Raw genomic sequence first — 114,721 nt, 5'->3', positions numbered from 1 at the left:
GGCCTGCGGTGCGGGCGCGGCCTGCTGCTGGGACGACGAATCGTCGACCGTCACGCCGTGGTCGGTGACCAGCGCGGCGAAACCGCCCGCGTAGCCCTGCCCGACGGCGCGCACCTTCCAGCTGCCCTGGCGGCGGTAGAGCTCGAGCGCGATGACGATCGACTCGGTGCTCAAGCCCTCGATCTGGTACTCGAACAACCGATTACCCGTCGCGTCCGACACGATCGCGGTCGGCGCGGGGAATTGCCCGAAGTTGCTGTTCGCGTCGTCCAGTGTGATCACCGCGCGAATCTGCGCGATATCGGCGGGAACCGAGTTCAGCGACACGGCAAGCGAGGCGGGCTGCCCGGCGGGCGCGGGCTGCAGGTTGACCCCGGGTCCGCTCGGCTGGTTGAAGAAGACGAAGTCCGCGTCGGAGCGGACCTTGCCCTGCTCGGTGACCAATAGTGCGGAAAGATCCGCCGGCGCCGTGAGCTGGATGGAGACCACCACGTCGTTCGTGGCCAGCGGACCGTTTTGGCCCTTGGCGAGTGTTGCGGACAAGTTAGACCCTTCGCTTGTCGGTGCGTTCGAATGCCACTCTACGAGAAAGGCGCGGGCAACGGTTCCGGTAAACACCCTCGTTGACCCCGACAGTTGCCGGGGCATCGGCTAATGTGTCGACACGCAGTTGGAATGTGGGGTTTTTCCATGTTCCCGTAACGAGACAGCGAGCAAAAACACCCTCATGGCGCAACTGTTCGAACAATCCAAGAAGGTGATCGAGGCGCACCTCGCCGGGACGAGCCTACGGGCGATATCCGGGTCGATGATCGCCTACGAAGGCAACGTGCAGTTCAAGGCGGCCGGTTTCGGCGGCGGCGACGGCGTGCTCGCCGGACTCAAGCGCCGCGCCACCGGCGAGAAACTCGCGCTGATGGAGTGCTCCGGCAACGGCCGCGTCTTCTTCGCCGTGAACGGCCAGCACGTCACCGTGGTCAACCTCAACAACGAGACGCTGCAGGTGGAGTCGCAGCAGCTGCTCGCCTTCGCCGGGAATCTACGCACCGACGTGCGGTTCGCCGGCCTGCGCGGCGCGTCGACCGGCGCGGGACTGTTCACCACGACGGTGTCCGGGCAGGGGCAGGTCGCGCTGCTGTCGGCGGGCGGGCCGCTGATCCATCTCGAGGTGTCGCCGCAGTACCCGCTGGTGGTCGACCCGGATGCGTTCGTCGCCGCGCGCGGCAACCTCAATCAGTCGTTCGTCACCGACGTCTCCTGGCGCACGGTGGTCGGTCAGGATGCGGGCGAGGCGTTCTCGCTGCGCTGGGACGGCCAGGGCGTGGTGTTGATCCAGCCGGCGGAACGGTAAGGGCGAGCGGATGTTCGAGAAAGTCAACAGCAAGGTCGTCAAGGTCAACGTCGGGATGGCGGGTGGCGTGGCCGCCCGCACCGGCGCGATGCTGTTCTACACGGGTGATGTTTCCTTTGCGCCGCACCAGATTCCGGGTGGCCAGGCGATGGGTGGCGGCGGCGGGTTGATGCGCATGGCAGGCCGCATGATGGCGGGTGAGCACGAGCGCACCATGCTGGCGCAGGGCACCGGTGAGGTGCATTACGGGTTCGCGGGACTGGAAGTCCATGTGGTTCAGATGCAGCCGGGTGCGATGCTGCGGGTCGAGGCTTCGCGATTGCTGGCCAATACCGCGGGTTTGCAGAGTTCCATTGTCTCGGTGATGAGTTCGGGTGGCAGCGGGGGCGGTGGCGGCGGCGGACTGATGGGTGCGCTGCGCGGCGCCGCGACCGGGGCGCTGACCGGCCAGGGCATGTTCACCACGCAACTGTCCGGGCAGGGTGCCGCCGTCTTGCTGGCCCACGGCGGCTTCCTGGAACTGCAAGTGGGCGGCCCGAATCCGATCGTGGTGGACCCGCAGGCGTTCGTCGCCGCGTACGGAAACGTGCAGACCGAGCTGAAGACCGCGCTCAGCTGGCGCGACGCGGTGGGTCGCGGTTCCGGCGAGGCGATGCAATTGCATTGTGTCGGACAGGGTGTCGTGTACGTGCAGGCCTCGGAAGAGAAGTTGTGACCATGACCGATATCTTGAATCCGATGAATCTCGGTGACAGCGACAATATTCCGGGAAACAGCTACGCCTACTGCATCGACCTGAACAAGCCGTGGTTCATGCGCAAGGGCGCGATGATCGCCTACTACGGCGACATGCGATTCCAGATGCTCACCCATGGCCTGCAGGGCGGGCTGATGCACATGGTGGCGCAGCAATTCTCGGCGCCGCTGTTCACCGGCGACTACGTGGTGGCCGAGGGGCACGGGAAGCTGATCATCGGCGACCGCGGCTACGACATCAATTCCTATGACCTCGAGGACAACGGCAACCTCACCATCCGCGCCGCCAACCTGCTGGCGTTCGAGCCGGGGCTGTCGCTGAACCAGTCCATCGTGCCCGGCTTCCTCACCCTCATCGGCACCGGCAAGTTCCTCGCCTCCTCCAACGGCCCGGTCATGTTCGCCGAGCCGCCGCTGCGGGTCGACCCCGAATCCCTGGTCGGCTGGGCCGATTGCCCCTCCCCCAGCCACCACTACGACCAGCGCTGGATCTCCAGCTTCCTAGCCGCGGGCGCCGCGCGGTTCGGCGTCAACTCCGGCGAGGAACGCCAATTCGATTTCACCGGTGCGGGCACCGTGCTCATCCAGTCCAGCGAGAAGGTGATCAGCGACGCCATGCTGGTCCGCACCATCGAGGGCCAGATCCAGAGCGGCATCACACCCACCGGACTGCAACGTCTGCAGGGCGTCATCGCTCAGCAGTTGGGCGGGCAACAGGGGTACTGAGTACCCTTGCGCCGCGGCGGGTCCCGGACTGCGCTACGTTCGGACAAAGCCAGCCAGACGTCTGGACAAGGTGGTCGATACCGTGGCGCGACGTTCGATGCTCCTCCGTACGTTGGCAATCGCTGCTGCCGCTGTCACCAGCGCCGGCCTGGGTCCCGCGGTGGCCGTGGCGCAACCCGCCGCACAGTATGTCGCGCTCGGTAGCTCCTACGCGGCCGGGCCGGGGATCGCGCCGGTCGCCGACACCGGGTGCGCCCGATCCGCGCAGAACTACCCGCGCCTGCTCGCCGACGCGCTCGGGCTCGCGCTCACCGACGTCACCTGCTCGGGCGCGACCACGGCCCATATCCTGGATACTCCGCAGCGACTCCGGGACGGGCGGTCGGTACCGGTGCAGCTCGACGCGGTGACCGCCGACACCCGGCTGGTCACCGTCACCATCGGCGGCAACGACCTGCGTCTCGTCGGCACCATGATCACCCAGAGCTGCGGTAACGCTGCCGTCCAGGCGTTTTCGCTGCCCACTGCGGCGGCCGATGTGGCGACCCGCGGGTGTGCGCTCGGTGGCGGCGATCTCGCTGGGCCGTCGATGGATACGGATTACGGTCGCGTCGAGCAGGCGCTGGTGCGTATCGCCGACGCGGTGCACGCCAAGGCACCCGATGCTCGCGTGCTGTTCGTCGACTATCTGCCCGTCGTCGACCGCGAAGCCACCGCATGCACGGCCGTACCCCTGCAACCGAACCAGGCGAGCGCCGCGCGGGCAGGCTATGACGGGCTGCTCGCCGCGACCGCCCGCGCGGCTCGCTCGGCGGGCGCCGACGTCATCGAGGTCGACCAAACCCACACACCGTGCACACCCGCGCCGTGGGTCACCGGTTTCGCCGATCCCTTTACCCGCACACCGGATCTCGCCGCCGTCATGAGCTCGTACCATCCCAACCTCGACGGCATGACCGCCATCGCCGAGCAGATCGCAGGCCTGATCAGCAAGTAACGGCCCGGCCGAACGACCCTCAGTCATCCTTCGGATCGTCCGTTCGGCGGACTCGGTGGCGCTCGGGGCAGGGTTAGTTTCCCGGCAGGACTTCGTGCTGGGAGGCGCCATGAGTGTGGGACTGCTGCTCGTCATCATCGTGGGGGCGATCGTGCTGATCGTGAAGCGGTTCCTGGGGGAACCGGTGGACGCGCGTGACACGTTTCTGACGCCGTTGATCCTGGTGGGTGTCGGGATTTACAGCGTCACCAGAGTCGAGGGGCTCAATGGCGTCGACATCACCTGGTTGGTGATCGGTGGCGTGGTGGGCATCGCGTTCGGTGCCGTGCGTGGCACCACGACGGTGCTCTTCGAGCGGAACGGGCATCTCTGGCAGCGCTACACTGCGAAAACCCTTGGCGTCTGGGCGGCTTCGGCGGCGGTGGGTTTCGGCATCAACGCCCTCGGCAGCACCATGGGGATGCATCACGACGCCAAGCCCATCACCCTGTCGATCGGTATCGGCATGCTCGGTGAGATGTGCACGCTGGGACTGCGTGCGCTCGCGACCGGTATTCCGTTCGCGCCGGACAAGAAGACCGCGGCAACCAGGTCCGAGACGGAGATCCTGCGGCAGCGGCTGAGCACCGAACGCTCGACAGCACTGCGCGACGGCCTCGACTTGCTCGAGCAGTTCCGCGACCGTAGGCGATGATCACGCGCCGATCATGACGTCTCGTGCTGGGCGGCCCATCCGTCACGCAAGATCGTAGTCAGGTCGGATCTCGTTGCTTGCCAACCCAATTCGCGATACGCCCGGCCGCTGTCGCTGACCAGCAGCGGTGGCTCCTGCGCCGCAGGCCGATGCTCGACAGCGATGGCCCGACCGGTCAGCCGGGTGGCCTCGGCCACGAGTTCGGCGACACTGGTGCCACCGCCGCTGCCGATGTTGTACCGGCGGCACGCACCGCGCTGGGGCAGGTGTGCGACTGCCGCCGCGAAAGCTGTTGCGGCGTCCTCGATATGCACGTAGTCGCGCACCGCGGTGCCATCACCGTTGATCGCCAGGCAAGGCTCGTCGCCCGCCGCTACGGCGAGGATGCGCGGCACGATCCTGGTCGGGTCCGGGTCGGCGCCGCCCGCGATATTGAACAACCGCAAGACCACTGCCGCGAGTTGACCGGTCGCCGCCTGCGCGGCGATCACCGATTCGACGGCCGCCTTGCTTGCGGCGTACGGATGTGGCGGACGGTCCGGCAGTTCCTCCGACATCGGCTGCCGGTCCGGCGTGCCGTAGATCGACGCGGTGGACGCGAACACCAGCCCGCCCACCTGCGCCGCGGCCATCGCGCGCAGCAGCGCGACCGTGCCACCGACATTTACCTCGAAGTAGCGCAGTGGATCGGCGAGGGACTCGCGGACGCGAGTGAGCCCGGCCAGATGACACACCACATCGATGTCGCGGACAGCCACGGCCAAGGCCTCCGGGTCGAGCAGGTCGGCGGTCCGAACCGGACCCTCCCCCGGCGTCCCCGCGCCACGCACCAGCCCGATCACCTCGTGCCCGCTGACCCGCAGTTGCTTGACGACGGCACCGCCGAGGTAGCCGTTCGCACCCGTCACCAATACCCGCACCCGCACATTGTCGGGTGCCGAAGCGCGCGGTCGGCCACCGGGCCGACCGGAGCTACTCAGCCGACGGTGCGCCCTTGATGAACCAGTTGATGATCTCCTCGCCCGCGAGGATGCCGGTGGCCCGGGTGATGGTGAGGTTGGGGTGGGTCCAGTTGAGGTGTTCGAGTTCGCCGTGCCGTGGGCGGATGGCGTAGTCGGCGGCGCGCAGCATCTCGGCGTCCAGGGCACCGTCGCCAGCGGCGAAAGTTTCGGCCTCGGTGGCGAGTTCGCCGGATTCGAGCAGACGGCGGCGGACCTCGGCGACGGCGTGGCTCTTACAGACGACATCGGGCATCGAGTAGATCTTGCGGCCCTGCTGGGAGGCGGACCAGCCACGAGCCCGGCACCAGGCGTCCCACTCGGCCAGGAAACCGGCGGGGACTTCCTTGGGGCGCACGACCAGGTAGCAGAAGAGGTCGTCGGCCTCGCGGAACTTGGTGACCCACGAATCATCGATGCGGTTCCGGAGTTCGGCGGTGACCTCGGAAAGTGTCGCGCCGCCCGCACGGACCTTGGCGTCGATGTCGATGCGCCAGCGCAGGTCCGGCACACCGTCGACGAGGATGTTGCCGCCGTTGCTGGTGATGGCGTAACGCCAGGGGGCACCGGGCAATTGGATGCGGGTGAACTGCTTGATGGTGCGGGTGGTCGTCGGGATGACGGCGGCCGGTTCGGTGAGGGTCTGCATGCGCAGCGCGGCGGCGGTCGTCATGAACGACAGCGGCGCACCCTCGAGATGTTCCACGCAGACAGTCGGCACGTCGGCGGTCGCGCTGAAGGCGTTGCGCGAGTAGATCATTGTCCGGTCCAGGTCGGTGGCGACCAGCGTGCGTCTTCGGGGTCTTCGTAGCTCCATCATGTCTGCTGCACGTCCTTGATCAGTCCCATACACGAGTAGGCCAGGTCGGGCACGACCTCGACCGGCACGCCGCGGGCCGCGGCGAGCAAGCGAATGTGCGCGTGTTCGGGCGCCTCGGCGTCGCGCACCAGCACCAGCCACGGCATCCGCCGCAGCAGCACCCGGGTGGTCTCGCCGACGCCGGGCTTCACGAAATTCACACTGGCGACGCCGTATTCGGCGCGAACCTGCTCGACCGAGGCCCAGCCCGCCCAAGTCGGCGTACGATCGCCGTCCCGAACTGCCGCGACCGCCGCGGGCACTCGAGCGCGGACGACATCGAACGCGGCAGTCACCGTATCGAGCAGGCGCTGCGAGACGTCGTCGTCCGCGAGTTCGCGGTAGTACTTGGCACCGTGGAACTCGCCCGGCCCGATCAGCGTGTCGTTCAGCACCGTGCGGGAAACCAGGCCGGACACAGTCGAATTCAGGCAGGCGGACGCGATGAGGAAGTCGTCGCGCGTGCCATAGGTGCGGACGCAATGCCCTGGGTCGGCGAGCACGGCGAGCTCATTGTTGAACCGCGCACCGCCCGCCGCGTGGTACGCGTCGAGCGCCTCGGTGAGCTCGCGCGTGATGGCGCCCTTGCCGGTCCAGCCGTCCACGAACACGATCGAAGCCGGATCATGATGGCGCGCAAGGTAATCCAGTGCGACAGCATCGATACCGCGATCCCGCACGATGGAGACCGCGTAGTGCGGCACGTTCAGGCTCCCGGCGGCCCGCCCGGAGCGCAACCAGCGCCGCATGAGAATGCCGATCGGTGTGCCCGCCCGCGCCAGCGACACCAGCACGATGTCGTCGCCACGTTCGGCCACCACGAGTTCGGCGACGGTGGCCACGGCCAGCGCCAGCCGTTCGGCACTGTCGGCGAGCACCTCGTCGAACAGCGAACGGTAGGCGGCGTCGGGCTGGTACTCGATCGGCAGCGACTCCGCGTAGTGCGCGACACCGGATTGGATGCGCCGTTCCCGTTCGGCCACGTCGGCTTCGAGGTCGACGTCGGACAGGTCCTTCAACAGCCACGAAACATCTTCGGCCGCATACGAACCGAAGTCGGGTCCGTGCAGCGGTTCAGGCAGTGCGCGCGCCACCGCGGCACCACCGCGCGCGGCATGCAAGGCACGGGGATCGGCACCGGGGATCACCGCGACAAGTACGTCGGCGCCGGAGGCGGTCAGTGCATCGACGAGCCCACCGTCCTCGACCAGCGCGGCGGTATCGGCGGGCGGGTCGATGACGACGACCAGCACCGGATCACCGGTTTCGGCCGGCGCGGCACCGCCGGGCCGACCGGAGAACTCCGCCGTCCAGTGCGCGTTGTACAGGTAGCGCGGCGCTTCCTGACCCGATTCCGGTGCGGTGAAACGGAATCCGCGACGCAGCGGGTATCCGGGCTCGTCCAGCACGTAGGCCGGCGACCGAGTGGTGGTCTGGTAGCGAGTCGGCGTGCCGGAATCGGCCAACTCCGCCGCGAGCCGCAGCGGCAGATACATCAGCTCCTCGTGCGCGAGCACGATCACGGGCCGTCCGGGGCACGTCAGCTCGAGCCGCGACCGCAGCACCTCGTGCGCGGCCCCGACGGCCGCGTCGAACGCGGCGAGGTCCGCCCGCAGGATCCCGTGCCTGCCACCCTCGGGCACCGTAGCGGGCCAGGGCAGCTCAATCCGTTCGAACGAACCACGCTGTGCGGCAATGGGATTCAGTTCTGGTCCCGGCAGCTCCGCGACCGCGTCCACCAGACCGTCGGGCAGCACGGTGCGCCCCGACGCCAGGCAGACGGTCTCGATGCTGACGCCCAGCTCGGCGGCCGCCTTGTCGAAGGCGATGCGATCGGCGTCCAGGCGCATATCCACCAGCGAGGCGAGCAGGTAATGCGAGCGCGGCGAGAAGGCGTGCAACGCCCGAATCGCGTCGAGCGCCGTTGCGCCGGTGGAGATTTCGTCATCGACCAGCACCAACGGAAGATCGTTCACGAAGATATCGGCGGGCACGGGTTGGAGCAGATGCGAGGTGGCATGCGAGTGCCCCTCCTCGAATCCGGTGAGGGTCTGCGCCTCGGCGACGTCGCGCCGCGTCGAATGCAGATAACCGACCGCGCCGATCCGCGCCGCCACGCAATGCCCGAGCCCCGTTGCGGTTTCGGCGAAGCCGAGCACCAGCGCCTCGCGGTCCCCGAGCAGCTCACGCACCAGGTCACCGAGCCGATTCCCGCCGTCGAGCACCACTCGCGGGTCGGTCGGCAGATGCTTACCGAGCACGGTGGACACCAGCAGATGCGCGCGCCGCGGATTGCGGCGCAGGCCGGGCTGAATCAGTTCCGCGATCGCCAGCTCGGCGGGCAACGCACTGGCCTGCCCGGCATCGATCGCGCTGTACGACTCTTCGTGGTGCAGCTGAAGACCGAGAGTTTTTGTCGCCCAGGGAATTCCGACAACATCGAGCGCAGCGCCGGTCATACCGTTACCAACGCCGTCAACAAATCCACGAACGAAACTCCCTTATTCGCCACACCGAAAACCCGCGCCCGCAACAACGTCTGCCGCGCCCAACTACGGTGCGGGCGCATTTCATTCATCTTGTTCCGATAACCCGACGCCGCGACGCCGCCGACATCGACCTGCAGAATGTCCAGCGCGTCGGAGTACTCCTCGTGCGTCACCACCGACAGCGCGTGCACCGCCGCCACATGCGACGGATGGATCACCGTTTTGCCCTGGATCCCATTGGCCCGATCCAGCGTGATCTCCCGCAGCAGGCCGTCGAGGTCCCGGCTCACCAGGTACTGCCGGAACGGCACGGCGTCGGACTCCTCGAACGGCGCGGTGCGCAGTAACGGCCGGAACATCCGCTCGTGATCGGCGAAGTACTCCCAGACCGGCCCGGTGATCACAAAACCGGTCCCGTCCGCGCGGCCCAGGTAGTTCACGATGTCGGCGATCACATCGGCGACCACCCGCACGTCGTAGATCGTCAGATCCCGGTCGCGCCGAATGCCGAACGTCGAGCACATGTCGGTCGCGCCGACGCGCACCGCGAGCACCCGCTCCCGATGTTCGGCCAGCAGCTCCGCGATCAGCGTCAGCTCCTGATCGCGCGTCTGCCGGTGCACCAGCCCCGCCGATTCGAGCACCGGCATCCCGTAGATGGGCCTGCCCAGTCGCTGCATCGCGGCGTCCAGCGCGGCGAGATATTTCGGCCCCGTCGCGCTGTCGAACTTGGGAAACACGAAACCGGTCAGCACCGAGGCGCCCGCACCCAGCTGCTCGACGATCTCGCCGATCGTGTCCGCGTCGCGGACCCGGACGAACAGCAGCGGGTTCGAATCACCGTTGGCCGCCAACAGGTTCAGCGCGTCCACGGTCTGCCGTTTGGCCGGCTCGACCTCGTGATCGGCGACCGCGTCTTCCAGGTCGATCACCATCGAGCACACGCCGCGTTCGGCGCGTTTGCTGATGGTCAGTGCCAGGTCCGGCCGGGTGGCCGGTGCGTACAGCGTCGCGCCGAGGCCGACGGCCAGTAGTTCCCGATCGGTGTAGTCGTCGCCGAACGGCTCCGGCTCGCGGTGGAACAGATCGCGCGCCTCCGGTCCGTGCAGCTGCCGGAAATGCCGCAGCGGCATGCGCTTCCGCAGGGAAACCTCCCGCTGGACGGCGATGCCTGCGGTCATCGTTTTCCCACCCTCATTCTCGTCGTGGTCCTGCTTGTTTTCTCATTCGATCCACTACCCCGGCTATGAAGTCGGTGATGGTATCCAGCTCCACCACATAGGCCCAGTAGTTCGGGTGCCTACCTGTCAGTGTTTCGCTGATCCGGTCGATCCGTGCGGCCTGCGCATCCAGCACAGAGCCCCATTCGGTGACGAGCCCGCGACTCACCGCGAGCATTTGGGCGTCCCGCAGCCGAAATCGTACGGCCTTGGCTTTCTCTTGCGGGTCGGACCGTACTTCACGCAACGTGGCGAGCCGTTTGATGACGGCGTCGACCCGCTGCTCGGCCTCCGTGAGATACCCGCGGGCGGATGTGGTCAGATCAAGTGCAATCTCCGGGTTGTGCTCCGCCGCTGCCGCGCGCGCCCGGCCCAGGGCGGCCTCCGCGGCGTCGATGGCTCGCTGACTTTCCCGCTCATTGTCAGCTAAATCGGCCGAACTCGCAGCGTTGAATTCGCGCAGCAGGCTCGAGTACGCCGGTGCCAGGCCCTCGGCCTTGGTCCGGGCGGCGGCCAGCCTGGTGCTGACCGAGGAGATCGCGGTCTTCGCGGCGGTGGCCCGGGTCGGCGCCTGCGCCAACGCGTCGGTCAACCTCTTGGTCGCCGCCTCCAGCCGGTTCGCGGCCTCGCGGACCGCGGCGGCGGACGCGCCCGGCCCCAGGGCTTCCAGTGTGATGAGAGCCTCATCGACGGCCGCGGTGTGTGCGCGCACCGAGGGGTAGTTCGCGTACTCGGATTCGGCCGCCTGCCCGCGCACGCCGGCCGCGGTGACCTTCACCTGGTGGGCGAGCTGCGGCACCGTGCCGAGGATGGCGACGGCCTGCTCGAGCTGGGCCTGATGACCGCGGTAGAACTCGTCGACGGCACGGGCCGCGTCGGTCAGCTGCCTGGTCACCGTCGCGGTCTGCTGCGGGCCCTGCGCCTGCGGGGTTCCTTCGCGTTCGGCCTGGTCGAGCTGCTCGGTCAGCGCCACGTACGCCCCCGCCGCGTCGTAGCAACGGCCGCGCACCGGCTCCCAGGCCGCGGCCATTCGGCGGTCCGGGAACACCTCCTCGGCCGCGTGCACCGCAGCCTCGGCCGCGCTCTGACGCTGGTCCATGTCGAGGAACGCGGACGCGAGCGAGGCTCGCGCCTGCTCGATCCATTCGTTGTTCCCGGACGAACGGAACCAACCACGCCTACGACCCGCCACGCCCCGATCTTAGAGATCTCTCGTGTTCACCGAGGGTTCTGCGGGTTCCTACGCAAGTTCGCGGAAACCTACTACTGTCGTAAGGCGTACCCGGCGATTCGGACATGCTGGGAACCAATGACGGACTATTGAAAGGGAATCCCGCATGGGTGTCAGTTTGTCCAAGGGCGGCAATGTCTCGCTGACCAAGGCGGCGCCTAACCTGACCGCCGTCGCAGTCGGCCTAGGGTGGGACGTACGGACCACCACCGGGGTTGACTTCGACCTCGACGCCAGCGCGATCGCGACCGGCGCGGACAAGAAGGTCCTCTCGGACCAGCACTTCGTGTTCTTCAACAACCTGAAGTCGCCGGAAGGCGCCATCGAGCACGCCGGCGACAACAAGACCGGTGAGGGCGAGGGCGACGACGAGGTCATCAACGTCGACCTGGCCAACACGCCGCCGACCATCGAGAGCATCTTCTTCCCGGTGTCGATCTACGACGCCGAGACGCGGCAGCAGTCGTTCGGTCAGGTGCGCAACGCCTACATTCGCGTTGTCGACCGCAGCAACAACGAAGAGCTGGCACGCTACGACCTCACCGAGGACGCCTCCACCGAGACCGCGATGGTCTTCGGCGAGCTGTACCGCAACGGTGCGGAGTGGAAGTTCCGTGCCATCGGTCAGGGCTACGCGGCCGGCCTCGCCGGTATCGCCCGTGACTACGGCGTGAACGTCTAACGCACACTTCACAGTAAGCAGGGGGCCCGGTGACGGGCCCCCTGCTTGTGCGCCCGGGCATCCGGGTGCGCGGGAACCCTGCGGTGTGCAGCATCGTTGGACAAGCAAGGGTTCTCCGGCCACGCTGGTATCAGCGGCGCCGAATCGGTTTCATCAAACAAGCGCTCGGACAGCTAATCGTCCGGTCGACGCAAACGAAAGGTCCCCGCGTGGTCGTGCGCATTTTCGGCATGTCGATCATCGTGACAGTGCTGTCGCTCGTCGTCGCGTTCCTGTACAACGGACCGACGGCCTTGGCGCTGGTCTTGATCCTCGGCATCCTCGAAGTATCACTGTCCTTCGACAACGCCGTCATCAATGCGACGGTGCTACAGCGGATGAGCGAGTTCTGGCAACGGATCTTCCTTACCGTCGGCATCCTGATCGCCGTGTTCGGCATGCGCCTGGTCTTCCCGCTGGCCATCGTCTGGATCACCGCGGGGCTGAACCCGGTGAAGGCGTTCGACCTGGCGCTGAGTCCCCCCGAGGGCGACGCGGCGTACTTCCCGAACGGCGACCCGAGCTATGAAACGCTGCTCACCGACGCGCACCCGCAGATCGCCGCGTTCGGCGGCATGTTCCTGCTGCTGCTGTTCCTCAACTTCATCTTCGAAGAGCGGGAGATCACCTGGCTGTCCTGGCTGGAGCGCCCGCTGGCCCGATTCGGCAAGCTCGACATGCTCTCGGTGGTCGTCGCGTCCATCGGCCTGGTGCTCACCGCGGAACTGCTCACCCCCGACGACAAGCGCTCGACCGTGCTGCTCGCAGGCCTGCTCGGCATGGTGGTCTACATCGTGGTGGACGGGCTCGGCTCGATGTTCCACACCGAGGAGCACACCGGTGACGGACCGTCGGAGCTGGTCAAGGCCACGGGTAAGGCCGGGTTCTTCCTGTTCCTCTACCTCGAGGTGCTCGACGCGTCGTTCTCCTTCGACGGCGTGATCGGCGCGTTCGCCATCACCGCCGACCCGATCATCATCGCGCTCGGCCTCGGTCTGATCGGCGCCATGTTCGTCCGGTCGATCACCGTCTACCTGGTGCGCAAGGGCACGCTGGCGGAGTACGTGTACCTCGAGCACGGCGCGCACTGGGCGATCGGCGCGCTGGCGGTCATCCTGTTCGTCTCGATCGGCGTGCACGTCAACGAGCTCGTCACCGGCCTGGTCGGTGTCGCGTTCATCGGTGCCGCGTTCATCTCCAGCATCCTGCGCAATCGCCGCGACAACGACAAAGAAGTGGAGAGCGAACGAGAGCCGACCCCGGTAGGCTGATTTTCGGCAGGCAGCCGAATACTCGTGCGGCAGCGGCCACTCCCTCGGGAGGACCGCTGCCGCTCCCATTTCTCTAGGGGGATCACGCCGATGGCGAACGACAGCAACGCCGGTGGGGTCAACCTGTCCAAGGTGACCCTGTCGAAGGCGACACCCAGCATCAACCTCACCAAACCGGGTGAGCAGCAAGGCAACATGCGGGTCAACCTGAACTGGTCCAGCGGTTCGAAGGGTTTCTTCCGCAGGTCCAAGCCGGTCGACCTCGACCTCGGCTGCCTCTACGAACTGGCCAACGGCAACAAGGGTGTCGTGCAGGCGGTCGGCAACAATTTCGGCGCGCTCGACGCCGAGCCGTTCATCGCGCTCGACGGTGACGACCGCAGCGGCAACGCGACCGGCGGTGAGAACATGCACATCAATCTCGCTCGGCCCGCACTGTTCCGGCGCATTCTGATCTTCGCCTTCATCTACGAGGGTGTGCCGAACTGGGCCGCCGCCGACGGTGTGGTCACCCTCTTCCCGACTTCCGGCCCGCAGATCGAAGTACGGCTCGACTCGCCGGTGGACGGTGCCCGTTCCTGTGCCATCGCGCTGCTGCAGAACCAGGGCAGTGGCATCACGGTCCACCGTGAAGTGCACTACATCAACGGTGCGCAGAAAGAGATTGACGAGGCTTACCGCTGGGGCATGAACTGGCACAGCGCCCGTAAATAGAACACCCCCTTTCGCGCGGGATAGACCGCGTGACCAGTGCGTTCGGTGGACATTCAGACCACGTTCAGTTGACTCCAGATGCTGTAGGAGATCGATCGCCGGTACCGCGGCGCTCCGACGTGAACTGGAGGAAAACCCATGACCACCACCCCGAATGTGCTGCTCGTGCACGGCGCCTGGGCCGACGGGTCCAGCTGGAACAAGGTGATCGAGCGCCTGCTCGACAAGGGCTTCGGCACCGTGATCGCCAGCCAGCTGCCGCTGCGCGGCTTCGCCGACGACGTCGCCGCCGTCACCCGCGACCTGGACGCGCTGACCGGTCCGACGATCCTGGTCGGCCACTCCTACGGTGGTGCCGTGATCAGCCAGGCAGGTGCCGGTCGCGCCGACGTCACCGGGTTGGTGTTCGTCGCCGCGTACGCCCCCACCGCGGGCCAGTCCGCCTTCCAGATCAACCAGGAATTCGGCCAGGACCTGCCCAGCGGCGCGGACCTGGTGAACATCGGCGCCGAGGACGTCCCGGACCTGATCATCGCCCGCGACCGCTACCACGCCGACTTCGCCGCCGACGCCGATCCGCGCGAGGCCGCGCTGCTCGCCGCCACCCAGAAGCCCACTTCGGTGCTGTCGCTTGCCGGTTCGGGCACCGCGACGCCCGCGTGGCAGACGCTGCGGGACAACACCTGGTACCAGATCTCGGAGCTGGACGCGATGATCCACCCGGACCTGGAGACCAAGATGGCCTACCAGGTGGCGACCGAGGATCACATCGTTTCGCTGGCCACCGGGCACGCCGCGATGATCACTCAGCCGGATGCCATCGCCGAGCTGATCGCGCGGGCCGCCGGTCGGTAAGGGCGGACCACCCGACATCCCGGCCTGCGTCAGCCGGTGGGCAGACTGCCGGCTGACGGGACGCTCGCCGTCGCGCCGAGCAGATCGCCGATGAGTTCGAGATACCTTGTCGCGCCGATGGTTTCGGCATGGGATCGAGCCTCCCAGCGCAGTTCGACGGCCCGCTCCTGGTCGCCGCTGTCGTGCCGGACCGCGGCGAGTTCCAGCAGCGCCGGGATCAGCTCGACCGGCGAGTCGTAGCGGCGCAGCAGGCCGACGGCCCGGTCGAGCAGGTCCGCGTCCACGCCGCCCGGTGCGGCGGAAGCCATGGCGCGCAAGGCCCTTCCGATGGTGCCGGGGGTATCCCACTGTTCGGCCAGCTCGAGTTCCGCGGCGGCCAGTTCGCGGGCCTGCGCGCGGTCGCCGAGGCGCACCAGTTCCATGGCCGCGGAACTGCGCCACGGGATGTGGGCCGGGTTGCGGATGCCCACCGCACCGACACGGCGGCCGCAGTCCAAGAAATGCGCGATCGCCTGGCGGGAATCGCCGCGGGCGGCACACAGCAGACCCTTGACGTGAATGACCACGGTCCACTCCCAGGTTTCGGGGTTGGCATGCTCGGTCACGCTGTCGAGCCACTGCTCGGCCTCGGTCAGGCGGCCCAGCCCGAGCAGAGCGTGTGCGTACTGGGCGACCAGTGCCAGCGGCGGCCGAATCGACTCGTCGCCCAGCGTGCCGACGGTCGGCGCGACCTCGCGCAGCACCCGGCGGTAGTCACCGCAGCGCAACAACACTTCCGAATGCAGGATGAGACGGTAGACGTCGATGGTGCCGAAGTGATGGTCCTTGCGCTGTTCGCTGAGTTGCCTGGCCAGCGCGAGGTCGCCGGACCACATGGACAGGTGCGCCAGCAGGCCGATCAGCTGCTGCGGCAACACCTCCCAGCCGCGGGCCGGATCGGGTTCGGCGGGAAAGCGGGCGAGGGTTTCGCGCGCGGTGTGCCGCACGCGGAAGGCGTCGTCCCAGGTGAGTATCGCCGTGGTGATCTGATCGGTCGAATCGGTGCCGCGCAGTGCGGCGATGTAATTGCGCCAAGACGCCGAGGTCAATCCGGCGACCGACCAGGACGCGGATCGAATACTCTTGGCCGCCAATGGGTCTCGACTTTCGGTCTCGGCGAGCACCTCGTCGACCAGCGCCATCGCCGCGTCCGACTGCCAGCGCGTCGACATCGTCCAAGCCAGCGGAATGAGCGCGGTCGGCGCGACCTCACGCGCACGCTGACTGTGCAGCGCCTCCTCCAGGTGCGCGCGGGCCGCGGCCGGGTTGGTCCACAACTCCAACTGGCCGAGGCGAACGAGGATGTCGTCGCGACCCGCCGGCGCGGTGATGCGCAACGCCGCCGCCAACTGGCGCACGGCGTCGACGATCAGGCCGTGCCGCAAGCATTCCTCCGCCGCGTCCAGCAGTACCACCGTCCACCGCGCGTACTGCACGCCGACCAGATCACGAAGGTAGGCGGCGACCTGCCTGGCCGAGTAGCCTGCGCTGCGCGCCTGTTCGGCGGCGGCGATCCGGATCCGGTCCGCGTCCTCGCGGCGGCCGAGCCAGCGGATCGTGTTGCCGATCAAGGGATGACGGAAGACCGGTGGCTTCACCGAAGTCAAAATTCCTGAGGCGGCGAGTAATTCGCAGCGGTGCTCGATCACGCTGACCGGTTCGTCACAGGCGGCAGCGAGCACCTCGATGGTCGGCGCCACATCCGCCAGCACGGCGAGGGCGCGCAGCATGGCGACCCCACGCGGGGAGTATCGGCCGAGCAGTCGGCTGATCGAGCGCGAATAGCAGCCCTCCGGTAGATATTCCGGGATGCGGTCGTGGTCGCGCAGTGCGACCAGGTCGGTGATCAACGCACCGGCCAGCAGCGGGATATCCGCCGTCACCTGCTGAATATCCGCGGCCAGGCCCGGCGGGCACACCGCCCCGGTTCGCCGCTCGTACAGGCCCTCGATCGCGGCGACGCTGAGTCCACTCGGCCGCAAGATCGCGACGGCGAGCGGTTCCAGCTGTGCATGCAGATCGAGAATCGCCGGCTCCCAGGGACGTTCGTCCAACGCCAGCACGAGTAGCACACGCATCCGGCGTAGCCGTGGTGCCACCGCCGTCAACACCCGCGCGGAACGCTCGTCCAGGTGCTCCGCACCATCCACCAGCACCACGTGCAGATCCGCCGACGAGTCCTGAATCAGCTTGGCATGCAACGCTTCCACCAGCTGAGCATCGGAGTCCAGCGCCGACACTTCGACACCGGACAGCTCCGTGATCGCCCCCAGCGGCGGCGCACCCTCCCACGGCGGCGGCAGGTCCACCCGCCGTGCATCAGGCACCCGCCGCGCCAACTCGTCGAGCAGCTGTGTCTTCCCGAACCCCGGCCGCCCCGAAATCACCACCAACCCACCGCCACCCGCGGCGGCCCGCTCGGTCCACGCCGCGATCCGTGTCAACTCCTGGTCGCGTTCGAACACCAGCGGTGCTGCGGAATCGGGTTGCGGTACCGGTGCCAGGACAGGTGCCGATGGTGGTGTCGCTGGTGATGGTGTCGCTGGCGGTACTGGTGCTTGCGTTGTCTCCGCTGCCAGCGGAGCTGGCGATGCAACGAAAGCCGGTACCGGGGCAGGCGGCGTCGGTGTCGCCGTCGGTGGCGATGCTGGTGCCGGCCACAGCGCGGACACCATGGCGAGGCGATGTTCAGCGCCTGGTGGGAGCGGTGCCGATTCCCTGACCCAGGCGGTGTCCGAAAGAAGTTGCGCGGCGGCATCTTCCGAACTATCAGCGGCCCGAGCGGGCACACCATCAGACACAGTCTGTCGCTTAAGACGTTGCGCTACAACGGCAGTCGAGTCAGCAGTCTTCTCGCTCGCACGCGGTTCGGCGACCGGGCTCGGTTGCCTCTCATCGTGCGGTCGTTGCGGCGCCCGGTTTACCACTACTTCGCCGGACAGGATCTGTTTATGCAGGGCGCGAAGTTCCTCCCCCGGTTCGACGCCCAGCTGATCCACCAGCAAGTTACGCGTCTCCCGGTAGACGTCCAGCGCCTCGGACTGACGCCCGCGCGAGTACAGCGCGCGCATCAGCACCACGCGTGGACGTTCCCGCAGTGGGTGTTCCGCCGTGAGGACGCGCAGCCGATCGATCACCTCATCGGAACGGCCCAGTGCCACAGTGACATCGAGGCTGTCCTCCACCACGGCGAGCCGCCGCTCCGCCAGTGCCGTGCGTTGGCGTTGCGCGAACGGGCCGGGCAGTCCGGCGAGCGGTTCACCGGAGTACAGGGCGAGGGCCTGCGCATAGCGGTCTTCGGCACGCGCCAAATCGCCGGCTTCGCGGGCGCGGCCCGCCTCCCCGACCAACCGGTCGAACACGCCGAGATCGGTCTGCTCGTCCTCGATCCGCAGCTGATATCCGCCGTGACCGGACAGCAGCAGCACCGGTGGCGTGCGTGGTTTACGGTCCGGCTCGAGTGCTCGGCGCAGCGCGGACACATACGTCTGGATCACGCCGACCCCGCTGGCCGGTGGCACTCCGTCGTACAGCGCGGCGAGCAGGCTCGACGCCGACACCCATTGCCGACGCCGGAAGGCCAGTACGCACAGCACGGTCCGGCGCTGTGGCGGGCCGAGCGGCAGGATCTGCTCGCCGCGGTGCGCTTCCACCCCGTTGAGCAGCGTCAACCGCACCGCGGGCGGCGAGCCCGCGACCGCCTGATCCATCCGTTCTCCACCGCCTCACTCCGACCTGGCCCGACCAGGGTAAGCGGACCGGCGTCCCGTGAACACGGAAAGCATGCGCACCGCAGGGGCGGTGACCACTGCGTTCGCCGGCTGTCGACACGGTCGGGACCGGTCGCTGAGCTGGGCGTTCGGCAGGTCTCGAGCAACCGTTCAGCAGCGCCCGGCACGCTGTCCGCCGAGGTAGGCAGTGACGCACCTCGCAGCGCGAAACAGGGAGACGAGACAACCGTGCACACCGTGGTCAAGGTCGCGATCATCTATTACTCGGCAACCGGCAGCGTGTACCGGCTCGCGGCGGCTGCCGCGGCGGCCGCCGAAAAGTCTGGCGCCGAGGTCCGGCTACGCAAAGTGGGTGAGCTGGCACCGGCGCAGGCGATCGCCGCCAACCCGCTGTGGTCGGCCAATCACGCGGCCACCGGGCACGTCCCGGAGGCGCAGATCGCCGACCTGGACTGGGCCGAGGTGATCCTGTTCGGCAGCCCGACCCGCTTCGGCTTGCCCGCCGCCCAGCTGAAGCAGTTCATCGACACCGCGGGCGGCCTGTGGAAACAGGGCGGTCTGGTGAACAAGGTCGCCTCCGCGTTCACCGCCACCGGCACCGCGCACGGCGGTCAGGAATCGACCATCCTGGCCATGAACAACACCTTCTACCACTGGGGTTCGATCATCGTGCCGCCCGGCTACGCCGACCCGGTGCAGTTCCGCTCCGGCAATCCCTATGGGGCGAGCCATGTTTCGAACAACGGGCAGATACCTCCCGGCGAAATCGAGTTGGCCGCCATCGAATTCCAGACCGTCCGCGCGATAGAGATCGCCGCCGCGCTGCAACGCGGGTTCGCGCAGGGGTAGCGCGAACTGGCCGAGCGGCTAGCCGACCGAGATCAGCGCGCCGGGCGCGAACCGCGGCACCGGCGGCGGCACCGGCCGGAAACCGCGCGGCCGGGCCCGCAGAAACAGAAAGAACAGCGCGACCAGCAGCACCGCCCTGCCCCACACCCCGAACTGCACGACCTTCTCCATATTTTCCCAGGGCAGGCCGGAACCCAGCGCGTAGAAGTACCGGAAAACGCCGATCCCGAGGGCGGCGTCAGCGACGAAGTAGGCCGCGATCGCCGCCCACGGCACCTCGAGCAGCACCAGGAACGGCACCAGCCACAACGTGTACTGCGGCGAATGCACCTTGTGGAACAACAGGAATCCGCACAGCATCGCACCGCTCACGCCGACCCACGGGAACACCTTCGTGGCGAGGTATCGCTTCCAGCCGAGCCACATGGCGAGTGCGAACGCCGTGAGCACCAGGGTCGGTGAAGCGATAGACACCACCTGCTGGAACACTGCCTCGCTCTGCGTATCCGGCCCGAACAGCGGCCGAAGTCCCCAGTACCAGATGGAATTCGTGGTGATGTCGGCCTGCCGCAACTGCTGGAAGGTGATCGAGGCCCGCCACCCCTCGTACCCGGCCAGCGCGAACGGCAGGTTCACCGCGATCACCGTGCCGATCGCCGCGCCCGCCGTCAGCAGCGCGCCGCGCACGTCCAGGCCGGTGTCCTCGCGGTCGCGTTCGACACCACCGGTGAGCACGTAGGCCAGCAGCGGCAGCACGAAAATCCCTGGGTACAGCTTCAAACAGAACCCGAGACCCAGCAGCACCGCAGCCACCACGCCCCTGGTGCGCAACGAATATCGGGTCCACGTCGCGACCACGTACACCGCGGCGACCGCCGTGCACACCACCGGGAGTTCCCAATTGTGGAAGGCGTAGAGCACCAGCGGCGGTCCCGCCGCCCACAGCAGCGCGGCGGGCCCGGCGAGCCGGGCCAGCATCCAGGCGGTCAGCAGCGCGAACGGCGCCAGCAACAGCGCGGAGTGCCGCAGGAACTCGGCATCGTTGTCCGCGCCGAGCGCACCCAGCCACATCAGCGCGCCGCTGAGCACCGGATACTCGACCGCCCCGCCGACCAGCGTGCCGTCGTCGGTGATGCCACCGTGCACATAGGGAAAGACGTGCTCGTTGATATCGCGGCCGAGCCAGAGGAACTGGATATCGGAGTAGCAGACATCCGAATCCTTGGTGACATCGAATACCGTGCTGCGACCGTCGGCGGTGAACGGCGCTCCCGCACACCGCGCCTTGTTCGCATACCCGAGCGCCAGGGTGAGCCCGCACAACACGAGCAGCACCGCCGCGAGCGCCGTGCGACGGGTCACGCGGCGCGCGATCAGGTCGCTGATGGCGAGTCCGGTCGGCATGAGCACCACCCTAAGTGGCACGACCCGGCCTCGTCTGTATCCCCCGCAGATACGGACGCGACAGCTGATTTCGTACGCAGATGGGTAACTCGTCGGGCACGCCCAGGACCCGACCCGCTCGTGACCGACGGCCCGCGACGGCAGCCCGGACGCACCCACGACCGGCAGAAGTCGCGGAGAGGCGGGGGAGTTTCGGAGGTCAAAGGGCGTTCATGTAGCCTTGTCGGGTTGCTGACGCAACGACCCTCCTGCCACGGAGAGCCCGTGGCCGTTTCCTAGTCCACAGGAGGTGATTGGTCCGTGCGTCATTACGAAGTGATGGTTATTCTCGATCCCAGTCTGGACGAGCGCACCGTTGGTCCGTCTCTCGAGACGATGCTCAACGTGGTTCGTACCGAGGGCGGCAAGGTCGACAAGGTCGATATCTGGGGCCGCCGCAGGCTTGCCTACGAGATCGCCAAGCAGGCCGAGGGCATCTACGCGGTGGTCGATCTGACCGCGGAGCCCGCGACCGTGAGCGAACTCGATCGCCAGCTCGGCCTGAACGAGTCGGTGCTGCGCACCAAGGTTCTGCGCCACGACAAGTAGTCCCGCAACCCTCGATTGCGTCGGTGCCTGTCTCTAGGCTACGACGCAACAGCGAGACGCGGACTGCACACCGAGCAGGAGGAACCACATGGCAGGCGACACAGTCATCACCGTCATCGGAAACTTGACGGCCGACCCGGAGCTTCGATTCACGCCCGCGGGAGCGGCGGTGGCCAATTTCACCGTCGCGTCGACTCCCCGGATGTTCGACCGTAATTCGAACGAATGGAAAGACGGCGAAGCGCTTTTCCTGCGTTGCAATATCTGGCGCGAGGCTGCGGAAAATGTCGCCGAAAGCCTGACCCGGGGTTCCCGAGTCATCGTGAGCGGGCGACTGAAGCAGCGCTCCTACGAAACTGCTCAGGGTGAGAAGCGCACCGTCGTCGAGCTCGAGGTCGACGAAGTCGGCCCCTCGCTGAAGTACGCCACCGCGAAGGTCAACAAGACCAGTCGCGGCGGCGGTGGCGGCGGTGGCTTCGGATCCGGTGGCTCCGGTGGCGGCGGTAACTCCGCCCCGGCCGGTGGTGGCGGTGGACGTTCCGGCGGTGCCGAGGACGATCCTTGGGGCAGTGCGCCCGCGGCAGGCTCCTTCGGGGGCGGCGGCCGCGTAGATGACGAACCGCCGTTCTGATAACGGCAACTCATAGGTCTACCTCGCGTGGACCATCACTGATTACGGAGTAAAAGACCATGCCTAAAGCGCCAGCGCGCGAAAAGGTGCTCAAGAAGAAGGCCTGCGCATTCTGCAAAGAAGCCAAGTCCGGAATCGTCAACATCGACTACAAGGACACGGCGCTGCTGCGTAAGTACGTCAGCGATCGCGGCAAGATCCGCGCCCGCCGCGTCACCGGCAACTGCGTGCAGCACCAGCGTGACATCGCGGTTGCCGTCAAGAACTCGCGTGAGGTGGCGCTGCTTCCTTACGTGTCGACGGCTCGCTGAGTAAGGGAGGCACGCAAATGAAGTTGATTCTGACTGCTGACGTGGACAACCTCGGTGCGCCCGGCGACACCGTCGAGGTCAAGGACGGCTACGGCCGCAATTTCCTGCTGCCGCGCGGACTGGCGATCGTGGCCAGCCGTGGCGCCGAGAAGCAGGTCGCGGGCATCCGCCGGGCGCAGGACGCCCGTAAGGTGCGCGACCTGGATCACGCCAACGAACTGAAGCAGGCCATCGAGAACCTCGAGTCGGTCTCGCTGTCGGTGAAGACGGCGGGCACGGGCAAGCTGTTCGGCTCGGTGACCCAGGCGGATGTCGCCTCGGCCATCAAGGCGGCCGGTGGGCCCGTGGTCGACAAGCGCAGCATCGAGCTGCCGAAGTCGCACATCAAGTCGACCGGCAAGCACGGCGTCGTGGTGCACCTGCACCCGGACGTGGTGGCCAAGTTCGACCTGACGGTCGCTGCCAGCTGATATAGCACCACATCGAAGACCACTCCCGTGTTCGGCACGGGGGTGGTCTTCGGTTGTGCGACGCTGGCCACTCTTCTGAATAACTAGCTGTTTGCTCATTACCGGGCACTGCCATACGGAACATTTTCGGCAGATCGACGCTGGTCACAGGGTTCCCACGCGCAGGCCTGTGGATACTCAGGAAACCGACCGGTGGCAATGTGATTCAGCTCATAGCCGTCACCCGTGCTGTTAACCCAACACGCCCGGCTGTTCAACTTGGCCGACACGCCGCGACTTTATTCATCCACACGTGGATAGATCGGTAAATCGATATCTATCTGCGGGTTTTCGCGGGGTGACCTGGGTTTTCCCCAAGTAGTACACAGGGGGTGCACACAGTTAGGTGAACAGTCCCCAAGTTATCCACAGGTGTGTGCACAGTGGCGTTTGGCGACCACCCTTCGGGTCGCCTAAGTTCGTCGCTACGTCGTGCACGAACGGCCCGCACGTCCGGAAATCGTGGATACCGCAACGGTAGCTGGAACCCGCAGGTGGTCTCGGTCCTCAGCCGCTGCGCTGCGGCAGCGTGTCGGAGCACCGAGAGTAGAACGATCATCAATAGCGTGGGCCCCGGTGGGTAGAGAGAGGACGGTCGAGTCTCATGGCAGTCGTCGATGACCGCGGGCACGCGAACTTCCCGCCCGAGCCCCCCGGTGAGGACTTCGGGCGCCAGCCACCGCACGACATGGCGGCCGAGCAGTCCGTGCTCGGCGGCATGCTGCTGAGCAAGGACGCGATCGCCGACGTCATCGAGGTCATGCGGCCCGGCGACTTCTACCGCCCTGCCCACCAGCTCATCTACGACACCATCCTCGACCTCTACGGTCGCGGCGAACCCGCCGACCCGGTGACCGTCTCGGCAGGCCTGGACCGCCGCGGCGAACTCAAGCGCATCGGCGGGCCCCCCTACCTCGTCACGCTCACCCAGACCGTCCCCACCGCGGCCAACGCCAGCTTCTACGCCGAGATCGTCGCCGAAAAAGCCATCCTGCGCCGCCTCGTCGAGGCCGGCACCCGCATCGTCCAATACGGCTACGCCGGCGCCGACGGCCAGGACATCGCCGAGGTCGTCGACCGCGCCCAGGCCGAGGTCTACGAGGTCACCGAACGCCGCACCACCGAAGACTTCCTCCCCCTCGAGGAGCTCCTGCAGCCCACGATGGACGAGATCGACTCCATCGCCAGCCGCGGCGGCATCTCCCTCGGCGTCCCCACCGGTTTCACCGAACTCGACGAACTGACCAACGGTCTGCACCCCGGACAGATGGTCATCGTCGCGGCTCGACCCGGTGTCGGTAAGGCCCTAGCCCTCGACACCCCCCTCCCGACCCCCACCGGCTGGACCACCATGGGTGAAGTCCGCGTCGGCGACGAACTCCTCGACGCCAACGGACACCCCACCCGCGTCGTAGCCGCCACCGACATCCTCACCGACCGCCCGTGCTACGAGGTCGAGTTCTCCGACGGGACCGTGCTTGTCGCGGACGAGGAGCATCAGTGGCTTACCGTCGCCCGCTCCCATGGGTTCCGGCCCGCGGTACGGACAACCGGCGACATCGTCCACACTCTTCGTTCGGCGGATGACAGTCTGAACCACGCAGTGCCCGGCACCGCGCGCTCCGGATCCCGGCAGATCGTGGACGTCCGCAAGATCGACACGGTTCCTGTGCGCTGCGTGGAGGTCGACAACGGCGACCACCTTTATCTCGCCGGGCAGACGATGGTGCCGACGCACAACTCCACCCTCGGCATGGACTTCATGCGCAGCTGCTCGATCAAGCACGGCCTGCCGAGCGTCATCTTCTCGCTGGAGATGAGCCGCACGGAAATCGTGATGCGTCTGCTGTCGGCGGAAGCGAAAATCAAGCTCGGCGACATGCGCTCGGGCCGTATGAGCGACGACGACTGGACCAAACTGGCCCGCCGGATGAGTGAGATCAGTGAAGCTCCGCTGTTCGTCGACGATTCACCGAACCTCACCATGATGGAAATTCGGGCGAAGGCGCGGCGCCTGAAACAACGCCACGATCTGAAACTCGTTGTGGTGGACTACCTCCAGCTGATGACCTCCGGTAAAAAGGTCGAATCCCGGCAGCAGGAAGTCTCGGATTTCTCGCGAAATCTGAAACTGCTCGCCAAGGAACTCGAGGTTCCGGTGGTCGCGATCAGCCAGCTGAACCGCGGTCCTGAACAGCGAACCGACAAGCGCCCCATGGTGTCCGACCTTCGCGAGTCGGGCTGCCTGCCCGCGTCTACCCGCATCCTCCGTGCCGACACCGGTGGGGAAACCACGCTGGGCGAGCTTCTCACCAGCGGGGAGCAACCGTTGGTGTGGTCGTTGGACGAGCGCATGCGGATGGTCGCGCGCCCGATGGTCAAGGTATTTCCCAGCGGGCGCAAGGAGGTGTTCCGACTGCGTCTCGCCTCCGGGCGTGAGGTCGAAGCCACCGGCAACCATCCCTTCCTGACCGTCGACGGCTGGATTCCACTGGAGAAGTTGGCCATCGATGATCGTCTGGCTACGCCACGCGTCGTCCCCGAGCCGGTGCAGACGACCCGGATGGCGGATGCCGAGGTAATCCTGTTGGCGCACATGATCGGTGATGGATCCTGCGTCAAACGCCAGCCGATCCGCTACGCCAGCGTCGACGAGGAAAATCTCGCGGCTGTCACCGAAGCGGCAACTCATTTCGGTGTCACCGCCGCGCGTGACGACTACGCCGCCGCCCGCGTAACAACTCTGCGTTTGCGCGCCCCCGAACGTCTCACCCATGGCAAACGCAATCCCATCGCGGCATGGCTCGACGAACTCGGCCTTTTCGGGTTGCGCAGCTATGAAAAGTTCGTTCCGCAGCCCATTTTCGCGCTCCCCAACGATCAGGTCGCGCTGTTCCTCCGTCACCTCTGGGCAACGGACGGCTCGGTGCGCTGGGACGCCAAAGGCCATCAAGCTCGCGTCTACTACGCATCGACCAGCCGCCGCCTCATCGACGATGTAGCGCAGCTGCTGCTTCGCCTCGGTGTGCACGGACGTATCAAGCAGGTCCGCAAGGGCAACTACCGCCCGTGCTGGCACCTCCTGATCGACGGTTCGGACGACCAGACGATTTTCCTGCGCGATGTCGGAGTACACGGCGCTCGCGGGAAGGCGGCGGAGGCGGCACTGGTCGAGCTGGAACCGATGGTGCGCAACACCAACGTCGACACCGTGCCCCGGGAAGTGTGGACCAAGGTTCGGAGCCTGCTGGCCACCAACCACATGACGCACCGCGAGTTCTCGGCGGCAATGGGCTCGCGCTTCTGCGGCTCGACCATGTGGAAGTGCTCCCCCAGCCGGTCGCGCCTCGCCCGGGTCGCGGCGGTCCTCGATGACGCCGAAATCGAGATGTTCGCCACCAACGACGTCTTCTGGGACAAGGTCGTCGAGATCACCAGCCTCGGCGAGCAGGACGTCTACGACGGCACAGTTCCCGGCACCCATAACTTTGTCGCCCAAGGTGTTTCAGTGCACAACAGCCTCGAGCAGGACGCGGATATGGTCATCCTGCTGCACCGCCCCGACGCCTTCGAACGCGACGACCCACGCGGTGGCGAAGCCGACCTCATTGTCGGCAAGCACCGTAACGGTCCGACCGCCACCATTACCGTTGCGCACCAGCTGCATTTGAGTCGGTTCGTGGATATGGCGCGCGGTTAGGGCGCGTCGGGCTGGATTTATCTCTCCGCCGTTATCGGTTTCGGGTTAGCGAGGCAGAGATATCAGCCCCCGCTGTCGGATCCGCAGGGCGTTGGTCGAAGCAGTCCAGGAGTGACAGCATCGCTTGACCGGAATCGGAGGTCATCGTATTGTCGTTGATCGCCAGGGGTTTGACCATCGGGGAGGGGGCACGTTGAGCGTTTCGTCGATTCTGCGAAGAAGTTTCGCCGCTGGCTGCCTGGCGTGGAGTGCGACGATGCTGGTCGCCTGTACTGAGGGCTCGACCGATCAAGGTTCCAGCACCGCGGGTCCCGCGACGACATCGCCTGTGACGACTGCCTCCATGCAGGTGAGCGTCCCACCAGCACCGGTCCAGACCGGCGCCAACCCTGTTCGGTTCGATCCCTGTGTGCGTGTGGGTGACGACCTGGTGACCAGGGCAGGCTTCGACCCGGCGACTCGCGAGAGATACACAGCCGAAAGCGGTTCCGGTACTTTCACAGAAATCGGCTGTCAATTTTGGCGTGAAACACTCGTCGATGGCGAACAGTACCCCACTGGCGGGGCGGCTGTGACGTCGAGCGACCTGACTCTGGACGATATCCGAAAGAACCCGGGCCACAGCATATTCAACTCCGACACGATCGGCGGGCGTGAGGCTGTGTTGTATCGAACCCCTCAGGTCGATGGCGGGTGTTGGGCGTCGATCAAAGCCTCCGACGGGATTTTCACGGTCGGATTGATCGTACCGCCTGGTCCGGTAGCGGTGCCGCCGCCATGTGACCAGATCCGCGATCTCGCCGAGATCTTCAGCGAATCACTCAGCACCAACTAGTGCCGCTACTCGACGGACCATGCCCCGCACGCGGAACGTCCGCCGACGCAACACCGGCCGCGAGACAACGTTGTTCGGCTCCACTGCAATGAAAAGTACAGAGTTAGGGCATTATACGGATGGCAGAGACATTCGCAGCGAACCCCAGCGAAATTGCTGGTCTGAGTAACCTTGTCTCCTCGATCGCTGGGGACGCTTTGCTGGTCTCCAGCTTCGTGGCAAAGGAGGGGAGGGCTGCGGAGTGGCTGCATGGGCCGATCATCGATACGCTGGTGACCCCTATCAATGACGCGGCCGACTGGATGTCTCGACGTCACGCGGTGCTCGCGAATACCACCCTGGGCACAAGCATCGAGCTCAACAAAGCCGCCTGGATGTATCACAGCCAGGATCAGAAGACTTACGCCGAACTGAACGCACATACCGAATCTATTATCGCGGCGGGTGACAGCACTGAAGAGATCGGCGTGACCGCGCAATACACCGGTGCCGCCACTTACTCGAAGCCGGAGTCTTTCAAACTCGAAGCGCCGGCTGCGAACAAAGAGGAACTCGCCGGGCTCATCGCCGAAGTTTTCCCGGTACTCGGCCATGTGAACGAGTCCATCAAGAGCATCACTCGCGCGGCGGGAACCGAATACGATCCACTGGTCTCATGTTTGGAGCCGATTCCCGGAAATTGGTCCGAGATCCGCAGGCTCGGCGAGGTTTACAAGGCAGCAGGCAACGGACTCGAGGCGTGCGGCAAGAATCTCGAAGCGGGAGTGAAGCGGATCGACGGCAGCACGAATAGCAAGCCCAACTGGGACGGTGCAGCCTCGGTAGCCTTCAGCGACTGGGCGACCAAGCAGGTCGCGGCAATGCAATGGGAAGGCCCGGTCGGTCGAATCGTCAGTGATTGCGCAGGAGCCGTCTCCGACGAGATCAGGAACGGTATCAAATTCATCCTCCAAAAGCTATGGGGAATGCTCAACAAGTACGTCGATTTCGACGATATCAAGGGCGCTCTCAAGTCGGTCGCCAACATCTTGTCGGCAGCCGTTCCCGGCCTCGGAGCTGCCCGCATCGCCAAGCTGGTCGTCGACATCGGCTATCTCATCAAAGCCGCCATCGACGTGGTATTCAAGATAAAGGAGCTGGCCGATGCATTCAAGAAGCTTCTCGATATCATCAAAGATCCGGTAGGCCAGTTGAAGGAGAAGGCGAACCAGAAGCTGGACGAGGCCATCGCGCCGGTCACCCGGAGGATCGATGACGCTACTCGTAAGGCGGCTCTCGCCAAGGATATTCAGCAAATCTCGCAGTACGGCGACACCGTGAACCGCCCCACCGAGTCATATGACGCCGGATCCGGCGCCGCACCGTGGGAGAACGCGTTATGACGAGACCACAGTGGGGCAACATACGGGAGCCCGACCTCGACCCTCAGGTGGACGCGATCGCCCGGAAGGTCATGGACGCGGTAGACAATCTACGTACTGCCACTATCCGATTGTCCAACATCGATGTTGACGAACTCTTCGACAGTCCCACCGAGGTGTCCGAGGAATTCATCGCAATGGTCGCCGGTATGGACACCGCCTCCCCGGCGCTGAAGGCATACGCCGAACGCGTCAGTACCGGTGAATGCCGTTGGCGCGACATCGAAACGCTCGCTCGCCCGGTACCACCGGAGGTCGCCGAGATGAAGAACTCGCCGCTGTTCATCTGGCCGTGGACTCCGGAGCCGCCGCAGCAGCCCACCCCACCACCGGCCCCGATGTGGCCACCCACTCACGGCCCCACCCGTCGCCCGCGATCAGGCGAAACCGTAGTCGGTCCCAGTGACTGGCCGGACGACTTCGAGGACCACCCCGATGAGCGGCGCTGGCGCTGACATGGGGCGGCCCCGGAAGATGATCGGCCCGATGTCGCTGGTGTGGACGTTGGGTGTCGCGGTAGCAGCGGTGGCTTTTATGGGGGGCGCGCTGAATCTAGGTGCCGCGATTGTCCGGTGGACCGGTTCGCAACTCGCCATGGCATTGTTTCTTCCGGTGAGCGTCGCGCTGGGCGCAGGTGCATGGATGCTCGTGCTGGCGGCAGCATGGCGGCTACGCCGGAATTACTTGCGGCACAACGGGACCGCGATGTCTGCGGTAGTCGTCGAATCGGATCTGCGATGCAAGCAGGGGCTGGGCGTACTCAACTTCGATTTGTGGTTGGTGAAGGTTGAAGCCGAGTTTCCGCACCCGGAGTCGGGCGGTGACGCCCGCGTGCAGAAACAGTTCTTCTATCCGCAATTCCGCGAGGTCAAAGCACGTGCGCTGGCCGAGCGCCTGAGCGTCGGCTCCTCGGTTCCTATTGTGGTTCACAAGAATTCCGCATTGTTCGACATTCCCAAAAGGCCCGTCTGGGCCGATATCTGGTGAGCGCACCGACCCGACGCCTTCGATGGTTTTGAGATTCTGTCTTGTCCCGCTCGTCCGTGCCGAGCCCACTTCGACCGCCGCTAGCTCTTCCTGCGCCCCAAGGCGGTGACTGCGTGAATCGGCCTGCGATCCTGATCGATATCGGCGGCGTCCTCGTACCCGACTATCTGACCGCGGCCGCCGCCGAGTGGAGCTCCAGACTCGGGATATCCCCATCTGCCTTCCTCGCTGCGCTCTTCGGCGGAAGTGACGACCAGGTACTGATCGGCCGTATCAGCGAGGAGTCCTGGTGGCGGATCGTCGGAGACCGGCTCGCCGTCGGCCCCGATCTGATCAACACGATCCGGTGCGATCTAGCGTCCAGGGAGACATGGGATGCCACCCTCGTGGCGAGCCTGCGAAACGTCCACGGCTTGGCGAAGACCGCTGTCGTCAGTAACGCCTGGCCACATATTCGCACCCGGATGGCGAACGCCGGGCTTCTCGACATGGTCGATGCCATCGTGTTGTCATGCGAAGTCGGGTATGCCAAGCCTGACCCCCGCATCTACATCGCGGCCCTCCAGCGCGTGGGTGCCCGTCCCGAGGAGGCACTCTTCATCGATGACACTCCCGGCCATGTCGCGATCGCACGCTCACTCGGTATGGCTGGTCACCTACACACCAGTACCAGCGACACTCTTGCCCGGATCCTGGAGTTCCTACCGCCGGGCTGAACCGACCGCGCCGCCCGTTCGAGACTGCCCAACCTAGTCAGGCTGAAGAAATGCCATCGAACTGAGACAACGGCTGGTGGCCACGACGGCTCATACCCGTTCCGTTTGCAGCACGGGATAGTCGGTGTAACCCTCGGCGCCGCCGCCGTAGACCAGGTCGCGGGCGTATTCGTTGAGGGGGGCTCCGGTGGCGAAGCGGGCGGGGAGGTCGGGGTTGGCGATGAAGAGGCGGCCGAAGGAGAAGAGGTCGGCCAGGCCGGTTTCCAGGATCTTTTCGCCTGCGGCGGGTGTGGTGGGGGTCGGGCCGTTGAAGTTCGCGATGAGGGTGTTGGACCAGCGTGGGCGCAGGTCGGCGAGGGCGGGGTACTCGCCGCGTTCGATGACGTGGAGGTAGGCGAGTCCGAGGGGGTTGAGGGTGTCGAGGAGGGTGCGGTAGGTGGTCCGTGGATCTTGTTCCGCGAGCTGGTTTTCCGGGTTGTCGGGGGAGATGCGCAGGCCGACGCGTTCGGCGCCCACTTCGGCCGCGACGGCCGTCACGATGTCGACGGCCAGTCGGAGCCGGTTGTTGCGGGAGCCGCCGTAGCGGTCGGTGCGCTGGTTGGTGTTCTCGGCCAGGAATTGCTGGATCAGGTAGCCGTTCGCACCGTGGATCTCGACGCCGTCGAAGCCGGCCGCGAGGGCGTTGCGTGCTTCGGTGGCGAAATCCTCGATCGTGGCGTCGACTTCGGCGGTTGTCATCGCGCGCGGCGTGACATGGTCCTTCAGCCCCTGGCCGGTGAAGATCTGCGCGTCGGTGATGCGCACGGGTGAGGGTGCCAGCGGGGTCGCGCCGCCCGGCAGGATCAGCGGGTGGGTCATCCGGCCGACGTGCCACAGCTGGGCGAAGATGCGCCCGCCCGCCGCGTGCACCGCATCGGTCACCTTGCGCCAGCCTGCTACCTGCGCATCATCGACGAGGCCGGGAATGCCGGGGCCGCCTTTGCCGAGAACGTTGGCGTAGATGCCTTCGGTGACGATCAGTCCTGCGCTCGCGCGCTGGGCGTAGTAGTCCGCGGTGAGCGGGTTCGGGACGCCGGTGGAGTCGTCCGCGCGTCCCCTGGTCATCGGGGCCATCGCGATGCGGTTCGGCAGGTCGAGTGCGCCGCGGCGGTAGGGGCGTAGCAAAGGGCTGTCGGACATGGGTTTTCCTTTCGCGAGGGTGGATCGAAGGTCAGCGAGCGAGTGCGGTGACTTCTACTTCGATTTGCCAGTCGGGCTGGGCGAGCGACGACACTTCGAGCAGGGTGTCGGCCGGGTAGGGCTCGCTGAGGAACTCCTCGCGAAGCTGCATGACCTTGTCGAGATCGGCGGCCATGTCGGTGACGAAGATGCCGACCTTCACCACGTCATGCAGGTCGGCCCCGGCCTCCGCTAGAACTCGCTTGATGTTGGCGAATGCCTGCCGCCCTTGTTCCAGAAAGTCGCCGGAGACGGTGCGTCCCTGCTCGTCGATACCCGACTGCCCGGACACGTAGATGAGGCCGTTCGCCTTGATCGCCTGCGAGATCTTGTACGGCGCATACCAATCGGGGGTGGTAGCGATCTTCTCGATGCGTTGCGTGGTCATCGTCGTCCCTCTCGGAAGTTGTATGTGCATGCAATAACTGTAGGTGCATGCAGATGTTGTCACCACACCTGCCCGGCTGTCAACACCGGACGGTGCCCTGAGACCGTCGGGGTGGGTTCCAGCGTTCCGCGATGCCACTACAGTCGGCAGATTGCCGCTGGTGTGATGAGGAGTTGGTGTGGGGCGGTCCCGGAAGATGCTCGACCCGATGGCGCTGGTGTGGATGCTGGGTGTCGTGGTAGCAGCGGTGGCGTTTATGGGGGGTGCGCTGAACCTGGGTGCCGCGGTAGCCCGCTGGACCGATTCACAACTCGCGATGGCGCTGTTTCTTCCGGTGAGCATCGTGCTGGGCGCCGGGGGATGGATGCTCGTACTGGCCGCCGCATGGCGCCTGCGCCGGAATTACCTGCGGCGAGCCGGAACCGCGATGTCTGCGGTGGTCGTCGAGTCGGATCTGCGATGTCAGCAAGGTCGGGCTGTGCTCAACTTCGATTTGTGGCGGGTGCGGGTCGAAGTCCAGTTCCCGCACCCGGACTCGGGCGGGGACGCCCGCGTGCAGAAGCAATTCTTCTATCCGCAATTCCACGAGGTCAAAGCGCGTGCGCTGGCCGAGCGACTGAGCGTCGGCTCCTCGGTTCCCGTAGTGGTCCATAAGAAGTCGGCCTTGTTCGACATTCCTAAACGACCTGTCTGGGTTGATATCTGGTGATCGGCACCGATGGGGCGGAGAAATGGTGAAGCGACAGGAATGAGTTTCCGGCTGGCGGCTTATGCCGTATGCATCGAGGACGGGCGGGTGTTGCTCGCCCGGCACGTGCCTCCGGATGGTGCGAGTAACTGGACTCTTCCGGGTGGCAAGGTCGAGCATGGGGAGGATCCGTTCGATGCGGTGATCCGGGAACTCACCGAAGAGACCGGGTATCGGGGGATTATCGAACGCCTGCTCGGTGTGGATTCGCGGGTGATCCCCGCGGCCGCCGCACGTGCCGGGACCGAGCACCAGAATGTCGGTATCTTCTATCGAGTCCGTGTCAGCGGCGGCCGACTTCGGCCCGAGTCGAATGGTGAAACTGTCGAGCCGACATGGACTCCCCTCGCCGACGTCGACCGCCTGCGCCGATCGTCACTGGTGGACATCGGTCTCGCCCTTGCCCGGACGCTTCCAGCGACCGGTCATGTCGCTGACGTGCCAGTGGGCGGCTTGATCCAGTACTGAAGCGCCTTGGACGTACTGACGGTCTGCGGGGTCAGTCGAGGATGGCGTAGGCCTCTACTTCGACGAGCACGTCGGGCTCGAAGAGGTAGTCGACGCCGATTGCGGAGAGCGGCGGTAGGGGCTGGGGGATTCCGAGTTCTTCGGTAACGCGGTCGATTCCGGCGACGAAGTCGTGGTACTTGTCCGGGGTCCAGTTCGTGACGAAGAAGCGGAGGCGGACTACGTCGGCGAAGGTTGCGCCGGCACCGGCGAGGCCGACGGCCGTATTGCGCAGCGCGTGCGCGAGTTGACCGGCGAGATCACCCGGGGCGACGGGGTTTCCTTCGGCATCGCGGGCGATTTGGCCGGCGACGTGCACGTGGCGGGTGCCGGTGCTGATCGAGACGTGGTGGTAGGGAACGGGGGTGAACATGCCCTCGGGGGTCAGCAGTTGGACGGCCATGGTGTTCCTCTCGGAGTAGGTATCCGATGTCTACCTGGTGCCCCGAGGACACTTCAACGAGACTAGGTGTCATGCAAGAAACCGCCCTCGCACCTTCGGACAGCCCGCAACTGACCGCGCAGCACCGTGAGTTGCTGGATCAGATGCTCGACAAGTGGTCGCTGCATGTCCTCGACGCGCTGTGCGAAAGCCCGTTGCGCTTCAACGAACTTCGTCGGGCGATCCCGGTGGTGACGCAGAAGTCGCTCACGGCAACGCTGCGGCGGCTGGAGCGCAATGGGATGGTCGACCGGATCGTGACGAATACCCGTCCGGTCGCCGTGCAGTACCGGATCTCACCGCTGGGCAAGTCGTTGCAAGACCTCATCGACGCACTGTTGCGCTGGTCCACCGTCACGTTGCCCGATGTCGAGCGGGCCCGGGCGCGCTTCGACGACCAGGTCGAAGCCGAGCAAGAGCGAACGCTGTGAGGCAGGTAGGCGAAAGTGGCTGCGCCTCTGAGACATTTGCCGACAAGCTCCCGAAACGCCGACTATCGCGCTATCCGCACTTCGACGGTGCACCTCCAGTTACCCTGAGGTGATGCGATTCCGGTTCCGTCGGTATGCACTGACCGTACTCGCCGCTGCCGCGTCGACGATGCTGCTATGCACGAACTCTGCTGCGGCTCCGCCGATTCGCCCGGTAGCGGCGCCGCTCGGAAACTTCCTCTGGGGTGTCGCGTCCTCCGGATTCCAGTCCGAAGGCCATGCGCCCGACAGCAATTGGACCCGCTACATCCCCAAACACCCCGATTACGACGCGTTGCACGATTCGGTCGACTTCTACAACCGCTACGAATCGGACATCGATGCGGCCGCCGCGCTCGGCGTGCGAGTGTTCCGCGTCGGGATCGAATGGGCCCGAGTGCAACCCGCGCCGGGGGTGTGGGACGAGGAAGCGTTCCGGTTCTACGACGCCGTCATCGCAGCTATCGCGCGGGCGGGAATGCAGCCGATGATCACCCTCGACCACTGGGTATACCCGGGCTGGGCGGTCGATCGCGGCGGCTGGCGGAACCCGGGCATGGTCGGTGATTGGCTGGACAATATGCGTACGGTGGTCGATCGCTACGCCTCCCGCAATCCGCTGTGGGTCGCGGTGAACGAGCCGGCCGCCTACATCTCGCACGAGGTCCGCAGGGGCGCCGCCGACGCCGGCGAGATGCTGGATCGGATCGCGCAGGCGCACAACGCCATCTACGACCACATTCACCATGTGCAGCCCGGCGCGCAGGTGACGAGCAATGTCGGTTATGTCGCCGGTGCGGAGGGCGAGGTCAACGGGTCGTTCCTCGATCGCATCGGACACCGGCTCGACTACGTCGGCATCGACTATTACTTCGGTTACGACCCGGTGCAGTCACTGCTCGGCGGCATCAGCAGAGCCACCGGATCCGCCATGCCGAGCCTGCCGGGCACGAATATCTGGGATCTGCCGTTGCGGACCGAGGGCATCTATTACGCGCTGCAACACTATTCGCGCCGCTACCCGGGTAAACCGCTCTACATCGTCGAGAACGGCATGCCCACCGAGAACGGCCGACCCCGGGCCGACGGCTATTCCCGCAGCGATCACCTGCGTGACACCGTCTACTGGATCCAGCGCGCCAAGGCCGACGGCATGAATGTCATCGGCTACAACTACTGGAGCATCACCGACAATTACGAATGGGGTAGCTACACACCGCGATTCGGGCTCTATACGGTGGATGTGCGCACCGACCCAGGCCTGGTACGCCGCCCCACCGACGCGGTCGGCACCTACACGCAACTCGTCGCCGAGGGGGGTGTCCCCGACGGCTACCGGCCCACCCGCGGCCCGGCCCCCTGCTTCCTGGTCGACCCGCCAGCCAGTTGCCTCGGCCCGGTCGGGGTCCCGTAACCACCAGGTCACGCCCGGGTCGGGTAGCTGAGGCCTGCCCAGATGGTCGACCATAGGGGCATGTCGCTCAGCACGCACGAAGCCGATCTGTTCGAGAGTTACCGGGGTCGCCTGGAAGCGATCGCCTATCGGCTGCTGGGCTCCGCCGGTGACGCCGAGGACGCCGTGCAGGACGCGTACCTGCGCTGGCATGCGGCCGACCGGACCCGGATCGAGACTCCGGAGGCGTGGCTGACCAAGGTGCTCACCAACCTCTGCCTCAACCAGCTGACCTCGGCCCGCGCCCGGCGGGAAACCTATGTGGGGCAGTGGCTGCCGGAACCGGTGCTGGCCGGCGATCGGATGCTCGGCCCGGCCGACACGGTCGAGCAGCGCGAGTCGGTCTCCCTCGCGATGCTCACCCTGATGGAGCGCCTGTCGCCCAATGAGCGCGTGGTGTACGTGCTGCGTGAGGCTTTCGGATACTCGCATCGGGAGATCGCGGAGATCCTCGACCTGACCGAATCGAACTGCCAGCAGCTCTACCGGCGCGCCAAGCAGCACGTCGGCACCGAACGGCCGCGCGCCGAGGTCGACGCGGACACCGCACGCCGGATCGTCGAGGAATTTCTCGCCGCGGCGCTCAGCGGCGATACCGAGCCACTGATCCGGCTGCTCACCGACGACGCCGTCAGTATCGCCGACGGCGGTGGGCGACTGCCTGCCCGCAAGATTCCGGTCGTCGGCGCGTTCGACATCGCGCGGTACCTGCGTCACGTGTTCCAGCCGACTCCGGCCAAACGAGCCTTCGTCGGCGACGACGCGGTCTTCTATGCCGTGGTGATCAACGGTGCGCCCGCCGTGCTGGTCGAGGTCGGCGAGCGGGTGTACGGGGTCGTGGGTCTCGAGCCGTCCGCCGACGGCGTCGCGGCGATCCACATCCAGGTCAACCCCGACAAACTGGCACGCATCACTCGTCAGTGGGCGGCCGCCGGGCCGCAGGAGCCGATCATCCGGAAGTGGTGACCCACATCACAAGAGCTTTCTGTCAGGGATCGCGGGGCTGTCCGGTTCAGGAGGTGTACGCAACCACAGAGGAGCTCGCCATGAAGCATCGCATTGTCGTCCTCGGCGCCGGATACGCCGGAGCCATCACCGCCGGTCGCCTCGCCAAGCGGCTGCACCGCGACGACGCCGAGATCACGCTGGTCAATGCCGATCCCGAGTTCGTCGAGCGGGTGCGCATGCACCAGCTCGCGAGCGGCCAGGAGCTGGCGCCCCGCCCGCTGCGCGACATGTTCGCGGGCACCGGGGTGCAGGTGCGGGTGGCCCGGGTCGACGCGGTCGACGTCGACGGCAAGACCGTCGATCTCACCGATGAGCACGGCGCCGCGCCCCTCGGCTACGACAGTCTCGTGTACGCCTTGGGCAGCACCGTGGCCGACTACGGCACCCCCGGTGTCGCCGAGCACGCCCATCACGTCGCAGGTAAGCAGGCCGCGTTGCGGCTGCGGAAGCGCTTGAACGAGTTGGCCTCCGGCGAGACCGTGCTGGTGGTCGGCGGCGGCCTGACCGGTATCGAAGCGGCCACCGAGATCGCCGAGGCCCGCCCGGACCTCCAGGTCGCGATCGCGGCCCGCGGCGGGGTCGGCGACTGGCTCAGCGACAAGGCCCAGCGCCACCTGCGGCGTACCTTCGAACGGTTCGGTATCACAGTGCACGAGCGCGCCGACGTCGTGCGCGTCGAGGCGAACGGTGTGGTCCTCGCGTCAGCTCCGGCGGCGGGTGCAACGCCGATCCACGACAGTGCGCACCGGATCCCCGCCCAGTTGACCGTCTGGACAGCGGGTTTCGCGGTGCACCCGATCGCCGCCGCGACCACCCTCGAGGTATCGGCGAGCGGGCAGATCGTCGTCGACGGCACCCTGCGCTCGGTGTCGCACCCCGATGTCTCCGCGGTCGGCGATGCCGCGTTCGCGATGGGCGTGGGCGGCCGGCCACTGCGGATGGGTTGCGCCACGGCTTCTCCGATGGCCTGGCAGTGCGCCGACGCCCTCGCTGCGCGGTTGACCGGGCGCAAGGTTCCCGAGACCCTGATCGGCTATGCCAGCCAGTGCATCAGCCTCGGCCGCCGCGACGCCATCGTGCAGAAGGTGACGCCCGACGATCAGCCGACGTCCACCGTCCTCACCGGCCGGTTCGCCGCCCGCGTCAAGGAGCTGATCTGCTCGGGGGCGGCGTGGAGCGCCGCGCACCCCACGCTGGGGATGCCGAGCCGCCGCCGTCACCTTGGGGCCGGCGCGGTGGAAGCTGAACTCGTCGCCCAATGACGGGAGCCGCTGTGGCGCAGTCGAAGCCACCGGTCCGCGAGCGGCGGACCGGTGGCCGAGCTTCAGTCGGCTGAGTGGTAGTCGGCCGGATCTTCCGCGAATGTTTTCTGCATTTTCCGCGAGATCCATTGTCCGGCGGTGGTTATCCCGAATGTGTCGTGGTCGCCGCCCGCGAACGACCCGATCGGATCAATGGCCGCATCATGATCGGGCAGATAGAAGAACGGGATCGACAGTCGTGACGAGGCATTACCGAGTTCCGGGTTGATCACCCGGTGCATGGTCGATACCCAGCGGCCCGCGGTCCACAACGCCATGAGATCACCGATATTGACGATGAAACCGCCGGGAATGGTCGGGACGTCCTGCCATTCGCCGTTACCGTGCCGCACCTGGAGGCCGCCTATGTCGGTGTCCTGGTAGAGGATGGTCAGGCTGCCCCAGTCGGTGTGTTCGCCGCGGCGTAGTTGCCCGGGAAGTGGCGGATGGTGTTGTGGGAAGTAGTAGTTGACGGCCACCGAGGAAACATGGTTGTCGAATATCCGGTCGAAGAAATGTTCTTCGAGGTCGAGGGCCAGCGCGAACAACCGCATGAGGTCACCGGCCAGCTCCGTCATGGCCGCGATGTACTCGTGCCAGATGCTCTCGAAATCAACGGGAACAGTCGGCCATACATTGGCCAATTTCCATGACGCCCAGTAGTCGCCGAGGCAGTTACGTTCCTCGTCCGGCAAATCGCCGGTGACATGCGCCGAGAAGACTTCGCACAGGTCGGGTGGGGTCTTCAGGTCCAGGCTGTGCGCAGTCGACCCGCCGAGACGGCGGAATCCGGATACACCAGGCCGGTGCGCGACACGTTCTTTCACGGTATCGGGCAGTGCGAAGAATTCTCGATTCGTCACACACATCCGCTCGATCAGCTCCGCAGGCACCCCGTGACCCACGATGGTGAAGAAGCCGGAGCTCGCGCACGCTCGATTGATCGCTTCGGCAATCCTTGTGCGGCCCGCCGCATTATCTTTAAACGACAAGTCGATCACCGGGACAAACCCCTCGACCACGGTGACGGTCTGCTGTTCCACCATCGAACACCTTTCTCGAATACTGCGAGTTGTGTTGTGCCATGAAACTTTCGAACCATGGCGCCGTCGAGTATCCGTAGATCGAGCGTGGGCTGTACCCAGGTGCGAACGCAGGCGCGAATTTCCGCCGCGCGCAGGGCGGACGCGTGCGAGGAAGTTCCACCTCGAACCTCTTCGATGCACAGATCGTGCAGTCGCCGCGGGCAGCGTGTAGCGGAACTGAACACATTCGAGACGAGGAGTCATCGATGCCCCTACCAGTGGGGGCAAACGCCGCTCCCCCAGTGTTACTCATTTGTGTTGCTCGTCGCCTCAGGAGCTCGACTACGTAACGATCGCCGCCCCGTCCACGACGTTCCTGGTGACGCATGGCCTCGGGGGGCCCTGCCCGTCCACGTGCCGGAAATTGGAATGGGGATCAGGACATGGAATTTCGCGAGTTCTTCGCGCGACATCGAATCGCGACCGCCGTCGCGGCGCCCGCGGTGCTCGGGCTGGCGGCGGTCGTGGCCACCACGTTCGCACTGACGTCGACGCCACAGACGCGAGACACGCAGCTCACGTCGTCGGTCACCGAGTGCCACGACATGGTGAGCATCTCGGTGGCGGGCCGCGGGGACACGCCCGTCGCGGGGACGACGAAACTGCTGGTCGACGCCAACGGCAAGGAATTGCCCGCCGCGCTGTCCGGCGACCACAAGAGTGAATGGGTCGACCCGGTCGTCAACGCGCCCAACGGTGCCGTCGATCCGGGTTCCTACGCCGCGGTCTACATCGCGTACCCGGCGAACATGGCGACCTACGAGGACGCCGTCAACGCCGGTGCTGCCAATACCGAGCAGGTGATGCGCGAGATCGCGAAGGCTTGTCCCGACACCAAGTTCTCCATCGTCGGCTACAGCGAGGGCGCCGATGTCGTGCGCCGGGTCGCGATGAAGGTCGGGCATCAGGAAGCCGACAAGGACGGTGCCTACGGGATCGTCGACCCGGCCAATGTCGTCGGTGTCGTCATCCTCGCCGACTCCGGTCGTGGGGCGGGCGACGGGCCGTTCCCCGGCTCGAAGGATCCGTACGGCAACCCGGACGGCTTCGACCAGAAGTATCAGAACGGGAAGAACCCGACGCCGGGCCAGGGTGCCCTGCCGGGTACCAGCGGTGATTTCGGTGCGCTGAACGGCCGGATCGCCTCGTTCTGTTCCGACGGCGATCTCACCTGCGCCGCACCGGAAAACATCTCCCTGCTGCAACTCGTGGTCAATGTCGGCAGGCAGATCAATGTCGACGCGCTCGAAAAGGACGGTCTCACACCGGCGACCGGGCAGGACGTCGCCGTCGTGCTCAGCCGCATCGCATTGGCCGCGTTCGCCGACATCCAGTCGCAGCCGAACTGGCTCAAGAGCGACGAGACTTTCCTGCAGGTGCTGCTGAAGGTGTCGGATCCGGCCTACAAGCCGGGCCAGGCGCCGAAGACTCCGGTGAAGGCGGATGCGATCGCGGCCGACGACATGTCGCCGCTGGCCTACCTGCCGCAGAAGATCCTGAACGAGATCGTCGGGCTCATCGTGACGAACCAGAACACCATTCCGGTGGTCATGAACGACCCGTACAAGCTCACCCTCGGGCCGAACCACACCGGTCACCACTTCGACTACTGGCGTGACGCCGACCCTGCCAACGGAAAGCCGCTCACCTCCGCCGAATACGCGGCCGCCTGGATCACCCACCTGGCCAAGCAGGCGCAGGCGGGCAAGAAGGTCGACACCACCGCCAAGCCGGAACAAGCGGATCTCGCCGCCGTGTACAAGGCGGCCGCGGCCACCTCGACATCGCCGTCGGCCACGCCGACCAAGAGCGCGACGCCGAACACCAGTGCCGCGCCATCCACGACCAGCAGCGCGCCCACCACGACGCCGACCACCTCGGCGTCGCCGACCACCACCTCGGTCGCCCCGCAGTCGACCACCACAGCGGCTCCGACCTCGGTCACCCCGACCGAGACCGCGCAGCCGACCACCACCGTGCCGCCCACCACCACAACGGAATCCGTGGCACCGACCACCACCAGCACGAAGTAAGGGCTATCGGTCCACTGAAGACAAAACCCTGCCCGGCGCACTACGCGCCGGGCAGGGTTTTTGGTTGTGCGCAAACCAGCGGTCAGACGATGGCGTACGGGTAGGCGGCAGCGCGGTTCTGGAAGGAGAGGATGCGCAGGTTCTGCACGCGGCCGTCGCGGATCTCGATGGCGCGACGCACGGTTTCGCTGCCGTCCCAGGCGTCCGGGCCCGCCATGACGATGGGCAGGTATTCGAGCAGCGCCTCGGAGTTTTCCCAGGTGGCCGAGTTCCACAGGAAGGAAGGACTGTGGTCGACGGCGTAGTAGTGCAAGTCGTCGCCGATGGTGAACATGGGCGCGGTGAACGAGGTGGGACGGGCCCATTCGAAGGCCATCCCTTCGTCGCACGAGACGTCGACGAACAGAGTGCCGCGGGCGAACAAGGGCAGGTCCTCGTTCCGCACGAACATCAGCGGGTCCTCGGTGTCCTGGAAGATGCAGTTGACCACCACGTCGTATTGGGCGAGCATCTCGGCCAGCGGTCCGGGTTCCGGCGCTTTCAACGCGAGGGTCCGGCCGGGGTTGGCGGGGTCGCGCTCGAAGTGCTGCATCCGCACAGACGCGAACGGCGAGGCGACGGCCGAGACGCTGCGCTGGGTCAGCACCGTGACGTCACTGATCCCGAGTGCGTTCAACGCGCGGACGGCGCCGCGGGCGGTGGCGCCGAAGCTGATCACGGCGGCACGCATCCGCCGTCCGTAGTCACCGGTGGATCCGCGCAGCTGTAGCGCGTGCAGCACCGAGCAGTAGCCGGCCAGTTCGTTGTTCTTGTGGAAGACGTGGACGCTGAAGTTGCCTTCCTTCGTCCAGTGATTCATTGCCTCCCAGGCGATCAGGGTAAGCCCGCGGTCGACGGCCAGCTGGGTCATCCGCTCGTCCTGCACGCAGTGCGGCCAACCCCACACGACCTGCCCCGGCCGCAGTTGCTCGAGATCCTCGGCCAGCGGCTTGGGCAGCAACAGCACATCGCACTCGGCGAACAGCTCCGCCCGCGAGCGATGGCCGGCGACCAGCGGCGCGAGGTGTTCGTCGGTATAGCCGAAGCGATCGCCGTAGCCGTGCTCGAGGAAGACGCGGTCGCGAAGCCCGGGATCGATTCGGTCGAGGTGCGCCGGATGGATCGCCAACCGGTGCTCGTCCTCTTTGCGGGAGGTCGCGACTACACCGATCGTTAGTTGCTTCACCAAATGAGTCTACGCGCACTGACCAGCCCTGACCTGGTCGAGCGTCCCGAGCGCCGGCGCTGCCCGACGCCGAAGATCAGCGCCGACCCGGGACATCCGCAACCTGCCGATAATCGAGTGCCGACCACCGGGTATCGAATTAGGCTCGGGCACATGCGTTTTCTCGTGCCCTACCATCTCGACGAACACCGTCCAGAACTGGATGCGCCGGTGACCCCGGACGAGGTGATCACCGCGGATCTGCCGGAGGTGGCCGATCCATGGACGCGAATGGCGGTGATCTACGAGGCGGTCGCGGAAAAGGTTGCGGCGTCTGTCCGCAAGGGCGAACGCCCCGTGGTGGTGTCGGGCGACTGCACGACCTCGCTGGGCGTGGTGGCGGGGTTGCAGCGGGCGGGTGTGGATCCCGCGATCGTCTGGTTCGACGCGCACGGCGATGTGCAGACGCTGGAGACGTCCGCCTCCGGGTATCTCGGTGGGATGCCGCTGCGGATGCTGACCGGGTACGGGCGGCACTTGATCGCTGATCGAATCGGGTTGCGAGACATAGCCGAAGAACGCGCTGTGCTGGTCGACGGTCGTGATCTCGACCCGCCGGAGGCGGAGTTCCTGCGCACGGCACGGATCAGCCACCGCACCGTGGCCGACCTGGGTGACCTGCCGGACGGCCCGATCTACCTGCATCTCGACTGCGATGTGGTCGATCCCGGCGACCTGCCCGGCCTGCTCTTCCCCGCATTGGACGGACCGAGCTTGCAGGCAGTCTCCGGTGCGGTGCGCGCCATCGTGGACAGCGGCCGGGTGGCCGCCTTCGGTCTGGCCTGCACCTGGCGCGACGACCAGGGTGCCGCCGACCGGATGCGCCCGCTGGTCGACACCGTCTGAAACCCTCGGCCGACGGCGCTGACGCCCCAGGGTGACAGGGCCCACTGGCCTGGTCCGAGCCCCGAAAAGTGGATCTGTCGGATGATCGGATCTTCTGTATAAGCTCCCGTTCGATCGAAAGCGAGTGGAGCATGCCGGTGACCCATATATCTGTTCTGTGCCGAGGGGCGGTCGCGTGACGCGGCGCGGGTGGGCGCTGTTCCTCGCGATGGGTCTGATCTGGGGCGTGCCGTACGCCATGATCCGGATCGCGGTCGAGGACTTCGACCCGGTGGTCGTCGCGTTCGCCAGGACATTGCTCGGTGCGCTGGTGCTGTTGCCGATCGCGTTGTACACCAACGCCTTGGCTCCGGTCTTCCGGCGCTGGCGGCCGCTGCTGCTGTACACGGTGGCCGAGATCGTCGGGCCGTGGTTCTTCATCGGGTACGCGGAGACCACGCTGCACAGTTCGACCGTCGGGCTGTTGATCGCGGCGACGCCGTTGATCGCGGTGGTCCTGGTGACCAAACTCGGCCACGACCGCTTCGACCGGCGCAGGCTGACCGGGCTGCTGATCGGGTTCGCCGGGGTGGCCACCCTGGTCGGCCTCGATATCGACCTGTCCAGCCCCGCCGCCCTCGGCGCGATCGCGTTGACCACCATCGGTTACGCGGTCGGCCCGATCGTCATCAACCGGTCGCTGGCCGACCTGCCACCGCTCGGCGTGGTGACCGCTTCGCTGATCATCGCCGCCGTGGTCTACGCACCGTTCGCCGCATTGCGCAGGCCGACCAGCTACCCCGCCGACGCCACCCTGTCGGTCCTCGGCCTCGCGCTGATCTGCACGGCCGCCGCGTTCCTGTTGTTCTTCGCGCTCATCTCCGAGGTGGGCCCGGCCCGGGCGACGGTGATCACCTACATCAATCCCGCGGTGGCCATCGTGCTCGGCGTCGCGGCGCTCGGCGAACCGCTCACCGCGGGCATGGCGATCGGCTTCCCGCTGGTGATCCTCGGCTCCATCCTGGGCACCGCACGCAGTCGGGAGAAACCGGAGGAAGCACTGTGCACCACACCCGCGGCGCCGGAAGCGGCGGTCCAATTACCTGAGAGGTAATCGACGGAGTCCACCCGGCGCGCCCAGAATGGTGTCTCGCCGCCTCGACCGGAGGCGGCAGTGAGATCGGGAGGATCGGCCGTGTCGACGACCACCACAACCACCCACGCCGTGGTAGCGGAACTGTTGCGCCGCATCGGTTCCGGCGACGCCGACGCGATCGCCGAGCTGTACGCCGACGAGGTGGACTGGAAACTGGATTGGCCGGACGCCGAGCACGGCCGCGCCGCGACACCCTGGATTCGGCACCGCTCGACCGGCGCCGAATCCGCCGCGCACTTCCGCGCGATCGCCGAGCACCATGTGCCCGAGCAGGCGGCGACCGAGATCGAACGCGTCCTCGTCGACGGCGACCACGCGGTGGTGCTCGGCGAGATCCGGCAGACCGCGCGCAGCACCGGCCGCGCCTACCGCGCCCGTTTCGCGCTGCACCTGACCGTCGAGGCGGGCTTGGTCACCAGGCATCACGTATACGAGGACAGCCTCGCCGTCGCGCAAGCCTTCGAGGCCGATGCCTGATCCACTGCGCGATATGGATGATGTTGGGGTGACCGGAAAACCAAGCACCCCAGCAGACGTGGACAGCACCCGCGACGCATACGACGGCATCGCGGAGGTCTACACGGAATTCGTCGAGAACCACCTGGCCGGCCAGCCACACGACCGCGCCATGTTGGCGGTGTTCGCGGAACTGTTGCAGGCCAACGGTTCCGGTGCCGTCGCCGACATCGGCTGCGGGCCGGGGCGGCTCACCGCGCACCTGCACACCCTCGGTGTGCCTGCCTTCGGCATCGATCTGTCGCCGGAGATGATCGCCATCGCGCGGCACCGATATCCGGAGCTGTCCTTCCACGAAGGCACGATGGAACAACTGGCCCTGGCCGACGCCTCTTTGCGCGGGCTGGTCGCGTGGTACTCGATCATTCATCTTCCGCCGGAACGAGTCCCGGATGTGTTGGCTGAGTTCAATCGGGTATTAGCGGTGCAAGGGCACGCGTTGCTGGCATTCTTCGCGACCGACACCCCCGACACGGTAGAAGCGTTCGACCACAAGGTGGCTCGCGCCTACCGGTGGGCACCGGAGCGGCTTGCCGCACTGTTGCGGGACGCCGGGTTCACGGTGCACACGCGGATGGTCCGGGAGCCGGATCCGGGCGAACGATTCCTACAGGGTTACTTACTGGCAGTAAAGGTTCGCTGAAGACCGGGCGGCTACCGTCCGGACCAGGTAAGTTGGTGGTGTCGCGCAGGATTCATGGCTGCGCGCGGGCCCGCCCGACAACGTGGTCGATTCGTTTGCAACCACACCACTGTCGTCAGGGGGCGACCACACCATGGACCTCATCGCACCGATTGATGCCGTCTTCCTCCTCGCCGAATCCCGCGAACACCCGATGCATGTCGGCTCGCTGCAACTCTTCGAGGCGCCCGAGGACGCCGGGCCGGACTTCGCCCGGCTGACGCACGAGAAGTTGCTGGCGTGCAAGGACATCGACTCGACCTTCCGTAAGCATCCGGCCACCCTGTTCGGCGCACCGCAGCTGGCCTGGACCAAAGCCGACGACGTCGAACTCGAATACCACGTGCGCCGCCTCGCGGTGCCGCGCCCCGGCCGGCTGGACCAGCTGGTCGAGCTCGCGTCCGGGTTGCACAGCACCCTGCTCGACCGGCACCGCCCGCTGTGGGAGATCTACCTCATCGAGGGCTTGGCCGACGGCCGCTTCGCCGTCTACTCGAAAATGCATCACGCCCTGATCGACGGCGTCTCCGCACAACGCGTCATCCAGCGGACCTTGACGAACGACCCGGCCGCGACCGCGGCCAAGGTCCCGTGGAACCTGCCGAGGACGCCGCGCGAGCCCGCCGCCGAGTCGAGCAACGGGCTGCGTGGCGCGGCCCGAAACCTGTTGTCGGCGGCCGCATCCGGACCCGCCCTGCTGCGGACCGCACGCTCGGTCCTGGTCCAGCAGCAGCTGACCATGCCCTTCGAGGCGCCGCGCACCATGTTCAACGTGCCGATCGGCGGCGCCCGCCGCACCGTGGTCCGGTCCTGGCCGCTGGAGCGGATCAAGCAGGTGAAGAAGGCCACCGGGTCGACCATCAACGACGTGGTGCTGAGCATGTCCGCCGGTGCGCTGCGCGCCTACCTCGCGGAGCGAGACGAGTTGCCCGACAAGCCGTTGATCGCCATGGTGCCGATGTCGCTGCGCAGCGCGGACGACGTGGAGACCAATGGTGTGAAGGTCGGCGCGGCGCTGTGCAACCTCGGCACCGACGTCGCCGATCCGCTGGAACGGCTGCGGGTGGTGAGCGAGTCGATGCGCAAGAGCAAGGAGGTGTACGGCTCGCTGTCGAACCTGCAGACGATGGCGTTGTCCGCGCTGATGGTCAGCCCGATCGCGCTCAGCCTGCTGCCCGGCCTCGTCCCGCTGACCAATCCGCCGTTCAATATCGTCATCTCGAACGTGCCGGGCCCCCGCGAACCCATGTACTGGAACGGTGCTCGCCTCGACGCCACCTACCCGATGTCCATCCCGTTCGACGGCCAGGCGGTGAACATCACGCTGACCACCAACGCGGACAATCTCGACTTCGGTCTGGTCGGCTGCCGGCGCAGCGTGCCGGAACTCCCCCGCCTGCTCGACCACCTCGAAGACGCGCTGACCGCGCTGGAGGAAGCCGCCGTTTGAAAGAGGTCTGCCGAGCAAAACTAGAACGTGTTACTGTCAGACGATGGTGCACAGACCAGTCGAGGAAGCCGCGGCCGTGTCATGGCGATCGCTGCGGCTCGCGGCCGATTCGACGCGTCTGAGTTCGAGCGTGAGCTGACGAGCACCGCGGACAACTATGTAACTCGTTCTAGGACAAGCTGCAGCTCGTCGTTCGCGGCGGCGGAGCAGTGAGGGAGACCAGCACGCCATGCGTACCGAAATCTGCGAACGGCTCGGGATCGAATTCCCCATCTTCGCGTTCACCCACTGCCGCGACGTGGCGGCCGCGGTCAGCAATGCCGGCGGGCTCGGCGTGCTCGGTGCGGTCGGCTTCACCGCCGAGGAGCTCGAGGTCGAGCTGGCCTGGCTGGACGAGCACGTGCACGGCGTGTACGGCGTCGACCTGGTGATTCCGAGCAAGTACGAGGGCCAGGGCATCGATGGCCTGTCCCCCGAAGAGCTGGAAGCCAAACTGGCGGAACTGGTTCCGAACGGCCACCGGGATTTCGCCGAGAAGATCCTGGCCGACCACGGCGTGCCCGCGCTGCCCGACGGCGAGCGGCACAACCAGCTGCTCGGCTGGACCGCGACCACCGCGGCCCCGCAGGTGGAGGTGATCCTGCGGCACCCGAAGGCCAAGCTGGTCGCCAACGCGCTGGGCACCCCGCCCGACGACGTGATCAAGCAGGTACAGGACTCCGGCAGGCTCATCGGCGCGCTGTGCGGCTCGGTGAAACACGCGCTCAATCACAAGAACGCGGGCCTGGACTTCGTCGTCTGCCAGGGCACCGAGGGCGGCGGGCACTGCGGCGAGATCTCCTCGCTGGTGCTGTGGCCGCAGGTGATCGACGCCGTCGGCGACCTACCGGTGCTCGCGGCGGGCGGCATCGGCAACGGCCGCCAGGTCGCCGCCGCCATGGCGATGGGCGCGGCGGGCGCGTGGACCGGTTCGCTGTGGCTGACCGTCGAGGAGGCCAATGTGCCGCCCGCGCAGATGCAGACCTACATCGACGCGTCCAGCCACGACACCGTGCGCTCGCGGGCGTGGACCGGCAAGCCGTGCCGCATGCTGCGCAACGACTGGACCGACGCCTGGGAGCAGGCCGACACCCCCGACCCGCTGCCCATGCCGCTACAGATGATGGTGGCGCTGGACGGCGTCAAGCGCGGGCACCGCTACCCGGAGGCGGCCAAGGACGTGAACTTCAATCCGGTCGGTCAGGTGGTCGGCATGATGACCAAGGTCGAGCGCTCCGCCGACGTGGTGAATCGGCTGATCCAGGAGTACGTCGAATCCTGCGACCGGCTCAACAAACTCAACGGCGGACTGTAGTCACTCCAGCCAGCCTTTTTCGCGCAACACCGGGTCGGTGATGCCGCCCGCGCAGGCGAGCTGGTCGGTATCCCACCCGGCCAGCTCGGCCCCGTTGGCGTAGACGGACTGGAAGAACTCGAGCGCGGCGCCGACCGGGTCGGCGGTCTGACGGGCGGCGTCGTACGGGTAGTACGCCGAGTGGCCCGCGCCCGCGGTGATCCAGTGGGCACCGGCGGGGGTCAGCGCACGGTCGGCCAGTCCGGCGGGCTCGGGTGCGGTGTAGGAGTAGAACGTCGGCTCCGGCACTTTGTCGTCGCCGAACCAGAAGCCGGAGCTGATCACCTCGCGCGAGTACGCCTCGCGGGTCACCGGGTCCACCGTGTCGGGCAGCTCGATGTGCTGCGGCGAGAACCGCTGCACCGCGATATCGAAGGTGTGCCAGAACAATTGGACCGGGCTGATCTTTCCGGAGAAGGTCGCGCTGAACTCCTCGAGTACCCGGCCGACCTGACTCTGCACCTGAAAAGCGTGGCGCGCCTTGTCCGGATCGTAGTCACGGTGTTCGTCGTCGTCCTCGAACGGCCGGTGCGCGTCCGGTAGGTCGAACGGATTCGGGTGCGCCAGCACGACATCCACGTCCAAGTCGCGCAGACCGTTGCGCACCGCGCCGTAGAAGGTGGCCACCGACTGGTCGACGAGATCGATCTCGACCTGGGTGCCCTGATCGGTGGCGATGCGCAGCACATGATCGAAGAAGTCGAACGCGCAGGTGAAGACCGGCCCGTTGCGGGCAGACCCGAGCGGGACGGTGGTCCAGCCGCGCGCGGTGAGCCGGTAGGTCATGTGCCACCAGTGGTTGCGCCGGACGCCCTTGGCCAGCGCCACCTTGCCGACGATCTGGGCGAAGCGGTGCAGTGTCTCCTTGGTCGGCCGCCAAGAGTCCAGCGGAATCGCGGGCAACGGCTCGAATGGCACGGTCATGCAGAAAACGGTACGCCGTCGCGTCAGCCACCCCTTCAGTTGACCGTCTCAGACAGTGTAGACTTCGCGAGCGTCGGCTGCCGCGCCGTCGATCACCGCAGTAGCAGCACGAGGAGTATCCCCATGACGCCCTGGATTATTGCCGCCGCCATCTTGCTCGTCCTCGGTCTCGCCGGAGTGGCCGTGCTGATCGGGTTGCGACGCTCGGCCAAGGCCGTGCTCGCCGGTGGCGGCAGCTCGCTCACGCCGGTGCGCGCCGACAAACTCGAGCGCTTCGTGGCGAAGAAAGCAGGCTTCGTGGTCACCGCCGCGCACACTTTCGACGCGTCACCGGAGCGTGTCTGGGCCGCCCTCGACACCAACGGGTTCTTCTCCTGGCTGCCGCTGATCAACGGCATGCGCTACCCCGACCAGGACCGCGGCGTCGGCGCCACCCGCGTCTTCGACGGCTTTCTGGTAGCCGGTGCCGAACAGGTCGTCGCCAGGGAAGAGGGGCACCGGCTCGCGCTGACCGCGACCACCTCCTCGGTGCCGTTCGCCGTCAAGTCGATCGCCGAGGAATACGTGCTCAGCGCAACGGATTCCGGCGCGACCACCCTCACCTGGACGCTGGCCGCACAGCCGCGCCTCAGCTGGCTGCTTCCGTATCAGCTCTTCGCGCCGCTGGCCCGGCCGTTCGCGCGATGGAGTCTGCGCGGGCTCGCCAGTCGCCTCTGAGCGATCAGGCCGCGGCTCCGTCCTCGCCGAAACCGGGCAGCCAGCGCGCGACCAGCTCGACGAACGGTCCTTCCGCGTCGAGCTGGGCGCACACCCCGACGACGCCGGCGAAGACCCGGCCGAGCATGGCCAGCTCCGGAATCTCGGCGGGCGCCTTGACCGCCCTGGTGTTGGCCAGCGACACATTCTTCATGTCCAGCGCGCGAGCGGTGTGCCCCTGCAACAGTTCTCGGCTGATGTGCACGCTCTCGCCGCTGATCTGCGCCACGATCGGCGCCACCAGTCGCTCGATCGGGCCGAGCTCCAGCGCGTGGCCCGGCCGTACGAAACCGTTGTCGCGCAGCACGATCGCCAACTGTCCGTAGTCTTCGCGCACCGCACAGCGAGCCAGCTCGCCGATCACCGACGGAATGCCCTCCGGCAGTGCGATGGACGCGCCGAAGTCGATGATCCCGAGACGCCCGTCGTCGAGCAGCTGGAAGTTACCCGGATGCGGATCGCAATGCAGGTACCCGGCCCGGACCGGCGAGGACAGCGAGAATTCGACGAGCAGCCGGCCCGCTCGATCGCGCTGCTGTTTGGTGCCGTCGGCGATGATCGCTGAGAGCGGAGTGGCCTGCATCCATTCCGAGACAAGCACTTTCGGTGCGCTGGCGATCACCCTGGGGATCTGGAAGTCCGGGTCACCGGCGAAGACCTTGGCGAAGCGCCGCTGGTGATCGGCCTCGATCCGGTAGTCGAGCTCGTCGGCGGTGCGGTCGATGAACTCCGCGATCAGTGCCTTGGTGTCCGCGCCCGGCATCATGAGACCGAAAGCGCCGGAGAACATCTGGAGCATTTTCAAGTCCGACATCAGGGCCGTGTCGGCGCCCGGGTACTGCACCTTCACCGCGACGGTGCGGCCGTCGCGCCAGACGGCGCGGTGCACCTGCCCGATGCTGGCCGCGGCGACCGGCTTGTCATCGAACTCGGTGAAGCGTTCGCGCCAGCGGGAGCCGAGTTGTTCGGCGAGCATCCGATGCACAGCGCTGGTCGGCATGGGCGGCGCCTGCGACTGGAGCTTGGTGAGCGCGTCGCGGTAGCGGTCGGCGAAGCGGGGCGGAATGCTGGCCTCAGCCACGCTCAGTGCTTGGCCGAGTTTCATCGCGCCGCCCTTGAGTTCGCCGAGTACAGCAAACATCTGGTCGGCGGCCTTGTCGATGAGCTCGTCGTCGAGTTCGTCGCGCGATGCGCCGGTCATCATCGCGCGCCCGGTCGCGGTGACCCGGCGGGCCATGATGCTCATCGGCAGGCCGGCCAACTTCGCCGACCGCGCCAAGCCCTTACGCCTGCTGCCTGCCATGTTTCCCTCGCTTCGTTGCGTGCCCTTTACCCTATTCCGTCTGGGACAGTGAGGCAATGGGGCAATACGGCCGCACGAGTCGCATCGGCCGGGCGGAACAGCAAGGGAGATCGGGACTGCGGGCGGGGAAGACGCCGTCAGGCGGTCGCCGCGTGCCCGTTGTCGGCGTGCCCGTGCGCCGCGCCCACCAGCTCGTCGAAGCGCAGGATCACCCGCTCGTGGTACATCCCGAACAGATCCTCGAACAGCGCGACCTGCGCGTCGGACGGCCCGGAACCGGAGTCCCACACCGCCGCGAGCGCCCGCCAGACCAGCACGTGCAGATCCGGTGCGCCCGCGAAGAACGCCTCGACCGCCTCCGGCACCTCGAGCACCATCTCGCCGACCGAGTTCATGATGGCCCGCTGCATGGTGAGCCCGAGCGCCGTGAGCAGCCTGCGGACCAGCCCGACCTCGATGGCCAGAATCTGGCGCAGGTCCGGATCATCCTGGCGGGCAATGGCTTCCAGCTTGTCGATCTCCGCCTTGAGGACGGTCTGATCGATCGCCTGCTCGCTGCCGGTGTAGGCGAGCAGCGTCTCCATCACGATGCCGCGCTCGACATCGACGATGTCGCGGAACATCTCGGTCGCGACGTCTGGCATCGGAATCGAGAACCGGAACAGCTGCCGATACACATCGACGCCACCGGCCTCGCGGACATCGCGGATGGTGAAACCCTTGCCGCGGCGCGCCTCGACGAATCCGTTCGTCTCCAGCCGTCCCAGCGTCAGCTGCGCGGTCGCCCGGTTCATGTCGAACTCCTCGGCCACCTGCCGCACGGACGGCATGAGATCCCCCGGCTGATACTCCCCCGCGGCAACCCGGCGTGCCAACTCATCGGCAACGTCGGCGACTACCGTCTGGGATCCCATCGAAGTCACCTTTCGACTACGTTCGAATACGTCCCAGACAGTCTAAGGCCTACTGTGCCAGACTGCACGTGTGTAACACTGGTCGGCGCACAGTGTGAGGTGAGTCATGGCGATCCGGCGCAGCGGCGACAGTTCAGACGAGGGTTCAACGAGCAAGCGCTCGCGCCTTTTCGCGTCGAGGTCCGACGGCAAACCCCCAGTTCGCACCGCTGTTCGCAATGCGAAGCTCGCCGCACTGCCCTTGGCCTTCGCCGGTCGGCAGGCCGCGGGCGTCGGTAAACGCGCCCTCGGCAGATCGTCCGAAGAAGTCAATCGAGACATCCAATTGCGCACCGCCCAGCACATGTTCGAGGTGCTCGGCGAGTTGAAGGGCTGCGCCGCGAAACTCGGTCAGCTGCTTGCGATTTACGAACTGGCGCTGCCGCCGGAGCTCGCCGAGCCGTATCGGATCGCGCTGAGCCAGCTGCAGGACGCGGCCCCCGCCATGCTGCCGCGGACGGTGCACGAGGCCATCGCGGCCAGCATGGGTGCGGACTGGCGCGACAGCTTCCGGGAATTCGACGATCGACGGGCGGCCGCGGCCTCGCTCGGCCAGGTACACCGCGCGGTGTGGCACGACGGCAGGGCGGTCGCGGTCAAGGTGATGTACCCCGGCGGCCGCCAGGCGGTGGAGGGCGATCTGGAGCAGCTGCGCCGGATCTCGCATCTGGCCACCGTCTTCCTGCCCGGCGCCGACGTCAAGGCGGTCACCGAGGCGATCTGCGACTGCGTCCGGGAGGAACTGGACTACGCGGCCGAGGCCGAGTATCAGCGCGCCTTCGCCGTGGCCTACGCGGACGACCCGGACTTCTACGTCCCCGAGGTGGTCGCGCAGTGCGGCGACGTGCTGATCACCGAGTGGGTCGAGGGCACCCCGCTCACCAGGATCGTGGCCACCGGCGCGCAGGACGAGCGCGATCGGGTCGGCATGCTCATGGTTCGTTTCGTCACCTCCGGCTGGGGACGGCACGGGCTGCTCTATGCCGATCCGCATCCCGGCAACTTCCGCGTACTGCCCGACGGACGGCTCGGCGTGGTCGACTTCGGGGCCTGCTGTGCCTGGCCGCCCGAGGGTTTCGAGGAACTGGCGATCGACTACTGCAAGGCCTTCTTCACCGGCGGCGGACCCGAGCAGCTGGAAGCGGCGACCCGGCGGCACGGCTTCGTTACCTTCGGACGCGCGTTCGACAGCGACGCGCTCTACGCCGTTGTCGAACCGTGCAGTGAGCCGTTCAAGCACGCAACCTATCGGATGACGACGCCGTGGCTGCGCAAACAGGTGCTGCGCACCACCAATCCGCGGCTGTCGAATGTGGTGCGCGAGATGACGATGCCCGCCTACTTCACGCCGTTCGCGCGGGCCGCGCTCACGCTGGTCGGGGTGCTGAGCCAGCTGGAGACGGAGGGGCCGTACCGCGAGGAGATCCTGCGCTGGATGCCGATGCTGGCCGAGGCGCTCGGCACGCTCGAGGATCCCGACCCGGACCGGCCGGTGGACTTGGCCGCAGTCCGCGAGCAGCGGGCCCAGGCCGCGAATCGCCAGATGTCGGTCGGCTGAGCCGGGCCGTCCCCCACGGGCAAGGTACGACACCTACCGAGACATGCTGTCCCAGACAGTGCTAGGGTTCGGATAATTACCCCTCAGTTGTGCAGGGAGTCCGTCGGCAGCCAGCCGAGTTCTTCCGCAGCCGCTGGCTGAGCGTCCGCACCTAGGCCTACCGAGGAGAAGCATGGGCAGAATCATCGGCCGTCGTAAGCGCCGCAAGTCGACCCGAGCGCTCGCGGCGGGGAGTCCGCCGCAGAATCCTGCCGTGCTCCCGGCACGGACGCCGGACAGCTTGCGCGCGCGGGCTTTCGGACTCGGACTCGCCGGTACCGGCGCGGCACATTTCACGGCGCCGCAGGCCTTCGATCCGCTGACCGCGCGCGCATTTCCCCGCGCCACCCGCCGCTGGACCTATCGCAACGGGCTCACCGAAGTAGTACTGGGACTGGCCATCACCTTCCGGCGGAGCAGGCCGCTCGGGTCGGTGGGCTTCATCGCCTACCTCGCTTTCCTCGCGGCACGTTTCTCCGGCGCCCGGCCGGTCGAACAGTCCGGCACGCACGCATGGTGACCGGCACGGCCTGACCGGCGCGGTCGCGGACTTCCGGAACACGAGGGGTTGCCGGAAATCGGACCGCAGGCGGGCCTTCCTGGCCCGACCACTCCCACCGATGCGCACCACCCGCCCACCCGCGCACAAAACGAACACCAGCGGCGAGGGCGTGCACCGCGCAATATGATCGCGAGTGGTTCGACCGGGAGGGAGTGAGTGGTGTGACAACCGAATCGGTACTGGAGGCGCAGGCGCGCCCGAAGCGCTTCGCGGATCTGTTCGCCCATCGGCGCTGGATCCGGCGTAGCGACCCGTTCCCGCATGTGTACGCCCGCGACGTGTTCGTACCGGAGTATTTCGCGCGGATGAGCGAGGACCTGGCCCGGGTGCGTCGCGAAAGCCCCGACCTGTTCCAGCAGGTGGCGGCGAACTACAGCGCCGACGGGATCCGCCTGGCCAATCTGCGGGGCACCGCGTTCGATGTGTTCGCCTCCCGGGAATGGCACGACCTGGTCGCGGGGATCGCCGGCGTCACCGCGACCGGTGACGTCGAAGGGTCGGTGCATCATCACGCGCCGGGTGCCCCGTACGGGTGGCCGCACAACGACCTCAATCCCGCGTGGTTCCCCGGCGAGCCGCCGAGCCCCGACGAGGTGCGGCTGCCGGCCGACTCGGTAGACATCAAGTCCGGCCAGCGTGAAGCCGGGGTGCTCGCCCGCGAGTCGATCCGCGCGGTGGCTGTGCTGTTCTACTTCGGCAACCCCGAATGGCAGCCGGGCGACGGCGGCGAAACCGCGCTCTACAACAACCTTTCCGATGGTGAGAAGCTGCCGGAGCTGACACTGATTCCGCCACTGGATAATTCGCTGATCCTGTTCGAAGTCACGCCGCGCACCTGGCACACCTTCGCCGGCGGCAACATCAAGGACCGCAACAGCGTGGTGATGTGGGTGCACCGGACCAAAGACGACGCGGTGGCCCGCTGGGGAGGGGACAAGATTGTCTACTGGTGAACGCCGGGTCTGCCTGATCACGGGCGCGGGCGGCACGCTCGGCAACGTGTTCTGCCGCTCCTATTACACCGAGTACGACATCGTCGCGGTCTGCCGCACCCGCACGCCCGCGGTGCCCTCGCAGCTGGAGTCGTTCGTCGACCCGCTGGAGCCGGAAAAGCCGGTGCCGGAGAACAATTCGCGAGTCTTCGTGGTCCGCGCCGATCTCACCGTACCGGGCGAGGTGGAGCGGGTGGTCGATCTCGCGCTCGCCCGGTACGGCAAGGTCGACCTGCTGGTCAACAATGCCGCGCACGTCCAGTTGCAGCCGCGCGGCATCGTCGACGGTGACGCTTCGCTGGAGCAGTTCGATCCGCACTTCACCTTGAATGTCGCGGTGCCGCTGCGGTTCGCAGCCCGGCTGGCCCAGCGCAGCTGGCTGCACACCGGCGCCGAGAACCGCGCGGCGAACCGGAACATCGTCAACGTCTCCAGCATCTCCGGCTCGGAGGTGTATCCCGGGCAGACGCTGTACTCCGCGTCGAAGGCGGCGCTCAACCAGCTGACCCGGAATATCGCCGACGAATTCGCGGAGTTCGGGGTGCGCGCGAATGCCATCGCGCCCAACTCTTTTCCCGCAGTGGTACCCACCGAGCAGGTCGCGCAGGCGATCATCGAACTCGACGGCGGCAGCTTCACCGGCGGGGTGTTCGGCATCGGCGCGGAGCCGAGCGGGCCGGACGGCGCGCCCGCCCAGCTCGCCGAGGCCGAACAGTAACCGCTACCGGGACGCGCCGGTGACCCGCTCGGACAGCTCCCACAGCTGTTGCGCGAGCGCCTGATCCACCGCCTGCTTGTTGCTCGGCGGCTCCAGCTCGAGCCGGTGGAAGTAGTGCCCGTTGATGTCGTCGGCGGTGGTTGCCAAGTGCACCAACGGTTCCGAGCCCTTCTTCGGATTGATGAAGAACGGTTTGGCCAGCGGGGACCGGATGAGCGCGCCGAGGCCGAGCGGCGCGTTGTCGTACACATGGGTGGCTACCGCGCCGGGGTGGAACGCGGCGGTGACCAGACCGGTGCCAGCGGTGCGGCGCGCCAATTCCCGGGTGAACACGATGTTCGCCAGCTTCGACGCCGCGTAGGCGCCCATCTGGTTGAACGACCCGGTGGTCGCGTTGACGGTGTCGAGGTTCAGCTTCGCCATCCGGTAGGTCATGCTGGCGGTGTTGATCACCCGCGCCTGCGACTGCACGAGCCGGTCCAGCAGCAGGCTGGTCAGCAGGAACGGGGACAGGTGATTGACCTGGAAGGTCAGCTCGTTGCCGTCGTCGGTGGCGGTCCGCTTCGGCCAGGAACCGCCCGCGTTGTTGGCGAGCACGTCGATGCGCGGATAGCGGTCGAGCAGCTGGTCGGCGAGTTTGCGTACCTCGTCGAACCGGGCGAAGTCGGCGAGGAAGGGCTCCGCACCCGCCTTGGCCGCCACCTCGGCCGTCCGCTCCGGTGACCGGCCGACCACCGCGACGGTGGCGCCGCGGGCGGCCAATGTCGCCGCCGCCTCGGCGCCGATACCGGAGCTCGCACCGGTCACCACCACGGTCTTCCCTGTCAGATCCTGGTCCTGCACAGCCATCCCTGCCTCCTGAACATCGGCCAAACGCGAGCAGCCGGACGTAGTCGATCCCCGGCCTGGTACGGCCGCAGGTACGCCTAACTGACCTGATCGTCTTCGGCCCGCGCGGATTCAGCAAGGGGTGACGCGCCCGCGAAGTGCGCGGCGATGTCGTCGGTGGTGGTCGACCACACGCCGGGATGGTTCACCACGTACTCCAGCGCCTGATCCAGATACTTGGCCCGGAACGCCTGCCCGATGACGAAGGGGTGCAGCGCGAGCGCCATAACCCGGCCACTGTCGGCCGACTCCGCGTAGAGCTGGTCGAGTTGGTCCCGCACGATCCGCACGAAGTCGGGGCCGCTGGTCCCCTTGCCGAGGAACAGGGTGTTGTCGTTCAGCTCGACCGTGTACGGAACGCTCAGCATCCCGGGCACATTCAGCCGATAGGGCTGGTCGTCGTTGGTCCAGTCGAGCACGTAGCTCAGGCCGAGCTCGGCCAGCAGCGCCGGGGTGTGAAAGGTCTCGGTGAGCGCCGGGCCCATCCAGCCGCGCGGCCTGCGCCCGGTCGCCCGCTCGATCGTCTCGACCACCTCGGTGAGGTAGTCGCGCTCCTGCTCGATCGTCATATCAGCCTGGAAGATAGAGTTGTTCTTCCCGTGCGCCAGCCAGGCCCAGTCCCTCGCCAAGCCCGCCGTGATGATCTGCGGATTGTGCTCGACCACATCGGAATTGAGCAGCACGCTGGCGCGAATACGGTGCCGGTCCAGGATCTCGGTCAACCGCCAGATGCCCACCCGGGGGCCGTAGTCGCGCCAGCCGTAGTTCAACGGGTCGGGGGCGAGGCCGGCGGTCCCGGGGAAGATGCTCGTCGAAGGCTGATCCACCTGATAGTGCTCGACGTTCAGGCCGACATAGAAGGCGACGCGAGCGCCGTCCGGCCAGCGAATCGGGGCGCGGTCGGTGATCGGGCTGTAGTCGTAGAGCTCGTTGTCCATGCGTCGATTCTCGAATCTGACACTCATGTCAGGTTCAATCCCCGCGCGGCGTGAGATACCGCACAGGCCCGCGGATCGGCGGCGATTCGGGCGAGGCAGCCGCGCCGCGACGGTGTGTATTCTCCCCGGCGGACGTAAACAACTGATTTCGTCACTACACGGGTAACTCGCCGGGTACGCCCAGAACGCAGCATGCCGTGAACCGCCGGGCCGCGACGGTACGTTGAGCGCACCGAACGACCGGCAAGAGACGCGGAGAGGCGGAGGAGCTCATGCGAGTCGACGGGCGGGAAATCCCGGTAACGGGCAACCTCCTACAACCGCTGATCCGGCGGACGAGCGACATCATTCGCGTGGTGCTCGCGGCGACGTGGGTGGCGATCGTCATTGCGGCGTCGGTGATCACCCGGCCGGAATGGCTTGCGCTGGAACGTTCGGTATCCAACATCGTCGGATTCTTGAACCCCGACCAATCGAATCTGGTGTATCTCGTCTACGGCATGGCGATTCTGGCGCTGCCGTTCGCCATCCTGATCGAATTGATCATCGGCAGGCAGTGGAAACTGCTCGCCGGTTACGCGGCGGCGGGGCTCACCGCCGGACTGCTGCTCTCGATCACCGGCACGGGCCTCTCGGCGCCGAAATGGCATCTGCAGGTGCCGGATCGGCTCGACACCTTCCTCTCCCAATTCCTGGACGATCCGCGCTGGATCGCGATGCTGGCGGCCGTGCTCACGGTGTCCAGCCCGTGGCTGCCCAACCGGCCCCGGCGGTACCTGTGGTTCCTGCTGCTGGCGTTCGCGCCGATCCACTTGGTAGTCAGCACCGTGGTGCCCGCACGGGCGATGTTCGGCCTTGCCGTCGGCTGGCTGGTCGGCGCGGTCATCGTGCTGGTCGTCGGCACGCCCGCGCTGGAGGTGCCGCTCGACGCCGCGGTGCGGGTGCTGGCCAGACGCGGGCACACGGTCACCAGATTCACCGTGGTGCATCCGGCCGGGCGCGGGCCGCTGGTGCTGGCCGCCGCCATCGACGGGCCCGAACGCGGGCTCGTCGTCGAGATGTACGGCAAGAATCAGCGCAGCTTCGGCGCACTGCGCCAGCTCTGGCGCTGGCTCACCTTCCGCGCCAGCGAAACCGCGGCGATGCACGGCTCCATGCACCGCGCCGTCGAGCATCGCGCGCTGATGACCATCGCCGTCGGCGACCTCGGCCTGGCGAGCAGCACACCGGTCGCCGTCGCGGCGCTGGACCGCGGCTGGATGCTGCACGCGCACACCATGCCCAAGGGCACCCGGATCAGCGAAGCGTCGGTCGACCAGCTGGCCGGGGTCTGGAAATCGCTCGGCGCCCTGCACCAGGGTCAGATCTCGCACGGCGACCTGCGCCCGACCGAGATCCGAATCGACAACGGCACCACGCTGTTCGGCGGCTTCGCCAACGCCGAATACGGCGCCTCGGACAAGCAGCAACAATCCGATATCGCCCAGTTGCTGGTGTCCACCACGGCGATCTTCGGCAAGGAGCCCGCGGTGGCCGCGGCCATCGAATCCCTGGGCAAGGAGCCGGTCATCGCCGCGGCGAGCCGGCTCGCCAAGTCCGCCATGCCCGCCGGGCTGCGCAAGTCGGTGCCCGGCTGGAAGGACGCGCTGGCGGACGCCCGCGACGAGGTGCGCAAGCAGACCGGCCAGGACAAGATCGAGGCCGAGCAGATCACCCGGTTCACCCGCAACCAGATCATCCAGCTGGTGCTGCTGATCGGGCTCGTCTACGTCGCGTACCCGTTCATCAGCGCGGTGCCGACGTTCTTCACCCAGCTCAAGACGGCCAACTGGTGGTGGGCACTGCTCGGGCTCGCCGTCTCGAGCCTCACCTATGTCGGTGCGGCGGCGGCGCTGTGGGCCTGCGCGTCCGGCGCGGTGAGCCTGAAGAACCTGGTGATCATGCAGATCGCCAACACCTTCGCCGCGACGACCACCCCGGCCAGGGTCGGTGGCCTCGCCCTCAGCGTCCGGTTCCTGCAGAAGGGTGGTGTCGGCACGGTGCGCGCCACCGCGGCGGTGGCGCTACAGCAGGCGGTCCAGGTGATCACGCACCTGTGCCTGCTCGCGGTATTCAGCATCGCGGCGGGCACCTCCGCGGATCTTTCGCACTTCGTGCCCGATGCCACGGTGCTGTATCTGATCGCCGGTGTCGGCGTCGGCATCATCGGCACCTTCATGTTCGTGCCGAAATTGCGCCGCTGGCTGAATAATTCGGTGCGCCCGCAATTGCAGGAGGTACTCAGCGAGCTCGCCCAACTGGCGCGCGATCCCAAGCGTTTCTCGGTGATCATTCTCGGCTGCGCCGCGATCACCCTCGGCATGGCCGGTGCGCTGTGGGCCAGCGTGGAAGCCTTCGGCGGCGGCACCACGTTCATCACCGTCACCATCGTCACCATGATCGGCGGCACGCTGGCCTCGGCGGCGCCGACACCCGGCGGTGTCGGCGCCGTCGAGGCGGCGCTGATCGGTGGTCTGGGCGCCTTCAACGTGCCGCTGGACATCGCGGTGCCCTCGGTGCTGCTCTACCGCGTGCTCACCTGCTGGCTGCCGGTGCTGTGCGGCTGGTTCACCATGCGCTGGCTGGCGTCGAAGGACATGATCTAGACCTCAGCCGGCTTGGTGGCCAGCAGGACTCCCGTCGCGGGCTGGACGGCGTGGAAGGTCACGGCGGCGAATCCAGCCGTGGTCAGCATGTCTCGATAGCGGCGAATATCCACCGCCGCCAACGGATCCGAGTGGTGATCCGAGCCGATCTCGTCATGCGTGCGGCGCGCGGCGGCGCGTGCCATTACCCGGACCACCGCGGGCAGTACCCGGCCGGTCGGATGGGTATCGGCCAGCAGTAGCGTGCCGCCGGGCCGCAGTATCCGGAACATGTGTGCGACGGCCGCCGCGCGGTGCGCCTCCGGGATATGGTGCATGGCGAAGGTCGAGGTGACCACGTCGCAGGAAGCGTCGGGCAGCGGTAGCGTCTGTGCGGCACCGAGTTCGAATCGGCAATTCGGCACCGCACGGGAATGCCGGGTCGCGAACTCGATCATTTCCACGGCCGGATCAATGCCGACAGCAGTACCGTCGGGGCCGACTCGCGCGGCCAGCGCTCGGACGAGATCACCTGGCCCGCAACCGATGTCGGCTACCGCATGGCCGGGGGCCGCACCACTGAGGACGACCAGCCTGGCGTTGAGGCGGTTACCTCGACCGAGTAGAAATAGAGCCTTGAATATGCGGTAACGCCGCGGCTCGGTAAGCAGAACACCGGTTTCGGTGTCATGGTGGCCCTGTCGAATGGAAGACTGGGGTGCGTTTTTGGTCATGTGTTCATGGTCGGGAGGGGCCGCCACTTCGACCAGAGGCAAAACCACGGAAACCGTTCCATTCGGGACGGATTCGCGACATTTGTACGGGAGGCACATTGTCGTCGGAAGTGAAAAGACTGACGGGCAGCACGGATCGCCGGGTTCGGCGGACCAAAAGCCTGCTGCATCGGGCGTTGATCGAACTCATGCTGGAGCGCGGTTACGACCGAATCTCGGTGCGCGACATCCTGCACCGGGCCGATGTCGGACGGTCCACGTTCTACGCGCACTTCCGCGACAAGGACGACCTGCTGTTGCTGAGCAGCACCGACTACCTGCGGGCCGCGGTGACCGCACCCGGCGCCGACACAGGCCCGGACGCCGCGACACCGCTGGCCCCCGTGCAAACACTGTTCCAGCTGGCCGCGGCGAATCCTGAGGTGTACCAAGCCCTGCTCGGTCGCAAGAGCGGTGCACTGCTGCTGCGGACGACGCGCGAGATGGTCGCCGAGATCCTCGCCGAACGCCTCGCCGAGCAGCTCGACATGGACGAGGGCGAGTTCGCCGCGACCGTGACGTTCCTGTCCTGGGGCGTGGTCGGGATACTCGGCGCGATCGCCGACGCCGACCCGCCGCTCTCGCCCACCGAGGCGTACCGGCGCCTGGTGCAACTGATCGGACCCGGCCTGTCCGGCCGGGTCCGATCAGGCTGAGCAGGGTTTCAGGCGACCACGCCTGCGAGCCGAGCGGTGATCAAGGCTTCGGCCTCGCTGACCATGCGGCTGATGAGCTCCGCGCAGGTGGGGATGTCGTGGATGAGGCCCTGCACCTGACCGGCGCTCCAGATGCCCGCGTCGAGGTCGCCCTCTTCGAAGACGCGGCGGCCGCGGGCGCCTGCGACCAGGTCGCGCACGTCGTCGAAAGTGCCGCCCGCCTTCTCGATTTCGACGACCTTGCGGCTGATCTCGTTGTCCGCGACGCGGGCGGTGTTGTGCATGGTGCGGAAGATCAGCTGGGTGTCGCGTTCGGTGTGCGCGACGATCTGCTCCTTGACCTTCTGGTGCACCGCGGACTCCTGCGTGCACAGGAAGCGGGTGCCCATGTTGACGCCGTCCGCACCGAGGGCGAGGGCGGCGACCAGGCCGCTGGCGTCGGCGAAACCGCCGGACGCGACCATCGGGATGTCGAGCACCCGTGCGGCGGCGGGGATCAGGATCAGGCCGGGCACGTCGTCCTCGCCGGGGTGGCCCGCGCATTCGAAGCCGTCGATGCTGACGCCGTCGACGCCGATCCGCTGCGCCTTCAGCGCGTGCCGCACGCTGGTGCACTTGTGCAGCACCTTGATGCCCGCGTCCTTGTAATACGGCAGGAACGGTTCCGGATTGCTGCCCGCCGTCTCGACGATCTGCACGCCGCTGTCGATGATCGCCTGCACGTACTCGGCGTAGGGCGGCGGGTTGATCGACGGCAGGATGGTGACGTTCACGCCGAACGGCTTGTCGGTCAGCTCCCTGGTGCGGGCGATCTCGCGGCGCAGGTCCGCCGGTGTCGGCTGGGTGAGCGCGGTGATGAAGCCGAGCCCGCCCGCGTTTGCGACGGCCGCGACGAGCTCGGCGCGGCCGACCCACATCATTCCGCCCTGCACGATCGGGTGTTCCACACCGAAGGTCTCGGTGAACCTGGTCCGCAGCATTGCGCTCTCCTCTGCCTCGCGCGGGCGTGCCAGTTCGCCCGAAGACCTGAATGGTGACACGAGGATCCACTCGGGTTCAACCCATAAGTGAGCCAGCATTCGCATCTGGATGCCACACTTGAGCCTTTGACCGGCCGCTCCGACGAGCGGAAGTTCAGGGAAATTGCCAGCTGATCCGCCATTTTCCGGAGAGAACGTCGCCTCGGCCGAATTAACCGCGATTCATAACTTGATCTCTTGCCGCTGCGCTAAGTTACTTGTTATTCTGCTCGCAGTTCAGCCCGTCACAGTTGTCGGCCACCCCGGCGGACGCAGGTGACGGTCCGAGAGGAGTTCGTGGCATGACCACCGGTGCGCAGGCGCTCGACGAGCCGCTCAAGTCGCGGCGCAACCACTGGAACAACCAGATCGCCGGGCACGCGCAGATGCGGCCCGACGCGGTCGCGCTGCGCTTCCGAGGTGCGGACACCACCTGGCGGCAGTTGCACGAGCGTTCGCTGAAGTTCGCCGACGCGCTCGCCCGCCGCGGCGTCGGCTTCGGCGATCGGGTGCTGATCCTCGCGCTGAACTACCCCGAATACATCGAGGCCGTGTTCGGCATCAACGCGCTCGGCGCCATCGCGGTCCCGGTCAACTTCCGGCTCACCCCGCCCGAGGTCGCCTACATCGTCAGCGACAGCGGCGCGAAGGCGATCGTCACCGACACCGTGCTGCAACCGCTGGCCACCGCCGTGCTGGCGCAATCCGCCACGCTGGAAACATGTTTCGTGATCGGCGGGGCGACCGCGGACGGCGTGCTCGGCTTCGACGATGTGCTCGCCGAGGGCGGTACGCCGCACACCCCGCTCGACATTCCCGAAGACACCCCGTCGCTGATCATGTACACCTCGGGCACCACCGGCAGCCCCAAGGGTGCGATCCTGTCGTACGCGAACATGAATTCCCAAGCGCTGACCGTCATTCGGGCGCTCGCGACGGAGCAGAGCTCGATCGGCTTCTGCACCTCGCCGCTGTTCCACATCGCCGGACTCGGCAGTCTCGCACCGTGTTTCCTGCTCGGCGCGAAGACCGTGCTGCATCCGCTCGGCGCGTTCGACCCCACCGAATTCCTCGACGCGATCGAGCAGGAGCAAGCGACCAGTGCGTTCTGCGTGCCGGCGCAGTGGCAGGCCATCTGTGCCGAGCCGACGGTGAAGGAGCGCAAGCTGGCGCTCACCGCGCTCAGCTGGGGTGCCGCACCCGCCTCCGACACGGTGCTGAAGGCGATGGCCGAGTGCTTCCCGAACGCGTTCAACGTGGCGGTATTCGGTCAAACCGAGATGTCGCCGATCACCTGCGTACTGGAGGGCAAAGATGCGCTGCGCAAGCTCGGTTCGGTCGGCAAGCCCATCCCGACCATCCAGGCCAGGATCGTCGACGACGAGATGAACGATGTCGCACCCGGTGAGGTCGGCGAGATCGTCTATCGCGGACCGACGCTCATGCAGGGCTATTGGAACAAGCCCGAGGCGACGGCGGAGGCGTTCGCGGGCGGCTGGTTCCACTCCGGCGACCTGGTCAGCCAGGACGAGGAGGGCTTCATCTGGGTGGTGGACCGCAAGAAGGACATGATCATCTCCGGTGGCGAGAACATCTACTGCGCCGAGGTGGAGAACGTGCTCTTCGCCCACCCCAAGATCCGTGAGGCCGCGGTGATCGGCCGGGCGCACGAGAAGTGGGGCGAGGTGCCGGTCGCCGTCGTCGCCCTCAACAGCGCTGAGGACGAGCTCACCCTGGACGAGCTGACCGCGTTCCTCAACGAGAACCTGGCCCGCTACAAGCATCCCAAGGATCTGGTGCTGGTCGATGAGCTGCCGCGCAATGCCAGTGGCAAGGTCGTGAAAGGCCAACTGCGCAAAGATTATTCATCCTGATTCCGGGCAGCTGAGTATGGTCGTGGGATGGCGAACCCTCGGATCCGCGCGGCCGTACTCGCTCTGCACTGGCAGGTGAATGTCATCAAGCCCGACGGGTTTTTCGGCCCGATGCTCGCGGAGCCGGTGGCGGCCAGCGGGGTCGTCGCGCGTGCGGTGGAGTTTCACGACGCCGCTGCCGCGCGCAAGATTCCGGTGGTCTTCACTCGGTTCACCATTCCGGTGGGTGAGGGGGAGTTGGTGCGCAATACCGGGTTCATGCGCTCGGTAGGCGCGGCGCAGACCGAGTTCCGGCCGGATTCGCCTGGTAGTCAGCTCATTCCGGAGATGGCGGCGCAGGCGACCGAGGTCTTCGACAACCAGAAGCTGTCCGGGTTGGCGGGCAGCGCACTGGCGGAGTGGCTGGCCGGCCACGGCATCGATACCTTGTTCGTCACAGGTGTCGCGACCAATTTGACGGTGGAGCAAACGGCAAGGCAAGCCACCGATCTGGGCTTCACCGTGCACGTGCTGGCCGACTGCACGGCCGCTGCCGACGTGGCAGCACACGAGGCTTCGCTGGCTAATCTCGAACTCGTCACCGCGGGTTCGCTGACCGCGGCACAGGCGCTGCAGCTGACCGGCCACCACTGACATTCGCGGCACAGCACCGTGCTTGAATGATTCCGGCAACATGACAGCTACGGTCGAATGTTGGTGGACCATCGCCGCTTCGGCCGCTCCGCCCATTAGATCAGGAGCCAGCTCGGTGAAACCCACCCACCTCGCGGTTTTCGCCGCGACCGCCCTCGCGGTAGCAGTCTGCTCGACCGGCTGCGGCAACAACGACCAGGACCACTCGGCGCACGCCACCTCGACCACCGCCGTCCCGACGTCCTCCTCGACCTCGACCACCGCCGACCCGGCGTCGTCCTCGACCGCACCAAGCACGCCGTCCGCCGAAATCGTCGAGGACGTCAACTGCGGCCCCGTCACCGACGCGGGCGGTGGCACCCGCACCGTCATCGCGGTCGGCGGCACGGCGGGCCGCGTCGGCTGCACCGAAGCGATCACCGTGGCAACGAAATACGTGACAACGATCAGCAACACCGACGCGCAAACCGTCGACGGCTGGCAGTGCAACGCCCAACCCGACCCGGCGACTCCCTCCAGCTGCTCGAAGGACGGCCTCGTCATCGCCCTGCGCGCCAACTGATGTCGGCGCCGCCGGACCTCGATCAAAGATCCGGCGTCACTGCCGACGGATCCACGCCCGGCGCGAGGTCCAGCTCAGGCCCGGGCCAGAACGGCGTCGTAGTCGTGGCTGGCGATGACCTCGATGTCGGCCGGGAGGGCGTGCAGGCGCTGGATGGTGCGGAAGGCGGCGTCGCGGTCGGCGTCGAAAAGGTTGCCGGGCATGGGAGCCTTTTCGCGGATCAGGCTGATCTGCAGCGTGTTCCAGACGGCGTCACCGGCGAGCAGGACTCGGGTGCCGTCCTCGACTGCCAGCAGGACGCCGATGCTGCCGGGGGTGTGCCCGGCCAGGTCGACGAGGATGACGGCACCGTCGCCGAATACATCATGGCTGCGCGGGAAGGTCAGGACCGGCGGGCCGTCCAGTTCCACCGGGGCGATGGCTCGGCCGCGTAGCGGTTCGCGGATGACGCCGATCGGGGCCTCGGCACCGTGCATCGCCCAGTCGTATTCCACCGCGGGGACCCTGAGTTCGATCGAGTCCGGTAGTTCGAGCAGGCCCGCGACATGATCCCAGTGCAGGTGGGTGGCCAGGGTGAAATCGATGTCGGTGGGGGCGAGATCGCGGGCGGCGAGCGCGTTGCTCAGGCCGAGGACCGGCTTGTCGGGCGACACCAGCTTGCCGACCGGAAAGGGGTGACCGGGCAGGACCCGCTCGTGCACGTCGGAGCAGATGGCGGGATCGACGAGGAACCTGGCCTGCGGATGCTCGATCAGGAAGGCGCCCATCGACATCGGCAACTCGCGCAGGCTGCGCACCCCCTCGGCGACGATGATGGCGGGCGCGGCCATCGTCGCCTGCGGCAGCGCGGTCAACCGGACCGTCGCGGTGGCCTTCGGGGCGGGCGTGTCCGCCAGGCTTGCCAGAAACGCCGCGTCGGGCTGCCGCGGGCGGAGCAGGCGGCCGGGCGTCGCGGCCAGCGCGGCGCAGCAGCGGGCCAGCGTGCGGAGGGTTCCAGGACGGCCATCGGCCAGGCGTGCGGAGTTTTCGCTCACCTCGCCACGGTAGGTGATGGGTGTTCGCGGCGCATGCCGCGCAAGAGACTCTTCTCCACAGTGCGATATCTCGGCATAATCGCGGGGGGTACCTGGGCGGTCGAGACGAGCCGCCGTTGCGGGGGTAGTACGTCTCGGGATGGATCGGAGCTCGATGGTACGCAGTCGTGCGGCGCTCACCACCACGGCGGTCACGGCCGTGGCGGAGCTGCTCGGCGTCGATGCGACCGCCGTCTGCACCGACGCGCCGTTCACCGATCTCGGCCTGAACTCCACCCAATTGGCGCGGTTGACGGCACGCCTCGAGGACGCGATGGGGGTGGAGGTTTCGCTCACCGCGATGTACGACTACCCCGACATAGACCGGCTGGTCGAGTATCTCGCGATGCGATGACGGGGCCCTGGGTATCCATCATCGGGATCGGTTGCCGCGTGCCGGGAGCCGAAGGCGACGAATTCCGGGGGCTGCTGGGGCGCGACGCTACCGGTCCGAAAAGGGACGCGCCGCGCGGCGAATATCCGGACGACACCGCGTGGTTCGACAACGAATGGTTCGCCATCGCCGACCAAGCGGCGGCGCTGCTGGATCCGCGGCAACGGATGGCCATGGAGGTCGCGGTCGAGGCCATCGATGATGCCGGTATCGGCTATCGCACCAGAGGTTCGGGGGCCGCGGTGCTCTTCGGCTACGACCACAGCCCGATGCTCGGCCGGGATGGATTCGACGTACCGCACGCCGGCACCGCGCTCAGCGGCGTCGCCACTCGGTTGTCCGCCGCGCTGGAGCTACACGGGCCGAGCCTGGTGGTGGACAGCGCGGGATCGTCGTTGGTAGCCGTCGACTTGGCGGTCCGGCTGCTCGTCGACGAGGCGGTGCCGTTCGCCATCGTGGGCGGGGTCGATCTGCCGCTGCTCGCATCGGACTACTTCGCGGAGAACGGATTCCGTTCACCGGACTCCCTTGATTTGGATGGCGATGTACGCCGTGCCGCCTGCGCCGTGGTGATCATGCAGCGCACCGGCGACGCGTTGCGTGAAGGCAATCGGGTATACGCGGAACTCGTTACGACATCGTGTTCCGTTGTTACACAGGGCATTTCATCGCCAACCGAACAGATCCGGAACGGCTCGACGGCCTCCGACGACATGTACCGTACGGCCGGCGCAGGCCTGATCGGACTGATCGAGGCAGCACTGTCTGTTCACGACGGAGCCGGCACGGCTACGGCCGGTGCGCACAGTCCACAGGTGTCCACCGCGCCTGGCGATTGGACCGCTGCGCGACCGAGCGAAACCCACTGGGGCATCAGCGCATTCGACACCGACGCCGCGCACGTACTGCGCCGCATCGAGACATCACCGTTGGTCCGCAGCGACGATCCGCCGGTGCTCATCCCCATCACCGGGCGCGACGCCGATGAACTGAGCGCACAGGCGCTCCGGCTCGCCGACCGACTCGAACCCGGTACCGAGCCGTTGCGTGAAATCGCCTCCGCTGCCTCACGATTGATGCCGGAGCAGACACGGGCGTGTGTGCTGGCCGACGCCCGTGACGATGCGGTGCATCGGCTGCGCGCGCTGGCAGACGGCGATCCGAGCAGAGCGGTGATCGGTCCGTCCCCGACTCGAAGGCCGGGCGGACTGTTGTTCTTGTTCACCGGTACAGGCGAACAACATCTCGCCATGGGACGGGCACTCGCCGCCCGGCACAGCACATTCGCGGCCGCGTTGACCAGGGTCGCCGACGCGATCGTTACGGCAGGCGGGCCTCGGGTCTGGACGCCACGGCACGGCTTCGCCATCGGCGCTGCGAGCAATGGAAACGGCTCACGCACATTCGCCCATCCCGCGATTTTCGCGTTCCACTTGGCGATGGCGGAACTGCTCGCGACGTGGGGTATTCGGCCGGACGCGGTGGTGGGGCACGGTCTCGGTGAGATCGCCGCGGCCGTGGTCGGCGGCGCGCTGTCGGTGTCGGATGCGGCGCGGGTCGTGCTGCGGCGCAGCGCGATCCTGTCCGAATCTGTGGACAGTGACGCGGTAGCCCTGCTGCTCGCACCGTCGCATCTGGTGGTGAAACTGGTGGAGCCGATGCGCGCACAGGTCGCCGTCGCGGCGATCAACGGTCCGCGGTCGGTGGTCGTCTCGGGCACCCCGCGCTACATCGATACGCTGGTGCGGCGGGCCAAGCGCCGCGACCTGCCTGTGCTGCGGCTCACCGACGAGTCCGCCGCGTACCCGCGCCTCGCCACCGTCCCTGCGGAGTTCATCGAATCGCTCGCCGACTTGGCACCGACGGCACCGCACACTCCGCTGTACTCCACCACCCGCCGCGGCGAGCTGATCGACACCGCAGTGCTGGACGGCAAGTACTGGGCCGAGAATGCTTCGCGGACAGTCGATCTCGCCGCCGCGCTGGAGCGGGCCGCCGCGGACGGACTCTCGACGGTGCTGGAGCTCGCGCCACATCCCTCGTTGCTTTTGGCGGTCGAGGAGTACCCCCAATTCCATGGCGGCGCTCACCCGGTGGCGACTCGTGCCGACGAGGCCGGCGCTTTCCTGACCTGCCTGGCCCGACTCCATCTGGAAGGGCGACCGGTCGACTGGTCCGCGCAAGGCCCGTTCCGTACCGCACCACGGCGGGTGTGGCGCAAGCGTCGATTCCCCCTGGCTACCGACATAGCGGCACCGGAGTCGACCGAATCCGCTTCCGTCTCTGACGATCTCGCCGACCACGTGATCAACGGCGTACCGACCGTGCCCGCGACTTTCTGGCTGCTCGGGCTGCTGCAGCTGACCCGCACCAGCGGCGCTGCCGCGACGATGCTCACCGACTTCGTGCTGCACGAGCGGCTCGATCTCGCGGCGCTGCCCGCGGTCCGCTATCGCAGGCACGGCGGAAGTGTACGGGCGGAGGTCACGGCGGCCGCAGCGCTGGCATCGGCGCGGCCCGGCGGCGACCCCACACCCGCGGATATCGTCGCATGGATGCGAGTGGTGGATGCCAACCGGGCTGGGCGGCACCGCATGCGGGTCATCGCACCGGCCGCCTTCTACGACGCGCTGCGCGCGCTAAGGCTCGAGTACGGACCGCGTTTCCGCGCGCTGCGCGGCATCGCGACGGGTCCTGACCGGGCGGTCGGCGTGTTCGATGCCGCTGAAACGCGGAGTGCCGCAACGTTGAGTGGCTGCCTACATCTGCTCGGTGCGATTGCCTTCGATGAGATGCCCACGGGGGCGAGCCCGCTGTCGATCGGCATCGACTCCGTGTGGCTGTCGGCCGAACCGAATCGGGTGGTGCTGGAGGCGCACGCCTTGCTCCGCGAGCGTACCGACACCGGATTCAGCGGCGACGTCATCGGCACCGACCAGCACGGCGTGCCGTGTCTGGCGATGTGCGGCGTGCGTATCCGGTTTGCGGAATCCAGCCCTTCCGCACGTCTTTCCGTGCGCCCACGAGATACCGAGCGGCGGGTACCTTTCCGCCAGGAGATGTGGGAGTCGCACGACACCGACTTCTTCGGCACAGCGAGCTGCGCTCCCGACCACCCGATCGCCATCCGCGCCTTGGTAATCGGCGATTCGGAACTGGCGATCCGGTTGTCCGACACACTCTCGACCACCCTGCCCACCGAGCGGGTCGCTCGCGAACCCGACGCCGCGAGTACCCTCATCACCGCCTTGCCGATGTCGGGTACCGGTAGCGCGCACACTGCCGTTGTCCTCGTCTGGCCATCCGAAACAGCCTCTTCGGCCACGCTATCCGACCCCATCGGCCCCGGCCGGAGTGCCACCGCGACCACCTGCCGGGTACTCGACCTGCTGCAACGCGTGCATGCCGACGACGGCACCGGGTCCCTGACGGTTGTGCTGCCGGAACCCGTCGAACGAACCACCGCGTCCGGGCTGCTGAGCACCGATACCGATGCCTTGGCCGCCCCCCAGGCCATTGCCGGTCTGGTTCGCTCCTTGCAGCTCGAATCCGACCTTCCGGTGCGCCTGATCTGGATCGACACGGATCTCAGGAATGTCGCACCGTTGAGTCGGCTCGTTGCTCGGGGACCGAGCGCTTCGACCCGGCTTCTCGACGAGATACGGCTCCGGGCAGGCGCTTTCGCGATCCGGCGCTTCAGCCCCGCACAGCTTCGTCCTACTCCGACCGCCACCGTCGACGCCACCGGCACCTACGTGGTCACCGGTGGTTTGGGTGCGGTCGGCGCGGTCGCGGTGCGCTGGCTGCTCGATGCCGGGGCACGCGACGTGGTGGTGCTCACCCGCGCGCCCCGCCCGGTGCCCGCACTGCTGGACGGACTGGAGGACCGGATCGTCATCGTCCGCTGCGACGCCGCCGATCGGCGCGATCTCGCGAACGCGCTCAACGACATTCGGGAATGCGGCTCGACCATCCGTGGTGTCGTACACGCCGCAGGCACAGCGACCGAAGCAACCTTCGACGCGACCACCCCGGGGCAACTGGCCGAAGTGTTCTCGCCCAAGCTGACCGCAGCAAGCAATCTGATCGGACTCACCTCGGCCGACCCGACCGACTTCATTCTGCTGTTCTCCGCGGCCACCGGTGCACTCGGCGGACCAGGCCATTCCGCCGAAGCCGCTGCCAACGCCGCGATGGATTCCCTCGCACTGGCGCACCCCGGGCGGGGCGTGCTCAGCATCGGCTGGGGTGCGTGGACGATAGGTCCGGCAGTACCGCCACGGCAGGCGGGCATAGCCGGCTTCGACGCCCGCAGTGCGGCCGCGTTGCTGTCCGACGCGCTGCGGTTCACGGGGGCATACCTTTTGGCCGTCGACTACACCCCGTCCGCCGACACCGCACCCATGGCGACGCGGCTGACGAATCTGCTTGCTCCCATGACGGCTTCGTCCGAGCACACCCGCACGGCCGAACGCCATCCATCCGACACCCTCGGCCGCCTGGTCGACGCGCACCTCGGCGAGGCCCCATGACCGCCTGCAACAGCCTCGCCGCCCGGATCGCCGAGTGGGCCGCGTCCCGGCCGGACACGGTGGCCTGCACCGAGCTGCGCTACCGGATACACGAGCGGCTGCCCGTCGACATGACCTATGCCCGCTTGCATACCGCCGCAGGCGAACTCGCCGAACGGATCCGGGACGGCAGCGCACCGGGCGACCGGGTCGCCATCCTCTGCGCGCACGGACTCGACTATGCGGTCGCGTTTCTCGCCTGCCTGTACAGCAATCGCATTGCGGTGCCGTTGTTCCCGGCGGCCGGTACCCGCAACAAGGAGCGGCTGCTCGCGGTACTCGCCGATGCGCGGCCCACGCTCGCCTTGCTCTCGCACGGAGACTCGACCAGTTCGTCCGTACTGGGTCCCATGCTCGGCCAGGTGCTCGAACTCCCGTCGGATGTCACTGCGCCGCCTGCGGATTCGGCCGAACCGGTCATCGACCCGATCCGCACCGACCTCGCCTATCTGCAATACACCTCGGGCTCCACCCAGTCGCCCGCCGGCGTGCGGGTCACCCACGCGAACATGACGACTGCACTGGAACAGCTCTGTCAGGCGCTGGCACCCTCGCCGGACAAGCCCATTCTGACCTGGCTGCCGTTCTTCCACGACATGGGTCTCATCCTCGGTATGGCGCTGCCGCTCTACTGCGGCGTGCTCGGTGTGACGATGTCCCCCTCGGAATTCGTCAAGCGCCCGATCCGGTGGCTGCGTGCCGTCAGCGACTACCGCGCGGGAATCACCGGTGTGCCGAATTTCGGTTTGGCCCTTGCTATTTCGGCGACAACGCCGGAGGAGCGGGCCGGACTCGACCTGTCCTGCCTCGACATGCTGCTCAACGGCTCCGAACCCATTCGGGCCGAGGCCCTCACGGAATTCACCGCGACGTTCGCCGAGTACGGCTTCCGGCATCAGGCACACACGCCCGGCTTCGGCCTGGCCGAGGCGACACTGACCGTCACCATCGGTGACTGGCGAAAACCGCCGGTGGCACAGCACTTCGACCGTGGTGCGCTCGCCGAGGGCCGGGCGGTGCCGCATGCCGCCGAACCGCCACCGCTCGGCGGTGCGCCGCTGGTCGGCTGCGGGGCACCGATCGGTCAGGACGTGCGCATCGTGCACCCGGTTTCCTGCGTCGAGCTGCCCGTCGGCCGGGTCGGCGAGATCTGGGTCACGGGCGCCAATGTGTGCGACGGCTACCACGGCAGACCCGACGCCACGGCCGAGACCTTCCACGCCACCCTGCGCGGCAGCGACGCCCGCTGGCTGCGCACCGGCGACCTCGGCTTCTGGTTCGACGGTCAGCTCTACATAGCGGGACGCCGCAAGGATGTCATCGTGGTGGACGGCCGCAATCACTTTCCGGTCGATATCGAGGCGACGGTCGAGAGCTGCGCCGCCGCGATCCGGCCCGGCCATGTGACGGCGTTCGGGCACGACGACGGGCGCCGTGAAGATCTGGTGATCGTGGCCGAACTGACCGCCGTCGAGGCCATCGAGCCCGCCGAACTCTCGGCGCTTGCCCGCCGGATCCGCGCGGAAGTCGCGGCCGCACACGAGGTAATACCCGGTGCGGTAATGCTGGTCGAGCCAGGACGCATACCCAAGACGACCAGCGGGAAGCTGCGCCGCGGTGAGTGCCGTGCCCGCTATATCGCCGGTCAGCTCGAGCCGGTGGCGATGATCTGAGCTCGGCCGAAACACCGTCGAGGTCCCGCCGATCCGGCCGGTCGGCCGCGAGGATGTGGCCTATGGCAACCGAGATCATCGCTGTGCGGTGGAAAGACGTCCCCGAGGCGCACGACTACCCCGCAGCCGCCGACTACTTGGAGTTGCTGGCCGGACCGAAGATCGTCAGCGCGGTGGTGGACGATCTGCGGGCCGCCCCGATCGTGCACAAGAAGGCCAAGGACATTCTTCGTGCCGCGCGGCTCGAGCTGCTGCCACCGGAGAACCTGCACGTCCGCCGCGATTTGATCAAGATTCACAATGGCAAGGCGTTGTCGCCGATCCTGTTGGTGCGCGGCGACTTTCGCACCGGGGCGCCGATGGTGATCGCCGACGGTTACCACCGGGTCTGTGCGATCCACTGGGCTGACGAGAACATCGCTATTCCGGCGAAACTTGCCGCGATGCCGTGATCTTCCCGCTGGCGCGTTCACAACATCGCTGCGGTGAATTACCTGGCCACGCGAGCTTCGACCTGAACATTCACTCTTCGGTGCGACCGAGGAGCCGATCCGTCTCGCGCCGTTCACGTTTGGTGGGCCGCCCGGAGCCGCGATCGCGGCGCGGCAGGGCGGCGAGGAGTTCGCGCGGCGGTGGCGGCGGGCTGCGGTCGATCAGGCATTGGGCGGCGATGGGAGCACCGACGCGCTTGGTGACAATCTGTTCGACGATCACGATGCGTTCGAGGCCGCTGACGCGGATACGCACCTCGTCGCCGGGCTTGACCGGCTGGGCGGGCTTGGCCGCGACGCCGTTGACGCGGACGTGACCGCCTCGGCAGGCCGCGGCGGCGGCGGATCTTGTTTTGAACAGGCGCACGGCCCAAGTCCAGGAATCGACTCGGGCCTGCGTCGCAGTGCTCTTGTTTCCGTTGGTACGGATGCCGTTATCGGCGGGGGTCACCCTTAAACGATACGGCGTGCGGTGACGACGTCGCCGGGGCGGAGCGGGGTGTAGGAGACGGGCGAGCCGGACTGGACGGCGTTGAGCAGCTTGCCGTCGCCCGCGTAGATGCCGACGTGGTTACCACCGTTGGTGATGACGATGTCGCCGGGCTGCAGATTCTGGAAGGCCACCGGAGCGCCGACGTGCGACTGCTCGAAGCTGGTGCGGGGGAGTTCGACGCCGGCCTGCCGGTAGGCCCACTGGACCAGACCCGAGCAGTCGAAGTTGGACGGGCCCGCGGCACCCCAGGAGTACATCGCGCCGACCTTGGTCTTGGCGGCGTCGAGCGCGATATCACTGGCACTGGGAGCGGGATTGAACATGCCGGGCATGTTCGGCGCGAAGTTGGGAACGCCGGGCGCCGCCTGCTGCGGTGCACCGGGCAGCTGCGCGTTCGGCATAGCCGAGACAGCCTGCTGGATCTGCTGGTTCAGTTGCTGGACCGGCGCCTCGTATTCCTGTGGAACAGGAACGTCGAAGTTGCCGAGGCCGGGAATGCTGACGGTTGCCGCCATCGCGGGAATCGCCGGCATGGCACCGGTTGTCGCGGCCACCGCGCCCATCACGAGGGCACCCTTGACGGAATTCGGCAAGCGAGAATCCCGCTGCATGCTGTGTTTACCCACCGAGCTACGTCTCCGATCTTCGTGCTTTCCCGCCGACCGGGCTAGCTGACCAGAAAATGGCCGCAAGGCATCACCCGAATGAACCCTGTGGGTGATCCCGGCACGACAGCCGGGAAGATGGCCCCGACGGCCGCTAAGGCGGTAACTCCGTGGCGCCGCTTCTCTTTCGAAGCGACAGGACTCCACTAAGTCACGAAGAGATTACGATGCCGACGCGGTGTTGTCCAGCGCACAGACCTGCGAGTTTTTCACTCTCGGCAAACCCGCTGGACGATCGCCCGGAAACGCGACACGCCCACAAGGTCACGACACGATATCGGCGCAGCGGTGTCCGTTACCGATCGGCGGCAAATGTCCGAATCGGCCGCTGGGAATTCAGGATTCGTGGCCGTTCGAGGACTCATCGTCGCGTTCGGCGAGCGCCCGCTCGAGTTCGATGATCCGGCGCCGCGCATCGGCGAGCCCGACCTCCAGCTGACCCAGCGCCATCACCAACGGCCCGACCGCCAGGTCCGCCACCAGCTGCGGATCGTCATAGCCGCGCTCTATCGCCACCAGAATGTTGGAGCGGATGCGCCGCGCGACGGTGGCACCCGCCGGAACGTTCCAGGATTCGACCACCTCGGCCGTGGTGGGGGTGGGTTCGTCGGACATGCCCCTCCGATACTCGCCGGAAACGCCACCAGCGTAGTGAGTTCCGGGCCTATAGCAATAGTGCAAGTGTCATCGTGCAATACCTTCCGCTAGGCGTATCTAGGACACGCCGTAGATACGGGCAGATTCTCCGGACCGAACGGGCTACGGTGTCAGGGTATGGACCCCGTGCGGAATCCGTATGCTCCCGGAGCCGGACAGCGCCCACCCGAATTAGCCGGGCGCGACAAGCAACTCACCGCCTTCGACATCGTGCTGGAACGCGTCGCCCGCGGCCGCCCGGAACGCAGCGTCATGCTCACCGGGTTGCGCGGCGTCGGAAAGACGGTGCTGCTCAACCAACTTCGCTCCACCGCCATCTCGCGCGGCTGGGGCACCGGCAAGATCGAGGCCAGGCCGGACCAGGAGCTACGCCGCCCGCTGTCCTCGGCGCTACATATGGCCGTCCGCGCGATCGCCATGGCCCACCGCAATCCGGAGCGGGTCGACGACTTCCTTGGCATCCTCAAGGCTTTCGCGCTGCGCGCCACCGCCGACAAGGGCATGCGCGAACGCTGGCAGCCCGGTATCGACGTACCCGCGGTGACCGGGCGCGCGGACTCCGGTGACATCGAGATCGACCTGGTCGAGCTGCTGGTCGAGGCGGCGGCGCTGGCCAGCGAGATCGGCGTCGGCATCGCGATTTTCATCGATGAGATGCAGGACCTCGGCCCGGCCGACGTCTCCGCGATCTGCGGTGCCTGCCACGAATTGAGCCAGGACGCAGCGCCGCTCATCGTGGTCGGGGCCGGGTTGCCGCATCTGCCCGCGGTGCTGTCCGCCTCGAAGAGTTACTCGGAGCGTCTGTTCAGTTACCACCGCATCGATCGACTCGACCGGGAATCCGCAGACCTCGCGCTGATCGCGCCCGCCGAGCGCGAAGAGGTGAAGTTCACCGACGAGGCGCTGGATGCGCTTTACCACAAGGCCGATGGCTATCCGTACTTTGTGCAGGCCTACGGCAAGGCCGCCTGGGACCAGGCGCCGGAGAGCCCGATCACGGCCGAGGACGTCGAGGTGGCCTCGCCGACCGCGGAAGAGGAGCTGGCGGTCGGCTTCTTCGGCTCCCGCTACGAACGGGCAACGCCGGCCGAGCGCGAATACATGCGCGCCATGGCGGATCTGGCCGGCGACGACGGCCCGGTGGCGACCTCGGCGGTGGCCAGCGAACTCGGCCGCAAACCCGCCTCCCTCTCGCCCGCGCGCGACGGCCTGATCAAGAAGGGCCTGATCTACTCGGCCGAGCGCGGCACCATCGGATTCACCGTGCCGCACTTCGGCCGCTACCTGCGCAGCGTCTGACGTTCTGAAGAGCGAACGATCGGATAGCCTCGAATTAGCCTGTCTACCAAGATCATTAGAGATCGATAGAAATCAATCGACCTGCAGCCCTACCGGCCGGTAACTAAAGTTCTTACACTCGTATGTGATCCTGATCACGTCCGAGGAGGACATCATGGCGACAGCCGCGAAAGTCGACGCCACCGAAGAACAGGCCCGCGCACTGGTCGAGGAGTCCCGCGAAACCAGCTGGGCCAAACCATCGTTCGCGAAGGAGATGTTCCTCGGGCGGTTCCGGCTCGATCTGATCCACCCCTACCCGGAGCCGAGCCCGGAGGATGCCGCCCGCACCGCGGCCTACCTCGCCAGGCTGCGGCCGTTCTGCGAGTCCATCGACGGCGGGGTGATCGAGGCGGAGGGCCGGATCCCGGACGAGTACGTCAAGGGGCTCGCCGAGCTCGGCTGCTTCGGCTTGAAGATTCCGGAATCCTATGGCGGGCAGGGACTCTCCCAGTTCGGCTATAACCGGGCGTTGATGCTGGTCGGCTCGGCCCATCCCAGCCTGGGCGTGCTGCTCTCGGCGCACCAGTCCATCGGCGTACCCGAACCGTTGAAGCTGGCGGGCACCGCGGAGCAGAAGGCGGAGTTCCTGCCCCGCTGCGCCGCGGGTGCGGTGAGTGCCTTCCTGCTCACCGAGCCCGACGTCGGCTCCGACCCGGCCAGGATGGCGAGCACCGCCACTCCGGTCGACGACGGGACGGCCTACGAGCTCAACGGCGTCAAGCTGTGGACCACCAACGGTGTGGTGGCCGAGCTGCTGGTGGTGATGGCCAGGGTGCCCAAGAGCGAGGGCCATCGCGGCGGTATCTCCGCGTTCGTGGTCGAGGCCGATTCGCCGGGCATCACCGTCGAGCGGCGCAATGCGTTCATGGGCCTGCGCGGCATCGAGAACGGCGTCACCAGGATGCACAACGTGCGGGTGCCGCGGGCCAACCTCATCGGGCGCGAAGGCGACGGCCTGAAGATCGCGCTCACCACCCTCAACGCGGGCAGGCTGGCCATCCCGGCGCTGTGTACCGCCTCGGCGAAGTGGTCGCTGAAGATCGCCAGGGAGTGGAGCACCGAGCGGGTGCAGTGGGGCAGGCCGGTCGGCGAGCACGAGGCGGTCGGCCAGAAGATCTCCTTCATCGCCGCGACCACCTACGCGCTCGAGGCCGCACTCGACCTGTCCGCCGCCATGTGCGACGAGGCGCGCAACGACATCCGGATCGAGGCGGCGCTGGCCAAGCTGTGGGCCAGCGAGATGAGCTGCACCATCGCCGACGAACTCGTGCAGATCCGCGGTGGCCGCGGCTACGAGACGGCGGCCTCGCTCGCGGCCCGCGGTGAACGCGCGGTCGGCGCCGAACAACTGGTCCGCGATCTGCGCATCAACCGGATCTTCGAGGGCTCCAGCGAGATCATGCGGCTACTGATCGCTCGGGAGATGGCCGACGCGCACATGGCGGCCGCAGGCGCGCTGGTGGACCGCAACGCCGAGTTGAAGGACAAAGCCAAGGCGGCCGTCGGCGCGACCGGCTTCTATGCCAAGTGGTTCCCGCAGCTCGCGGTCGGCTCGGGCACCGTACCCGCGACCTATACCGAATTCGGCTCGCTGGCAAAGCATCTGCGCTTCATCGAGCGCAGCTCGCGCAAACAGGCCAGGTCGCTGATGTACGCGATGGGCCGCTGGCAGGCGAAGCTGGAGTACAAGCAGAACTTCCTCGGCCGGATCGTCGATATCGGCGCCGAGTTGTTCGCCATGTCGGCGGCCTGCGTACGCGCGCACGCACTGCACAACGCGGGCGCGCCGGAGGCCAACGCCGCCGCAGAGCTCGCCGACGCCTTCTGCAAGCAGGCCAGGGTCCGGGTGCGCAGCCTGTTCGACCGGCTCTGGGACAACACCGACGACGACGATCGCGCGCTGACCCGCGGCGTGCTCACCGGTCGCTACACCTGGCTGGAGGAGGGTGTGTTCGACCCCAGCGAGGGCACCGGTCCCTGGATCGCCGAGTGGCAGGTCGGCCCGTCCACCGAGGAGAACCTGCTGCGCCCCTTCCTCCCGTCCACCCGCAGCACCGCCACCCCGTAAACGGTCGGCCGCTCACCGGGCGTCACGTTCGATAACGCTGTGCCACGAACGTGACGTCCGGCGGGTGCCCTCATTGGAGACTATTATCTTCTATTTCAAAAACACTAGAACAGCTTAGATTACCCTGATCGGTGGGTGGCTCCGCCGCCGCGCCAGCCCGCTACGCAGTCACATCCGCACCCGGTTGACGGCTGTCGATCGCCGCCTCGGTCACCTTCGAGCTGTCGATCGCCGACCCAGACGCCAACAACCGCCGAGGGCCTTCCCTGCGATAGACGACCACTCCGACCGACAGCCTTGCCGCGACTGGAAGCCGAACAAGCCGTTGCATACGTCTCCTTGCCTGAGCCGACCAAGGACATCACGAGCACGCCGGCTGGCTCTAGGCACCATTGCACGCCGACAGGGTTTGACAAACAGATCGATGCCAGCGAAGGTGGGCGCGACCGCCTAGTAAGCGGCGGCGAACGTGAACGGGGGGTTGATGCAAACTTCAAAAAACACCACACCGATCGCGTTGGCAACCGGCAATCGCTGCGAGGTGTGGTGATGGCAGGCGGTTTCTACAACCATTACGACGATCCTGACGAACACTGGGATGAGGAACCGCTCCGGCCGACGCCAAAGGCTCGTCCTGCGGACTCCATCGCGCAACCCCGGACCACCCCTTCTCCCTCGTTCGGGCCCGCTCCCGCTGCGCCGACCGATCCCGTTGAATTGCCGACAACGAGTTCCGCGCATTCGACCTTTTCCGGGTCCGCTTCACGACCTGATCAACCGGCAGACTTGCCCGGTTTCGGCAGCCTCCTCGACGACCTTGCCAAGTTTCATGGGTATACCAGGGCAATATCAGACTTGATGCAAGAAGCCTTCTCCGCCGGGCCATCGAACACTACTGCGCATGACAGCACAGGGGCCGTACAGGTTACCGTGACAGGCACAGGCGAATTGAATCAAGTTGTCGTTTCGGAGAACTGGCATCTATACCTCGACCAAAATGGCATCGGCCCGGCCTTCGTACAGGCGGTGAAGAACGCGGAGATAAAGCGCCTCGAGTTGACCAGCATCGCAGCGGCGGAGAACGGTACAATCGACAGACTCGAAGAGCTCGATATTACTTCCGCAACGCCTACAAGTTTCAGCCCGCCACAGCCCTCGCATTATCAACCGGTCAGCGTGGAGCAGATGCTTGAAAAAGCTCTTCGTAAGCTTGACGGAGATCCCACAGAATCAAAAGTCGGAGAATTCACGGCTTCCGTCGGCGGCGAGAATGAACTGTACGCATCAATCACGTTGAACAAGAATGGCATCGTCGACTGCTCGGTCCGCATTCCCTGGGGAATGGATGCGGGTGGCGGCCGGATTGCATTGGCGATCAGCGAGTCATATAATCAGGCATATCGCCAGCGAATTACATCGAACGATGGCGATTCGGAGATTTCACCCAGTACGCTGATTGGTGAAGCTATTCAAGCCATTGCCAATCTGCAGATTCATCCGCCGTCCGATGCACGGTGAACTTACTGCACCAGCAATAGCCGCCGATTCATAACTTACGAGTCGAGTGAGTAGATCAGAGGGGAACAGCAGTGGGTGCTGATGCAGAGAAGCTCGAGGTCGCAACCGGCTCACTCCGCAACGATGCGGCGCTCTGGGAGGGCAAGGCCACTGATATGTCAGGCCTCAAGGCGAAGATAGAGACGTTGACGTTTACTCATCTCGAGGCCGGCTTGTTCTTTACAATCACCGGCGCGAATGACAAACTTGTCAACGATCTGGCCAGCCGTGCAGGTGAGGCATCGCAACGCTTCACGGAAGTAGCCGGCGTGCTGCGCACATGCGCCGATACTTACGAAGCCGAAGACGCGGCAGGCAAGCACCGCATCGACAATGTCTGGTGACCAGGGGGGCGATTATGAGTTTCGATATCTCTCAGTACAATTCCGTGCTCGATGGCTTGGATAAATTCTTTACCAAAGTAGACAATGCAATAAAGGTCGAAGTTCCGAATGCCAAGAGCGATGCATTGGATCTACCTTACGTAAGACTTCTTCCCCCGCTCCAGCGCCTCATCAAGACTTGCGCAGATAAAGTCATCGAGATTTGTCAGTGGATATGGGACAAAATCAAAGAGATCTACCATGGCGTGCGTGCGCCGTACGAAATGTACTTGCGAAGCAAGGACTGGGCTGACATCCGTGACGTTTCCGCCGGGGTCAAGCAAGGTATCGATCCCAACAACGTGGAAGCGCTTCGAAGGTGGGAAGGTAGCGCTCGGACTGCATATATGCAGACGTGCACCAGCCAGGTCGGTGCCGCTGGGACATTTTCTGATATCGCCGATAAGGCGAGGAGCGGGATGCTGGATGCCGCAGTCGGTGGCCTCGCCTTCTATGTCGGCATATTGGTAATTTGTGCCGAATTCCTCCTCGGTCTCGCCAGGGCCATCGCTGAGCTGATCACCGGAGTCGGGGCGCCTGTCAGCATCGCCGACATTGCCGCTACCTCCGGGGTATCCACGGCAGCCATTTGGGGAGCCTGCACCGCCCTGGCCACGTTTCTCGGCGCCCAGATAAAGGCCATGAGCGATCTGGAAAGATCGTTCCCCGAAGGAAAGTGGCCGGACTCGCAGTCCTCGAGTTTCAACGATGCATCGGTCGACGGGGACAACAAGTCCAACTGGAAGATAGTGTAATGATGTCCGAGCCCGGGGCCCGGCGCGAAACGGAGTGGGAGCTGCGGGTCCGAGTGTTCGGGCTCCTTGTTCTAGCAGTTGTGCCCATCTTGATCGGGTGTGGACTCCTGTTCACCTTCGTCGGGGAATATGCGGGAGTCGGTGTAGTGCAACGCATTGCCATCGGAGTGGCATTGACGGTGGCGCTGTCGGCGGTCGCCATCTGCCATCGACGGCCACCCAGCGGACATCTCCTTACCGTAATTCGCACAGCATTTTTCACGTCATATGCCCTCATCGTGGTATCCGCGGCCTTAACCGTGCGGAATGAGAACTGGGAAATCTTGTCGATCCCGATCTATTTCATGCTGATCTTCTCTCTCCATGCATTATATGAACGTTGCAGTCGACGATTCGAGGCCTTCGGTAAAGGGACGTGAGCAACCTCTTGATGAGTCTTGGTAACTATATAGAAAACGCTAGAACGGTCTAGATAACCGTATTGTCGCGACCGTCTCAAGGTTTCTAGCGGTCTCTAGGCGAGCTCGCAGATGTTCCCTACCCCTCGGTCACGATCAACCGATCAGTGCTATCTGTCAGACTCTAGTCATTTTCCTATAGAAACGTAGATACGGCGGACGATCGTAGCGGGGCAGTGTCGGATACCTCCCGTGCGTCAGTTGGACAACTTGTCCATAACGCCGGGTATGACCTGCTAACGCGGCGGAAATATATATCGACAACCGGGCAAGAACGCTCCGCGAGGATGCACCCTCCCCAGGAGGACGTCATGTCCATGATCATCGCCCGCAGCGCCGCAGGCTATGACGGTCACCGTGTCACAGTGTCGGCCGACGACGGCGTTCCACTGTCGGTCCGCGTGTTCGGCACCGACACCGCACCTGTCACCGTGGTGTTCGCCCACGGCCACTGTTTACGCACCGAATCGTGGCGCTTCCTGCGCGACCAACTGCTGCGTCAGTGGGGAGCCGAGACCAGGATGGTGTTCTACGACCACCGCGGTCACGGCGAATCCGGGCAGGCCCACCCGTCGACGTACACCATCGACCAGCTCGGTCACGATCTCGACGCCGTACTGCGGACAGTCGCGCCGACCGGGCCGGTGATCCTGATCGGGCATTCGATGGGCGCGATGGTCGTGCTCGCCTACGCCCGGCTGTTCCCGGAGATGATCGGCACCCGCATCGTCGGCGTCGGCCTGATCGCGGGCGCCGCCAACGGCATCACCGAGGTGGGCCTCGGCCGGTTCCTCAAGCGGCGCGCGGTGAACTCGCTGCAGGTGGCCGTGGTTCGCGCGCCGCGCGTCATGCAGGGCTCGAAGCGGCTGTCCCGCCGGATCTTCGAGCCGATCATCCGGGCCGCGAATTCCGGCACCAGGAAGGTGAATCCGCGCATGGTCGCGGTCGCCACCGCCATGCTGAACGACACGCCGCTGCTGACCATGTCGAGCTTCCTCGCCTCGCTGATCACCTTCGACGAGACCGCGACCCTGCACCGTCTCGGCGCCATCCCGGCGCTGGTGCTGGCGGGCACGGCAGACATCGTGGTGCCGTTCGCGCATTCGGTGGTGCTCGCCTCGCAGTTGGCCGGCTCGCAGCTGGTTCCGCTCGAAGGGGCGGGGCACAGCGTGATCTTCGAGCGCGCCGAGGAGGTCGCGCTGTCCATCGTCGGTCTGGTCGATCAGGTCGTCGCGAGTCTGCGCGGGCAGGGACCGGAGTACGCCGTCGCCGGATGAGTGCCGAGCGGGCCGGGAGCACCGAAATTGACCCACCGTCGGTTCACACGAAGCGCGATGCCGGAGGCTGAGCAACAATTGGGCGAACTGCCGAAGATTCGCAGCTGACGAGCCAGATCAGGAATCTTTCTGTACTGTGTTAAAGATCACGTTGTGTGGTGAGTCACACGGCTTGGTGCAGCGCGCTTCCAGGCAGGACACGGAAGTACCCGTTACCCACCGAGTTCGCATGTCTGCCCGGAACACAGGAGGTATCGATGACACGCAGCGAAATCGCGGAACTCCGCTACACGGTCGGCCAGCTCCGGCAATCCATCGGCGCACTGCGGGCCCACTACGGTGACGCCAATATGGTGCGGCGGCTGGAGAACGATCTCGAGCGGCTCGTCATCGACGCCGACGAGCTCGAGCAGTCGCCGCCGCCGGAGGTCCGCCGCCGCCCGCAGGACACCATCTACGTCCCGGACAGCAAGTCCGACGAGGCGGCCTGGATGGGCGCGCAGGACGAAGGGCTGGGTTTCCACTCCCGCCCGCGGACCGAGTAGCGCACGATCGACAACTTCGCGGGCCCGCTCCGTGCCGGTGGGCCCGCGAAGTCGCGTCCAAGCCCGGCAACCTCAGGCCCGGTCCCCGATGAGGTCAGGCCCGATCCCCGGCGCGGTCAGGCCCGATGGCGGCCGAACCGCCGAGCCGGGCGGGCGCCGTGGAATCGGGCACCGCGCGGAGTCTCGGTGATCGGGGCGGCCGAGGCCGACTCGAACAGCGCGGCGATACCGTGGTCGTGGCCGAGCGCGATCGCCTCCAGACCGTAGGTGCCACCCGTGCGGGCGAGTTCGTGCAGCATCGTGGTCATGATCCGCAAGCCGGTGGCACCCACCGGGTGACCCAGTGCGATGGCCGAACCGTTCACGTTCAGCCGATCCCGCGGATCGAAATCCCATTCCCGCGCCAGCGCAAGCACTTCCACCGCGAAACCCTCGTTGACCTCGACCAGATCGATCTCGTCGAGTCCGATCCCGGTGCGGCCGAGCACCTTGGCCACGGCGGGCGCCGCACCGAGTGTCGCCGTCGCCGAGGCACATCCGGCCGCGGCCCAGCCGGCCAAATACGCCATCGGCGTCAGGCCCAGCTCGTCCAGCCGCTCCTCGGCGACCACGAGACACGCCGACGCGCCGTGCCGGTGTGCAGTCATATTGCCTGCGGTCACCACCCCGTTGGCGAACAACGGGCGCAACGCGGCCAAGGTGTAGGTGGAGACGTCGTCGCGCACACCCTCGTCACGCAGGATCCGGTGTCCCCCGGTGCCTTCGACATCCGCGGCGGACCAGCCCGGCTCGCCGGCCACGCCGACCGGGATCACCTCGGCGGCGAAGGTGCCCTGCCGCCAGGCGCGTGCGGCTTTGCGATGGCTGGCCGCAGCGAACTCGTCGGCTTCGGCCCGGCTGATGCCGTAGTGGCGGGCCAGCTCCTCGGCATTGCGCAGATCGGCGACCCGCGCCGAATCCCCCTGGCGGACAGTCGCATCCGCGGCGCACTCGACGCCGCCCGCCACCACCACCTCGGCGGCGCCGGTCTGCACCATCATGGCCGCGGTGATCACCGCCTGCAGGCCGCTGCCGCAGCGCCGATCGGTAAGGAAGCCGGGAACCGCGAACGGTAGCCCGGCGCCGCGCGCGGCCAGCCTGCTCAACTCCGGCCCGTCGGCCAGACCCCAGGCCATCGCGACATCCTCGATGCGCATCGGGTCGACGCCGGAGCGCTCGATCACCGCGGACAGCACCGTCGAGGCCAGCCACTCCGGCGGCATTCCCGACAGCGCACCCCCTTCGATCCCACTGGGCGTACGGACCGGCGCGACGATCGCGGCTCTTCGCATCATGGTCTTCCTTCCCCCGGCCTGGCGTCATGTCCGAGCAGCGGCGCTCGGCAGGCCATGGTGGTCGAGCAGGCTGCCGCCACCGGATCCGACGTTCGCGACGCGGACATCGGCGCACGTCAGCGGGCACATCTCGGAAAAAGAGGACCACAGATATGTTGCCGCCGTGTGACGATGGGCGCGTCGGCATTTCGACCCCAGGTTTCCTTTACGCGCACCTGCCTCGAATCGTGTTCTGTTTTAGTCGAGTTCGAAGAGTTTGCGGTCCGTTCACCGTCCGACCGGTTCTGTTGAAGCGACATCGAATGTGGCGCAAATCACGGGCATCCCGGCGGGTCTGGAATGCCGGGACCCCGCTCGAGCGATAGCCAGGGTGTCGTATGGTGCTGGGCATCACATTCGATTGCGGAGGTAACGATGACCACCCGCACAGCAGATCAGCGAGGCATCCACCAGTGAGTGCCGCACCGACTACCACCAGCAGCAGCACCACCTCGGAAACGGGGACCGGCGTCTTCAGCAGGACCAGGGCTCGAATCTCCGAACGCACGCTACGCACCGATCGCTGGTGGATTCCGCCGGCGATCACCGTGCTCGGCCTCGCCGCGTTCGTGATCTACGCGACGGTCAGATCCTATGCGCGCGACCACTATTGGGTCGCCGACTACCACTATCTGACGCCGTTCTACTCACCGTGCCTCAGCACCGCGTGCGTCGAGGGCTCCAGCCACTTCGGCACGCCGTTCGGCGATCTGCCCGCGATCCTGCCGCTGGGCTTCGTGGTGCTGCCGTTCCTGCTCGGTTTCCGGCTGACCTGCTACTACTACCGCAAGGCCTATTACCGCGCGGTGTGGTTCTCCCCGCCGGCCTGCGCGGTCGCCGAGCCGCACGCCAAGTACACCGGCGAGACCAAGCTCCCCCTGATCATCCAGAACGCGCACCGCTACTTCTTCTATGTGGCCGTGGTGGTTTCGGTGATCAATACCTACGACGCGGCCGTCGCTTTCCACGGTGCGGACGGCGGCTTCGGCTTCGGTCTCGGCAACATCGTCCTGTGGGTCAACGTGATCCTGCTGTGGGCATACACCCTGTCCTGTCATTCCTGCCGACATATCGCGGGCGGCAGGCTCAAGCACTTCTCCGCCCATCCGGTGCGCTACTGGTTCTGGACCCAGGTCTCGAAGTTGAACACCCGGCACATGGCACTGGCCTGGACCACCCTCGGCACCCTCGTGCTGACCGACTTCTACGTCATGTTGGTTGCCAGCGAGAAGATTTCGGACTTGCGGTTCATCAACTGACCCGCCCCAACCCCAGGAGTATTCGCGGCCATGCCAGAAGTGGAACGGCACAAGTACGACGTCGTCGTCATCGGGGCCGGTGGCGCAGGATTGCGCGCGGTGATCGAGGCCAGAGAACACGGCCATTCCGTCGCGGTGGTGTGCAAATCCTTGTTCGGCAAGGCGCACACCGTGATGGCCGAAGGCGGCTGCGCCGCATCGATGGGCAATGCCAACGAAAAGGACAACTGGCAAACGCATTTCAAGGACACCATGCGTGGTGGCAAGTTCCTCAACAACTGGCGCATGGCCGAACTGCATGCCCAGGAGGCACCCGACCGGGTGTGGGAACTGGAAACCTATGGGGCGCTGTTCGATCGGACCGCGGACGGCCGGATCAGCCAGCGCAACTTCGGTGGCCACACCTACCCGCGGCTCGCGCACGTCGGTGACCGCACCGGCTTGGAAATCATCCGCACCATGCAGCAGAAAATCGTCTCGCTGCAGCAGGAGGATTACGCGGCGACCGGCGATTACGAGGCGCGCATCAAGGTCTTCTCCGAATGCACCATCACCGAGCTGCTCAAGGACGGCGACCGCATTTCCGGCGCGTTCGGCTATTGGCGCGAGTCCGGCCGATTCGTGCTTTTCGAAACTCCCGCAGTGGTTCTCGCGACCGGCGGCATCGGCAAGTCGTACAAGGTGACCTCGAATTCGTGGGAGTACACCGGCGACGGCCACGCGCTCGCGCTGCGCGCAGGCGCGACGCTGATCAACATGGAGTTCTTGCAGTTCCACCCAACCGGCATGGTCTGGCCGCCCAGCGTCAAGGGCATCCTGGTCACCGAGGGTGTGCGCGGTGACGGTGGCGTGCTGAAGAACACCGAGGGCAAGCGGTTCATGTTCGACTACATCCCGCCGGTCTTCAAGGGGCAGTACGCCGAGACCGAGGAGGAGGCCGATCAGTGGTTGCGCGACAACGATTCCGCGCGCCGAACCCCTGACCTGCTGCCACGTGACGAGGTCGCGCGCGCGATCAACGAGGAGGTCAAGGCCGGTCGCGGCACACCGCACGGCGGGGTCTACCTCGATATCGCCTCGCGGATGCCCGCCGAGGAGATCAAGCGCCGGCTGCCGTCCATGCATCATCAGTTCAAAGAGCTTGCCGACGTGGACATTACGGCGGAGCCGATGGAGGTGGGCCCGACCTGTCACTACGTGATGGGCGGCATCGAAGTCGATCCCGATACCGGGGCGGCGACTGTGCCCGGATTGTTCGCCGCGGGTGAGTGTTCCGGCGGCATGCACGGCTCCAACCGGCTCGGCGGCAACTCGCTGTCGGATCTGCTGGTCTTCGGCCGCCGGGCCGGGCTCGGCGCCGCCGCGTATGTCGAGCAGCTCGCGCAGCGGCCCTCGATCACCGACGCCGACATCACCGCGGCCGCGAAAGTCGCGCTGGCGCCGTTCGATCCGCCTTCCGACGGCCGGGGTGAGAACCCGTACACTCTGCACACCGATCTGCAGCAGACGATGAACGACCTGGTCGGCATCATCCGCAAGGAGCACGAGGTGCGCGAGGCGCTCAGCAAGCTCGAAGAGCTGCGGGCCCGGTTCAAGCAGGTCACCGTCGAGGGGCACCGGCAGTTCAACCCGGGCTGGCATCTCGCGCTCGACCTGGAGAACATGCTGCTGGTCAGCGAGTGCGTCGCGAAGGCCGCGTTGCTGCGCACCGAGAGTCGCGGCGGGCACACGCGCGACGATCATCCGTCGATGGATCCCGACTGGCGGCACAAGCTGCTGGTGTGTGCGGTGGATCCGAACACGGCGGGGGAGACCATCCCGGACGTCACTGTGACGCCCAAGGAGCAGACCCCGATGCGACCGGAACTGCTCGCCCTTTTCGAACTCGGCGAGCTCGAAAAGTACTACACCCCCGACGAAATCGCCGGGCATCCGGCGACGGCCGGGCAATCGACAGAGCGAGAGGCGTAGCGATGGGTTACGACGCCAAATTCCGCGTATGGCGCGGCGACCTCGACGGCGGTGAGTTGCACGATTTCACCGTGACGGTGAACGAGGGTGAGGTGGTGCTCGACATCATCCACCGGCTGCAGGCCACGCAGGCGCCCGATCTGGCGGTGCGCTGGAACTGCAAGGCGGGCAAGTGTGGTTCGTGCTCGGCCGAGATCAATGGGCGACCGCGCCTGCTCTGCATGACGCGGATGTCCACCTTCACCGAGGCCGAGGTCATCACGGTGACCCCGATGCGCACCTTCCCGGTGATCAAGGATCTGGTCACCGACGTGTCCTTCAACTACCAGAAGGCCAGGGAGATACCGTCGTTCACGCCGCCTGCGGATCTCAAGCCGGGTGACTACCGGATGAAGCAGGTCGATGTCGAGCGCTCGCAGGAGTTCCGCAAGTGCATCGAGTGCTTCCTGTGCCAGGACACCTGTCACGTGGTGCGTGACCACGAGGAGAACAAGACGTCGTTCGCCGGGCCGCGGTTCCTGATGCGGATCGCGGAATTGGAGATGCACCCGCTGGATGTCGGCGACCGGCGTGGCCTGGCACAGGACGAGCAGGGGCTCGGTCTCTGCAATATCACCAAGTGCTGCACCGAGGTCTGCCCGGAACACATCAAGATCACCGACAATGCGTTGATCCCGATGAAGGAACGCGTGGCGGATCAGAAATACGATCCGCTGGTGTGGTTGGGCAACAAGCTGTTTCGTCGTTGACGAGGTGCCCGTCGGCCGGAATCATCCTCGGCCGGCGGGCACATCTCTCTCACAGCATGGCCACGACACCGACGGCGACAACTCCCACGAGTACGCCGATGAACAGCGATGACATCAGTGAGCCGGTGAGGATGAACAGACCGATCGACGTCACTGCGAACAGCAACGCGACGATCAACCATTCCACCCAGTCCCCAGGTCGCAATTTCTTGTACCGGGAGTGGGAACCTTTCAGCCCACGATCCACAAAAGATTAACTACCCGAAAATTCTCGTGGCGAAACCCGTTTTGTTGCCCGATTTGTGCCATTTCGTGATCTTGCTGATCCGCTCGTGACGCAATGAAGCCCGGCGCGCGTTCGGACGCGGCCGGGCTCCGCTGGCTACGCGCCGGGCCGGTCGAACTCGCCGTCGTGCACGCCTGCGGTGAACGCGGCCCACTCGCTCGGGGTGAAGACCAGAACGGGGCCGTCCGGGTTCTTGCCGTCACGTAGGCCTACGTGACCGTCTGCCAGCATGGCTACCTCGACGCTGTCGTTGCCCGCGCCCGCATCGGCCTTACGCCAGGTCGCGCCGTCCAGATCGACATTCGCGCCGTTATTGACACTCATGACTCCGCCTCACTGCCCCTACGGCTGCTTCGAAAGCAGCCCGTTGTCCATGGATTCGTGCACGCACGGTCGAACTCCGCAACTACCGAAACCGCTTCACGCCCGCGCGAATTCACCGTCCGCCACACCGGCCGTGAACGTATCCCATTCCGTGGGAGTGAAAACCAGGGCCGGGCCGCCGGGATTCTTGCTGTCGCGCACGCCGACATGTCCGCCGCCGAGGAACGCGACTTCCACACAATCCTTGCTGCCGCTGCGGGCGCTGGTAAACCACTGCGCCCCAATAAGATCGATACTCATGCCGCAAACTCCTTCGCTATCTGCCGAAGCAGATGTCTACTCGTTTGGATATCCAGCGCGGCGCGCTGGAGGCACTCGTGTGCCCGATGGTACCGCTGCACATCGACCGGTCTTTCCAAGTAGAGATCTCCGGTGAAACCCTCCACATACACAACCGGTGGTTCTACCGGTTGCCCTTTGCTATCGGTACCGAACTCCAGAACAGTGAACGGTCCCGTTGAATCCCCGAGCGGAATACCGGCCGCGAACGGCAGAATACGCACCGCAACATTGTCATTGGTACTCAAATCCGCAATATGTCTTAGCTGCGCCGCCATCACTTTCGCGCCACCGACCACCCGGCGCAGCACCGACTCGTGCAACACCACGGCAACGGTCGCGGGCGAGGCCTTCCTGGTGATCAAGGCCTGCCGCTGTAACCGGAGCTGGACCCGGCGTTCGAGCTCGGCCTCGGAATCGTCCGGATAGCCGAGACGATGCAGGGCCCTGGCGTAGTCCGCAGTCTGCAGCAGACCGAGCACCAACTCGGACTGGTACGAACTGAGTTGCTGGGCCGAAGCTTCCAAACCGACATAGACATCGAAGTTCTCCGGGATCAGGTCACCGTAGGCGTGCCACCAGCTCTTGACCGCGGCCTGCTGGGCCAGGCCCTTGAGGCCGTCGGCGAGCTCGTCGGGGATGCCGTAGATGCGGCACAGTTCCTGAATGTCGATGGTGCGGATGCGATCGGCCTGGCCTTTTTCCAGGCGTTGCAAAGTGCTTGCGCCCCATTCCATCAGCCGCGAGGCCTCAGCGATGGTCAGGCCCGCCTGGGTGCGCCAGTCGCGTAGATACCTGCCTAGCTGTCTGCGCGGTAGGGTGGAGGAGGCGCTCTCGGTACCGGTCGGTCTGTCGGACCCCCCGGACGCTCGCTCCGAACTCGCTGACAGTCTTGCCGAACTCGCTGACACAGCACGCTCCGTTCTGTGTTCGGCTGCTCACCCGTGGTTTTCCGGGGGCAACCAGCAAGCTCGGTCCCCCGTCACTTCGCTTGGGCAGCGGGCGCTTTCGTCCACTATGGAGAATCCTCCCCTCCCGGCTGGTTTTCGTGCTGGGAATTCGCGCGAAATCTTTGGATATCCATCGCGGGCGTTGTTTCGCGCCCCCGTCAATGGTGTGCTGGAAGTATGCCCGGAGGGATCGAACGCCATCCTCGGCGTCCCGCCGCGAAACCTCCGGGCACTCAGCAGGAGTCGCCCGCAGGAACGAGGAGTCATGGCTGTACATGTCATTGCGTCGTCCTTGATGACCAGCGATCTCACCGCGCATCGCGCGCGCAGCGTCGGACACGGGAGCTGGGTGGTTTCCTACCTGCCCGGCCGCACCCTGACGTGTGCGCAAGCCGTTGCCGCGCTGCGGGTTGCCGAGGTGGTGCCGACCCTGCTCGATCTGGTCGGCGAACTCGCCGATGAGGTCGGGTTGACCGCGCTGGAGGCGGTCGGCATGGCCGTGCGGCAATCTTCCTGGCCGGAGGATCGTCCGGCACCCACCCGACATCGATGGACCGCCGGGGCGCACGGGGCGGGTGTCTCCTGATGCAGTTGACCAACCTGAACATGCATGTGGCCGCCCTGCTGGCCTGCGGCGCCGATCCGGGGGTCATGACCGTCGAACAAGCCCATGCCGCAATGCAATTGCACCTTGATTGCACCGTCGACCGGTGCCGGGTGCGGCGGCGCGCGCGCACGACGCTGGTCGAGGCGGGCAAATGCGTGCTCGACGAGCGCGCGTTGCCGTCCTGAGGAAACGCCACACCCACCGGAGCCGAGCCCGATCCGTTACCGTTCTCTGCGCGACGAGGATTGTGATCGTGTGAGAGGCGAGTCTGGTGTTGGTGCGGTTGTTCCGGCGTTCGGTGGCGGTGGTGGCGGTGTCGGTGCTCGCCGCCGTGCCGGTCAACAGCAATGCCGCGCCCGGGGGTGACGCGCAGCCGGTCGGCCTGGAACGGTTCTATCGCCAGCAGTTGCAATGGCACCCGTGCGAGCTCGAGAATCTGGACAAGGCGGGCGGGGAGTGCGCCGACGTCCTGGTGCCGCTCGACTACGGACGGCTCGACGGCCGGACCATGACCGTGGCGATCTCCCGGGTCCCGGCCACGGATCCGGCTCGCCGCCAAGGGATCCTGCTGGCCAACCCGGGCGGGCCCGGCGGCGAGGGACTGGACAGTGTTGATCTGCTCGGCGACGTACTGACGCCGGACGTCCTCGCGACGCACGACCTGATCGGGATGGACCCGCGCGGGGTCGGCGAGTCGGGGCGGAGTCCGCGCTGCGGCTGGCCGGTCGGCGAGATGATCCGCTCGGCGGGTCTGGATCCGCTCGGCTTCGTGCACGACACGGTGCAGTCGGCGGGCATGGCCGCGGGCTGCCTGATCCACGACCCGGAGATGATGCGGCAATTCACCACCCGCAATACCGCCCGGGATATCGACATCGTGCGCGGCGCGCTGGGCGAGCAGACGGTCGACTACTTCGGGTTGTCGTACGGCACCTATCTCGGTGCGGTGTTCACCCAGATGTTCCCGGACCGCAGCGGGCGGATCGTGCTGGACAGTGCGATCGATCCGGACCGGTATTGGGAAGGGCTGGTGCAGGATTGGGGACCGGCCGACGAGCTCGCGCTGGACGATTGGGCAACCTGGGCGGCTACCCAGGACGACACCTATCACTTCGGCGCAACGCCGCAGCAAGTCCGCGGCACAGTCGAGGGGCTGGTGCGGACCGTGGCGCGGCAACCGATCGTCGTCGACGGCTTCGCGGTCGACGATCACTGGCTGCCGTTCGTCCTGCACGGGATGCTGATGAACTTCCGGCTGAACGCGGCGCTCGCCGACACCCTCCGAGAACTCGCCGATGCCGCGGGCGGGCCGCCGACTACGGCGAAATCGCCTCGGCTGAAGGCGATTGTGACCGCGTTGCGGGACGGCGAGAATTCGACGTTGGCGCAGATCGCCTGTGGTGACGCCGGGGCGCCCCGCGATCCGGGCTGGTACTGGCGCAATATCGAGCAGACCAGGGCCGATCAGCCGGTGTTCGGGGCGATGGCGAGCAATATTCAACCGTGCGCGTTCTGGCCGGGGCCGGTGGAGCCCCCGACCGTCGTGCGCAACGCGGTGCCCGCGCTCATCGTGAACTCCACCGGCGATCCGCGCACTCCGTACGCGCATGCCGTCCAGTTGCATCAGGACATGGCCGGGTCGCGGTTGGTCACCCTGCAGGATGTGCGCATTCACATGACCTTTCGGCCGAAGCTGAGTACCTGTGTGAACGACGCGATCAACACCTACTTCGGCACGGGTACGCTGCCCGCCGAGGACACGACCTGCTACGCCGACGCGGCACCCCAGTAGCAGCCCGATCAGCGCGCACCGGTCGGAGCACCGGCATCGGGCCCAGCCGCAATCGTCCGTACGGTGCACCGAGATCGGCTCAGGCCGCCCGGGTCGAGGCCCGCGTGGCCTGAGCCGATCTCGTCATCCGGGGCGGGTGACGATCAGGCGGCGACGGTCGCCGGGTCGTCGGCGAACTGGGTGCGGTACAGCTCGGCGTAGCGTCCGTCGGCGGCCAGCAGTTGGGTGTGCGTGCCGCGCTCCACGATCCGACCGTCCTCCATCACCAGGATCTGATCGGCCGCGCGGATCGTGGACAGTCGGTGCGCGATCACCAGGGCGGTCCGGCCGGCCAGTGCTTCGGACAGCGCTTCCTGCACCGCGGCTTCCGAGGTCGAGTCCAGCGAGGCCGTCGCCTCGTCCAGAATCACCACGCGCGGCTGCTTGAGCAGCAGACGTGCGATGGTGAGACGCTGGCGCTCACCGCCGGACAGGCGGTAGCCGCGCTCGCCGACGACGGTGTCCAAACCGTCCGACAGCGACTCGACCAGGTCGCGTAACCTGGCGCGCTGCAACGCGTCCCAGAGCTCCGGCTCCTGCGCCTCCGGCCGGGCGAGCAGCAGGTTCGCGCGGATGGTGTCGTGGAACAGGTGCCCGTCCTGGGTGACCAAGCCGACCGCCGCCCTGATCGACTCGATGGTCAGCTCGCGCACGTCGGTGCCGTTGAGTCGCACCGCGCCGCTGTCCACGTCGTACAGCCGGGAAACCAGCTGCGCCACCGTGGATTTGCCGGCACCCGACGAACCGACCAACGCGATGAGCTGGCCGGGATCGGCCCGCAGCGACACGTTGTGCAGCACGTCGACACCGCCGCGGGTGTCCAAGGTCGCGACGTCCTCCAGCGAGGCCAGCGACACCTTGTCGGCGGACGGATAGCCGAACGTCACGTCGTCCAGCTCGACCGCGACCGGCCCCTCCGGCACCGGCACCGCGCCCGGGGCGTCCTCGATCAGCGGCTTCAGGTCCAGCACCTCGAAGACCCGCTCGAAGCTCACCAGCGCGGCCATGATCTCCATCCGGGCACTGGCCAGCGCGGTCAGCGGGGTGTAGAGCCTGGTCAGCAGCAGCGACAGGGCGACAACAGCCCCCGCGTCCAGCTGACCGCGCAGGGCGTACCAGCCGCCGAGTCCGTAAACCAGCGCGATCGCCAGCGCCGACACCAGGGTGAGTGAGGTGACGAAGACGGTCTGCAGCATCGAGGTCCGCACGCCGATATCGCGCACCCGGCGGGCGCGCAGCTCGAACTCGACGGATTCCTGGTGCGGACGGCCGAAGAGTTTCACCAGCGTCGCACCGGGCGCGGAGAACCGCTCGGTCATCTGGGTGCTCATCGCGGCGTTGAGTTTGGCGGCCTCGCGCTGCATGTCGGCGAGCCGGTTGCCCATCCGCCGGGCCGGCAGCACGAACACCGGCAGCAGGAGCAGGGCGAGCAAGGTGATCTGCCAGGAGATGCTGAGCATCACGGCGAGGGTGAGCGCGAGGGTGACCAGGTTGGCGACCACGCCGGACAGGGTGTCGCTGAACGCGCGCTGCGCGCCGATCACGTCGTTGTTCAACCGGCTGACCAGCGCGCCGGTCCGAGTCCTGGTGAAGAAGGCGATCGGCATCTTCTGCACGTGATCGAAGACCGCGGTGCGCAGATCCAGGATCAAGCCCTCACCGATGCGCGAGGATAACCAGCGGATGACCACGCCGAGCGCGGCGTCGAAGACCGCGAGCACGCCGATGATCAGTGCGAGTGTGACCACGATCCGTGGGGCCGCACCGCTGACAATGTTGTTGACCACCCGCCCGGCCAGCACCGGCGTCGCCACCGCCAGGAGCGCGGATACCACGCTGAACAGTAGGAACACGCCGATCCGGCGCCGGTGTGGCGCGGCGAAGCGGAGAATGCGCCGCGCGGTGGCCATGCTGAACGGCCGTTGCTCCTTGGGCGCGTTGGCCTGCCGGTACATCTGGCTCCAGGCCACCGATTCGATACTCACGACTCCACCTCGCTAGCGCTCGGCTCCGTCGCGCGCATCAGCACGCTGTGTCCTTGGTTCGCTCGCTGTCGCTCGCTCACGTTGCACTGTCCTCTCGCTCCCCACCCATCAAAGCCGTCGGCACCGACACTAAGACCTCAACAAAGGTTCAGAGCAAGTCGTTGCCGCCGGATTCCGATTCCGCGCACAGCGAAACTTCCGGGCGATCTCGTACCGTTTCGCCGACCGGCATTCAGGACCGCGAACCGCTGGCCATTCCAAAGCAGCCTGGGATCGAGCCGCGCTTAGGCTGGCGTGGTGACCAAGGACCGGGTGGTGGCGGCGCTGGGCAGCAAGCTCAGCGGTGAGGTCGACGCGTCCGAACGCCGACGGGCGGAGTATTCGTCGGATGCCTCCAACTATCGGGTGCCGCCACGGGCGGTTGTTTTTCCGCGCACGGACCAGGATGTGGCCGTCACATTGGAATTCGCCAGGGACAACGGACTGTCGGTGACCGCGCGTGGCGGTGGGACCTCGGTCGCGGGCAACGCGATCGGGCCGGGGCTGGTGCTCGACTTCAGCAGGCACATGAACCGCATCCTGGAATTGGATCCGCAGGCGCTGGTGGCTCGGGTGCAACCCGGTGTGGTGCTGTCGGAATTGCAGCGCGCGGCCCGGCCGCACGGGCTGCGGTTCGGCCCGGATCCGTCGACGCAGAACCGCTGCACCCTCGGCGGCATGATCGGCAACAATGCCTGCGGCCCGCGCGCGGTCGCCTGGGGTCGCACCTCGGACACGGTGCGGGAACTGCGGATTCTCGACGGGACGGGCGTCGAGCGAACCCTCGCGCACGACCTGTCGGTGCTGCCGGGTCTCGCCGAGTTCACCCGGGCGCATCTCGCGGTGCTGCGCACCGACCTGGGTCGTTTCGAACGCCAAGCCTCCGGCTACGGACTGGAACATCTACTGCCCGAACGTGGTTCGGCGGTGGCGAAGGCGTTCGTCGGGTCCGAGGGCACCTGCGGGTTGCTGCTCGACGCGACCGTCGACCTGGTTCCGCTCCCGAAGGCCGCGGTACTGACTGTGCTCGGCTACCCCGACATCGCCACCGCCGCTGACGATGTCGCCGCGGTGATGGCGTGCAAGCCCACTGCGGTCGAGGGCATCGACGCCCGGCTGGTCGATACGGTCCGTGCCCATCGCGGCACCGTGCCCGAACTGCCACGCGGCGGTGGCTGGCTGTTCGTGGAGACCACCGGCGACACACCCGCCGAGGCTTTGGCAGGCGCCGAACAGCTGCGCCGGTCGGCCGACGCGCTGGACTCCCGCATTGTCACCGAGCCCGCTGCCGCGGCGGCACTCTGGCATATCCGCGCGGACGGCGCGGGCCTGGCCGGTCGCACGCCGGACGGGCAGCCGGCCTGGCCGGGCTGGGAGGACGCGGCGGTGCCGCCGGAGCGGCTCGGCGCCTATCTGCGCGATTTCGCCGATTTGACGCGCGCGCACGGCGTGGACGGCTTGCTGTACGGCCACATCGGTGACGGCTGTATCCACGTACGGCTCGATCTCCCGATCGCCGATGCGCCGCAACGGTTTCGGCGCTTCCTGTTCGACGCGGCGGAACTGGTTGTGCGGCATGGTGGTTCGCTCTCCGGTGAGCACGGGGACGGGCGGGCCCGCTCGGAGTTGCTCGCGCTCATGTACTCCCGGCCGGTGCTCGACGTATTCGCCGGTTACAAGGCGCTTTTCGATCCCCACGCAGTGCTGAATCCCGGGGTGCTCGTCGAACCGCGACCGGTCGACGCCGACCTGCGACTGACCGGGCTGCCGCTGCTACCTGCGGCGGGCGGTTTCGCCTTCCCGCACGACCACGGCGACTTGAGTACGGCGGTGCACCGCTGTGTCGGTGTCGGCAAGTGTCGTGCTGATACCAGCGCCGCCGGGGGTTTCATGTGCCCGTCCTATTTGGCCACCAAGGACGAGAAGGACAGCACCCGCGGCCGCGCCCGAGTGCTGCAGGAGGCGGTCCGCGGCGCGCTGCCGTGGTCGTCGGATGCCGTCGCGGAGTCGCTCGATCTGTGTTTGTCCTGCAAAGCATGTCGATCCGACTGCCCGGCCGGTGTCGATGTCGCCACCTATAAAGCTGAGGCACTGTATCGCCGATACCGGCACCGCCCGCGACCGCTCGATCACTACTCGCTGGGCTGGCTGCCGCGCTGGCTCGCGGTGGCGACCAAGCTGCCGCGCGCTGCCAACGCATTGGCGAATGTCTCGGTGCTGCGCCGAATCGGGTTGCGCGCGGCGGGGATCGACTCGCGCCGCGAGGTACCGCGACTGGCGGATCGCAGCTTTCGGCACATCTGGCGTGACCTCGGCGGCGTAATCCCGCCCGCGGTGTCGGTAAGTCGAGCGGAGGAGATCCAAGGGAACGTCACGGCGGTCGAGACGGGGAGCCTGGTCGACGGACCACAAGCCGAGGGGGAGCGGCCCGAGGTGATGCTGTGGATCGACACCTTCACCGATGCCTTCGACCCCGAGATAGCGCTGGCCGCAGCACAATTGGTGCAGTCGCTCGGCTACCGGGTGCGCATCCCCGCCCGCCGCGTGTGCTGCGGACTCACCTGGATCAGCACCGGTCAGCTCGACGGTGCCCGCGCGCGGCTGCGCGGCACGCTGGACGCGCTGGACGCGCACGTGCGCGCCGGCGGCATCGTGGTCGGACTGGAACCGTCCTGTACCGCGGTGCTGCGGTCGGATCTGCCCGAACTGCTACCGGAGGATCCGCGCGCGGTGGCCACGGCGCGGGCCGTGCGCACGCTCGCGGAGTTCCTGAGCGAACAACCGAACTGGCGGCCACCGCAATTGCCCGGACGATCTGTGGTGGTTCAGCCGCATTGTCACCATCATGCGATCCTCGGCTTCACGGCCGATCGCCAGTTGTTAACCACAATGGGAATGAATGTGACTGAGGTCACCGGATGTTGCGGACTCGCGGGAAACTTCGGAATGCAGCGCGACCATTACGACATTTCGGTTGCGGTGGCCGAGCACGGTCTGCTGCCCGCGCTGCGGGCCGCCGAGGAGGCCGCCGTTCTCCTGGCGGACGGCTTCTCCTGCCGTACTCAGGCGGCGCAATTGGCAGGTCGATCGAGCCGCCATCTGGCCCAATTCCTGTTGGAGCAGTGAGACTTTCGCGCACTCGCCGGACGCGTGGTCACGGCGAGTGCGCGCAACAGGTCAGCTGCCGAAAGGCAGGGTGCCGGGCGGAATCTGATAACCCGAACTACCTGCGGAAACACCGCCCCAGGCGGCGAGCAACCAGTTGAGCAAGTTGGTGATCATTCGATACCTCCATGTGGCGACTGCCAGCTGTTTGCCGATCGGAACCAATATCGCCACGTCCATTCTTCGTGTTACAAAATACCGGGGACCTGCGGTCATACGCATTCGGTATCGAATAGCGGTGAATTCCGTTGTCCGCGAAGACCTTCTCGACCGATCACGGACTGGCCGCATTCCACGCGGGTGCCATCGGGCAGAATGAGCCGATGCGTAGCGCGATGGTCGAGCCGGTAGGTGATCCGACCGGTCTGACCAGAACCGTGACGTCCGACCGCCCGATCGACCTGGCGTGCACGATCGCGCCGCTGCGCCGCGGCGCGGGCGATCCGTGCCACCAGACCACCCGCGACGGCGCGCACTGGCACGCCTCCCGCATGTCGTCGGGCCCGGTCACCTACCGGCTGACCCAGGCCGGGCCGTGCGCGGTAAAGGGCAACGCCTGGGGGCCCGGTGCCGAGGAGTTCCTCGACGGACTCGACCACATGCTGTGCCTGGACGAGGACCTGGACGGCTTCGTCCCGGACCATCCGAAGCTGGTCGAGGCGCATCGCCGGTTCCCCGGTTTGCGGATGTTGCGCACCGGTCTGGTGCTCGAGGCGCTGGTGCCCGCGGTGCTCGAGCAGAAAGTACACACCATCTCGGCGCGCGGTTCGTGGCGAAAGCTGGTGCGGCAGTTCGGTGATCCGGCCCCGGGACCGGCGCCGGAGGGCCTGCGGCTGCCACCCGATGCCGATACCTGGCGGCGGGTGCCGTCCTGGGCCTTCCATCGCGCCAATGTCGGTCCGCAGCGCGCGCAGACGATCGTGCGGGCCGCGCGGGTGGCGAGCTCGCTGGAACGGGCGGCGGGTGTCGACCCGGCCGAGGCCGCCCGCAGGCTCCGGACGATCGCCGGGATCGGCGAGTGGACCGCCGCCGAGACCGCGCAGCGCGCGTTCGGTGACGCGGACGCGTTGTCGGTCGGCGATTTCCACCTCGCGGCCATCATCGGCTGGACCTTGCTGGGCCACCCGATCGACGACGACACGATGGTCGAATACCTGGCACCGCTTCGGCCGCACCGGTATCGGGCGGTCCGGCTGCTGGAGATCAGCGGTCAGGCGCACAAGCCGAAGTTCGGACCGCGCACGCCGCTCACCGATCACACCTGGCACTGAGCGCGTCGGCCTCGCGTCAGCCCCGGCGGGCGTCGAGCCCGTCCAGCAGGCGGTCCAGGCCGTAGCGGAACTTCCGGTCGCGGCGCTCACTCGGGTCGGCGTCCCAATTCTCCTGCTGCGCCCTCGGATAGTTCCTGGCCGCCGCCTCGGCCGCGGGTCGCAGCGCGGCGACGAACTCCTGCTCCGTCTGCCCGGAGCGGACGAGTAGCGCCAGCCAGGCCGCCTCGCTGATGCCCATTCCGACGACGTAGCTCATCACCGCACTGAGCGCCTCGTCGGTCTCCGCCGACGGAAATCCGCCCGCCTCGAACAGGCCGACCAGGCCGTCGTTGAGCCGCATGACGTTCGGGCCGAGGTAGGACAGCCCCACCTGGCCCAGCGTCGACGCCATCCACGGATGCCGCAGGATCATCCCGCGCAGGCTTTGCGCGCACTCCTCGGTGGCCGCGCGCCACGCCGTCGGGTCGGCGAGCTCGGGCACCCTGATCTCGCCGTACACCTCATCGACGACCAGCTCGATGAGCTCGTCGCGATTGGCGACGTGCCGGTACAGCGAGGTGGCGCCCGCGTTCAGCCGGGCCCCGAGCTGACGCATGGTGAGCGCCTCCATGCCCTCGGCGTCCAGCAGGGCGACGGCCTCGGCCACGATCTGTTCCCTGGTCAGCGCCGGCTGCTCCCTGCCCTTGCGTGGACGAGTCCACACAGATCCGACCTGCTGTTTCTCGACGGCCACGTCGACTCCTTCCAGTTACCCACAGCGTAGCGCACGATGTTCGCACTTGCGAACGTCCGAACCGTATGCGTACATTGTTCGCAACAGCAGAACGTTGTACGCAACGCCGTGAGAAGAGAGCTTCCGATGAATCCGATCGAGACCCGCAATCCGAAGCGCTGGTGGATTCTGATCGTGCTGTGCCTCAGCACGCTGGTCCTGGTCATCGACAACTTCGTGCTGGCCGTGGCGGTGCCGCCGCTGGCCGAGGACCTGAACGCCAGCGCCCAGGACATCCAGTGGATCCTGGATTCCTACATTCTGGTTTTCGCCGGTCTGCTGCTCACCTCGGGCAGCCTGGCCGACCGGTTCGGCAGGCGCCGGGTGATGATCATCGGCCTGGCCTTGTTCGGACTGGCCTCACTCGGCGCGACGCTGGCGTCGAGCCCGATCGAGCTGATCGTGGCCCGCACCGTGATGGGCGTCGGTGGCGCACTGGTACTTCCGAGCACACTGTCGATCCTGATCACCGTGTTCGACGATGAGGAGCGGCGCAAGGCGATGAGTTTCTGGAGCGCCGCCTCGGTGCTCGGACTGGTCGGCGGGCCGGTGCTCGGCGGCGTGCTGATCGCGCACTTCTGGTGGGGCGCCGCGTTTTTGATCAATATTCCGGTCGCGATCGTGGCCATCGTCGCCGCGGTGATGCTGATGCCGGAGTCCAAGGGGCCGTGGACCGCGCCCGACGTGCCCGGTGCGGTGCTGTCCATGGTCGGCATGACGGCGCTGGTGTGGACCATCATCGAATTCCCCAAGGGCGGTTTCGATCACGCGTCCACGCTGAGCACGCTGACCATCGCGATCGTCAGTCTGGTCGCGTTCATCGTGTGGGAGAAGCGCGTCGAACACCCGATGGTGCCGCTCGACCTCTTCCGCAACCGTGACTTCACCGGCGGCAGCCTGTCGCTGACCCTGGTCCAGGTCGCCAACGGTGGTCTGCTGCTCGCGCTCACCCAGTACCTGCAGTTCGTGCTCGGTTACTCGCCGACCAAGGCGGGGCTGGCGTTCATTCCGATGATGGTGGCCTCCATCGCGTTCAACGGACTCGGCGCGAGTCTGGGCAACAAGGTCGGCAACCGGACACTCGCCGTCACCGGCATGCTCGTCTCGGCCGTCGGTCTCGGCCTGCTGGCCGGTCTGGCCGCGGACAGCGGTTTCGGCATGCTCGCACTGGCGCTGGTAATCCTCGGCGCCGGTGCGGGACTGGCGCAGCCCGCGGCCATCGCCGCCCTGATGGGCGCGGTGCCACGGGAGCAGGCGGGGGTCGGGTCCGCGCTGAACGACACCATTCAGCAGGCGGGCGCCGCGCTCGGCATCGCGGTGCTCGGCAGCATCCTGTCCAGCACCTACACCAGCGGCATGCCGGACTCGGCGCCCGCGGCCGCCCGGCATTCGATCGGTGACGCGCTGGCGCTGGCCGCACGCACCGGCGACACCGCCTTGTTCGGCACCGCGCGGGAGGCGTTCACCGACGCCATGTCGGTCAGCTTCCTCGCCGGTGGCGTGGGCATCCTGGCCGGCGCGGTGGTTGCCCTGGTGGTCATGCGCAACAAGAAGAACGCGACGGTGGAGGCGTTGGACAAGGTCGCACTCGTCGATTAGCCCGAACGGGAAAGACCGGCTCGATTACTCGTCGAGCCGGTCTTTTCGCATGGATTGCTTTCTATCCGTTCAGAATTCGCCGAGTACGTTGAAGACGGTGCGGCCGCTGTGGCTGCCGTGCTGGATGGTGTGCAGCACCTCGGTGGCGTCGGTGATGGACGCGAAATTGGTGAGCGACGAGAGATGTTGCGGGCGCAGCTCGTTCGCGAGGCGGCCCCACAGCTCACGGCGCTTCTCGATCGGCAGGAAGACGGAGTCGATGCCGAGCAGGCTGACACCGCGCAGGATGAACGGCAGCACCGTGGTGGGCAGGCCGGGGCCCCCGGTCAGACCGCTGACCGCAACCACGCCGCCGTAACCGGTGGTGCTGAGCACGTAGGCGAGCGACTTGCCGCCGACACTGTCGACCGCGGCGGCCCAGCGGGCCTTGTTCAGCGGCCGCGGCTTCGCGTCGGGATCCTCCGGCAGCCGGCCGATCACCTCGTTGGCGCCGATCTCGGCGAGCAGCTCGCCCGCGTCGGTCTTGCCGGTGGAGGCGATGATCTCGTAGCCGAGACCTGACAGGATATCGATACTCACGCTGCCGACACCGCCGGTCGCGCCGGTGACCAGCACCGCGCCCGTCTCCGGGGTGATGCCGTGGTCGAGCAAGGCCTGCACGCTCAGTCCGGCGGTGAAGCCGGCGGTGCCGAGCGCGGCGGCGTCCCTCGGGCTCAGGCCGTCGAGCTTCACCACCCAGTCGGCGGGCACCCTGGCGTACTCGGCGAACCCGCCGTGGTGCGAGACGCCGATGTCGTAACCGTGCGCCACCACCAGGTCGCCGGGGGCGAAATCGTCGTCCTCGGACGACACCACCTCGCCGGTGATATCGATGCCGGGGATGATCGGATACTTGCGCACCACCCCGCCACCGGGCGTGATCGCCAGCCCGTCCTTATAGTTCGCGCTGGAGAAATGCACCTTGATCGTCACCTCGCCGGGCCCGAGGAAATCCTCCCCGACCTCCTGCTTGGTCAGCACGATCCCGCTGTCCGATTCATGCGCCACCATCGCCCAGAACTCCATGCGACGAGCATACGAGCGTCGGCCCGCGTCTGCGCGGCTCCCGACGTCCGCGTCGGAGTGGGCCGGCTACTCGGGGACGAGTTCGAGGCGGACGCCGAGCAGGCGGATCGGGCGGTCGAGCGGGAAGCGGTCGATGATGCGCAGGGCGGTGTCGGTGATTTCGGCGGGGTCGATGGTGGGCGTAGGCAGTTTCTCCTGCTTGCTGCGGGTATAGAAGGTGTTGGTGCGAACGGTGACCGAGACCCGGGTGCCGACGCGACCCGCTTCGGCCATCTCCTCGGCCACCTCGGTGGCGAGGCGGGCCACCTGCGCGCGGATCTCGGTGGGGTCGGTGAGGTCGCGGGGGAAGGTCTCGGATTTGCTGCGGCCCACCGGGACCCGGGGTTCGGTGGTGACGTCGGTGTCGCCTTTGCCGTGACCGAGGACCCAGAGGTAGGGGCCGGTGGTGGGGCCGAATTCGGCGGCGAGGCGCTGCCGGTCGGCGGCCATCAGGTCGGCGACGGTGTGGATGCCGAGATCGGCGAGGCGGGCGGCGATCCGAGTGCCGATGCCCCATAGGGCGTTGGTCGGGCGGTGCGCCATCACCTCGGTCCAGTTCGCGGCGGTGAGGCGGAAGATGCCTGCGGCCGCGCCCGCGTCGGTGGCCGGTCCGGCGTCGGTCTTGCCCGTCGATTTGGCGAAACCGGTGGCGAGCTTGGCGGTGAGTTTGTTGTCCCCGATGCCGATCGCGCAGGTCAGCTCCAATTGCTCGATGGCGCTGCGGATTTCGCGGGCAAGGGCCTCGGGATCGGCGGTGTCGGTGGCGAGGAACGCCTCGTCCCAGCCCCACACCTCGACGCGGCCGGGAAAGGTCCGCAGCAGCGACATGACCTCCTCCGACGCCTCCTCGTAGCTGGCCATGTCCAACGGCAGGAACACGCCCTCCGGACACTTGCGCTGGGCGCTGCGCAGCGCCATCCCGGCCCGCACGCCGAACGCGCGCGCCGGATAGGACGCGCAGGTTACCACCTTGCGCGGCTCGGCGGGATCGCCGTTGCCGCCGACGATGACCGGCAGGCCGCGCAGCTCCGGGTGCCTGCGGAACTCCACCGCGGCCTGGAACTGATCGAGATCGACATGCAACAGCCACCTGGCCATATGTCCGTCTTACCCCACGGGGGTGACAGACAGCCGGACTTCCGGATCGATCGGGCGCTGACGGCGGCGTCTGGAACGGCAGCGCGTCGTACGATTTCGGTGAGGACCACCAAAGGGGGAGCACTCCGATGACCGACTCGCAGGACGAGCCCACCGCGCTGCCCGAGGTTCGCGTCGGCCACGTGGACCGGGAGATCGCCGCTCGACAGCTGCAACTCGCGGTCGAGGAGGGGCGACTGGATCTGCTGGAGCTGGATCGGCGACTCGTCACCGTCTACTCGGCGCGGACCACCGAGGAACTGGTGGCCGTCACGGCGGATCTGCCGGCGGCCGCCACGACCCGCGAGCCGATCGAGCTCAGTGTCGGGAGCGGGACGCGTAAGAAGGGCGGGCAGTGGATCGTGCCCGCCGAGATCACCGCCGAATGTACTTCCGGCACCATCATCATCGACTTCAGCCAGGCCTTCTGCGCACATCGCGAGGTGGTGCTGCACGCGTCCGTCGGCTCCGGCGGTCTCAAACTCATCGTGCCGCGCGGGTGGATGGTCGACGTGGACCGGGTGCGGGCCAAGAGCGGTGACGTGCGCAGCAAGGTCACCGGGCCGGTGCGGCCCGGCGCGCCCCTGTTGCGGGTCGATGGTCGCGTCGGTTCCGGCACGCTGCTCGCGCGGTATCCGCGGCGACCTCGCCGCTCCTTCCTGGAGTGGTTGCGCGGCAAGCCGCGCCCGGCCTGACTCTGCGCATTGCCGATCCGGCCATTGCGCTGCCCGAAAAACAGAACTAAATTCTGGTTATGAAGATTCGAGATCGGTTGCTGTTGGCGGCCGAGCGGCAGTTCGCGGAGCAGGGGGCGTTGGAGGCGACGCTGGCCCAGATCCGCGACGCGGCGGGCGCCAGCGTCGGCGCTCTCTATCACCACTTCCCGGACAAAGCGGACCTGTATCGGCAGGTCTGGGCGAACGCGCTCGTCGACTACCAGCAGCACTTCTGGGCGGCGGTCGGCGACAGCGCCGATGCCAGGGAGGGGATCACGGCGGGGGTACGGGAACACCTGCGCTGGGTGGCCGAGAATCAATACCGGGCAAAGGTTCTCACCTCCGCCCGGCCGCCGGGGGTGCGGGAGAGCGACAGCAATCGCGAGTTCCTGCGCAATGTCGTGCGCTGGTGGCGCACGCACGCCGGGTACGGCGCGGTGCGTGATCTGTCGTTCGATCTGGTGTACGCGCTGTGGTTGGGCCCGGCGCAGGAGTACAGCAGGCAGTGGCTCGGCGGCGACATGCTCGCCGCGCCGACCGACGTCGCGGACGACCTCGCGGACGCGGCGTGGCTCGCATTGCGCGCCGTTTGATAACCGCTTCGCCCCAACGACTATCGCGCTGCGGCGCGTGAACGAAGGACAGCTGATGACCGCGACCATAGATATCGACCTCGCCAAGAAAGTCCTCGCCGCGCAACCCTTCGCCGAGCTGGTCGGCACCGAGATCGCCGAATTCGGTGACGGCACAGTCACTCTGGTGATCCCCATCCGCCCCGAACTCGGCCAGCAGTTCGGCTTCGTGCACGGCGGCGTGCTGTCCTACGCGGCCGACAACGCGCTCACCTTCGCCGCGGGCACGGCCCTCGGCCCGAACGTGCTGACCGGCGGCTTCACCATCACCTACCTGCGCCCCGCCGCAGGCCAACGTCTACGCGCCGTCGCCACCGTCACCGGCGCCACCCGCCGCCAAGCCGTGGTCCGCTGCGAGATCTACGCCGAGGATGCCGACACCGAGCCGGTGCTGTGCGCGGTCGCGCAGGGCACCACCCGGTCGGTCGAGCGCGACCTCACCGCCGACAACGCCTGTAATAACGCCCCGCGCACCGCTCAGTTCGGCGTCTTCGTCTCGTCTGCACTGGTGACGAAGGGAAGAGCTGTGACAGATTTCGTGACGTCCGCCGACGGAACCCGCATCGCATTCGATCGACTCGGGCACGGCGCGCCGGTCATCGTGGTGAGCGGGATGTTCTGCGCGCGGCCGATGACGCACGACCTCGCCACCCGGCTCGCGGAGCGGTTCACCGTGCTCAACTACGACCGTCGCGGGCGTGGCGCGAGCGGCGACACCGCACCGTACGCGCCGGACCGGGAGGTCGAGGATCTGGCCGCGCTGGTCGACGAACTGGGCGGCAAGGCGGCGGTGTACGGGCATTCGTCCGGGGCCGGTCTCGCACTGCGGGCCGCGGCGGCAGGAGTACCCATCACCCGTCTGGTGCTGCATGAACCGCCCTACGGCGACGACAGTGACGAAAGTAAAAGGAGCGCACGCGAACTCGCGGAGCAAGTGGGGGCGGCCATCGAGCAGCATCGTCCCGCCGAAGCCATCCGGATCTTCCTCACCGCGGCAGGGGCACCACCGGATGCGGCCCAGTTCGCCGGTCAGGATCCCGCTATGCAGGCGGTCGCTCCGACCATGCCCTATGACCTCGCCATCATGGGCAACGCCGACACCGGTGGCGTGATCCCGCTCGATCTCGTCGCAGCCGTCGAGATCCCGGTGCTCGTGCTGCTCGGTGACGCGAGCCCGGAGTTCTTCCACCACACCGCGACTCGGCTCACCGAACTGCTGCCCGCGGCCCAGCTCAGCGTGCTGGCCGGCCAAGATCACAGTGCCCCGGCCGAAGTCGTGGCACCGCCGGTGATCTCCTTCCTGAGCTGACCCGAAAAGAGCAGCGGCATAGGAAAGGCCGGGCACCCTAGGTGCCCGGCCTGTGCTCCTTCGTCAGGCGGTGGCCGCGAAGGCCCGTCCGTCCAGGGCCGGTTCGGCGACCGGCTCGATGGCGTAGGCCAGGATGTCGGCCACGTCACCGACGGGGCGGACATCCAGTGCGGCAAGCACTTCGGCCGGGACGTCGTCCAGGTCCGGCTCGTTGCGGGCCGGGATGAACACCGTCTTCAAGCCGGCCCGCTGCGCGGCGAGCAGCTTCTGCTTGACGCCGCCGATCGGCAGCACCCGCCCGTTCAGCGTGACCTCACCGGTCATGCCGACATCGGCGCGCACCTGCCTGCCCAGCGCCAGCGACACCAGGGCCGTGACCATGGTGACGCCCGCCGACGGTCCGTCCTTGGGCACCGCGCCCGCCGGGAAGTGCACGTGGATATTGCGATCCAGCACCGACGGCTCGATGCCGATCTCTTCCAGGTGCGAGCGCACGTAGGTCAGCGCGATCTGCGCGGACTCCTTCATCACGTCGCCGAGCTGGCCGGTCAGGGTCAGCGAACGCTCACCCTCCGCGGCGTTGGCCTCGATGTAGAGGACGTCGCCGCCGAGGCCGGTGACCGCGAGTCCGGTCGCGACACCCGGCACCGCGGTGCGTTCCACCGAGTCGGGGGTGAAGCGCGGACGGCCCAGGTACTCCTTCAGATCGCCCAGGTCGATCGTCAGCGCCTGCTTCGCCGCGCTCTCGGACTGCACCAGCGCGTCGTAGCCCAGCTCGGCGTCGTAGCCGAGATCGGCTGTGCCCGAGTCGGTCCCGACCTCGGACAGGCGAGTCGCGGCCTTGCGCAACGCCTTGGCGATCAACCGCTCCATCTGCCGCACCCCGGCTTCCCGGGTGTAGTTGGCGGCGATCTCGCGCAGCGCCGCGTCTGTGACGGTCACCTCGTCGGTGGTCAGCGCGTTGCGTTCCAGCTGCCTCGGCACCAGGAAGTCGCGGGCGATGTCGACCTTGTCGTCCTCGGTGTAGCCGTCCACGGTGATCAGCTCCATCCGGTCCAGCAGCGGGCCGGGGATGGTCTCCATGACATTGGCGGTGGCGATGAACAGCACGTCGGACAGGTCGAGATCCAGGTCGAGGTAGTGATCGCGGAACGTGTGGTTCTGCGCCGGATCCAGCACCTCGAGCAGCGCGGCCGCCGGGTCACCCCGGAAGTCCGAGCCCACCTTGTCGATCTCGTCCAGCAGGACAACGGGATTCATCGAACCCGCCTCCTTGATGGCGCGGACGATCCGGCCGGGCAGCGCGCCGACATAGGTGCGCCGGTGGCCACGGATCTCGGCCTCGTCGCGCACGCCGCCGAGGGCGACCCGGACGAACTTGCGGCCCATCGCGCGGGCCACGGATTCACCGAGCGAGGTCTTGCCGACGCCGGGCGGACCGACCAGCGCGAGCACCGCGCCGGAACCGCGTCCACCGACGACCTCCAGCCCACGCGCGGCCCGCCGCGAACGCACGGCCAGGTACTCGACCATGCGGTCCTTCACCTCGTCCAGGCCGTGGTGATCGGCGTCCAGCACCGCGCGGGCGGCCGAGACGTCGGTGCTGTCGGTGGTGCGCACCGTCCACGGCAGCTCCAGCACCGTGTCGAGCCAGGTCCGGATCCAGCCGGATTCCGGGCTCTGATCGCTGGCGCGTTCCAGCCTGCCGACCTCGCGCAGCGCCTCGGCGCGCACGTTGTCCGGCAAGTCGGCCTGCTCCGCCCTGGTGCGGTAGTCGTCGGCGCCGTCCGGCTCGTCCTCGCCGAGTTCCTTGCGGATCGCGTTGAGCTGCTGGCGCAGCAGGAACTCGCGCTGGCTCTTCTCCAACCCCTCGCGGACGTCGTCGCTGATCTTCTCGGTGATCTCGGCCTCGGCGATGTGGTCCTTGGTCCACTCGATCAGCGTCTTCAAACGCTGGGTGACGTCCGGGGTTTCCAGCAGTTCACGCTTCTGATCGTCGGTCAGGTACGGCGCGTAACCCGCGGTGTCGGCGATCGCCGACGGGTCGCTCAGCTGATTGACCGCGTCGATGATCTGCCAGGCTTCGCGGCGATGCAGCACCGAGACGACCAGCTTCTTGTATTCGGCGGCCAGCTCTTTCGTCCGGCCGTCCGGGGTGGGGACCTCGACCGGCTCCGCCTCGACCCACAGCGCGGCACCCGGCCCGGTCACCCCGTGCCCGATCTTGGCCCGCCGTTCGGCCTTCAACACGGCCGCCGGTGCGCCGCCGCGCATCCGGCCGACCTGTTCGACGGTGGCGACCACGCCATAGGTGGCGTAGCCCTCGGTCAGCCGCGGCGCGAGCAGCACGGCATCGGTCTTGGCGGCGCGCGCGGCGTCGATGGCGGCCTGCGCCGATTCGTCCAGTTCGATGGGCACGACCATGCCCGGCAGCACGATCGGATCGGTCAGGAACAGCACCGGCAGGTTCTGTGGTGTAGTCACGTGTTCGACCCTTCCAAAAGTTGAGCGATACCAACTCAACCCCACCCCCCACCACTTTGTTCCGAACTTTCCCATCGTTCGCTGTGGGCGAAGAGCAGGCAGTTAGTCGTCGTAGTGACTGCCCACCTGCACAACAACAATCTCGGTATCGCTGACGTAGTAGACCAACCGATGCTCCTGGCTGATCCGTCGCGACCAGTGCCCGGCGAGCTGGTGCCGCAGCGGCTCGGGCTTGCCGATCCCAGCGAACGGATCGGCAAGCACAGCGCTGATCATCTTGTTCGCCGCCTTCAGTACCGCGCGATCCCTGGCGAGCCAGGATGAATAGCTACGCCACCCCTGGGCGGTGAAGGTCAGCTTTCGATCGGGCACGCCATCACGCCTTCCATCGGCGCGGATGCGTGCACCGGTGGCTCTTGGTTGTGTCGTCCGGCTCGGCTACCCACACCGACAGGAATTCATCTCGTGCAGCGCCGCGATCCAACTCATCCATAAAGCGCTTGAAACGATCTTCGGAATTGGTTCGGCCGGCGTTGTCACCCCAGAACTTCTCAGCGAATGCCCACAGCTTCGCGGCGGGCGCGACCGCGTATCGCTGCCCGCCCTCGACGAGAAGCTTGTCCGGAACGTCGTCATCGGTTTCGGGGTCGTCGCGGAACGTCTTGGGCTCGACCACCCAGACCACGTCACCGCGCCGGAGCGTGAAAGCACGAGTCGACTGTTCTGCCGACGCCTCCTCGTCCGGGTCGATCAGGGCATGAGCTTCCGTGCGCCCTTCGCGAGCGTCTCGAGCCGAGGCCAGCAGTTGCGCACCGCCGTGGGTCTGGAGCACATACAACGTCTCCATAATCGAGTTCCAATCGGACTCGGCCATGAGCACGGCGTTCTCACCGGTCTTTGTGACCACAGTCACTTGATCGTGGTCTTCATTGACCTTCTTCACCAGTCCGAATAGGTCCTGACGAACTGTCGAGATCGGTAGTGCTGACATTGGCAATCACCCTTCAAAGTCGTACAACATATCGTACACCCAATTCCGTACAACATGTCGTACCACTTCTAGCGGCGGCCGGTAACTTGCTGCCAGGGTCCGCCGCTCTCTCCTGCTCCGCCCGCGTTCAGGCGCTCTTCGGGGCGTAGTGGAGGGCGGTGATGCCGCAGTCGAAGGGGGTTGCGGCGACGGTGCGGAGGGGTTGGTAGGTGCCGGGGGCGAAGACGGGGAGGCCGGTGCCGATGGCGGTGGGGTTGACGAAGAGGTGGAGTTCGTCGATGAGTTCGGCGGCGATCAGGGCGGCGGCGAGGGTGGCGCCGCCGTAGACGATGAGGTCGCCGCCGGGCTGGGACTTGAGGTCGGTGACGGTTTTGGTGAGGTCACCGCTGGCGATGATGGTGTTGGGCCAGGGGGATTCGGTGAGGGTGTCGGAGAAGACGATCTTGGGGGTGTTGTTCATCCAGTCGATGGTTTCCTGGTCCTCACCGTCGGCCTCGGTGCGGTTGGCCCAGACCGGGATGAAACCCTCGGCGAGGTTGCGGCCGAGGACGATGGTGTCGACGGAGTCCATCACGTTCTTGATGTAGGTGCCGACGTCGTCGGTCCACGGGAAGGTCATCCAGTCCATTTCGCCGTTCGGGCCGCCCATGTAGCCGTCGGCGGTGGTCTGGACCTGGAGCTTGAGCTTGCGCATGAGGTGCTTCCTTTCGAGGGGCGAATCCGGTTCCGGACCCGCCGTGCTGGTGTGTCTCTACTGTGCTGGAACCGGTTTACGGATTGTTTACGGTCTGCTGCGGATCCGCACGAACAGGGCATTCAGGACGGCCGGGTTCCCGGGGAAACGGTGCGAACTGGCTTACCGTGGAGGCGACTGCACCGCTGGTCGGCGGCAGTTTCTCGCCTAGAGCGCGCCGTCGAGTGAGAACGCCGAGGGGAGCACATGACCCAGCCGATCCGCACCGGCAACGACTGGAAGCAGGCCGGACTGGTGCTCGCGGTGGTCGCGGCACTGCTCGTCGTCCCCTCGGTCGTCGCCGCACTCGTGCCGGTCCGGGAGACCGCGGTCGCACCGGACAGCGAGATCGAATTGACCGCGCCGGGAACGGAACCGGACACCATCGGCTTCGGCGGGGTGGGCGGCTGGCAGCGCAGACCGACGGGCGACCAGTCGACCGCCGTGCTCATCGCACCGGATGGTTCGCGACTCGCGGTCAGTGTGGTCGACGGTGTCACGGACTTCGCCGAAGCCGTCGAGTGGCGGCGAAAAGTGCTCGGCGTGCAGGGTTTCGACGCCTACTTCGACGGCGGCGAGGTCAAGACACCGAACGGCTTCAGCGGGCCGACCTGCCGCGGCACCGACAAGGCGGGGGTCTGCGCCATTCTCGGCAACGACAATCTGGCGGTCACCCTGGTCCTCATCGGTGACGACGCGGCGTTGCCGGAGCTGGCCCCGGTGCTCGACTCACTGACGGTGCGCCGATGAGCTGGTTCCAGCCGAAATCAGCGCTGTGGTGGGTGTATTGCCTGACCTCGCTGCTCGGCGTGGTCGGGCTGGCGCTCCAGTTGGCACCGGTCGCCGCGCTGACCTGGCGCGACATCCTGGTCGGCCTGCCGTTCACACTGGCGACCCTGGTTGTATTCGGCTGGCTGGTCCTGCATTTGGATCGGCTCCGCGCGCACCGCCGGATCAGGACACCGCTCGTCATGGGCTTCACTTGGGGTGCGCTGGCGGGCCCGGGCATCGCCCTGTTCGCCAACGACCACAACATGCGCATCATCCAGAACCTGGCCGGTGACGCGTTCGCCATGGATTGGCAGGCCCCGATCTCCGCCGCGATTGTGGAGGAGGCGGTCAAAGGGGTCGGCGTCTTCGCCGTCGCGTGGCTCGGCAAGCCGCTGCTGAATCGGCCGATCCATGGGCTGCTGCTCGGCGGCTGCACCGGCCTCGGCTTCCAGGTGGTCGAGAACATCACCTACTCGGCCAACGCCGGATTGCTTTCGGCGCAGCACGATCCGGCGAACGCGATGCTGGTCGGCTTCGTGCGGCTGCTCACCGGGATCACCTCGCACTGGATGCTCACCGCCCTCGCGGGTATCGGCATCGTGCTGGCGGTGGCCCGCGCGGACTGGCCGGTCAGGCGGCGCGCGCAGGTCTTCGTCCAGTTCTATCTGCTCGGCGCCGCACTGCATTTCGGCTGGGACGCGCCGAGCCCGGCGAGCGTCCCGGTCGGCTCGATCGCGGCGCGCACGATCCTGTACATCCTCATCTTCGCCGTCGTCTACACCTGGGTGCTACGCACCGAACGGCAATGGTTCCGCGCGGTGGTGGGCTGGGCGGTGACCCGGGGGATCGCACCGGCCGGCGAACTCAGCACCTTGATCTCCCGGCAGAGCAGGCGCCGAGCCCGCAACGCGGAACGGCTGGGTGGTAACTACAACCGTCGAAACCTGCTGCGCCGGCAGCGCACGCTGCTCGACTGGGTCCAGGAGACCGGCGCGCGATCCGGTATCCGCGTGCCCTGACGCACTATGTGCGTTTGGTGATCACCACCGGCTTCACCTCGGTGGGGACTGCACCGAATGCCGCGACCGGCACCCCGAACGCGGCGGCCAATATTTCGCGCGGCAGCGAATTCACCGTGGCGACAATGCCGATGTCGTCGTTGGGTTCCTGGGCGCTGGTATTGAAGACCACCAGCACCTGCAGGGGTTGCTCGGTGCTCGAGTTGGCGAAGTAGTGGAAGAAGCCCTGCGGCACGAACACCAGATCGCCCTGCTTCGCCTCGAAGGCGTCGTTGCGATAGGTGCCGTCGGGGTGGGTGCCGAGAATCGTCCAGTCCGCCGTGCCGGAAATGATGTAGTTGAGCTCCCACGCCGTCGGATGCCAGTGCGGCTCACGCAGACCGCCGATCTCCAGTTCGACGTAGTACACCGACGCCTGCTGACCCGTCAGCACCGGGAAGGTGCCCTCGTGTGCGCCGCGCAAGGTGCCGCCGTCGTATCGGTTCGGCTCGGCCGAGGTGAGCCGGAACAGATGCGCCTCGGTGTCGAGCTTCGCATTCGCGTCCGACGCGGGGGTCGCGCTGCCGCGTTCGGCCCTGGCCGCCCCGCCC

107 protein-coding genes and 1 pseudogene are annotated in these 114,721 nt (G+C 66.8%); 70 read left to right on the top strand and 38 right to left on the bottom strand.

From position 1 onward, the window contains the following. Positions 1 to 543 (bottom strand): TerD family protein (locus NN4_RS19525; protein WP_147133136.1); only part of this gene is annotated, 543 nt, incomplete at its 3' end. Between the two features lie 184 nt (positions 544 to 727). On the opposite strand from NN4_RS19525, the gene NN4_RS19520 reads away from it, so the two are divergent. From NN4_RS19520 to NN4_RS19500, 5 genes are all read left to right on the top strand, one after another. Beyond that, on the top strand, positions 728 to 1,351 hold the full coding sequence (locus tag NN4_RS19520; RefSeq protein ID WP_107653378.1) for an AIM24 family protein: 624 nt from the start codon (positions 728 to 730) through the stop codon (positions 1,349 to 1,351). A 10-nt stretch (positions 1,352 to 1,361) separates the two neighbouring features. Further along, on the top strand, positions 1,362 to 2,066 hold the full coding sequence (locus tag NN4_RS19515) for an AIM24 family protein (RefSeq protein WP_147133133.1): 705 nt from the start codon (positions 1,362 to 1,364) through the stop codon (positions 2,064 to 2,066). 2 nt (positions 2,067 to 2,068) lie between these two features. Continuing rightward, a complete protein-coding gene (locus NN4_RS19510; protein ID WP_135234044.1) occupies positions 2,069 to 2,833 on the top strand; it encodes an AIM24 family protein in 765 nt (254 codons plus the stop codon). Between the two features lie 112 nt (positions 2,834 to 2,945). Then, on the top strand, positions 2,946 to 3,830 hold the full coding sequence (locus NN4_RS19505; protein WP_186818511.1) for an SGNH/GDSL hydrolase family protein: 885 nt from the start codon (positions 2,946 to 2,948) through the stop codon (positions 3,828 to 3,830). Between the two features lie 109 nt (positions 3,831 to 3,939). Next, complete coding sequence (locus NN4_RS19500; RefSeq protein WP_186818510.1) at positions 3,940 to 4,524, top strand: DUF1453 domain-containing protein; 585 nt, start codon at positions 3,940 to 3,942, stop codon at positions 4,522 to 4,524. A gap of 11 nt (positions 4,525 to 4,535) precedes the next feature. On the opposite strand, the gene NN4_RS19495 is transcribed toward NN4_RS19500, so the two are convergent. Genes NN4_RS19495 through NN4_RS19475 form a run of 5 tightly spaced genes read right to left on the bottom strand, consistent with a single transcriptional unit; the run spans position 4,536 to position 11,282 of the window. Further along, positions 4,536 to 5,444, bottom strand: a complete 909-nt coding sequence (locus NN4_RS19495) for an NAD-dependent epimerase/dehydratase family protein (protein WP_147133127.1) — start codon at positions 5,442 to 5,444, stop codon at positions 4,536 to 4,538. Positions 5,445 to 5,496: 52 nt separating this feature from the next. Next, positions 5,497 to 6,342 carry an HAD family hydrolase gene (locus tag NN4_RS19490; protein ID WP_147133124.1) on the bottom strand — a complete coding sequence of 282 codons (846 nt, stop codon included), beginning with the start codon at positions 6,340 to 6,342 and terminating at the stop codon, positions 5,497 to 5,499. Then, complete coding sequence (locus NN4_RS19485; RefSeq protein ID WP_147133121.1) at positions 6,339 to 8,840, bottom strand: phosphoribosyltransferase; 2,502 nt, start codon at positions 8,838 to 8,840, stop codon at positions 6,339 to 6,341. Before NN4_RS19485 ends, NN4_RS19490 begins: the two co-directional genes overlap by 4 nt. Further along, entirely contained in the window at positions 8,837 to 10,051 is a 1,215-nt protein-coding gene (locus NN4_RS19480; protein WP_186818509.1) for an HpcH/HpaI aldolase/citrate lyase family protein, read from the bottom strand. Before NN4_RS19480 ends, NN4_RS19485 begins: the two co-directional genes overlap by 4 nt. Before the next feature lie 13 nt (positions 10,052 to 10,064). Further along, complete coding sequence (locus tag NN4_RS19475) at positions 10,065 to 11,282, bottom strand: hypothetical protein (protein WP_147133118.1); 1,218 nt, start codon at positions 11,280 to 11,282, stop codon at positions 10,065 to 10,067. A gap of 145 nt (positions 11,283 to 11,427) precedes the next feature. Here NN4_RS19475 and NN4_RS19470 point away from each other — a divergent pair, with 145 nt between their 5' ends. The 4 genes from NN4_RS19470 to NN4_RS19455 all read left to right on the top strand — a co-directional run bounded on the left by NN4_RS19470 (position 11,428) and on the right by NN4_RS19455 (position 14,882). After that, entirely contained in the window at positions 11,428 to 12,003 is a 576-nt protein-coding gene (locus tag NN4_RS19470; protein WP_107653385.1) for a TerD family protein, read from the top strand. Between the two features lie 209 nt (positions 12,004 to 12,212). After that, positions 12,213 to 13,313: a DUF475 domain-containing protein gene (locus tag NN4_RS19465; RefSeq protein WP_147133115.1), complete on the top strand. Its 1,101-nt coding sequence runs from the start codon at positions 12,213 to 12,215 to the stop codon at positions 13,311 to 13,313. Positions 13,314 to 13,403: 90 nt separating this feature from the next. Further along, entirely contained in the window at positions 13,404 to 14,027 is a 624-nt protein-coding gene (locus NN4_RS19460) for a TerD family protein (protein ID WP_147133113.1), read from the top strand. Positions 14,028 to 14,165: 138 nt separating this feature from the next. Beyond that, on the top strand, positions 14,166 to 14,882 hold the full coding sequence (locus tag NN4_RS19455) for an alpha/beta fold hydrolase (RefSeq protein ID WP_147133110.1): 717 nt from the start codon (positions 14,166 to 14,168) through the stop codon (positions 14,880 to 14,882). A 29-nt stretch (positions 14,883 to 14,911) separates the two neighbouring features. On the opposite strand, the gene NN4_RS19450 is transcribed toward NN4_RS19455, so the two are convergent. Then, positions 14,912 to 18,631 carry an ATP-binding protein gene (locus NN4_RS19450; RefSeq protein ID WP_147133107.1) on the bottom strand — a complete coding sequence of 1,240 codons (3,720 nt, stop codon included), beginning with the start codon at positions 18,629 to 18,631 and terminating at the stop codon, positions 14,912 to 14,914. A gap of 258 nt (positions 18,632 to 18,889) precedes the next feature. Between NN4_RS19450 and wrbA the strand changes: the two genes are divergently transcribed. After that, positions 18,890 to 19,501 carry an NAD(P)H:quinone oxidoreductase gene (wrbA, locus tag NN4_RS19445; protein WP_147133182.1) on the top strand — a complete coding sequence of 204 codons (612 nt, stop codon included), beginning with the start codon at positions 18,890 to 18,892 and terminating at the stop codon, positions 19,499 to 19,501. A gap of 18 nt (positions 19,502 to 19,519) precedes the next feature. On the opposite strand, the gene NN4_RS19440 is transcribed toward wrbA, so the two are convergent. Next, positions 19,520 to 20,905 carry a glycosyltransferase family 87 protein gene (locus NN4_RS19440; protein WP_147133104.1) on the bottom strand — a complete coding sequence of 462 codons (1,386 nt, stop codon included), beginning with the start codon at positions 20,903 to 20,905 and terminating at the stop codon, positions 19,520 to 19,522. Between the two features lie 300 nt (positions 20,906 to 21,205). Between NN4_RS19440 and rpsF the strand changes: the two genes are divergently transcribed. The 10 genes from rpsF to NN4_RS19385 all read left to right on the top strand — a co-directional run bounded on the left by rpsF (position 21,206) and on the right by NN4_RS19385 (position 30,603). After that, positions 21,206 to 21,493, top strand: a complete 288-nt coding sequence (gene rpsF, locus NN4_RS19430) for a 30S ribosomal protein S6 (RefSeq protein WP_014989072.1) — start codon at positions 21,206 to 21,208, stop codon at positions 21,491 to 21,493. Between the two features lie 88 nt (positions 21,494 to 21,581). Continuing rightward, positions 21,582 to 22,124: a single-stranded DNA-binding protein gene (locus tag NN4_RS19425; RefSeq protein WP_107653390.1), complete on the top strand. Its 543-nt coding sequence runs from the start codon at positions 21,582 to 21,584 to the stop codon at positions 22,122 to 22,124. A gap of 59 nt (positions 22,125 to 22,183) precedes the next feature. Beyond that, positions 22,184 to 22,435, top strand: coding sequence for a 30S ribosomal protein S18 (rpsR, locus tag NN4_RS19420; protein WP_014989074.1), 252 nt, complete (start codon positions 22,184 to 22,186; stop codon positions 22,433 to 22,435). 17 nt (positions 22,436 to 22,452) lie between these two features. Continuing rightward, positions 22,453 to 22,905, top strand: coding sequence for a 50S ribosomal protein L9 (gene rplI, locus NN4_RS19415; RefSeq protein ID WP_107653392.1), 453 nt, complete (start codon positions 22,453 to 22,455; stop codon positions 22,903 to 22,905). Positions 22,906 to 23,548: 643 nt separating this feature from the next. Then, a complete protein-coding gene (locus NN4_RS19410; protein WP_147133101.1) occupies positions 23,549 to 26,644 on the top strand; it encodes a replicative DNA helicase in 3,096 nt (1,031 codons plus the stop codon). Positions 26,645 to 26,837: 193 nt separating this feature from the next. After that, positions 26,838 to 27,479 (top strand): DUF3558 domain-containing protein, encoded by a 642-nt coding sequence (locus tag NN4_RS19405; protein WP_147133098.1) that lies wholly within the window; start codon positions 26,838 to 26,840, stop codon positions 27,477 to 27,479. A 119-nt stretch (positions 27,480 to 27,598) separates the two neighbouring features. Then, a complete protein-coding gene (locus NN4_RS19400; protein ID WP_147133094.1) occupies positions 27,599 to 28,861 on the top strand; it encodes a hypothetical protein in 1,263 nt (420 codons plus the stop codon). Continuing rightward, positions 28,858 to 29,355, top strand: coding sequence for a hypothetical protein (locus NN4_RS19395; protein WP_147133091.1), 498 nt, complete (start codon positions 28,858 to 28,860; stop codon positions 29,353 to 29,355). Before NN4_RS19400 ends, NN4_RS19395 begins: the two co-directional genes overlap by 4 nt. Further along, entirely contained in the window at positions 29,336 to 29,887 is a 552-nt protein-coding gene (locus tag NN4_RS19390; RefSeq protein ID WP_246180959.1) for a hypothetical protein, read from the top strand. The genes NN4_RS19395 and NN4_RS19390 overlap by 20 nt, the downstream gene beginning before the upstream one ends. Before the next feature lie 113 nt (positions 29,888 to 30,000). Continuing rightward, the gene (locus NN4_RS19385; protein WP_147133088.1) at positions 30,001 to 30,603 is read left to right on the top strand and encodes an HAD family hydrolase; all 603 of its coding nucleotides are present in this window, start codon (positions 30,001 to 30,003) and stop codon (positions 30,601 to 30,603) included. Positions 30,604 to 30,693: 90 nt separating this feature from the next. On the opposite strand, the gene NN4_RS19380 is transcribed toward NN4_RS19385, so the two are convergent. After that, positions 30,694 to 31,782 (bottom strand): alkene reductase, encoded by a 1,089-nt coding sequence (locus NN4_RS19380; protein WP_147133084.1) that lies wholly within the window; start codon positions 31,780 to 31,782, stop codon positions 30,694 to 30,696. 31 nt (positions 31,783 to 31,813) lie between these two features. Then, on the bottom strand, positions 31,814 to 32,209 hold the full coding sequence (locus tag NN4_RS19375) for a RidA family protein (protein ID WP_186818508.1): 396 nt from the start codon (positions 32,207 to 32,209) through the stop codon (positions 31,814 to 31,816). 178 nt (positions 32,210 to 32,387) lie between these two features. Here NN4_RS19375 and NN4_RS19370 point away from each other — a divergent pair, with 178 nt between their 5' ends. Together NN4_RS19370 and NN4_RS19365 are read left to right on the top strand one after the other, a co-directional pair. Next, the gene (locus tag NN4_RS19370) at positions 32,388 to 32,918 is read left to right on the top strand and encodes a hypothetical protein (RefSeq protein WP_147133077.1); all 531 of its coding nucleotides are present in this window, start codon (positions 32,388 to 32,390) and stop codon (positions 32,916 to 32,918) included. Positions 32,919 to 32,957: 39 nt separating this feature from the next. Beyond that, on the top strand, positions 32,958 to 33,425 hold the full coding sequence (locus tag NN4_RS19365) for an NUDIX hydrolase (protein ID WP_147133074.1): 468 nt from the start codon (positions 32,958 to 32,960) through the stop codon (positions 33,423 to 33,425). 31 nt (positions 33,426 to 33,456) lie between these two features. Here the strand turns inward: NN4_RS19365 and NN4_RS19360 are convergent, their stop codons facing one another. Beyond that, a complete protein-coding gene (locus NN4_RS19360; RefSeq protein WP_147133071.1) occupies positions 33,457 to 33,867 on the bottom strand; it encodes a RidA family protein in 411 nt (136 codons plus the stop codon). Between the two features lie 71 nt (positions 33,868 to 33,938). Between NN4_RS19360 and NN4_RS19355 the strand changes: the two genes are divergently transcribed. The 4 genes from NN4_RS19355 to NN4_RS19340 all read left to right on the top strand — a co-directional run bounded on the left by NN4_RS19355 (position 33,939) and on the right by NN4_RS19340 (position 38,099). Beyond that, positions 33,939 to 34,337, top strand: a complete 399-nt coding sequence (locus NN4_RS19355; protein WP_147133068.1) for a winged helix-turn-helix transcriptional regulator — start codon at positions 33,939 to 33,941, stop codon at positions 34,335 to 34,337. A 112-nt stretch (positions 34,338 to 34,449) separates the two neighbouring features. Further along, positions 34,450 to 35,790, top strand: coding sequence for a family 1 glycosylhydrolase (locus NN4_RS19350; RefSeq protein WP_147133065.1), 1,341 nt, complete (start codon positions 34,450 to 34,452; stop codon positions 35,788 to 35,790). Between the two features lie 60 nt (positions 35,791 to 35,850). After that, positions 35,851 to 36,795, top strand: coding sequence for an RNA polymerase sigma-70 factor (locus tag NN4_RS19345; protein ID WP_147133062.1), 945 nt, complete (start codon positions 35,851 to 35,853; stop codon positions 36,793 to 36,795). Between the two features lie 80 nt (positions 36,796 to 36,875). Continuing rightward, the gene (locus NN4_RS19340; protein ID WP_147133059.1) at positions 36,876 to 38,099 is read left to right on the top strand and encodes an NAD(P)/FAD-dependent oxidoreductase; all 1,224 of its coding nucleotides are present in this window, start codon (positions 36,876 to 36,878) and stop codon (positions 38,097 to 38,099) included. Between the two features lie 62 nt (positions 38,100 to 38,161). Here the strand turns inward: NN4_RS19340 and NN4_RS19335 are convergent, their stop codons facing one another. After that, positions 38,162 to 39,184, bottom strand: coding sequence for an isopenicillin N synthase family dioxygenase (locus NN4_RS19335; protein ID WP_147133056.1), 1,023 nt, complete (start codon positions 39,182 to 39,184; stop codon positions 38,162 to 38,164). 422 nt (positions 39,185 to 39,606) lie between these two features. Here NN4_RS19335 and NN4_RS19330 point away from each other — a divergent pair, with 422 nt between their 5' ends. Next, on the top strand, positions 39,607 to 41,256 hold the full coding sequence (locus NN4_RS19330; RefSeq protein WP_147133054.1) for a cutinase family protein: 1,650 nt from the start codon (positions 39,607 to 39,609) through the stop codon (positions 41,254 to 41,256). An 82-nt stretch (positions 41,257 to 41,338) separates the two neighbouring features. Here the strand turns inward: NN4_RS19330 and NN4_RS19325 are convergent, their stop codons facing one another. Beyond that, positions 41,339 to 42,481 carry a N(5)-(carboxyethyl)ornithine synthase gene (locus NN4_RS19325; RefSeq protein ID WP_147133051.1) on the bottom strand — a complete coding sequence of 381 codons (1,143 nt, stop codon included), beginning with the start codon at positions 42,479 to 42,481 and terminating at the stop codon, positions 41,339 to 41,341. Positions 42,482 to 42,484: 3 nt separating this feature from the next. Between NN4_RS19325 and NN4_RS19320 the strand changes: the two genes are divergently transcribed. The 6 genes from NN4_RS19320 (at position 42,485) to NN4_RS19295 (ending at position 48,503) form a co-directional block, all read left to right on the top strand. After that, on the top strand, positions 42,485 to 43,366 hold the full coding sequence (locus tag NN4_RS19320; protein WP_222595107.1) for an arginase family protein: 882 nt from the start codon (positions 42,485 to 42,487) through the stop codon (positions 43,364 to 43,366). Positions 43,367 to 43,541: 175 nt separating this feature from the next. Next, positions 43,542 to 44,459, top strand: coding sequence for a DMT family transporter (locus NN4_RS19315; protein WP_147133046.1), 918 nt, complete (start codon positions 43,542 to 43,544; stop codon positions 44,457 to 44,459). 81 nt (positions 44,460 to 44,540) lie between these two features. Beyond that, positions 44,541 to 44,978, top strand: a complete 438-nt coding sequence (locus tag NN4_RS19310) for a nuclear transport factor 2 family protein (protein WP_147133043.1) — start codon at positions 44,541 to 44,543, stop codon at positions 44,976 to 44,978. Positions 44,979 to 45,006: 28 nt separating this feature from the next. Further along, positions 45,007 to 45,660 carry a class I SAM-dependent DNA methyltransferase gene (locus NN4_RS19305; protein ID WP_246180958.1) on the top strand — a complete coding sequence of 218 codons (654 nt, stop codon included), beginning with the start codon at positions 45,007 to 45,009 and terminating at the stop codon, positions 45,658 to 45,660. Positions 45,661 to 45,793: 133 nt separating this feature from the next. Further along, the gene (locus NN4_RS19300; protein WP_147133035.1) at positions 45,794 to 47,149 is read left to right on the top strand and encodes a WS/DGAT/MGAT family O-acyltransferase; all 1,356 of its coding nucleotides are present in this window, start codon (positions 45,794 to 45,796) and stop codon (positions 47,147 to 47,149) included. Between the two features lie 229 nt (positions 47,150 to 47,378). Next, complete coding sequence (locus tag NN4_RS19295; RefSeq protein ID WP_147133032.1) at positions 47,379 to 48,503, top strand: NAD(P)H-dependent flavin oxidoreductase; 1,125 nt, start codon at positions 47,379 to 47,381, stop codon at positions 48,501 to 48,503. Here the strand turns inward: NN4_RS19295 and NN4_RS19290 are convergent, their stop codons facing one another. Further along, complete coding sequence (locus NN4_RS19290) at positions 48,504 to 49,466, bottom strand: DUF5996 family protein (RefSeq protein ID WP_147133029.1); 963 nt, start codon at positions 49,464 to 49,466, stop codon at positions 48,504 to 48,506. Positions 49,467 to 49,589: 123 nt separating this feature from the next. On the opposite strand from NN4_RS19290, the gene NN4_RS19285 reads away from it, so the two are divergent. Next, positions 49,590 to 50,183, top strand: a complete 594-nt coding sequence (locus NN4_RS19285; RefSeq protein ID WP_147133026.1) for an SRPBCC family protein — start codon at positions 49,590 to 49,592, stop codon at positions 50,181 to 50,183. Positions 50,184 to 50,187: 4 nt separating this feature from the next. On the opposite strand, the gene NN4_RS19280 is transcribed toward NN4_RS19285, so the two are convergent. Continuing rightward, entirely contained in the window at positions 50,188 to 51,525 is a 1,338-nt protein-coding gene (locus NN4_RS19280; RefSeq protein WP_147133023.1) for an ABC1 kinase family protein, read from the bottom strand. 137 nt (positions 51,526 to 51,662) lie between these two features. Continuing rightward, positions 51,663 to 52,439: a GntR family transcriptional regulator gene (locus tag NN4_RS19275; protein WP_147133019.1), complete on the bottom strand. Its 777-nt coding sequence runs from the start codon at positions 52,437 to 52,439 to the stop codon at positions 51,663 to 51,665. A gap of 106 nt (positions 52,440 to 52,545) precedes the next feature. Here NN4_RS19275 and NN4_RS19270 point away from each other — a divergent pair, with 106 nt between their 5' ends. From NN4_RS19270 to NN4_RS19255, 4 genes are all read left to right on the top strand, one after another. Then, on the top strand, positions 52,546 to 54,036 hold the full coding sequence (locus NN4_RS19270) for an ABC1 kinase family protein (protein ID WP_246180957.1): 1,491 nt from the start codon (positions 52,546 to 52,548) through the stop codon (positions 54,034 to 54,036). 172 nt (positions 54,037 to 54,208) lie between these two features. Next, complete coding sequence (locus NN4_RS19265; RefSeq protein WP_147133016.1) at positions 54,209 to 54,595, top strand: DoxX-related protein; 387 nt, start codon at positions 54,209 to 54,211, stop codon at positions 54,593 to 54,595. A 203-nt stretch (positions 54,596 to 54,798) separates the two neighbouring features. Then, on the top strand, positions 54,799 to 55,590 hold the full coding sequence (locus NN4_RS19260; RefSeq protein WP_147133013.1) for a 2OG-Fe(II) oxygenase family protein: 792 nt from the start codon (positions 54,799 to 54,801) through the stop codon (positions 55,588 to 55,590). Further along, positions 55,577 to 56,347: an SDR family NAD(P)-dependent oxidoreductase gene (locus NN4_RS19255; protein ID WP_246180956.1), complete on the top strand. Its 771-nt coding sequence runs from the start codon at positions 55,577 to 55,579 to the stop codon at positions 56,345 to 56,347. Before NN4_RS19260 ends, NN4_RS19255 begins: the two co-directional genes overlap by 14 nt. A gap of 3 nt (positions 56,348 to 56,350) precedes the next feature. On the opposite strand, the gene NN4_RS19250 is transcribed toward NN4_RS19255, so the two are convergent. Both NN4_RS19250 and NN4_RS19245 read right to left on the bottom strand, forming a co-directional pair. Beyond that, the gene (locus NN4_RS19250) at positions 56,351 to 57,196 is read right to left on the bottom strand and encodes an SDR family NAD(P)-dependent oxidoreductase (protein ID WP_246180955.1); all 846 of its coding nucleotides are present in this window, start codon (positions 57,194 to 57,196) and stop codon (positions 56,351 to 56,353) included. Positions 57,197 to 57,273: 77 nt separating this feature from the next. Then, a complete protein-coding gene (locus tag NN4_RS19245; protein ID WP_246180954.1) occupies positions 57,274 to 58,200 on the bottom strand; it encodes a polysaccharide deacetylase family protein in 927 nt (308 codons plus the stop codon). 245 nt (positions 58,201 to 58,445) lie between these two features. On the opposite strand from NN4_RS19245, the gene NN4_RS19240 reads away from it, so the two are divergent. After that, a complete protein-coding gene (locus NN4_RS19240) occupies positions 58,446 to 60,818 on the top strand; it encodes a lysylphosphatidylglycerol synthase transmembrane domain-containing protein (protein ID WP_147133010.1) in 2,373 nt (790 codons plus the stop codon). On the opposite strand, the gene NN4_RS19235 is transcribed toward NN4_RS19240, so the two are convergent. Further along, a complete protein-coding gene (locus tag NN4_RS19235) occupies positions 60,815 to 61,531 on the bottom strand; it encodes a class I SAM-dependent methyltransferase (protein ID WP_147133007.1) in 717 nt (238 codons plus the stop codon). The genes NN4_RS19240 and NN4_RS19235 overlap by 4 nt on opposite strands. A 110-nt stretch (positions 61,532 to 61,641) precedes the next feature. Between NN4_RS19235 and NN4_RS19230 the strand changes: the two genes are divergently transcribed. Beyond that, entirely contained in the window at positions 61,642 to 62,226 is a 585-nt protein-coding gene (locus tag NN4_RS19230; protein WP_246180953.1) for a TetR/AcrR family transcriptional regulator, read from the top strand. Between the two features lie 8 nt (positions 62,227 to 62,234). Here the strand turns inward: NN4_RS19230 and NN4_RS19225 are convergent, their stop codons facing one another. After that, positions 62,235 to 63,206, bottom strand: coding sequence for an NAD(P)H-dependent flavin oxidoreductase (locus NN4_RS19225; protein ID WP_147133003.1), 972 nt, complete (start codon positions 63,204 to 63,206; stop codon positions 62,235 to 62,237). A gap of 341 nt (positions 63,207 to 63,547) precedes the next feature. Here NN4_RS19225 and fadD5 point away from each other — a divergent pair, with 341 nt between their 5' ends. The 3 genes from fadD5 to NN4_RS19210 all read left to right on the top strand — a co-directional run bounded on the left by fadD5 (position 63,548) and on the right by NN4_RS19210 (position 66,314). Beyond that, positions 63,548 to 65,119 (top strand): fatty-acid--CoA ligase FadD5, encoded by a 1,572-nt coding sequence (fadD5, locus tag NN4_RS19220; protein WP_147133000.1) that lies wholly within the window; start codon positions 63,548 to 63,550, stop codon positions 65,117 to 65,119. Positions 65,120 to 65,146: 27 nt separating this feature from the next. After that, entirely contained in the window at positions 65,147 to 65,752 is a 606-nt protein-coding gene (locus tag NN4_RS19215) for a cysteine hydrolase family protein (RefSeq protein ID WP_147132998.1), read from the top strand. A 115-nt stretch (positions 65,753 to 65,867) separates the two neighbouring features. Then, entirely contained in the window at positions 65,868 to 66,314 is a 447-nt protein-coding gene (locus NN4_RS19210) for a hypothetical protein (RefSeq protein ID WP_147132995.1), read from the top strand. Between the two features lie 74 nt (positions 66,315 to 66,388). On the opposite strand, the gene NN4_RS19205 is transcribed toward NN4_RS19210, so the two are convergent. Further along, positions 66,389 to 67,348 carry an MBL fold metallo-hydrolase gene (locus NN4_RS19205; protein WP_246180952.1) on the bottom strand — a complete coding sequence of 320 codons (960 nt, stop codon included), beginning with the start codon at positions 67,346 to 67,348 and terminating at the stop codon, positions 66,389 to 66,391. Positions 67,349 to 67,502: 154 nt separating this feature from the next. Between NN4_RS19205 and NN4_RS19200 the strand changes: the two genes are divergently transcribed. The 4 genes from NN4_RS19200 to NN4_RS19185 all read left to right on the top strand — a co-directional run bounded on the left by NN4_RS19200 (position 67,503) and on the right by NN4_RS19185 (position 74,477). Further along, a complete protein-coding gene (locus NN4_RS19200; RefSeq protein ID WP_135234088.1) occupies positions 67,503 to 67,742 on the top strand; it encodes an acyl carrier protein in 240 nt (79 codons plus the stop codon). Further along, the gene (locus tag NN4_RS19195) at positions 67,739 to 72,313 is read left to right on the top strand and encodes an SDR family NAD(P)-dependent oxidoreductase (protein ID WP_147132992.1); all 4,575 of its coding nucleotides are present in this window, start codon (positions 67,739 to 67,741) and stop codon (positions 72,311 to 72,313) included. The genes NN4_RS19200 and NN4_RS19195 overlap by 4 nt, the downstream gene beginning before the upstream one ends. Beyond that, complete coding sequence (locus NN4_RS19190) at positions 72,310 to 74,025, top strand: fatty acyl-AMP ligase (protein ID WP_147132989.1); 1,716 nt, start codon at positions 72,310 to 72,312, stop codon at positions 74,023 to 74,025. Before NN4_RS19195 ends, NN4_RS19190 begins: the two co-directional genes overlap by 4 nt. A 74-nt stretch (positions 74,026 to 74,099) precedes the next feature. Then, positions 74,100 to 74,477: a hypothetical protein gene (locus NN4_RS19185; RefSeq protein WP_147133158.1), complete on the top strand. Its 378-nt coding sequence runs from the start codon at positions 74,100 to 74,102 to the stop codon at positions 74,475 to 74,477. Between the two features lie 70 nt (positions 74,478 to 74,547). On the opposite strand, the gene NN4_RS19180 is transcribed toward NN4_RS19185, so the two are convergent. From NN4_RS19180 to NN4_RS19170, 3 genes are all read right to left on the bottom strand, one after another. Beyond that, a complete protein-coding gene (locus NN4_RS19180) occupies positions 74,548 to 74,967 on the bottom strand; it encodes an RNA-binding S4 domain-containing protein (RefSeq protein WP_246180951.1) in 420 nt (139 codons plus the stop codon). A gap of 2 nt (positions 74,968 to 74,969) precedes the next feature. Beyond that, positions 74,970 to 75,602 (bottom strand): C40 family peptidase, encoded by a 633-nt coding sequence (locus NN4_RS19175; protein WP_308633330.1) that lies wholly within the window; start codon positions 75,600 to 75,602, stop codon positions 74,970 to 74,972. A gap of 408 nt (positions 75,603 to 76,010) precedes the next feature. Next, positions 76,011 to 76,289 (bottom strand): hypothetical protein, encoded by a 279-nt coding sequence (locus tag NN4_RS19170; RefSeq protein WP_107653427.1) that lies wholly within the window; start codon positions 76,287 to 76,289, stop codon positions 76,011 to 76,013. A 159-nt stretch (positions 76,290 to 76,448) separates the two neighbouring features. On the opposite strand from NN4_RS19170, the gene NN4_RS19165 reads away from it, so the two are divergent. From NN4_RS19165 to NN4_RS19130, 8 genes are all read left to right on the top strand, one after another. After that, positions 76,449 to 77,630, top strand: a complete 1,182-nt coding sequence (locus NN4_RS19165) for an ATP-binding protein (protein ID WP_147132986.1) — start codon at positions 76,449 to 76,451, stop codon at positions 77,628 to 77,630. A gap of 154 nt (positions 77,631 to 77,784) precedes the next feature. Next, complete coding sequence (locus NN4_RS19160) at positions 77,785 to 79,740, top strand: acyl-CoA dehydrogenase family protein (protein ID WP_147132982.1); 1,956 nt, start codon at positions 77,785 to 77,787, stop codon at positions 79,738 to 79,740. Positions 79,741 to 80,079: 339 nt separating this feature from the next. Then, positions 80,080 to 81,258: a hypothetical protein gene (locus NN4_RS19155; RefSeq protein WP_147132979.1), complete on the top strand. Its 1,179-nt coding sequence runs from the start codon at positions 80,080 to 80,082 to the stop codon at positions 81,256 to 81,258. A 71-nt stretch (positions 81,259 to 81,329) separates the two neighbouring features. Further along, positions 81,330 to 81,641 carry a hypothetical protein gene (locus NN4_RS19150; RefSeq protein ID WP_147132976.1) on the top strand — a complete coding sequence of 104 codons (312 nt, stop codon included), beginning with the start codon at positions 81,330 to 81,332 and terminating at the stop codon, positions 81,639 to 81,641. A 14-nt stretch (positions 81,642 to 81,655) separates the two neighbouring features. Continuing rightward, entirely contained in the window at positions 81,656 to 82,435 is a 780-nt protein-coding gene (locus NN4_RS19145; protein ID WP_147132973.1) for a hypothetical protein, read from the top strand. 80 nt (positions 82,436 to 82,515) lie between these two features. Beyond that, positions 82,516 to 82,854: a hypothetical protein gene (locus NN4_RS19140; RefSeq protein WP_147132970.1), complete on the top strand. Its 339-nt coding sequence runs from the start codon at positions 82,516 to 82,518 to the stop codon at positions 82,852 to 82,854. 350 nt (positions 82,855 to 83,204) lie between these two features. Further along, positions 83,205 to 84,170 carry an alpha/beta fold hydrolase gene (locus NN4_RS19135; protein ID WP_147132967.1) on the top strand — a complete coding sequence of 322 codons (966 nt, stop codon included), beginning with the start codon at positions 83,205 to 83,207 and terminating at the stop codon, positions 84,168 to 84,170. 257 nt (positions 84,171 to 84,427) lie between these two features. Beyond that, positions 84,428 to 84,715, top strand: coding sequence for an Rv0250c family protein (locus tag NN4_RS19130; RefSeq protein WP_107653429.1), 288 nt, complete (start codon positions 84,428 to 84,430; stop codon positions 84,713 to 84,715). A gap of 116 nt (positions 84,716 to 84,831) precedes the next feature. Here the strand turns inward: NN4_RS19130 and NN4_RS19125 are convergent, their stop codons facing one another. Continuing rightward, positions 84,832 to 86,046 (bottom strand): acetyl-CoA C-acyltransferase, encoded by a 1,215-nt coding sequence (locus tag NN4_RS19125; RefSeq protein ID WP_147132964.1) that lies wholly within the window; start codon positions 86,044 to 86,046, stop codon positions 84,832 to 84,834. 455 nt (positions 86,047 to 86,501) lie between these two features. Here NN4_RS19125 and sdhC point away from each other — a divergent pair, with 455 nt between their 5' ends. Genes sdhC through NN4_RS19110 form a run of 3 tightly spaced genes read left to right on the top strand, consistent with a single transcriptional unit; the run spans position 86,502 to position 90,067 of the window. Then, positions 86,502 to 87,347, top strand: a complete 846-nt coding sequence (sdhC, locus tag NN4_RS19120; RefSeq protein ID WP_147132960.1) for a succinate dehydrogenase subunit SdhC — start codon at positions 86,502 to 86,504, stop codon at positions 87,345 to 87,347. A gap of 30 nt (positions 87,348 to 87,377) precedes the next feature. Beyond that, the gene (locus NN4_RS19115) at positions 87,378 to 89,318 is read left to right on the top strand and encodes a fumarate reductase/succinate dehydrogenase flavoprotein subunit (protein ID WP_147132957.1); all 1,941 of its coding nucleotides are present in this window, start codon (positions 87,378 to 87,380) and stop codon (positions 89,316 to 89,318) included. A 2-nt stretch (positions 89,319 to 89,320) separates the two neighbouring features. Further along, complete coding sequence (locus tag NN4_RS19110) at positions 89,321 to 90,067, top strand: succinate dehydrogenase/fumarate reductase iron-sulfur subunit (protein ID WP_147132954.1); 747 nt, start codon at positions 89,321 to 89,323, stop codon at positions 90,065 to 90,067. A 49-nt stretch (positions 90,068 to 90,116) separates the two neighbouring features. Here NN4_RS19110 and NN4_RS45030 read toward each other — a convergent pair whose 3' ends face one another. From NN4_RS45030 to NN4_RS19095, 4 genes are all read right to left on the bottom strand, one after another. Continuing rightward, positions 90,117 to 90,254 (bottom strand): hypothetical protein, encoded by a 138-nt coding sequence (locus tag NN4_RS45030; protein ID WP_228540563.1) that lies wholly within the window; start codon positions 90,252 to 90,254, stop codon positions 90,117 to 90,119. Between the two features lie 195 nt (positions 90,255 to 90,449). Continuing rightward, positions 90,450 to 90,677 (bottom strand): DUF397 domain-containing protein, encoded by a 228-nt coding sequence (locus NN4_RS19105; RefSeq protein WP_147132951.1) that lies wholly within the window; start codon positions 90,675 to 90,677, stop codon positions 90,450 to 90,452. Positions 90,678 to 90,773: 96 nt separating this feature from the next. Beyond that, complete coding sequence (locus NN4_RS19100; RefSeq protein WP_107653434.1) at positions 90,774 to 90,977, bottom strand: DUF397 domain-containing protein; 204 nt, start codon at positions 90,975 to 90,977, stop codon at positions 90,774 to 90,776. Then, complete coding sequence (locus tag NN4_RS19095) at positions 90,974 to 91,906, bottom strand: helix-turn-helix domain-containing protein (protein ID WP_135237710.1); 933 nt, start codon at positions 91,904 to 91,906, stop codon at positions 90,974 to 90,976. The genes NN4_RS19100 and NN4_RS19095 overlap by 4 nt, the downstream gene beginning before the upstream one ends. Before the next feature lie 325 nt (positions 91,907 to 92,231). Between NN4_RS19095 and NN4_RS19090 the strand changes: the two genes are divergently transcribed. The 3 genes from NN4_RS19090 to NN4_RS19080 all read left to right on the top strand — a co-directional run bounded on the left by NN4_RS19090 (position 92,232) and on the right by NN4_RS19080 (position 94,365). After that, positions 92,232 to 92,552, top strand: coding sequence for a hypothetical protein (locus tag NN4_RS19090; RefSeq protein ID WP_135234103.1), 321 nt, complete (start codon positions 92,232 to 92,234; stop codon positions 92,550 to 92,552). Next, positions 92,552 to 92,758 (top strand): hypothetical protein, encoded by a 207-nt coding sequence (locus tag NN4_RS19085; RefSeq protein ID WP_147132948.1) that lies wholly within the window; start codon positions 92,552 to 92,554, stop codon positions 92,756 to 92,758. The genes NN4_RS19090 and NN4_RS19085 overlap by 1 nt, the downstream gene beginning before the upstream one ends. A gap of 86 nt (positions 92,759 to 92,844) precedes the next feature. After that, entirely contained in the window at positions 92,845 to 94,365 is a 1,521-nt protein-coding gene (locus tag NN4_RS19080) for an alpha/beta hydrolase (RefSeq protein WP_147132945.1), read from the top strand. Positions 94,366 to 94,508: 143 nt separating this feature from the next. On the opposite strand, the gene NN4_RS19075 is transcribed toward NN4_RS19080, so the two are convergent. After that, the gene (locus NN4_RS19075; protein ID WP_147132941.1) at positions 94,509 to 96,389 is read right to left on the bottom strand and encodes an ABC transporter ATP-binding protein; all 1,881 of its coding nucleotides are present in this window, start codon (positions 96,387 to 96,389) and stop codon (positions 94,509 to 94,511) included. A 294-nt stretch (positions 96,390 to 96,683) separates the two neighbouring features. Here NN4_RS19075 and NN4_RS19070 point away from each other — a divergent pair, with 294 nt between their 5' ends. Both NN4_RS19070 and NN4_RS19065 read left to right on the top strand, forming a co-directional pair. Continuing rightward, the gene (locus tag NN4_RS19070) at positions 96,684 to 99,554 is read left to right on the top strand and encodes an FAD-binding and (Fe-S)-binding domain-containing protein (protein WP_147132938.1); all 2,871 of its coding nucleotides are present in this window, start codon (positions 96,684 to 96,686) and stop codon (positions 99,552 to 99,554) included. Positions 99,555 to 99,916: 362 nt separating this feature from the next. Further along, a complete protein-coding gene (locus NN4_RS19065; RefSeq protein WP_147133147.1) occupies positions 99,917 to 100,864 on the top strand; it encodes a DNA-3-methyladenine glycosylase family protein in 948 nt (315 codons plus the stop codon). A gap of 16 nt (positions 100,865 to 100,880) precedes the next feature. Here the strand turns inward: NN4_RS19065 and NN4_RS19060 are convergent, their stop codons facing one another. Then, positions 100,881 to 101,597 carry a TetR/AcrR family transcriptional regulator gene (locus tag NN4_RS19060; protein ID WP_147132935.1) on the bottom strand — a complete coding sequence of 239 codons (717 nt, stop codon included), beginning with the start codon at positions 101,595 to 101,597 and terminating at the stop codon, positions 100,881 to 100,883. 126 nt (positions 101,598 to 101,723) lie between these two features. On the opposite strand from NN4_RS19060, the gene NN4_RS19055 reads away from it, so the two are divergent. Then, positions 101,724 to 103,235 (top strand): DHA2 family efflux MFS transporter permease subunit, encoded by a 1,512-nt coding sequence (locus NN4_RS19055; RefSeq protein WP_147132931.1) that lies wholly within the window; start codon positions 101,724 to 101,726, stop codon positions 103,233 to 103,235. 69 nt (positions 103,236 to 103,304) lie between these two features. Here NN4_RS19055 and NN4_RS19050 read toward each other — a convergent pair whose 3' ends face one another. Then, positions 103,305 to 104,300, bottom strand: a complete 996-nt coding sequence (locus NN4_RS19050; RefSeq protein WP_147132928.1) for an oxidoreductase — start codon at positions 104,298 to 104,300, stop codon at positions 103,305 to 103,307. Positions 104,301 to 104,366: 66 nt separating this feature from the next. Continuing rightward, the gene (locus NN4_RS19045) at positions 104,367 to 105,437 is read right to left on the bottom strand and encodes a DNA polymerase IV (protein ID WP_147132925.1); all 1,071 of its coding nucleotides are present in this window, start codon (positions 105,435 to 105,437) and stop codon (positions 104,367 to 104,369) included. Positions 105,438 to 105,565: 128 nt separating this feature from the next. Between NN4_RS19045 and NN4_RS19040 the strand changes: the two genes are divergently transcribed. The 4 genes and pseudogenes from NN4_RS19040 to NN4_RS46185 all read left to right on the top strand — a co-directional run bounded on the left by NN4_RS19040 (position 105,566) and on the right by NN4_RS46185 (position 108,133). Continuing rightward, entirely contained in the window at positions 105,566 to 106,171 is a 606-nt protein-coding gene (locus NN4_RS19040) for a DUF1707 SHOCT-like domain-containing protein (RefSeq protein ID WP_147132922.1), read from the top strand. 59 nt (positions 106,172 to 106,230) lie between these two features. Beyond that, the gene (locus NN4_RS19035) at positions 106,231 to 106,785 is read left to right on the top strand and encodes a TetR/AcrR family transcriptional regulator (RefSeq protein WP_147132919.1); all 555 of its coding nucleotides are present in this window, start codon (positions 106,231 to 106,233) and stop codon (positions 106,783 to 106,785) included. A 55-nt stretch (positions 106,786 to 106,840) separates the two neighbouring features. Continuing rightward, positions 106,841 to 107,251 (top strand): annotated as a pseudogene (locus NN4_RS46190) (PaaI family thioesterase); the annotation flags it as partial. A gap of 81 nt (positions 107,252 to 107,332) precedes the next feature. Then, on the top strand, positions 107,333 to 108,133 hold the full coding sequence (locus NN4_RS46185) for an alpha/beta fold hydrolase (protein ID WP_425574265.1): 801 nt from the start codon (positions 107,333 to 107,335) through the stop codon (positions 108,131 to 108,133). Between the two features lie 63 nt (positions 108,134 to 108,196). On the opposite strand, the gene lon is transcribed toward NN4_RS46185, so the two are convergent. The 4 genes from lon to NN4_RS19005 form a co-directional block, all read right to left on the bottom strand. After that, positions 108,197 to 110,557, bottom strand: coding sequence for an endopeptidase La (gene lon, locus NN4_RS19020; protein ID WP_246180961.1), 2,361 nt, complete (start codon positions 110,555 to 110,557; stop codon positions 108,197 to 108,199). 162 nt (positions 110,558 to 110,719) lie between these two features. Next, positions 110,720 to 110,989, bottom strand: coding sequence for a Txe/YoeB family addiction module toxin (locus NN4_RS19015; RefSeq protein WP_147132914.1), 270 nt, complete (start codon positions 110,987 to 110,989; stop codon positions 110,720 to 110,722). Between the two features lie 4 nt (positions 110,990 to 110,993). Then, entirely contained in the window at positions 110,994 to 111,608 is a 615-nt protein-coding gene (locus NN4_RS19010; protein ID WP_147132910.1) for a type II toxin-antitoxin system Phd/YefM family antitoxin, read from the bottom strand. A gap of 127 nt (positions 111,609 to 111,735) precedes the next feature. Next, complete coding sequence (locus NN4_RS19005) at positions 111,736 to 112,302, bottom strand: dihydrofolate reductase family protein (RefSeq protein ID WP_147132907.1); 567 nt, start codon at positions 112,300 to 112,302, stop codon at positions 111,736 to 111,738. 246 nt (positions 112,303 to 112,548) lie between these two features. Between NN4_RS19005 and NN4_RS19000 the strand changes: the two genes are divergently transcribed. Beyond that, entirely contained in the window at positions 112,549 to 113,091 is a 543-nt protein-coding gene (locus NN4_RS19000) for a hypothetical protein (RefSeq protein WP_147132905.1), read from the top strand. Beyond that, on the top strand, positions 113,088 to 114,131 hold the full coding sequence (locus NN4_RS18995) for a PrsW family intramembrane metalloprotease (protein WP_147132902.1): 1,044 nt from the start codon (positions 113,088 to 113,090) through the stop codon (positions 114,129 to 114,131). The genes NN4_RS19000 and NN4_RS18995 overlap by 4 nt, the downstream gene beginning before the upstream one ends. A 4-nt stretch (positions 114,132 to 114,135) precedes the next feature. Here NN4_RS18995 and NN4_RS18990 read toward each other — a convergent pair. Next, a partial coding sequence (locus NN4_RS18990) for a cupin domain-containing protein (protein WP_222595105.1) occupies positions 114,136 to 114,721 on the bottom strand: 586 nt, incomplete at its 5' end.

It is taken from the genome of Nocardia ninae NBRC 108245, from assembly GCF_007990755.1.
Classification (GTDB): domain Bacteria; phylum Actinomycetota; class Actinomycetes; order Mycobacteriales; family Mycobacteriaceae; genus Nocardia; species Nocardia ninae.
Note: the sequence above shows the minus strand (reverse complement) of the source record. Positions and strands in the feature narration are given on the sequence as shown.

Coding starts and splice junctions, on each gene's coding strand:
- NN4_RS19520 (WP_107653378.1), top strand. CDS start 728: ATGGCGCAACTGTTCGAACAATCCAAGAAGGTGATCGAGGCGCACCTC.
- NN4_RS19515 (WP_147133133.1), top strand. CDS start 1,362: ATGTTCGAGAAAGTCAACAGCAAGGTCGTCAAGGTCAACGTCGGGATG.
- NN4_RS19510 (WP_135234044.1), top strand. CDS start 2,069: ATGACCGATATCTTGAATCCGATGAATCTCGGTGACAGCGACAATATT.
- NN4_RS19500 (WP_186818510.1), top strand. CDS start 3,940: ATGAGTGTGGGACTGCTGCTCGTCATCATCGTGGGGGCGATCGTGCTG.
- NN4_RS19490 (WP_147133124.1), bottom strand. CDS start 6,342: ATGATGGAGCTACGAAGACCCCGAAGACGCACGCTGGTCGCCACCGAC.
- NN4_RS19485 (WP_147133121.1), bottom strand. CDS start 8,840: ATGACCGGCGCTGCGCTCGATGTTGTCGGAATTCCCTGGGCGACAAAA.
- NN4_RS19480 (WP_186818509.1), bottom strand. CDS start 10,051: ATGACCGCAGGCATCGCCGTCCAGCGGGAGGTTTCCCTGCGGAAGCGC.
- NN4_RS19470 (WP_107653385.1), top strand. CDS start 11,428: ATGGGTGTCAGTTTGTCCAAGGGCGGCAATGTCTCGCTGACCAAGGCG.
- NN4_RS19460 (WP_147133113.1), top strand. CDS start 13,404: ATGGCGAACGACAGCAACGCCGGTGGGGTCAACCTGTCCAAGGTGACC.
- NN4_RS19455 (WP_147133110.1), top strand. CDS start 14,166: ATGACCACCACCCCGAATGTGCTGCTCGTGCACGGCGCCTGGGCCGAC.
- NN4_RS19450 (WP_147133107.1), bottom strand. CDS start 18,631: ATGGATCAGGCGGTCGCGGGCTCGCCGCCCGCGGTGCGGTTGACGCTG.
- NN4_RS19440 (WP_147133104.1), bottom strand. CDS start 20,905: ATGCCGACCGGACTCGCCATCAGCGACCTGATCGCGCGCCGCGTGACC.
- NN4_RS19425 (WP_107653390.1), top strand. CDS start 21,582: ATGGCAGGCGACACAGTCATCACCGTCATCGGAAACTTGACGGCCGAC.
- rpsR (WP_014989074.1), top strand. CDS start 22,184: ATGCCTAAAGCGCCAGCGCGCGAAAAGGTGCTCAAGAAGAAGGCCTGC.
- rplI (WP_107653392.1), top strand. CDS start 22,453: ATGAAGTTGATTCTGACTGCTGACGTGGACAACCTCGGTGCGCCCGGC.
- NN4_RS19410 (WP_147133101.1), top strand. CDS start 23,549: ATGGCAGTCGTCGATGACCGCGGGCACGCGAACTTCCCGCCCGAGCCC.
- NN4_RS19400 (WP_147133094.1), top strand. CDS start 27,599: ATGGCAGAGACATTCGCAGCGAACCCCAGCGAAATTGCTGGTCTGAGT.
- NN4_RS19395 (WP_147133091.1), top strand. CDS start 28,858: ATGACGAGACCACAGTGGGGCAACATACGGGAGCCCGACCTCGACCCT.
- NN4_RS19390 (WP_246180959.1), top strand. CDS start 29,336: ATGAGCGGCGCTGGCGCTGACATGGGGCGGCCCCGGAAGATGATCGGC.
- NN4_RS19380 (WP_147133084.1), bottom strand. CDS start 31,782: ATGTCCGACAGCCCTTTGCTACGCCCCTACCGCCGCGGCGCACTCGAC.
- NN4_RS19375 (WP_186818508.1), bottom strand. CDS start 32,209: ATGACCACGCAACGCATCGAGAAGATCGCTACCACCCCCGATTGGTAT.
- NN4_RS19365 (WP_147133074.1), top strand. CDS start 32,958: ATGAGTTTCCGGCTGGCGGCTTATGCCGTATGCATCGAGGACGGGCGG.
- NN4_RS19360 (WP_147133071.1), bottom strand. CDS start 33,867: ATGGCCGTCCAACTGCTGACCCCCGAGGGCATGTTCACCCCCGTTCCC.
- NN4_RS19355 (WP_147133068.1), top strand. CDS start 33,939: ATGCAAGAAACCGCCCTCGCACCTTCGGACAGCCCGCAACTGACCGCG.
- NN4_RS19350 (WP_147133065.1), top strand. CDS start 34,450: ATGCGATTCCGGTTCCGTCGGTATGCACTGACCGTACTCGCCGCTGCC.
- NN4_RS19345 (WP_147133062.1), top strand. CDS start 35,851: ATGTCGCTCAGCACGCACGAAGCCGATCTGTTCGAGAGTTACCGGGGT.
- NN4_RS19340 (WP_147133059.1), top strand. CDS start 36,876: ATGAAGCATCGCATTGTCGTCCTCGGCGCCGGATACGCCGGAGCCATC.
- NN4_RS19335 (WP_147133056.1), bottom strand. CDS start 39,184: ATGGTGGAACAGCAGACCGTCACCGTGGTCGAGGGGTTTGTCCCGGTG.
- NN4_RS19330 (WP_147133054.1), top strand. CDS start 39,607: ATGGAATTTCGCGAGTTCTTCGCGCGACATCGAATCGCGACCGCCGTC.
- NN4_RS19320 (WP_222595107.1), top strand. CDS start 42,485: ATGAGTCTACGCGCACTGACCAGCCCTGACCTGGTCGAGCGTCCCGAG.
- NN4_RS19300 (WP_147133035.1), top strand. CDS start 45,794: ATGGACCTCATCGCACCGATTGATGCCGTCTTCCTCCTCGCCGAATCC.
- NN4_RS19295 (WP_147133032.1), top strand. CDS start 47,379: ATGCGTACCGAAATCTGCGAACGGCTCGGGATCGAATTCCCCATCTTC.
- NN4_RS19290 (WP_147133029.1), bottom strand. CDS start 49,466: ATGACCGTGCCATTCGAGCCGTTGCCCGCGATTCCGCTGGACTCTTGG.
- NN4_RS19285 (WP_147133026.1), top strand. CDS start 49,590: ATGACGCCCTGGATTATTGCCGCCGCCATCTTGCTCGTCCTCGGTCTC.
- NN4_RS19280 (WP_147133023.1), bottom strand. CDS start 51,525: ATGGCAGGCAGCAGGCGTAAGGGCTTGGCGCGGTCGGCGAAGTTGGCC.
- NN4_RS19275 (WP_147133019.1), bottom strand. CDS start 52,439: ATGGGATCCCAGACGGTAGTCGCCGACGTTGCCGATGAGTTGGCACGC.
- NN4_RS19270 (WP_246180957.1), top strand. CDS start 52,546: ATGGCGATCCGGCGCAGCGGCGACAGTTCAGACGAGGGTTCAACGAGC.
- NN4_RS19265 (WP_147133016.1), top strand. CDS start 54,209: ATGGGCAGAATCATCGGCCGTCGTAAGCGCCGCAAGTCGACCCGAGCG.
- NN4_RS19250 (WP_246180955.1), bottom strand. CDS start 57,196: ATGGCTGTGCAGGACCAGGATCTGACAGGGAAGACCGTGGTGGTGACC.
- NN4_RS19245 (WP_246180954.1), bottom strand. CDS start 58,200: ATGAGTGTCAGATTCGAGAATCGACGCATGGACAACGAGCTCTACGAC.
- NN4_RS19240 (WP_147133010.1), top strand. CDS start 58,446: ATGCGAGTCGACGGGCGGGAAATCCCGGTAACGGGCAACCTCCTACAA.
- NN4_RS19235 (WP_147133007.1), bottom strand. CDS start 61,531: ATGACCAAAAACGCACCCCAGTCTTCCATTCGACAGGGCCACCATGAC.
- NN4_RS19225 (WP_147133003.1), bottom strand. CDS start 63,206: ATGCTGCGGACCAGGTTCACCGAGACCTTCGGTGTGGAACACCCGATC.
- fadD5 (WP_147133000.1), top strand. CDS start 63,548: ATGACCACCGGTGCGCAGGCGCTCGACGAGCCGCTCAAGTCGCGGCGC.
- NN4_RS19215 (WP_147132998.1), top strand. CDS start 65,147: ATGGCGAACCCTCGGATCCGCGCGGCCGTACTCGCTCTGCACTGGCAG.
- NN4_RS19200 (WP_135234088.1), top strand. CDS start 67,503: ATGGTACGCAGTCGTGCGGCGCTCACCACCACGGCGGTCACGGCCGTG.
- NN4_RS19195 (WP_147132992.1), top strand. CDS start 67,739: ATGACGGGGCCCTGGGTATCCATCATCGGGATCGGTTGCCGCGTGCCG.
- NN4_RS19190 (WP_147132989.1), top strand. CDS start 72,310: ATGACCGCCTGCAACAGCCTCGCCGCCCGGATCGCCGAGTGGGCCGCG.
- NN4_RS19170 (WP_107653427.1), bottom strand. CDS start 76,289: ATGTCCGACGAACCCACCCCCACCACGGCCGAGGTGGTCGAATCCTGG.
- NN4_RS19165 (WP_147132986.1), top strand. CDS start 76,449: ATGGACCCCGTGCGGAATCCGTATGCTCCCGGAGCCGGACAGCGCCCA.
- NN4_RS19160 (WP_147132982.1), top strand. CDS start 77,785: ATGGCGACAGCCGCGAAAGTCGACGCCACCGAAGAACAGGCCCGCGCA.
- NN4_RS19145 (WP_147132973.1), top strand. CDS start 81,656: ATGAGTTTCGATATCTCTCAGTACAATTCCGTGCTCGATGGCTTGGAT.
- NN4_RS19135 (WP_147132967.1), top strand. CDS start 83,205: ATGTCCATGATCATCGCCCGCAGCGCCGCAGGCTATGACGGTCACCGT.
- NN4_RS19130 (WP_107653429.1), top strand. CDS start 84,428: ATGACACGCAGCGAAATCGCGGAACTCCGCTACACGGTCGGCCAGCTC.
- NN4_RS19125 (WP_147132964.1), bottom strand. CDS start 86,046: ATGCGAAGAGCCGCGATCGTCGCGCCGGTCCGTACGCCCAGTGGGATC.
- NN4_RS19115 (WP_147132957.1), top strand. CDS start 87,378: ATGCCAGAAGTGGAACGGCACAAGTACGACGTCGTCGTCATCGGGGCC.
- NN4_RS19110 (WP_147132954.1), top strand. CDS start 89,321: ATGGGTTACGACGCCAAATTCCGCGTATGGCGCGGCGACCTCGACGGC.
- NN4_RS19105 (WP_147132951.1), bottom strand. CDS start 90,677: ATGAGTGTCAATAACGGCGCGAATGTCGATCTGGACGGCGCGACCTGG.
- NN4_RS19100 (WP_107653434.1), bottom strand. CDS start 90,977: ATGAGTATCGATCTTATTGGGGCGCAGTGGTTTACCAGCGCCCGCAGC.
- NN4_RS19090 (WP_135234103.1), top strand. CDS start 92,232: ATGGCTGTACATGTCATTGCGTCGTCCTTGATGACCAGCGATCTCACC.
- NN4_RS19085 (WP_147132948.1), top strand. CDS start 92,552: ATGCAGTTGACCAACCTGAACATGCATGTGGCCGCCCTGCTGGCCTGC.
- NN4_RS19065 (WP_147133147.1), top strand. CDS start 99,917: ATGCGTAGCGCGATGGTCGAGCCGGTAGGTGATCCGACCGGTCTGACC.
- NN4_RS19055 (WP_147132931.1), top strand. CDS start 101,724: ATGAATCCGATCGAGACCCGCAATCCGAAGCGCTGGTGGATTCTGATC.
- NN4_RS19050 (WP_147132928.1), bottom strand. CDS start 104,300: ATGGAGTTCTGGGCGATGGTGGCGCATGAATCGGACAGCGGGATCGTG.
- NN4_RS19045 (WP_147132925.1), bottom strand. CDS start 105,437: ATGGCCAGGTGGCTGTTGCATGTCGATCTCGATCAGTTCCAGGCCGCG.
- NN4_RS19040 (WP_147132922.1), top strand. CDS start 105,566: ATGACCGACTCGCAGGACGAGCCCACCGCGCTGCCCGAGGTTCGCGTC.
- NN4_RS19035 (WP_147132919.1), top strand. CDS start 106,231: ATGAAGATTCGAGATCGGTTGCTGTTGGCGGCCGAGCGGCAGTTCGCG.
- lon (WP_246180961.1), bottom strand. CDS start 110,557: ATGGTCGTGCCCATCGAACTGGACGAATCGGCGCAGGCCGCCATCGAC.
- NN4_RS19010 (WP_147132910.1), bottom strand. CDS start 111,608: ATGTCAGCACTACCGATCTCGACAGTTCGTCAGGACCTATTCGGACTG.
- NN4_RS19005 (WP_147132907.1), bottom strand. CDS start 112,302: ATGCGCAAGCTCAAGCTCCAGGTCCAGACCACCGCCGACGGCTACATG.
- NN4_RS19000 (WP_147132905.1), top strand. CDS start 112,549: ATGACCCAGCCGATCCGCACCGGCAACGACTGGAAGCAGGCCGGACTG.
- NN4_RS18995 (WP_147132902.1), top strand. CDS start 113,088: ATGAGCTGGTTCCAGCCGAAATCAGCGCTGTGGTGGGTGTATTGCCTG.